The organism is Streptomyces griseus subsp. griseus, assembly GCF_000720255.1.
Lineage (GTDB): Bacteria > Actinomycetota > Actinomycetes > Streptomycetales > Streptomycetaceae > Streptomyces > Streptomyces griseus_I.
In genome coordinates this window covers 169,994-284,013 of sequence record NZ_JOJE01000003.1, presented here as the reverse complement: position 1 = coordinate 284,013, position 114,020 = coordinate 169,994, and the positions used below count along the sequence as shown (strand labels likewise).

Annotated in this window: 104 protein-coding genes and 1 pseudogene (2 of these 105 running past the window's edge); 34 read left to right on the top strand and 71 right to left on the bottom strand. The window is 71.1% G+C overall.

Going from position 1 to position 114,020, the window contains the following annotated elements:
- The 3 genes from IG99_RS06290 to argH form a co-directional block, all read right to left on the bottom strand.
- On the bottom strand, window positions 1-236 hold the 5' portion of the coding sequence (locus tag IG99_RS06290; RefSeq protein WP_037670661.1) for a TetR/AcrR family transcriptional regulator. 316 nt of this gene lie to the left of the window's left edge; only the first 236 of its 552 coding nucleotides appear in the window; the start codon lies at window positions 234-236; the stop codon falls past the left edge of the window.
- A 109-nt stretch (window positions 237-345) separates the two neighbouring features.
- Entirely contained in the window at window positions 346-1,317 is a 972-nt protein-coding gene (locus IG99_RS06285) for an aldo/keto reductase (protein ID WP_037670660.1), read from the bottom strand.
- A 150-nt stretch (window positions 1,318-1,467) separates the two neighbouring features.
- On the bottom strand, window positions 1,468-2,901 hold the full coding sequence (argH, locus tag IG99_RS06280; protein ID WP_037670658.1) for an argininosuccinate lyase: 1,434 nt from the start codon (window positions 2,899-2,901) through the stop codon (window positions 1,468-1,470).
- A 220-nt stretch (window positions 2,902-3,121) separates the two neighbouring features.
- Here argH and IG99_RS06275 point away from each other — a divergent pair, with 220 nt between their 5' ends.
- The 4 genes from IG99_RS06275 to IG99_RS06260 all read left to right on the top strand — a co-directional run bounded on the left by IG99_RS06275 (window position 3,122) and on the right by IG99_RS06260 (window position 6,264).
- Window positions 3,122-4,036 (top strand): hypothetical protein, encoded by a 915-nt coding sequence (locus IG99_RS06275; RefSeq protein ID WP_037670656.1) that lies wholly within the window; start codon window positions 3,122-3,124, stop codon window positions 4,034-4,036.
- 110 nt (window positions 4,037-4,146) lie between these two features.
- Window positions 4,147-4,737: a pyridoxamine 5'-phosphate oxidase family protein gene (locus tag IG99_RS06270; protein ID WP_037670653.1), complete on the top strand. Its 591-nt coding sequence runs from the start codon at window positions 4,147-4,149 to the stop codon at window positions 4,735-4,737.
- 81 nt (window positions 4,738-4,818) lie between these two features.
- Window positions 4,819-5,487, top strand: coding sequence for a peroxidase family protein (locus IG99_RS06265; RefSeq protein WP_051864959.1), 669 nt, complete (start codon window positions 4,819-4,821; stop codon window positions 5,485-5,487).
- Window positions 5,488-5,565: 78 nt separating this feature from the next.
- Window positions 5,566-6,264, top strand: coding sequence for a L,D-transpeptidase family protein (locus tag IG99_RS06260; RefSeq protein ID WP_037670650.1), 699 nt, complete (start codon window positions 5,566-5,568; stop codon window positions 6,262-6,264).
- Here IG99_RS06260 and IG99_RS06255 read toward each other — a convergent pair.
- The gene (locus tag IG99_RS06255; protein WP_037670647.1) at window positions 6,251-7,702 is read right to left on the bottom strand and encodes a sensor histidine kinase; all 1,452 of its coding nucleotides are present in this window, start codon (window positions 7,700-7,702) and stop codon (window positions 6,251-6,253) included. The two genes, IG99_RS06260 and IG99_RS06255, sit on opposite strands and share 14 nt — an antisense overlap.
- Window positions 7,699-8,442: a response regulator transcription factor gene (locus IG99_RS06250; protein WP_037670645.1), complete on the bottom strand. Its 744-nt coding sequence runs from the start codon at window positions 8,440-8,442 to the stop codon at window positions 7,699-7,701. Before IG99_RS06250 ends, IG99_RS06255 begins: the two co-directional genes overlap by 4 nt.
- A 150-nt stretch (window positions 8,443-8,592) precedes the next feature.
- Here IG99_RS06250 and IG99_RS06245 point away from each other — a divergent pair, with 150 nt between their 5' ends.
- From IG99_RS06245 to IG99_RS06235, 3 genes are read left to right on the top strand one after another with little or no spacing between them, the layout of a single operon-like run.
- Complete coding sequence (locus IG99_RS06245; protein ID WP_037670643.1) at window positions 8,593-9,942, top strand: ferredoxin reductase family protein; 1,350 nt, start codon at window positions 8,593-8,595, stop codon at window positions 9,940-9,942.
- 45 nt (window positions 9,943-9,987) lie between these two features.
- Complete coding sequence (locus IG99_RS06240; RefSeq protein ID WP_037670641.1) at window positions 9,988-10,431, top strand: FMN-binding protein; 444 nt, start codon at window positions 9,988-9,990, stop codon at window positions 10,429-10,431.
- Window positions 10,432-10,490: 59 nt separating this feature from the next.
- Window positions 10,491-11,873: a ferredoxin reductase family protein gene (locus IG99_RS06235; RefSeq protein WP_037670638.1), complete on the top strand. Its 1,383-nt coding sequence runs from the start codon at window positions 10,491-10,493 to the stop codon at window positions 11,871-11,873.
- Window positions 11,874-11,884: 11 nt separating this feature from the next.
- Here the strand turns inward: IG99_RS06235 and IG99_RS51920 are convergent, their stop codons facing one another.
- On the bottom strand, window positions 11,885-12,280 hold the full coding sequence (locus IG99_RS51920; protein ID WP_394297982.1) for a hypothetical protein: 396 nt from the start codon (window positions 12,278-12,280) through the stop codon (window positions 11,885-11,887).
- 26 nt (window positions 12,281-12,306) lie between these two features.
- Here IG99_RS51920 and IG99_RS51915 point away from each other — a divergent pair.
- From IG99_RS51915 to IG99_RS06225, 3 genes and pseudogenes are all read left to right on the top strand, one after another.
- Window positions 12,307-12,378 (top strand): annotated as a pseudogene (locus IG99_RS51915) (FMN-binding protein); the annotation flags it as partial.
- A gap of 155 nt (window positions 12,379-12,533) precedes the next feature.
- Entirely contained in the window at window positions 12,534-12,662 is a 129-nt protein-coding gene (locus IG99_RS51910; protein WP_394297981.1) for an FMN-binding protein, read from the top strand.
- A 55-nt stretch (window positions 12,663-12,717) separates the two neighbouring features.
- A complete protein-coding gene (locus IG99_RS06225; protein ID WP_037670637.1) occupies window positions 12,718-13,458 on the top strand; it encodes an FAD:protein FMN transferase in 741 nt (246 codons plus the stop codon).
- A 65-nt stretch (window positions 13,459-13,523) separates the two neighbouring features.
- On the opposite strand, the gene IG99_RS06220 is transcribed toward IG99_RS06225, so the two are convergent.
- The 8 genes from IG99_RS06220 to IG99_RS06185 form a co-directional block, all read right to left on the bottom strand.
- A complete protein-coding gene (locus tag IG99_RS06220; protein WP_037670636.1) occupies window positions 13,524-13,715 on the bottom strand; it encodes a hypothetical protein in 192 nt (63 codons plus the stop codon).
- A gap of 50 nt (window positions 13,716-13,765) precedes the next feature.
- Window positions 13,766-14,311, bottom strand: coding sequence for an arginine repressor (locus IG99_RS06215; RefSeq protein WP_037670635.1), 546 nt, complete (start codon window positions 14,309-14,311; stop codon window positions 13,766-13,768).
- 7 nt (window positions 14,312-14,318) lie between these two features.
- Window positions 14,319-15,527, bottom strand: a complete 1,209-nt coding sequence (locus IG99_RS06210) for an acetylornithine transaminase (RefSeq protein ID WP_199815457.1) — start codon at window positions 15,525-15,527, stop codon at window positions 14,319-14,321.
- Window positions 15,524-16,438, bottom strand: a complete 915-nt coding sequence (gene argB / locus IG99_RS06205; RefSeq protein WP_037670634.1) for an acetylglutamate kinase — start codon at window positions 16,436-16,438, stop codon at window positions 15,524-15,526. The genes IG99_RS06210 and argB overlap by 4 nt, the downstream gene beginning before the upstream one ends.
- The gene (gene argJ / locus IG99_RS06200; RefSeq protein ID WP_037670633.1) at window positions 16,435-17,586 is read right to left on the bottom strand and encodes a bifunctional glutamate N-acetyltransferase/amino-acid acetyltransferase ArgJ; all 1,152 of its coding nucleotides are present in this window, start codon (window positions 17,584-17,586) and stop codon (window positions 16,435-16,437) included. The genes argB and argJ overlap by 4 nt, the downstream gene beginning before the upstream one ends.
- Window positions 17,583-18,611 (bottom strand): N-acetyl-gamma-glutamyl-phosphate reductase, encoded by a 1,029-nt coding sequence (gene argC / locus IG99_RS06195; protein WP_037670631.1) that lies wholly within the window; start codon window positions 18,609-18,611, stop codon window positions 17,583-17,585. Before argC ends, argJ begins: the two co-directional genes overlap by 4 nt.
- A 73-nt stretch (window positions 18,612-18,684) precedes the next feature.
- The gene (locus IG99_RS06190; protein WP_078947555.1) at window positions 18,685-21,417 is read right to left on the bottom strand and encodes a YfhO family protein; all 2,733 of its coding nucleotides are present in this window, start codon (window positions 21,415-21,417) and stop codon (window positions 18,685-18,687) included.
- 189 nt (window positions 21,418-21,606) lie between these two features.
- Window positions 21,607-24,096 (bottom strand): alpha-L-arabinofuranosidase C-terminal domain-containing protein, encoded by a 2,490-nt coding sequence (locus IG99_RS06185; protein ID WP_037670630.1) that lies wholly within the window; start codon window positions 24,094-24,096, stop codon window positions 21,607-21,609.
- Between the two features lie 155 nt (window positions 24,097-24,251).
- On the opposite strand from IG99_RS06185, the gene IG99_RS06180 reads away from it, so the two are divergent.
- On the top strand, window positions 24,252-24,698 hold the full coding sequence (locus IG99_RS06180; protein ID WP_037670628.1) for a DUF6314 family protein: 447 nt from the start codon (window positions 24,252-24,254) through the stop codon (window positions 24,696-24,698).
- Between the two features lie 13 nt (window positions 24,699-24,711).
- Here IG99_RS06180 and IG99_RS06175 read toward each other — a convergent pair whose 3' ends face one another.
- From IG99_RS06175 to IG99_RS06165, 3 genes are all read right to left on the bottom strand, one after another.
- Window positions 24,712-25,305, bottom strand: a complete 594-nt coding sequence (locus IG99_RS06175) for a histidine phosphatase family protein (RefSeq protein WP_037670626.1) — start codon at window positions 25,303-25,305, stop codon at window positions 24,712-24,714.
- 104 nt (window positions 25,306-25,409) lie between these two features.
- The gene (locus IG99_RS06170) at window positions 25,410-25,847 is read right to left on the bottom strand and encodes a GNAT family N-acetyltransferase (protein ID WP_037670624.1); all 438 of its coding nucleotides are present in this window, start codon (window positions 25,845-25,847) and stop codon (window positions 25,410-25,412) included.
- A gap of 27 nt (window positions 25,848-25,874) precedes the next feature.
- On the bottom strand, window positions 25,875-27,326 hold the full coding sequence (locus tag IG99_RS06165) for an aminotransferase-like domain-containing protein (protein ID WP_051864957.1): 1,452 nt from the start codon (window positions 27,324-27,326) through the stop codon (window positions 25,875-25,877).
- On the opposite strand from IG99_RS06165, the gene IG99_RS06160 reads away from it, so the two are divergent.
- Both IG99_RS06160 and IG99_RS06155 read left to right on the top strand, forming a co-directional pair.
- Complete coding sequence (locus tag IG99_RS06160) at window positions 27,325-28,296, top strand: DMT family transporter (RefSeq protein ID WP_037670619.1); 972 nt, start codon at window positions 27,325-27,327, stop codon at window positions 28,294-28,296. The genes IG99_RS06165 and IG99_RS06160 overlap by 2 nt on opposite strands.
- 93 nt (window positions 28,297-28,389) lie before the next feature.
- Entirely contained in the window at window positions 28,390-28,596 is a 207-nt protein-coding gene (locus IG99_RS06155) for a DUF1918 domain-containing protein (RefSeq protein WP_037670617.1), read from the top strand.
- A gap of 13 nt (window positions 28,597-28,609) precedes the next feature.
- On the opposite strand, the gene IG99_RS06150 is transcribed toward IG99_RS06155, so the two are convergent.
- Window positions 28,610-29,827, bottom strand: coding sequence for a glycoside hydrolase family 10-like protein (locus tag IG99_RS06150; protein ID WP_037670615.1), 1,218 nt, complete (start codon window positions 29,825-29,827; stop codon window positions 28,610-28,612).
- Between the two features lie 403 nt (window positions 29,828-30,230).
- Here IG99_RS06150 and IG99_RS06145 point away from each other — a divergent pair, with 403 nt between their 5' ends.
- Both IG99_RS06145 and IG99_RS06140 read left to right on the top strand, forming a co-directional pair.
- Entirely contained in the window at window positions 30,231-31,103 is an 873-nt protein-coding gene (locus IG99_RS06145) for a 3-hydroxybutyryl-CoA dehydrogenase (protein WP_078947554.1), read from the top strand.
- Between the two features lie 184 nt (window positions 31,104-31,287).
- The gene (locus IG99_RS06140; RefSeq protein ID WP_037670611.1) at window positions 31,288-31,545 is read left to right on the top strand and encodes a hypothetical protein; all 258 of its coding nucleotides are present in this window, start codon (window positions 31,288-31,290) and stop codon (window positions 31,543-31,545) included.
- A 23-nt stretch (window positions 31,546-31,568) separates the two neighbouring features.
- Here the strand turns inward: IG99_RS06140 and IG99_RS06135 are convergent, their stop codons facing one another.
- From IG99_RS06135 to infC, 10 genes are all read right to left on the bottom strand, one after another.
- Window positions 31,569-32,114 (bottom strand): NUDIX hydrolase, encoded by a 546-nt coding sequence (locus IG99_RS06135; protein ID WP_078947553.1) that lies wholly within the window; start codon window positions 32,112-32,114, stop codon window positions 31,569-31,571.
- Window positions 32,115-32,190: 76 nt separating this feature from the next.
- Entirely contained in the window at window positions 32,191-33,531 is a 1,341-nt protein-coding gene (locus IG99_RS06130) for a hypothetical protein (protein WP_037670606.1), read from the bottom strand.
- 247 nt (window positions 33,532-33,778) lie between these two features.
- A complete protein-coding gene (locus IG99_RS06125) occupies window positions 33,779-34,819 on the bottom strand; it encodes a PP2C family protein-serine/threonine phosphatase (RefSeq protein WP_037670605.1) in 1,041 nt (346 codons plus the stop codon).
- Between the two features lie 736 nt (window positions 34,820-35,555).
- Window positions 35,556-38,105: a phenylalanine--tRNA ligase subunit beta gene (locus IG99_RS06120; RefSeq protein WP_037670604.1), complete on the bottom strand. Its 2,550-nt coding sequence runs from the start codon at window positions 38,103-38,105 to the stop codon at window positions 35,556-35,558.
- Window positions 38,105-39,226 (bottom strand): phenylalanine--tRNA ligase subunit alpha, encoded by a 1,122-nt coding sequence (gene pheS, locus IG99_RS06115; RefSeq protein ID WP_051864954.1) that lies wholly within the window; start codon window positions 39,224-39,226, stop codon window positions 38,105-38,107. The genes IG99_RS06120 and pheS overlap by 1 nt, the downstream gene beginning before the upstream one ends.
- Window positions 39,227-39,365: 139 nt before the next feature.
- On the bottom strand, window positions 39,366-40,514 hold the full coding sequence (locus tag IG99_RS06110; protein WP_037670602.1) for a sensor histidine kinase: 1,149 nt from the start codon (window positions 40,512-40,514) through the stop codon (window positions 39,366-39,368).
- A 53-nt stretch (window positions 40,515-40,567) separates the two neighbouring features.
- Window positions 40,568-41,419, bottom strand: a complete 852-nt coding sequence (locus IG99_RS06105) for a TrmH family RNA methyltransferase (RefSeq protein WP_037670599.1) — start codon at window positions 41,417-41,419, stop codon at window positions 40,568-40,570.
- 169 nt (window positions 41,420-41,588) lie between these two features.
- Window positions 41,589-41,972 (bottom strand): 50S ribosomal protein L20, encoded by a 384-nt coding sequence (gene rplT, locus IG99_RS06100; protein WP_006141703.1) that lies wholly within the window; start codon window positions 41,970-41,972, stop codon window positions 41,589-41,591.
- Between the two features lie 111 nt (window positions 41,973-42,083).
- Window positions 42,084-42,278, bottom strand: coding sequence for a 50S ribosomal protein L35 (gene rpmI, locus IG99_RS06095; RefSeq protein ID WP_004933563.1), 195 nt, complete (start codon window positions 42,276-42,278; stop codon window positions 42,084-42,086).
- 107 nt (window positions 42,279-42,385) lie between these two features.
- Window positions 42,386-43,060: a translation initiation factor IF-3 gene (infC, locus tag IG99_RS06090; protein ID WP_078947552.1), complete on the bottom strand. Its 675-nt coding sequence runs from the start codon at window positions 43,058-43,060 to the stop codon at window positions 42,386-42,388.
- 389 nt (window positions 43,061-43,449) lie between these two features.
- Between infC and IG99_RS06085 the strand changes: the two genes are divergently transcribed.
- Entirely contained in the window at window positions 43,450-43,806 is a 357-nt protein-coding gene (locus IG99_RS06085) for a DUF1844 domain-containing protein (RefSeq protein WP_037670597.1), read from the top strand.
- 1 nt (window position 43,807) lies between these two features.
- On the opposite strand, the gene IG99_RS06080 is transcribed toward IG99_RS06085, so the two are convergent.
- Window positions 43,808-44,539 carry an SseB family protein gene (locus tag IG99_RS06080; protein WP_037670973.1) on the bottom strand — a complete coding sequence of 244 codons (732 nt, stop codon included), beginning with the start codon at window positions 44,537-44,539 and terminating at the stop codon, window positions 43,808-43,810.
- 151 nt (window positions 44,540-44,690) lie between these two features.
- On the opposite strand from IG99_RS06080, the gene IG99_RS06075 reads away from it, so the two are divergent.
- Window positions 44,691-45,758 (top strand): serine hydrolase, encoded by a 1,068-nt coding sequence (locus tag IG99_RS06075; RefSeq protein ID WP_051864953.1) that lies wholly within the window; start codon window positions 44,691-44,693, stop codon window positions 45,756-45,758.
- A 55-nt stretch (window positions 45,759-45,813) separates the two neighbouring features.
- Here the strand turns inward: IG99_RS06075 and mycP are convergent, their stop codons facing one another.
- Both mycP and IG99_RS06065 read right to left on the bottom strand, forming a co-directional pair.
- Window positions 45,814-47,100, bottom strand: a complete 1,287-nt coding sequence (gene mycP / locus IG99_RS06070; protein WP_078947551.1) for a type VII secretion-associated serine protease mycosin — start codon at window positions 47,098-47,100, stop codon at window positions 45,814-45,816.
- On the bottom strand, window positions 47,097-47,930 hold the full coding sequence (locus IG99_RS06065) for a hypothetical protein (RefSeq protein ID WP_078947550.1): 834 nt from the start codon (window positions 47,928-47,930) through the stop codon (window positions 47,097-47,099). The genes mycP and IG99_RS06065 overlap by 4 nt, the downstream gene beginning before the upstream one ends.
- A 1,441-nt stretch (window positions 47,931-49,371) precedes the next feature.
- Between IG99_RS06065 and IG99_RS06060 the strand changes: the two genes are divergently transcribed.
- The gene (locus IG99_RS06060; protein WP_037670594.1) at window positions 49,372-50,574 is read left to right on the top strand and encodes an amino acid deaminase/aldolase; all 1,203 of its coding nucleotides are present in this window, start codon (window positions 49,372-49,374) and stop codon (window positions 50,572-50,574) included.
- Window positions 50,575-50,578: 4 nt separating this feature from the next.
- On the opposite strand, the gene IG99_RS06055 is transcribed toward IG99_RS06060, so the two are convergent.
- From IG99_RS06055 to IG99_RS06045, 3 genes are read right to left on the bottom strand one after another with little or no spacing between them, the layout of a single operon-like run.
- Window positions 50,579-51,379, bottom strand: a complete 801-nt coding sequence (locus IG99_RS06055) for a 3-oxoacyl-ACP reductase (RefSeq protein WP_037670592.1) — start codon at window positions 51,377-51,379, stop codon at window positions 50,579-50,581.
- On the bottom strand, window positions 51,376-52,773 hold the full coding sequence (locus IG99_RS06050) for an aldehyde dehydrogenase family protein (protein ID WP_037670590.1): 1,398 nt from the start codon (window positions 52,771-52,773) through the stop codon (window positions 51,376-51,378). The genes IG99_RS06055 and IG99_RS06050 overlap by 4 nt, the downstream gene beginning before the upstream one ends.
- Window positions 52,774-52,793: 20 nt before the next feature.
- The gene (locus tag IG99_RS06045) at window positions 52,794-54,155 is read right to left on the bottom strand and encodes a glutamine synthetase family protein (protein ID WP_037670588.1); all 1,362 of its coding nucleotides are present in this window, start codon (window positions 54,153-54,155) and stop codon (window positions 52,794-52,796) included.
- A 96-nt stretch (window positions 54,156-54,251) separates the two neighbouring features.
- Here IG99_RS06045 and IG99_RS06040 point away from each other — a divergent pair, with 96 nt between their 5' ends.
- Together IG99_RS06040 and IG99_RS06035 are read left to right on the top strand one after the other, a co-directional pair.
- A complete protein-coding gene (locus IG99_RS06040) occupies window positions 54,252-54,986 on the top strand; it encodes a FadR/GntR family transcriptional regulator (RefSeq protein WP_037670586.1) in 735 nt (244 codons plus the stop codon).
- Between the two features lie 70 nt (window positions 54,987-55,056).
- The gene (locus IG99_RS06035; protein ID WP_037670585.1) at window positions 55,057-55,755 is read left to right on the top strand and encodes a gamma-glutamyl-gamma-aminobutyrate hydrolase family protein; all 699 of its coding nucleotides are present in this window, start codon (window positions 55,057-55,059) and stop codon (window positions 55,753-55,755) included.
- Window positions 55,756-55,766: 11 nt separating this feature from the next.
- Here IG99_RS06035 and IG99_RS06030 read toward each other — a convergent pair whose 3' ends face one another.
- Both IG99_RS06030 and IG99_RS06025 read right to left on the bottom strand, forming a co-directional pair.
- Window positions 55,767-56,735, bottom strand: coding sequence for a phosphotransferase family protein (locus tag IG99_RS06030; RefSeq protein ID WP_037670968.1), 969 nt, complete (start codon window positions 56,733-56,735; stop codon window positions 55,767-55,769).
- Between the two features lie 84 nt (window positions 56,736-56,819).
- Window positions 56,820-57,755 (bottom strand): LysR family transcriptional regulator, encoded by a 936-nt coding sequence (locus IG99_RS06025; protein ID WP_037670583.1) that lies wholly within the window; start codon window positions 57,753-57,755, stop codon window positions 56,820-56,822.
- A gap of 70 nt (window positions 57,756-57,825) precedes the next feature.
- Here IG99_RS06025 and IG99_RS06020 point away from each other — a divergent pair, with 70 nt between their 5' ends.
- Window positions 57,826-58,977 (top strand): TDT family transporter, encoded by a 1,152-nt coding sequence (locus IG99_RS06020; RefSeq protein WP_051864951.1) that lies wholly within the window; start codon window positions 57,826-57,828, stop codon window positions 58,975-58,977.
- On the opposite strand, the gene IG99_RS06015 is transcribed toward IG99_RS06020, so the two are convergent.
- From IG99_RS06015 to IG99_RS06000, 4 genes are all read right to left on the bottom strand, one after another.
- Complete coding sequence (locus IG99_RS06015) at window positions 58,889-59,608, bottom strand: helical backbone metal receptor (RefSeq protein ID WP_037670581.1); 720 nt, start codon at window positions 59,606-59,608, stop codon at window positions 58,889-58,891. The two genes, IG99_RS06020 and IG99_RS06015, sit on opposite strands and share 89 nt — an antisense overlap.
- 44 nt (window positions 59,609-59,652) lie before the next feature.
- Window positions 59,653-60,222 (bottom strand): helix-turn-helix domain-containing protein, encoded by a 570-nt coding sequence (locus tag IG99_RS06010; protein ID WP_037670578.1) that lies wholly within the window; start codon window positions 60,220-60,222, stop codon window positions 59,653-59,655.
- Window positions 60,223-60,701: 479 nt separating this feature from the next.
- The gene (locus IG99_RS06005) at window positions 60,702-62,528 is read right to left on the bottom strand and encodes an ABC transporter permease/substrate binding protein (protein ID WP_037670576.1); all 1,827 of its coding nucleotides are present in this window, start codon (window positions 62,526-62,528) and stop codon (window positions 60,702-60,704) included.
- On the bottom strand, window positions 62,521-63,597 hold the full coding sequence (locus IG99_RS06000) for a quaternary amine ABC transporter ATP-binding protein (protein ID WP_037670574.1): 1,077 nt from the start codon (window positions 63,595-63,597) through the stop codon (window positions 62,521-62,523). Before IG99_RS06000 ends, IG99_RS06005 begins: the two co-directional genes overlap by 8 nt.
- A gap of 205 nt (window positions 63,598-63,802) precedes the next feature.
- Between IG99_RS06000 and IG99_RS05995 the strand changes: the two genes are divergently transcribed.
- The gene (locus IG99_RS05995) at window positions 63,803-64,735 is read left to right on the top strand and encodes a 5'-3' exonuclease (RefSeq protein ID WP_037670572.1); all 933 of its coding nucleotides are present in this window, start codon (window positions 63,803-63,805) and stop codon (window positions 64,733-64,735) included.
- A 121-nt stretch (window positions 64,736-64,856) separates the two neighbouring features.
- On the top strand, window positions 64,857-65,702 hold the full coding sequence (locus tag IG99_RS05990; RefSeq protein WP_037670571.1) for a siderophore-interacting protein: 846 nt from the start codon (window positions 64,857-64,859) through the stop codon (window positions 65,700-65,702).
- Between the two features lie 55 nt (window positions 65,703-65,757).
- On the opposite strand, the gene IG99_RS05985 is transcribed toward IG99_RS05990, so the two are convergent.
- A complete protein-coding gene (locus tag IG99_RS05985) occupies window positions 65,758-66,339 on the bottom strand; it encodes a GNAT family N-acetyltransferase (protein ID WP_037670569.1) in 582 nt (193 codons plus the stop codon).
- Between the two features lie 75 nt (window positions 66,340-66,414).
- Between IG99_RS05985 and IG99_RS05980 the strand changes: the two genes are divergently transcribed.
- Window positions 66,415-67,380: an RluA family pseudouridine synthase gene (locus IG99_RS05980; protein ID WP_037670567.1), complete on the top strand. Its 966-nt coding sequence runs from the start codon at window positions 66,415-66,417 to the stop codon at window positions 67,378-67,380.
- On the opposite strand, the gene IG99_RS05975 is transcribed toward IG99_RS05980, so the two are convergent.
- The 16 genes from IG99_RS05975 to IG99_RS05900 form a co-directional block, all read right to left on the bottom strand.
- Window positions 67,374-68,888 (bottom strand): cytochrome P450, encoded by a 1,515-nt coding sequence (locus tag IG99_RS05975; RefSeq protein ID WP_037670566.1) that lies wholly within the window; start codon window positions 68,886-68,888, stop codon window positions 67,374-67,376. The two genes, IG99_RS05980 and IG99_RS05975, sit on opposite strands and share 7 nt — an antisense overlap.
- Before the next feature lie 120 nt (window positions 68,889-69,008).
- Window positions 69,009-69,629, bottom strand: coding sequence for a GTP-binding protein (locus IG99_RS05970; RefSeq protein WP_037670565.1), 621 nt, complete (start codon window positions 69,627-69,629; stop codon window positions 69,009-69,011).
- Window positions 69,610-70,008, bottom strand: coding sequence for a DUF742 domain-containing protein (locus IG99_RS05965; protein ID WP_037670564.1), 399 nt, complete (start codon window positions 70,006-70,008; stop codon window positions 69,610-69,612). Before IG99_RS05965 ends, IG99_RS05970 begins: the two co-directional genes overlap by 20 nt.
- The gene (locus tag IG99_RS05960; protein WP_037670561.1) at window positions 70,005-70,412 is read right to left on the bottom strand and encodes a roadblock/LC7 domain-containing protein; all 408 of its coding nucleotides are present in this window, start codon (window positions 70,410-70,412) and stop codon (window positions 70,005-70,007) included. Before IG99_RS05960 ends, IG99_RS05965 begins: the two co-directional genes overlap by 4 nt.
- Window positions 70,409-72,046 carry an ATP-binding protein gene (locus tag IG99_RS05955; protein WP_107055836.1) on the bottom strand — a complete coding sequence of 546 codons (1,638 nt, stop codon included), beginning with the start codon at window positions 72,044-72,046 and terminating at the stop codon, window positions 70,409-70,411. The genes IG99_RS05960 and IG99_RS05955 overlap by 4 nt, the downstream gene beginning before the upstream one ends.
- Before the next feature lie 320 nt (window positions 72,047-72,366).
- Window positions 72,367-75,225, bottom strand: a complete 2,859-nt coding sequence (locus tag IG99_RS05950; RefSeq protein ID WP_037670557.1) for a DEAD/DEAH box helicase — start codon at window positions 75,223-75,225, stop codon at window positions 72,367-72,369.
- A 106-nt stretch (window positions 75,226-75,331) separates the two neighbouring features.
- On the bottom strand, window positions 75,332-76,276 hold the full coding sequence (tatC, locus tag IG99_RS05945; protein ID WP_078947548.1) for a twin-arginine translocase subunit TatC: 945 nt from the start codon (window positions 76,274-76,276) through the stop codon (window positions 75,332-75,334).
- Between the two features lie 47 nt (window positions 76,277-76,323).
- Window positions 76,324-76,611 carry a Sec-independent protein translocase subunit TatA gene (tatA, locus tag IG99_RS05940; protein ID WP_037670553.1) on the bottom strand — a complete coding sequence of 96 codons (288 nt, stop codon included), beginning with the start codon at window positions 76,609-76,611 and terminating at the stop codon, window positions 76,324-76,326.
- Window positions 76,612-76,869: 258 nt separating this feature from the next.
- A complete protein-coding gene (locus tag IG99_RS05935) occupies window positions 76,870-77,064 on the bottom strand; it encodes a hypothetical protein (protein ID WP_037670551.1) in 195 nt (64 codons plus the stop codon).
- 20 nt (window positions 77,065-77,084) lie between these two features.
- Window positions 77,085-77,372: a hypothetical protein gene (locus IG99_RS05930; protein WP_037670549.1), complete on the bottom strand. Its 288-nt coding sequence runs from the start codon at window positions 77,370-77,372 to the stop codon at window positions 77,085-77,087.
- Window positions 77,369-78,433: a helix-turn-helix transcriptional regulator gene (locus IG99_RS05925; RefSeq protein WP_037670547.1), complete on the bottom strand. Its 1,065-nt coding sequence runs from the start codon at window positions 78,431-78,433 to the stop codon at window positions 77,369-77,371. Before IG99_RS05925 ends, IG99_RS05930 begins: the two co-directional genes overlap by 4 nt.
- An 18-nt stretch (window positions 78,434-78,451) precedes the next feature.
- Entirely contained in the window at window positions 78,452-79,429 is a 978-nt protein-coding gene (locus tag IG99_RS05920; protein WP_037670545.1) for a helix-turn-helix transcriptional regulator, read from the bottom strand.
- A gap of 130 nt (window positions 79,430-79,559) precedes the next feature.
- Window positions 79,560-79,931 carry an FKBP-type peptidyl-prolyl cis-trans isomerase gene (locus IG99_RS05915; RefSeq protein WP_030053355.1) on the bottom strand — a complete coding sequence of 124 codons (372 nt, stop codon included), beginning with the start codon at window positions 79,929-79,931 and terminating at the stop codon, window positions 79,560-79,562.
- Between the two features lie 60 nt (window positions 79,932-79,991).
- Window positions 79,992-80,996, bottom strand: coding sequence for an FKBP-type peptidyl-prolyl cis-trans isomerase (locus IG99_RS05910; protein WP_037670542.1), 1,005 nt, complete (start codon window positions 80,994-80,996; stop codon window positions 79,992-79,994).
- Between the two features lie 129 nt (window positions 80,997-81,125).
- Complete coding sequence (gene pafA, locus IG99_RS05905; protein ID WP_037670540.1) at window positions 81,126-82,487, bottom strand: Pup--protein ligase; 1,362 nt, start codon at window positions 82,485-82,487, stop codon at window positions 81,126-81,128.
- Window positions 82,488-82,496: 9 nt separating this feature from the next.
- Window positions 82,497-83,756, bottom strand: coding sequence for an MFS transporter (locus tag IG99_RS05900; RefSeq protein ID WP_037670538.1), 1,260 nt, complete (start codon window positions 83,754-83,756; stop codon window positions 82,497-82,499).
- Between the two features lie 121 nt (window positions 83,757-83,877).
- On the opposite strand from IG99_RS05900, the gene IG99_RS05895 reads away from it, so the two are divergent.
- Complete coding sequence (locus tag IG99_RS05895) at window positions 83,878-84,894, top strand: LacI family DNA-binding transcriptional regulator (RefSeq protein WP_037670536.1); 1,017 nt, start codon at window positions 83,878-83,880, stop codon at window positions 84,892-84,894.
- Between the two features lie 105 nt (window positions 84,895-84,999).
- Here IG99_RS05895 and prcA read toward each other — a convergent pair whose 3' ends face one another.
- From prcA to arc, 6 genes are all read right to left on the bottom strand, one after another.
- Complete coding sequence (gene prcA, locus IG99_RS05890; RefSeq protein ID WP_037670534.1) at window positions 85,000-85,761, bottom strand: proteasome subunit alpha; 762 nt, start codon at window positions 85,759-85,761, stop codon at window positions 85,000-85,002.
- Window positions 85,762-85,821: 60 nt separating this feature from the next.
- A complete protein-coding gene (gene prcB, locus IG99_RS05885; RefSeq protein ID WP_037670532.1) occupies window positions 85,822-86,667 on the bottom strand; it encodes a proteasome subunit beta in 846 nt (281 codons plus the stop codon).
- A complete protein-coding gene (locus IG99_RS45075; RefSeq protein ID WP_037670530.1) occupies window positions 86,619-87,224 on the bottom strand; it encodes an endonuclease VII domain-containing protein in 606 nt (201 codons plus the stop codon). The genes prcB and IG99_RS45075 overlap by 49 nt, the downstream gene beginning before the upstream one ends.
- 48 nt (window positions 87,225-87,272) lie before the next feature.
- The gene (locus tag IG99_RS05875; RefSeq protein WP_037670528.1) at window positions 87,273-87,491 is read right to left on the bottom strand and encodes a ubiquitin-like protein Pup; all 219 of its coding nucleotides are present in this window, start codon (window positions 87,489-87,491) and stop codon (window positions 87,273-87,275) included.
- Between the two features lie 187 nt (window positions 87,492-87,678).
- Complete coding sequence (dop, locus tag IG99_RS05870; RefSeq protein WP_394297975.1) at window positions 87,679-89,190, bottom strand: depupylase/deamidase Dop; 1,512 nt, start codon at window positions 89,188-89,190, stop codon at window positions 87,679-87,681.
- 236 nt (window positions 89,191-89,426) lie between these two features.
- Window positions 89,427-91,193 carry a proteasome ATPase gene (gene arc / locus IG99_RS05865; RefSeq protein WP_037670524.1) on the bottom strand — a complete coding sequence of 589 codons (1,767 nt, stop codon included), beginning with the start codon at window positions 91,191-91,193 and terminating at the stop codon, window positions 89,427-89,429.
- Between the two features lie 407 nt (window positions 91,194-91,600).
- Between arc and IG99_RS05860 the strand changes: the two genes are divergently transcribed.
- Window positions 91,601-91,906, top strand: a complete 306-nt coding sequence (locus tag IG99_RS05860; RefSeq protein ID WP_037670522.1) for a ferredoxin — start codon at window positions 91,601-91,603, stop codon at window positions 91,904-91,906.
- Between the two features lie 38 nt (window positions 91,907-91,944).
- Here the strand turns inward: IG99_RS05860 and IG99_RS05855 are convergent, their stop codons facing one another.
- From IG99_RS05855 to IG99_RS05845, 3 genes are all read right to left on the bottom strand, one after another.
- Window positions 91,945-92,520 (bottom strand): hypothetical protein, encoded by a 576-nt coding sequence (locus IG99_RS05855; RefSeq protein WP_037670520.1) that lies wholly within the window; start codon window positions 92,518-92,520, stop codon window positions 91,945-91,947.
- A 240-nt stretch (window positions 92,521-92,760) separates the two neighbouring features.
- Window positions 92,761-93,663, bottom strand: coding sequence for a tRNA (adenine-N1)-methyltransferase (locus tag IG99_RS05850; protein WP_037670519.1), 903 nt, complete (start codon window positions 93,661-93,663; stop codon window positions 92,761-92,763).
- Between the two features lie 67 nt (window positions 93,664-93,730).
- Entirely contained in the window at window positions 93,731-95,386 is a 1,656-nt protein-coding gene (locus tag IG99_RS05845) for a site-2 protease family protein (protein ID WP_037670517.1), read from the bottom strand.
- 175 nt (window positions 95,387-95,561) lie between these two features.
- Between IG99_RS05845 and IG99_RS05840 the strand changes: the two genes are divergently transcribed.
- Together IG99_RS05840 and IG99_RS05835 are read left to right on the top strand one after the other, a co-directional pair.
- Window positions 95,562-96,506, top strand: a complete 945-nt coding sequence (locus tag IG99_RS05840) for a RecB family exonuclease (RefSeq protein ID WP_037670516.1) — start codon at window positions 95,562-95,564, stop codon at window positions 96,504-96,506.
- Window positions 96,507-96,520: 14 nt separating this feature from the next.
- Window positions 96,521-97,192 carry a response regulator gene (locus IG99_RS05835; RefSeq protein WP_037670515.1) on the top strand — a complete coding sequence of 224 codons (672 nt, stop codon included), beginning with the start codon at window positions 96,521-96,523 and terminating at the stop codon, window positions 97,190-97,192.
- A 70-nt stretch (window positions 97,193-97,262) separates the two neighbouring features.
- On the opposite strand, the gene IG99_RS05830 is transcribed toward IG99_RS05835, so the two are convergent.
- The 4 genes from IG99_RS05830 to metH form a co-directional block, all read right to left on the bottom strand.
- Window positions 97,263-98,849: an ABC transporter substrate-binding protein gene (locus tag IG99_RS05830; protein WP_107055834.1), complete on the bottom strand. Its 1,587-nt coding sequence runs from the start codon at window positions 98,847-98,849 to the stop codon at window positions 97,263-97,265.
- 73 nt (window positions 98,850-98,922) lie between these two features.
- Window positions 98,923-100,524: an ABC transporter substrate-binding protein gene (locus IG99_RS05825; RefSeq protein WP_037670513.1), complete on the bottom strand. Its 1,602-nt coding sequence runs from the start codon at window positions 100,522-100,524 to the stop codon at window positions 98,923-98,925.
- A gap of 434 nt (window positions 100,525-100,958) precedes the next feature.
- On the bottom strand, window positions 100,959-101,654 hold the full coding sequence (locus IG99_RS05820) for an HAD family hydrolase (protein ID WP_037670511.1): 696 nt from the start codon (window positions 101,652-101,654) through the stop codon (window positions 100,959-100,961).
- 142 nt (window positions 101,655-101,796) lie between these two features.
- Complete coding sequence (gene metH, locus IG99_RS05815) at window positions 101,797-105,318, bottom strand: methionine synthase (RefSeq protein ID WP_037670510.1); 3,522 nt, start codon at window positions 105,316-105,318, stop codon at window positions 101,797-101,799.
- 525 nt (window positions 105,319-105,843) lie between these two features.
- Between metH and IG99_RS05810 the strand changes: the two genes are divergently transcribed.
- The 6 genes from IG99_RS05810 (at window position 105,844) to IG99_RS05785 (ending at window position 113,100) form a co-directional block, all read left to right on the top strand.
- Complete coding sequence (locus IG99_RS05810) at window positions 105,844-106,608, top strand: IclR family transcriptional regulator (RefSeq protein WP_037670964.1); 765 nt, start codon at window positions 105,844-105,846, stop codon at window positions 106,606-106,608.
- 376 nt (window positions 106,609-106,984) lie between these two features.
- The gene (locus IG99_RS05805; RefSeq protein ID WP_037670507.1) at window positions 106,985-107,779 is read left to right on the top strand and encodes an MIP/aquaporin family protein; all 795 of its coding nucleotides are present in this window, start codon (window positions 106,985-106,987) and stop codon (window positions 107,777-107,779) included.
- 101 nt (window positions 107,780-107,880) lie between these two features.
- Window positions 107,881-109,419 carry a glycerol kinase GlpK gene (gene glpK, locus IG99_RS05800; RefSeq protein WP_037670505.1) on the top strand — a complete coding sequence of 513 codons (1,539 nt, stop codon included), beginning with the start codon at window positions 107,881-107,883 and terminating at the stop codon, window positions 109,417-109,419.
- 18 nt (window positions 109,420-109,437) lie between these two features.
- Window positions 109,438-111,054 carry a glycerol-3-phosphate dehydrogenase/oxidase gene (locus IG99_RS05795; protein ID WP_037670504.1) on the top strand — a complete coding sequence of 539 codons (1,617 nt, stop codon included), beginning with the start codon at window positions 109,438-109,440 and terminating at the stop codon, window positions 111,052-111,054.
- A 255-nt stretch (window positions 111,055-111,309) separates the two neighbouring features.
- Window positions 111,310-111,981 carry a FadR/GntR family transcriptional regulator gene (locus IG99_RS05790; RefSeq protein ID WP_037670503.1) on the top strand — a complete coding sequence of 224 codons (672 nt, stop codon included), beginning with the start codon at window positions 111,310-111,312 and terminating at the stop codon, window positions 111,979-111,981.
- Window positions 111,982-112,119: 138 nt separating this feature from the next.
- Window positions 112,120-113,100 (top strand): PAC2 family protein, encoded by a 981-nt coding sequence (locus tag IG99_RS05785; RefSeq protein WP_037670502.1) that lies wholly within the window; start codon window positions 112,120-112,122, stop codon window positions 113,098-113,100.
- A 74-nt stretch (window positions 113,101-113,174) separates the two neighbouring features.
- Here the strand turns inward: IG99_RS05785 and IG99_RS05780 are convergent, their stop codons facing one another.
- On the bottom strand, window positions 113,175-114,020 hold the 3' portion of the coding sequence (locus tag IG99_RS05780; protein ID WP_037670501.1) for an SMP-30/gluconolactonase/LRE family protein. 129 nt of this gene lie beyond the right edge of the window; 846 of the gene's 975 nt are visible here — the last part of the coding sequence; the start codon falls outside the window, past its right edge; the stop codon is at window positions 113,175-113,177.

Here is a 114,020-nt window from a genome sequence, read left to right as displayed (position 1 = left end):
CGTACGGCGTCGCTCGCGGGCCCCTCGTCCGGGCGGGCCGCGTCCAGTGCCGCCTCGCACTCCGCGATACCGAGTGCCTCGAGGGCCCGGACGAGCGCGTCCCGTCCGGCGAAGTGGCGGTGCAGGGTGGCGCGGCTGATTCCGGCGGCTTTGGCGACCTCGTCCATCGTGGCGGTGGACTTGCGGGTCAGCAGGGCCGCGGCGGTACGCAGGACGTGGTCACGGTCGACAGGCATGAGACAACTGTAGCGCACGTGAGACATTGATGTCTCATACAGGGCATGTGTGACTCATTACTCACCGTCAACGGGCATGGCGCCGCCGGGTGGAGAGAGTGCGTGGGGCTCAGTGCCAGGGCAGTTCCGCGCGCCGCTCCCAGTAGGCGCGGGGGTCCTCGACGAGCGTGGCGAGGCGGGTGAGCTGGTCGTCGTCGAGATCGACGACTGCCGCGTGCAGGTTCGAGGCGAGCTGAGTGAGGGTCGCGGCGCCGGAGAGGACGACGCCCGCCCAGGGGTGCCTGAGGATCAGGGCGAGGGCGACCGCGTCGCAGCCGAGGCCGGTGTCCGCCGCCACGGCCTTCAGGGCGGCCGGTGCGTTCGGCTCCGCCAGCCGGCCGTTGGCCATGCCTTCCTTGACGATCACCGTGAGCCCGGCGTCGTGAGCCTCGGAGAGGGCGGCGGCGGCCGAGGTCTCCAGGGCGTTGTACGTCGACTGGACGGTACGGAAGAGGGGCTCGCCGTCGACCGTCACGGCGAGCGCGGCGCGGATGGCGTCGGCCTGGGCGGGGCCGCTGGTGGAGAAGCCGACCGTGACGCCGCGGGCCGCCGCTTCCGCGAGCTTGGCGTGGAGTTCCTTGTCGGTGAGGGCAGGGCTGTCCGGGGTCACCGAGTGGATCTGGTAGAGGTCGAGCCGGTCGCCGAGCAGCTCGGCGGTCTCGGCGCGCTGACGTTCGTACGTCTGTGCGCTGTGGTCCTTGACCTCGTGCTTCTCGGCGTCGGTGGTCCAGTCGGCGGTGTAGGTGTAGCCCCATTTGCTGCCGATGACCACGTCGTCGACGCCGGGGCGCTCCTTTAGCCAGTCCGCCAGGAACTCCTCGCTGCGGCCGTAGGAGCGGGCCGCGTCGAAGTAGCGGACGCCCTGGGCGTAGGCGGCGTCGAGGAGTTCGTGGGTGCGGGCGCGGAGGGCTTCTACGGTGCGGTTCTCTCCGAGATCTTCGTCCCGGCCGATGTTGATGTAGCCGGGGCGGCCCACTGCGGCCAGGCCGAAGCCGATGTGGCAGGTGGGCGTTGTCGCTGTGGCCAGGCGGGCGAAGGGCATCGCGGGCTCCGTGGGTCGGCTTTCGGCTCGTGACCAACGTAACCCGGGATGACCTTCGCCTCACGGGATGGATTGTGTGGCGATTCGGCGGGTGCGGCGTCGTCGTGGCTTGTCGCGCAGTTCCCCGCGCCCCTTTCAGGGACGTTGCACTCAGCCCTGCTTCTTGGCGGCCGCCCACTCGTGCTGGGCCGCCACGTCCGCCTTCACCTCAGCCAGCTGGGTCGCCACTGCGCTCGGGGCCGTGCCGCCTCGGCCGTTGCGGGAGGCCAGGGCGCCGGGGACGTTGAGGACGGTGCGGACCTCGGGGGTGAGGTGGGCGCTGATCTTGGCGAACTGGTCGTCCGTGAGCTCGTCGAGTTCCTTGTCCTCGGCCTCGGCGACCTTCACGCACTCGCCGGCGACCTCGTGCGCGACACGGAAGGGCACGCCCTGCTTGACCAGCCACTCGGCGATGTCGGTGGCGAGGGAGAAGCCCGCGGGGGCCAGCGCCTCCATGCGCTCACGGTTGACGGTGAGGGTCGCCATCATGCCGGTGAAGGCGGGGAGCAGGACCTCCAGCTGGTCGCAGGAGTCGAAGACCGGCTCCTTGTCCTCCTGGAGGTCACGGTTGTAGGCGAGGGGCAGGGCCTTGAGCGTGGCCAGGAGGCCGGTCAGGTTGCCGATGAGGCGGCCGCTCTTGCCGCGCGCCAGCTCCGCGATGTCCGGGTTCTTCTTCTGCGGCATGATCGACGAGCCGGTCGAGAACGCGTCGTGCAGGGTCACGAAGGAGAACTCCTTCGTGTTCCAGATGATGACCTCCTCGGCGATCCGAGAAAGGTTGACGCCGATCATCGCGGTGATGAAGGCGAACTCGGCCACGAAGTCGCGGGACGCCGTGCCGTCGATGGAGTTGCCGACGCTGCCGTGCTCGAAGCCGAGGTCCTTGGCCACCGCCTCCGGGTCCAGCCCGAGGCTGCTGCCGGCCAGGGCGCCCGAGCCGTACGGCGACACGGCCGTCCGCTCGTCCCACTGCCGCAGGCGCTCCGCGTCCCGGGACAAGGACTGTACGTGCGCGAGGACGTGGTGGGCGAAGAGGACCGGCTGGGCGTGCTGGAGGTGGGTGCGCCCGGGCATCGCCACGTCCGGGTGGGCCTCCGCGAGGCCGATCAGGGCGTCCTGGAGGTCGGCGATCAGACCGCCGATGATGCGGGCGTGATCGCGCAGGTACATGCGGAAGAGCGTCGCGACCTGGTCGTTCCTCGACCGTCCGGCGCGCAGCTTGCCGCCGAGGTCGGGACCGAGGCGCTCCAGGAGGCCACGCTCCAGGGCGGTGTGGACGTCCTCGTCGGCGATGGTGCCGGTGAACTCACCCGAGGCCACGTCCGCTTCGAGCCGGTCCAGGCCCGCGAGCATGTTCGCCAGCTCGTCGTCCGTGAGCAGCCCCGCCTTGTGAAGCACGCGCGCGTGGGCGCGGGAGCCCGCGATGTCGTAGGGCGCCAGCCGCCAGTCGAAGTGGACGGACGCGGACAGCTTCGCCAGCGCCTCGGCGGGACCGTCGGCGAAACGGCCGCCCCAGAGTCGGACGTCACCGCTGTTGCTGCTCACTCGCTGTGCTCCTCGGACGTAATGGGTGTCATGCATGATTATGCAGACCTCCGCATGGTTCGTCAATCGGGCTCGGATGCCCAGGGCGCGACTCTCAACGATGGAAGTCGGGAGAAGTTTTTGAAGGTGCTTTGAACAACGGCAACCGCTTACTCGTACTCAACTCCGAACGCTGGCGCCGCGTTTGTAAACCCACTCCTGACCCAAGTGAGGCATCCGCATGTCCAGGGCTCTTCCCAAGTACAACAAGCGTCGTGTGGCGATCATCGGCGGCGCCGTCGCTCTGGCTCTGTCCGGTGCGGTGGTCGTCAACTCCGCCCTCGCCGGAGAGACGCCCAAGGGCGGCACCACCAACGCCAAGACGCTCGCCAGCCCGGGCACCATCTCCTGCCCGGACGTGGCCTCGAAGCTGCCCGCCGTCCCCGCCTCCGCCAAGGCCGAGGTGGACAGAAACCTCGCACTGCTCCAGACGCAGATCGCCGAGGCCAACAAGCGGCTGGTCGACACCGTGGGTCAGGGTGGGCCGAACTTCGTGCAGAACGCCATCCTCGGCCCCCTCGAGGACAAGCGCGTCTCCACCGTCAACCGCATCGCCACCGCGATCGGCCGTACGGCCGCGAAGCCGCAGGGGCTCGACGCCCTCGCGCCGTGCGCCCTCAACGGCGCCGCGGGCCAGCAGGCGGGCGGCAACGCGGGCAACGCCGGGAACAACGGCAACGCGGGCAATGCCGGGAACAACGGCAACATGGGCAACGCCGGGAACAACGGCAACGCGGGCAATGGGAACAACGGCAACGCCGGGAACAACGGCAACGCCGGAAACGCGGGCAACGCCGGTGCCGCGGGCACCATCTCCTGCCCGGACGTGGCCTCGCAGCTGCCCGCTGTCCCCGCCTCCGCCAAGGCCGAGGTCGACCGCAACCTCGCGCTGCTCAACACGCAGCTCGCCGAGGCCAACAAGCGCCTGGTCGACACCGTGGGTCAGGGTGGCCCCAACTTCGTCCAGAACGCCATCCTCGGCCCGCTGGCGGACAAGCGGAACTCCACGATCGACCGCATCGCCATCTCGATCGGCCGCCAGGGGACCAAGCCGCAGGGCCTGAACGCCCTCGCCGCGTGCACGCTCAACAAGTGACGTGACGGATGCCGTGGCCGCACCGGGAGGAACACCGACCGGGGCGGCCACGCAGGCGTTCGGGCAGCTTCGTCGGACATGTGAGCGTCCACCGTCAATAATCGTCAGACATGGGAAAGACCTATCAGCGCATAGACGGAAGGCTCCGTACGTTCATCGAGGAGCAGCCCCTCTTCTTCACCGCGACCGCGCCCCTCTCCGGCGACGGCACGGTCAACCTCTCCCCCAAGGGCCTCAAGGGATCCTTCGCGGTGGTCGACGAACACACCGTGGCGTACCTGGACTTCGCCGGATCCAACGCCGAGACGATCGCGCACCTGCGCGAGAACGGGCGCATCACCCTGATGTGGTGCGCGTTCCAGGGGCCGCCGAACATCGTGCGGGTGCACGGCCGCGGGGCGCCGGTCTTCCGGGACGACCCGCGCTTCCCGGAGTTCCTCGCCCACTTCCCGGACATCGACACCACCCAGCACGGCCTGCGCGCGATCATCGTGGTGCGGGCCGAACTCGTACGGGACACCTGCGGGTACGCGGTGCCCTTCATGACGTACGACGAGGACCGGGATCTGCACGGCAAGCGCTTCGCACGGGAGGACGACGCGTCGCTGAGCGCGTACTTCAGCAAGAAGGACCACGTGGCCAGCAGCCTGGACGGGCTGCCCGGACTGCCGTTGCCGCTTCCTCCCACTCCTGCCGAATGACCGATTTGCTGGAATACCCCCTTCCGTCATGATTGTCCCCTGGCGTGGGCCGAATCATCGGGGACACATGGGGGGGGATTCATGTTCCGACCCACTCACGAACCACAGAGCAAACGCCACGTCCGTAGCTCGTACTTCGTCGTCGGCGAGGGTGCCCTCGCCGACACTGCGGACGACGGCCCGGCGGAGCCCGCGCCGCTCTCCGACGTCGCCGCCCTGCGCAGGTTCCGGTTCTCCCGGCTGGGCCCCAAGGCCGAGGAGTCCCAGCAGCTGGACCGGGCCACCCGTCAGGCGCTCGCCGAGGCGATGACGGACCGCGCCCAGACCCAGCCGAACACGAAGGACCGGACCGTACCGGCCGGCTTCACCTACCTGGGGCAGTTCGTGGACCACGACCTGACCCTGGACGCGACGGCCGCCCATCTGGAGGACGACATCACCGTCGGGCAGCTCCTGCAGGGCCGCTCACCCGCGCTGGACCTCGGCAGTCCCTACGGCCTCGGCCCGAACCACCCCTTCGACCGCCGGTTCCACCAGGACGACGGCATCCGGCTGAAGACCGGAACGACCGCCCCGGTCCCGGGCGACGACCGCACCAACCGCGCCCTCGCCGGCTTCGACCTGCCCCGGGTGGGGGTCGGCTCGCTGATATCCGAGCGGCGCCGGGCGCTGATCCCTGACCCGCGCGACGACGAGAACCTCGCCGTCGCCCAGATCCAAGCGCGACTGCTCAACCCGGTGGGCGTGTGAGGCGCGGGCAGCGCGGGGTTCGTCCGGACGGACCTCCCCGCGCTGCCCTCACCGGCTTCGCCGCCTAGCGTCTGGCACATGCGCCCCTGCCGTGGTGTCCTGCCGGCCCTCGTGTCCGTGTCCCTGCTCGGGGCCGCCCCGGTGGCGCCGGTGCCGCTGCCCGCGCGCATGGCCGACACCGGCGGCGGCACCCAGTTGATCACCGCGCTGGCACAGGGCACCGCTTCCACCTCGGGCACCGTCACCTGGTGGGACCTGCGGGACGGGCGGTGGGTGAAGGCCGGTTCCGCGCAGGCGCGCTTCGGGGCGAAGGGGCTCGTCGAGGGCGCCGCGCGCAGGCAGGGGACGAACACGACACCGACCGGCCTGTACGACCTTCCGTTCGCCTTCGGTATCGCCCCGGCACCCCGCGGTACCGCCTCCCCGTACCGTCGCGTGCGTCCCGAGTCCTGGTGGTGCCAGGACAACGCCTCCCGCTCCTACAACCGCTGGACCGAGCCCCGCCCGGCCGACTGCCGTGCCGCCGAGTCCGAGCACCTGATCTCGTACGGCACGCAGTACGCGCACGCGCTCGTCATCGGCTTCAACTACCGCAAGCCGGTGCGCGGACGGGGTGCCGGGATCTTCCTGCACGTCAACGGGCACGGGGCGACGGCGGGTTGTGTGTCCGTGCCGGTCGACGCCATGCGGCGGATCCTGGCGTGGGCCGATCCGGCCGCGCGCCCGCACCTCGCGATCGGGACGGCGGGCGGCGGCACGGCGCTCACCCGGTACTGATCCGCACCGTGAAGGTCGTCGATCCCGGGCGGCTCTCCAGGTCCACGCTCCCGCCGTGCGCCTCCGCCACCGCGGCCACGATCGACAGGCCCAGGCCCGCTCCGCCGCCCGGGCCCTCGGGGCGGCGGCGGTCGGCCCGGGTGAAGCGTTCGAAGACGCGGGGGCGGATGTCGTCGGGGACGCCGGGGCCGTTGTCGTGGACCTTCAGGAGGGCGGCGCCGGAGGTGCTCTCCAGGGAGATTGTGACCTGTGTGCCGGCGGGGGTGTGCAGGCGGGCGTTGGCCAGCAGGTTGGCCAGCACCTGGTGGAGGCGGTGCGCGTCGCCGGTCACGGTGACGGGGGCCTCGGGGAGCTCCAGGGTCCAGCGGTGGGCGGGGCCGGCGGCTCGGGCGTCCGTGACGGCGTCGAGGACCAGACGGGTGAGGTCGACGGGGCTGCGGTCCAAGGGGCGTCCCGCGTCGAGGCGGGCCAGCAGGAGGAGGTCGTCGACCATCTCGCCCATGCGGGAGGACTCGGCGGCGATGCGTTCCAGGGCCCGGGTGACCTCGGGCGGTACGGGGCCCGGGTGCAGCAGGGCGAGTTCGGCGTGGCCGCGGACCGAGGCGACCGGCGTGCGCAGTTCGTGGCTGGCGTCGGCGGCGAAGCTGCGCAGCCGTTCCTCGCTGGCGTGCCGTTTGGTGAGGGCGTCCTCCACGTGGCCCAGCATGCGGTTGAAGGCGGCGGCCACGCGGCCGACCTCGCTGCGGGGGTCCGGGTCCGGGGCGCGTGCGGGCAGTGCGACCTCGCCGCTGGCCAGCGGGAGCTCGCTGACGCGGGTGGCGGTCGCGGCGACCCGGCTCAGCGGGCGCAGCGACCAGCGCACCCAGAGGGCGCCCGCGACTCCGGTGACCGCGAGGGCGATTCCGAAGACGATCCCGGCCACCAGTTCCAGCCGGTGCACCGTCGCCTGCACGGGCTCCAGCGGCAGGCCGGTGACCAGGACGTCGCCGTCGAAGCCCCGGGTCGCGGCGAGCCGGTAATCGCCCAGCGCCGACAGTTCGACACTGTGGCCCCGCCCGTCGACCGGCAGCGCGGCGAGCCGCCTGTCGTCCCGGGCGCTCAGCGTGACGTTCAGGTTCGTCGTGGTGTCGCCGGAGCGGACGACGGCGGCGTTGGTGACCTTGCCGTCGAGGAGACGGGCACCGAAGGTGCCGGTGGCCTGTCGGCGGGTGTCGCCGCGCTCGTCGCCGTCGTGATCGTCGGGCAGCCTGCCGCCGTGTTCCAGGCTGGCCGGGAACCGGTTGCCGACGTCGGTCAGCTGCTGGTCCAGGCGGTCGGTCAGGAAGCCGTTCAGCTCGACTACGGCGGCCACACCGACGGCAGCGCAGCTGATCGCCAGCAGCACGACGAGACCGACGGTGAGCCGGGCGCGCAGGGTGCGCGGCAGCCGTGCCCTCACCGCGACCCCGGCTTCAGTACGTACCCCGCCCCGCGCACCGTGTGGATCATCGGTTCGCGGCCCGCGTCCACCTTCTTGCGCAGGTAGGAGATGTACAGCTCGACGACATGGGCGCGGCCGCCGAAGTCGTAGGACCAGACGCGGTCGAGTATCTGGGCCTTGCTGAGGACGCGGCGGGGGTTGCGCATGAGGAAGCGGAGGAGTTCGAACTCGGTCGGGGAGAGCTCGATCAGCCCGCCCGCGCGGGTGACCTCGCGGGCCTCCTCGTCCATCACCAGGGCGCCCACGGTCAGCAGCGGGCCCTCGTCGGGACGGCGGGCCATGCCGGCGCGGCGCAGCAGTCCGCGCAGCCGGGCGACGACCTCCTCCAGGCTGAAGGGCTTGGTGACGTAGTCGTCGCCGCCCGCGGTGATGCCGGCGATGCGGTCCTCCACCGCGTCCCGCGCGGTGAGGAAGAGGACGCAGACGTCGGGTTTCACGGTGTGCAGGGTGCGCAGGACCGCGAAGCCGTCGGTGTCCGGGAGCATCACGTCGAGGACGACCGCGTCGGGCATCAGCGCCCGGGCGGCCGTCACCGCCGAGGCCCCGTCGCCCGCCGTGCGCACCTGCCAGCCCTCGTAGCGCAGGGCGCCGGAGAGCACCTCGGCGAGGTCCGGGTCGTCGTCGACGACGAGGACGCGGAGCGGGGTGCCGTCGGGGCGGGTGAGGGCGGGGCGGCCGGAGCGGGTGGTGTGGTTCATGGCTGCTACCAGCTTCGCCCCTCCCGGGCCCGGCGGGCGCCCCCGGATGCTCTGAGTTTCCTCTGAGTCCGCTCTGCGGGCCGCCGCTCAGAGCGGACTCCTAGGTTCGCCGCGCACAGTGGCGTTCCGAGCGGCGAAAGGACGCACCCCATGAGCACCGTGTACGAGCGGCGGACGGCACCGCCCACGACGCCGCCCGTGCGGCCGGCGGCCGGCCTGCTGCTCGCCGTGCTCTGGGCGGGCGCCGCGGCCGTGCTCGCCCTGTGGTGGTCCGGCACCGGCTCGGTCGTCGGTACGGCCGGCTGGCTGACCGGCGCCGGACGGATCGCCGGCCTGCTGTGCGGGTACGCGTGCGCGGTGCTCGTCGGTCTGATGGCGCGGGTGCCGCTGCTGGAGCGGCGGATCGGCTCGGACCGGGTGGCGCGCTGGCACGCGCGGGCGGGCCGGTACACCGTCTGTCTGCTGCTCGCGCACGTCGTGCTGATCCTCGCCGGGTACGCCGCCCAGGACCGTGCCTCCCTCTGGCACGAGACGGTCACCGTCGTCCTGGACTATCCGGAGATGCTGAAGGCCACCGCCGGCACGGTGATCCTCCTCGCGGTGGGTGTCACCTCGGCCCGGGCGGTGCGGCGCCGGACGAGCCACGAGTTCTGGTACTACGTCCATCTGCTCACCTACGCGGCCGTCTTCCTCGCCTTGGGCCACCAACTGGCCCTCGGCAACGAGTTCGCCGGCGCCCCGGTGGCCACGGCCGCCTGGTACGCGCTGTACCTGGGCGTGGCCGCGCTGGTGCTGTGGTTCCGGGTCCTGGTCCCGGTGCGGCTCAACCTGCGTCACAGGCTCCTGGTGGAGTCCGTGGTGCGGGAGGCGCCGGGCGTGTACTCCGTCGTGGTCCGGGGGCGGCGGGTGGAGGAACTGGGCGCCCGGTCGGGGCAGTTCTTCCGCTGGCGGTTCCTCGCGCCGGGGCTGGCGAAGACCTCGACGCCGTACTCGCTGTCGGCGCCGCCCCGCGGGGACCGGATGCGCATCACCGTCAAGGCGCTCGGCGGGCACAGCGCGGCAGTGGCCCTGCTGCGGCCCGGGACGCGGGTGTGGGCGGAGGGCCCGTACGGGGCGCTGACCGCCGACCGGCGCACCGCGCCCAGGTCACTGCTGATCGCCGGTGGGGTCGGTATCACCCCGCTGCGGGCGCTGTTCGAGACGCTGCCCGGCGAGGTCACCCTGCTGTACCGGGCGCGCCGGGTGGAGGACCTCGCCCTCGGCGGTGAACTGGAGGCGGTGGCGCGCTGGCGCGGGGCTCGGGTGCTGTACGCGCTCAACGGGCCGGAGGGGCAGCGCCCGGACCTCGGCGCCGGTGCCCTGCGCGCGGCCGTCCCCGACCTCACCGGGCACGACGTGTACGTCTGCGGTCCGCCCGGCTTCGCCCGGGACGTGTACGAGGCGCTGCGCGCCGCCGGTGTGCCGGACCGCCGTATCCACCACGAGTCGTTCGAATTGTAAGGACCTGAGGACTGTGAGAACGGTGAGAACTGTGAGGACTGAGACGTGCACGCGTTGAAGAAGGACCGTCCGCTGCGCCGCGTCGTACTGGCGAGTGCCGCCACCGTCTCCGGGATGGTGCTGCTGCTGACGCTGAAACCGCACACGAGCCCGGCGCTCGCCGTGAGCTCCCCCGCACCCGCGGGCAGTTCGAGCGCGTCGGCCGCGTCGGGCACGCGGTCGGTGACCGGTGACTCGGTGCAGACGCGGTGGGGGCCGGTGCAGGTGCGGATCACCGTGCGGGACGGGAAGCTGACCGAGGTCACCCCGGTCACGTATCCCACGGAGAATCCGCGCGACCAGGAGATCAACGCCTACGCCGTCCCCGAGCTGCGGCGCGAGGCGCTCGCCGCGCAGAGCGCCGACATCGACACGGTCTCCGGGGCGACGTACACAAGTGACGGTTATCGCCAGTCACTCCAGTCCGCGCTGGACTCGGCGGGACTCTGAACACTGGGGAGGTCCGGCACGTATCTGTGGGCCAAGGGTCCCGTACCCACGGAGGAACCGTGACCACCACGCTCGCAGGCGGACGTGCCGCCCGACGCCAGACGATGCGCCGCATCCGCCCGCGCCGCTCCCCCGCCGTCCCGCTGCTGCTCGCCGTGTGGGCCGGCGCCGCGGGCGTGCTGTGGCTGTGGTGGAGCAACACACCAGCCATCGCCGACCAGGCCGGGAAGGTCCTGAACGCGGGACGGATCACCGGTCTGCTCGCCGGGTACCTGATGGCGCTCGTCGTGCTGCAGATGGCGCGGGTGCCCGCGCTGGAGCGGCGGGTCGGCTCCGACCGGGTCGCCCGCTGGCACGCGATGAGCGGCCGCTACACGATCTGCCTGGTCCTGGCGCACATCTTCCTCACCATGTGGGGCTACGCGCTGCAGGCCGGCAAGACGCTCGGCGACATCGTCCAGCAGACCATCGACTCCATCGACCAGCTGCCGGACATGGGCAAGGCCGCCATCGGCACCGGTCTGCTGGTGCTGATCGGCCTGGTGTCGGTCGGCGGGGTGCGCAAGAGGCTGCCGTACGACACCTGGTACCACATCCACCTGATGACGTACGCCGCGGTGTTCCTGACGTTCTGGCACCAGATCACCACCGGCAACGACTTCGCCGTCGAGCCCACCGCGAAGACCGTCTGGTACGTGCTGTACGGCACGGTCACGGCGCTGGTGATCTGGTACCGCGTCATCACACCGGTGCGGCTGAACCTGCGTCACCGGATGCGCGTCGAGGCCGTGATCGAGGAAGCTCCCGGCATCGTGTCGGTGCTGATCAGCGGGCGCAAACTGCACCGGATGGGCGCGGAGGCCGGGCACTTCTTCCGCTGGCGGTTCCTCGCACCGGGGATGCGCTTCAGCTCCCACCCGTACTCGCTGTCGGCGGCGCCGCGCCCCAGCACGCTCCGGATCACGGTGAAGGCGAACGGCGACCACAGCGCCGCCCTGCGCGAGCTCACGCCCGGCACCCGGGTCTGGGCCGAGGGACCCTACGGGGCGATGACCGCGTCCCGGCGCAGCCGCGGCAAGGTGCTGCTGGTGGCGGGCGGTGTCGGCATCACCCCGATGCGTGCGCTGTTCGAGACGCTGCCCGGCGCGGCCGGTGACATCACCCTGCTCTACCGGGCCAACAGCACCCAGGACCTGGCGCTGTGGGACGAACTCGCCAAGATCGCGGACGAGCGGGGAGCGCGGCTCATGTACGCGGTCAACAGCCCGGACGGGGAACGGCCGGACATCTCGGCGGAGAGCCTGCGCCGCAAGATCCCGGACATCGACAGCCACGACGTCTTCATGTGCGGGCCGAACGGCTTCGCCCAGTCGGTCTACGAGGCACTGCGCGGCGCGGGGGTCCCCGCCCGCCGTATCCATCACGAGTCGTTCGAGATGTGAGCGACGGGACCTCACGGGAATGACCTCAACTCACGGGAATCAGGAACGATGAAGAAAAGCCACCCCATCCGACGCGTCGTGCTCGCCACCGCCGCCACCGTGTCCGGAGTCGTGCTGCTGCTGTCGCTGAAGCCGGCGACGGACCCGGCGGGCGCGGCCGCGGCCCCGCCGCAGCAGGCGGGGGCGTCGGCCCAGGGCGGCGCCGCGGCCGCCGGGTCCGGAACGGTCACCGGGAGCGCGGTCCAGACGCAGTACGGTGCCGTGCAGGTGCGGTTGACCGTGAGCAACGGGAAGGTCACGCAGGCGGAGGCGGTGCAGGCGCCCAAGGGCGGCCGCAGCGACCAGATCACCGCGGACGCGGTGCCGAAGCTCAACCAGGCGGCGGTCACGGCACAGAGCGCGGACATCGACGCGGTGTCCGGGGGCGGACTCCGTGCCCAAGCTCAACCAGGCCGCCGTGGCGGCCGGCAACGCCGACATCGACGCGGTGTCCGGCGCGACCTACACGAGCGCCGGTTACAAGGAGTCCCTGCAGTCCGCGCTGGACCAGGCGAAGGCGGGCGGGGCCGGTGCCGGATCCGGTTCCGCGGGCGCGGGTACGGGCACGGGTGCCACCGGTGGTGCCGTCCAGACGCAGTACGGGACCGTCCAGCGGACTCCGTGCCCAAGCTCAACCAGGCCGCCGTGGCGGCCGGCAACGCCGACATCGACGCGGTGTCCGGCGCGACCTACACGAGCGCCGGTTACAAGCAGTCGCTGCAGTCCGCGCTGGACCAGGCCGGTGGCTGACCCGGTGTCCGGGTCAGCGGAAGCTCCCGCCGCGGTACGTCATGCGGAGGAGGTCATGGGGACGGTCTTCTCCTTCGACGTCCGCGGCGGGAACCACGGGGTGGTGACGGCGACGCTGGAGGAGGCGGTCGCCGAGCTGCACCGGGTCAACGAGGTGTTCAGCACCTACCGGGACGACAGTCAGGTCTCCCGGCTGGCGCGCAGTGAGCTGACGGTCGAGGAGTGCGATCCCGAGGTCGCCGAGGTACTGGAGCTGGGCGCCGAGGCGGAGCGGGTGAGCGAGGGCTGGTTCAGCACGTCGTACGAGGGGCGCCTCGACCCGACCGGGGTCGTCAAGGGCTGGGCCGCCGAGCGGGCGGCACGGCGGATGGCCGCGGTGCCGGGCGTGAGCGGGGTGAGCGTCAACGGGGGCGGGGACGTTCAGCTGTTGGGAGTGCCCGGACCGGCGCGGCCTTGGCGGGTGGGCGTGTCGGACCCGCTGCGGCCCGGAGGTCTGGCCGCGGTCGTCTCCGCGGCCGGGGCCGACGAGCTGGCCGTGGCGACGTCCGGGACCGCGGAGCGCGGTACGCACATCGTGGACCCGCGTACGGGGCGGTCGGCGGTGACGGACCTGGTCGCCGTGACGGTGGTCGCGCCCCGGTTGACGTGGGCGGACTGCTGGGCGACGGCGGCGTTCGCCATGGGCTCGCGGGAGGCCCTGAGGTGGCTGGAGGCGCTGCCCGACGTCGAGGCCCTGCTGATCACGGCGGGCGACGAGGTGCGGTGCACCGGGGGGCTGGCCAGGCGGTTGGGTTGAGTCCTCGGTGGCGTCGGTGTGGGATCCCGGGCATCCTGGGCTCCCTCACCGACGCTCTTCGCCCATCACTTCTTGCGGCGGCTCCCCACCGCGAAGGCGACGAAGGCGATGACGACGATTCCGAAGCTGAGCCACAGGGGTATGCCGTCCATACCCTTGTAGGCGAGCATGCCGCTCACGCGGCGAACGCCGCCGACAGGTGTGTCTCCGCCGGCGCCGTCAGTGAGGTGGAAGTACGTCTTGCCCCCGGTCGTCATGGCGTTCAGGTGCCCCCGGAAGCATGGCTGAAGCCGTGAGACCAAAGACGTCAGTGCCCGTTCTGGGCCAGCCGCAGCAGATGGTCGGCCAGCGCCTGTCCCCCCGACGGGTCCCGGCTGATCAGCAACAGTGTGTCGTCGCCGGCGATCGTGCCGAGGATGTCGTGCAGTTCGGCCTGGTCGATCGCCGAGGCGAGGAACTGGGCCGCGCCCGGCGGGGTGCGCAGGACCACCAGGTTCGCCGAGGCCTCCGCGGAGATCAGCAGTTCCTGGGACAGGCGCCGCATCCGCTCCTCCTTCGCCGAACCCCCCAGCGGCGCGCGGGGCGTACGGAAACCGCCCTCGCTCGGCACCGCGTAGATCAGGTCGCCGTCGGTGTTGCGGATCTTCACCGCGTTGAGCTCGTCCAGGTCCCGCGAGAGCGTCGCCTGGGTGACGCTCAGCCCGTCGTCGGAGAGCAGCTTCGCCAGCTGGCTCTGTGAGCGCACCGGCTGCCGGTTGAGGATGTCCACGATCCGGCGGTGGCGGGCGGTGCGGGTCTGCGGGAGGGCGGGCCCGTTGCCCCCGTTCTGCTCATGGTCCTGCGCCTGGCTCATCGTCGTCTCATTCTCCGGATCGTCCGTCCCCGTTCACTGCCGCGAGGATGCCGGGCAACGCCCCGAGGAAGGCGTCCACCGCGTCGTCGCCGAGATTCAGCGCCGGCATCAGCCGTACGACGTCGGGAGCGGGCGCGTTCACGAGGAAGCCGGCCTCCTGAGCCGCCTGCTGCGCCTGGGGCGCGAGCGGCTCGGTGAGCACGATACCCAGGAGGAGGCCCGCGCCCCGGACATAATCGATCAACGGGTGGCCGAGGCCCTCGATTCCGTCCCGCAGCTTCTCGCCCTGCCGTTTGACGTTCTCCAGCAACCCCTCGTTCTCGATGGTGTCGAGGACGGCCAGCCCGGCGGCGCAGGCCACCGGGTTGCCGCCGAAGGTCGTGCCGTGGTGCCCCGGCTGGAACAGGTCGGCCGCCCGCCCGAAGGCCACCGTCGCACCCAGCGGCAGCCCGCCGCCGAGGCCCTTGGCGAGGGTGACGACATCGGGCAGGACACCCTCGTGCGCCTGGTACTCGAACCAGTGGCCGGTGCGGCCGACGCCGGTCTGGACCTCGTCCAGGACCAGCAGGGCGCCGGTCGAGGCGGTGATCGCGCGGGCCGCCTTCAGATAGCCCGCCGGGGGCACCACGGCCCCGTTCTCGCCCTGCAGCGGCTCGATGATCACCAGAGCCGTCTCGTCGGTGACCGCGGCCGCCAGCGCCTGCGCGTCGCCGTACGGGACGTGGGTGACGTCACCGGGCAGCGGCAGGAACGGTTCCTGCTTGCCGGGCTGGCCGGTCAGCGCGAGGGCACCCATGGTGCGGCCGTGGAAGCCGCCCTGGGTGGCGACCATGTGGGTCCGCCCGGTCAGCCGGCCGATCTTGAACGCGCCCTCGTTGGCCTCGGCGCCCGAGTTGCAGAAGAAGACCTTGCCCTCGCGGCCGAAGAGCCGCAGGAGACGTTCGGCGAGGGCGACGGGCGGCTCGGCGACGAACAGGTTGGAGACATGGCCGAGGGAGGCGATCTGCTTGCTGACGGCCTCGACGACGGCCGGGTGCGCGTGGCCGAGGGCGTTGACGGCGATACCGCCGACGAAGTCGGTGTACTCCTTGCCGTCGGCGTCCCACAGCCTGCTGCCCTCACCGCGGACGAGCGGGAGCCGCGGGGTGCCGTAGTTGTTCATGAGCGCGCCCTTCCACCGCTGGGTGAGCTCCGCGTTGGTCACGCTGTCGGTCATTCGGCGTCCCCCTGATCGGTCCGGTCGGGCACGACCATCGTGCCGATGCCTTCGTCGGTGAAGATCTCCAGCAGGATCGAGTGCTGGACCCGCCCGTCGATGACCCGGGCGGTCGTCACGCCGTTGCGCACGGCGTGCAGGCAGCCCTCCATCTTGGGAACCATTCCGGAGCTCAACTCCGGCAGCAGCTTCTCCAGTTGGGAGGCGGTGAGGCGGCTGATCACCTCGTCGCTGTGCGGCCAGTCCTCGTAGAGACCCTCGACGTCGGTGAGGACCATGAGGGTTTCGGCGCCCAGCGCCGCAGCGAGTGCCGCAGCAGCCGTATCAGCATTGACGTTGTAGACATGTCCGTCGTCCTGGGAGCGGGCGATCGACGAGACGACCGGGATGCGGCCGTCGGCGAGCAGGGCCTCGATCGCGCCCGTGTCGATCGCGGTGATCTCGCCCACCCGCCCGATGTCGACCAACTCACCGTCGATCTCGGGCTGGTGCTTGGTGGCGGTGATGGTGTGCGCGTCCTCGCCGGTGATGCCTACGGCGAGCGGGCCGTGCTGGTTGAGCAGGCCGACCAGCTCGCGCTGCACCTGCCCGGCGAGCACCATGCGGACGACGTCCATGGCGTCCTCGGTGGTGACGCGCAGGCCCGCCTTGAACTCGCTGACGATGCCGTGTTGATCGAGCGCCCGGCTGATCTGCGGGCCGCCGCCGTGCACGACGACGGGCTTGAGGCCGGCGTGGTGCAGGAAGACGACGTCCTGCGCGAAGGCGGCCTTCAGGTCCTCGTCGATCATGGCGTTGCCGCCGAACTTGATGACGACGGTCTTGCCGTTGTGGCGGACCAGCCAGGGCAGCGCCTCGATGAGGATCTGGGCCTTGGGCAGCGCGGTGTGTTTGCGGGTCACGTTGCTCATGACGAGTAGGCGCTGTTCTCGTGGACGTAGTCGGCGGTGAGGTCGTTGGTCCAGATGGTGGCCGTCTCGGAGCCGGCGGCGAGATCGGCGACGACGTGCACCTCGCGGTAGCGCATGTCGACCTTCTCACGGTCCTCGCCGACGCCTCCGTTCTTGCACACCCAGACGCCGTTGATGGCGACGTTGAGCCGGTCCGGCTCGAAGGCGGCGGATGTCGTGCCGATCGCGGAGAGCACGCGGCCCCAGTTGGGGTCCTCGCCGTGGATGGCGCACTTGAGGAGGTTGTTGCGGGCGATGGAGCGGCCCACCTCGACGGCGTCGTCCTCGGTCGCGGCGTTCACGACCTCGACCTTGATGTCCTTGCTGGCGCCCTCGGCGTCCCGGATGAGCTGCTGGCCGAGGTCGTCGCAGACCTGCCGTACGGCCTCCGCGAACTCCGCGTGTTCCGGGGTGACTTCGGAGGCGCCGGAGGCGAGCAGCAGCACGGTGTCGTTGGTGGACATGCAGCCGTCGGAGTCCACGCGGTCGAAGGTCGTGCGCGTCGCCGCCCGGAGCGCCTTGTCCAGTACGTCGTTGTCGAGGGCGGCGTCCGTGGTGAGAACGACCAGCATGGTGGCGAGGCCCGGCGCGAGCATGCCGGCCCCCTTCGCCATGCCGCCGACGGTCCAGCCGCCCTTGGTGACGACGGACGTCTTGTGGACGGTGTCGGTGGTCTTGATGGCGATGGCGGCCTTCTCACCGCCGTGCTCGGAGAGCTGGGCGGCGGCCGTCTCGACTCCCGGGAGCAGCTTGTCCATCGGGAGCAGGACGCCGATGAGGCCGGTGGAGCAGACGGCGACCTCGACGGCGCCGCGACCGAGGACCTCGGCGACCTTCTCGGCGGTCGCGTGCGTGTCCTGGAAGCCCTTCGGACCCGTACAGGCGTTGGCGCCACCTGAGTTGAGGACGACGGCCGACACCTGACCGCCCTTCAGTACCTGCTCGGACCACAGCACGGGCGCGGCCTTCACACGGTTGGACGTGAAGACACCGGCGGCGGCACGGCGGGGTCCCTCGTTGACCACGAGGGCCAGGTCCGGGTTGCCGTTCTCCTTGATCCCGGCGGCGATGCCCGCCGCCGTGAATCCCTTCGCTGCCGTCACGCTCACGGTGCGACTCCGATCGTCGTCAGTCCGGTGGTCTCGTCGAGACCCAGGGCGATGTTCATGCTCTGGACGGCACCGCCCGCGGTGCCCTTGGTCAGGTTGTCGATGGCGCTGATCGCGATGATGCGGCCCGCCGCCTCGTCGTACGCGACCTGCACCTGAACGGCGTTGGAACCGTAGACGGACGCCGTCGCGGGCCACTGCCCCTCGGGGAGGAGGTGGACGAACGGTTCGTCGGCGTACGCCTTCTCGTAGGCGGCGCGCAGCGAGTCGCCGGTGACGCCGTCGACGGCCTTCGCGCTGCATGTGGCGAGGATGCCGCGGGGCATGGGCGCGAGGGTCGGCGTGAAGGAGACGGAGACCCGCTCCCCCGCCGCCGCGCTGAAGTTCTGGATCATCTCGGGCGTGTGCCGGTGGCCGCCGCCGACGCCGTAGGGCGACATGGAGCCCATGACCTCACTGCCCAGCAGGTGCGGCTTGGGCGCCTTGCCCGCGCCGGAGGTGCCGGAGGCGGCGACGATCACGGCCTCGTTCGCGGCCAGCCCCGCCGCGTACGCCGGGAACAGCGCGAGCGTGGCGGCCGTCGGGTAGCAACCGGGCACCGCGATGCGCTTGGACCCCTCCAGCGCGGCGCGGGCGCCCGGCAGTTCGGGGAGCCCGTAGGGCCAGGTCCCGGCGTGCGCGGAGCCGTAGAACTTCTCCCAGTCGGCGGCGTCCTTCAGTCGGAAGTCGGCGCCCATGTCGACGACGAGGACGTCCGGGCCGAGCTGCTCGGCGACGGCGGCGGACTGTCCGTGGGGCAGCGCCAGGAAGACGACGTCGTGCCCCTCGAGGACTTCTGCCGTGGTCTCCTGCAGTACCCGGTCGGCCAACGGCAGCAGGTGCGGCTGGAGCGCGCCGAGCCGCTGGCCGGCGTTGGAGTTGCCGGTCAGGGCGCCGATCTCGATCTCGGGGTGTGCAAGGAGCAGCCGCAGGAGCTCTCCGCCCGCGTACCCACTCGCTCCGGCGACCGCCACACGTACAGCCATGAACCCTCCTCTTGGATGGCATGACTATACGCACTTATGCACGGTTATGCAATCCACGGGCTCCGCGGGGCGGTCACCCCCCGTGCGTGCGGTACGCGAGAAGTGAGAAAAGAAGAACGCTCGGAAAACAACAGGAAAACATGAAGGTGAGGTTTTTCGCTCGTTCCGCATTGCTCGCGACGATCGTACTTTTCTCGGCGGGAACGGCGCCGCGCCGACGCAGCACCGGAATGGCGGCGAACAAAATCAGACCGAGCAGCGAAAAAGTCGCCACAATCGTGCCCAGCCGCCGACCGGGCGGACGGAATACGCACCTGAGACTCGTCGAGGAACCGTCCAGCGGCACGGCGATCAGCCCGTGGTACTCCCCGGCGGGCACGGGCCGGGCGTCGCCCAGGGCGCAGCGCCAGCCGGCGATCCGGGGCGCCGCGACGACGGCGGTCCCCACGCTGCCCGCGGGGAGCTTCGCCCGGATCGTTCCGTCGGACACGGACACGTCGGTGGCGCCGGTGGCCGAGAGCCGTTCGGTGACGGTGTGCAGCCGGGCGGTGTCCAGGCAGCCGACCGCCCCGTCCGGCACGAGCCCCGTGCGGTCCGGGTACAGCTCGATCCGCAGACCGCCGGAGGCCGGAACCCTGCCGAGCCGCTGCATCGCGGCGATCTTGGTGCCCCGGTCGGAACGGAACCGTCCGGTCGGCCCCCGCACGTCTCCGGCGACCCGCGCCGTCCCCGAGAAGTAGGGCGCCCAGAGGTACACCTCACTGCCGGCCGGGCAGCGGGCGGTGATCGTCGGCTGCCGCACCGCGCCGGGAGCAAGGGTGCCGATACGCAGGCCGGGCCGCTCGTCCCCGCTGCGGGACGGCTGCCGGCCGGCGCTCGTGCGGACCGTGAGCCGGGGTACGTCGTAGACGCGGGCGCCCAGCAGCAGCTCCTGGTTGCGGTAGGGCGACGGTCCGAAACCGGACGCGCGCGCGTGGGAGGGAGTGCCGGACGGCCGGACCGTCACCAGCGGTGGCACGTCCTGCCGGGTCACGGTCACCTGGCTGCCGTCCTGTGGGAACCAGCCCTGGTGCGGGTCCGGCGGTGAGTGCACCCGGGCGCCGACGGAGAAGATCACGTCCGTCACGGCGTTGTCCAGGCTCTGCAGGTTCCGGCCCCGCGAGGTCCACCCGCCGCCGAGGGCGGGCAGCGTACGGCTGAGGATGTCGGAGGTGTGGCTGCTGTAGTACTGGGCGCCCTGGCCGCCCACCACCAGCGGGTCGTTGGCGACGGTCTGCTCCCGGCCCGGGTCCGTGCGGTACCGGGGCCAGCCGTCGGCCTCGTCGACAGCGCGGGCCTGCCGTTGCTGCCGCTCGCCCCAGGGCGCGTAGTCGTCCATGTGCCCGAACCGCGTGCGGGTGGCCACGGCGGAGGTCGCGGTGGCCTCGCCGAGCTGCGCCCCGACGAGCAGCGTCACGGCGATCACGGCCGGCGTGGTGTGGCGGACGCCCCGCAGGAGCGGCCCGGCGTCCGTGCGGCCGAGCAGGGCCAGCCCGGCCAGCGCGCCGGTGGCGGCGAGCAGCAGCACGGGCCAGGTGAAGGGGCGTACCAGGTCGCTCCGGCTCGCGACGGCGGTGATCAGCGCCAGCAGCGCACCCGCCGCGCCCAGCGCCCGCCGGTCGGGCGGGCCGTAGGAGAGCGCGTACCAGGCGGCGATCACCAGCAGCCCGCACAGGACGAAGGTCTGCCGGTACGAGCTGCCCTGGGGGGTGGCGAAGGCGTGCCAGGCCAGCTGGGTCGGCGCCCACTGCATCGACAGCACCATGGCGGTCACGAGCAGCGTCCAGGCGGCGCGCACCCGCCGGGGCACCGCCCGGTGGAACGGCAGGGCCAGGGCGAGCAGCAGCGCCGTCATGCCCACGTACACGCCCGGGCTGCCGAAGCCGTACGTCGTCGGCAGCAGGCGGGCCAGCAGGTCCTGTCCCGTCACCGGGACGAAGCCCCGGAAGCGGCCGGGGGAGGCGTGCTCGCTGCCGAAGTAGACCACCGCGACCAGCGGTGCGGCCAGGCCCACGCCCAGGGTGACGGTCAGTGCGGCCCGTCCCGCCGCCGCGAGCGCCTGCCGGCGGGACGGACGGGCGAGCAGCAGCCGGAGGGCCATCACCAGACCGGCGCCGAGGGTGGCCATGTACGCGGTGTAGAAGTTGGCGATCCAGACGAGGGTCACGACCAGCACGCCCAGGACGCGGCGCCGTCCGTGCAGGATCCACTCGCCGACCAGGCACAGCAGGGGCAGTGCGATCAGGCCGTCGAGCCACATCGGGTTGTAGGCGGCGTCCGCCACGCTCCAGCCGCACAGCGCGTAGGAGGCGCCGAGCAGTCCCGCGGCCCACCAGCGGCCCGGACGCAGAGTGAGCAGCAGCCGGGCCATGACGGCGCCCGCGGTCGCCGTCTTCAGCAGCGTGATCACGTACACCGCGAGGTCGATCTCGTCCCGCGGGAACACCGCCACGAGCAGGGCGAACGGGCTGGTCAGGTAGGTGCCGAGGTCGGGCAGGAAACTCCCGCCGAACCCGGACTGCCAGTTGACGAGGAGTCCCCCGTCGGCCCTGCCGTGCAGCAGGTCCCAGAGGTGGGCGTGGAACGGCACGTACTGGTTGCCCAGGTCGTTGACGCTCCGGGTGCGCGGGCCGAAGGGGTAGCTGCGGGCGACGACGTCGGCGGCGCAGAACACGGTGACGGTGAGGGCCGCGGCCAGCAGGGCGGCCGGATGCCGGGGATTGCCACGTCCACGGAATTCGGAGAGAGGCAGGATCGGGCCAGGCATTTCGGGAGTCCCCCGTCCTCGGTCGATTTCGCCGACTTAGACGAGCGTTTCTTCCGGACGGTTGTGCCGTCCCGGGAAAGTGACGGGAGGAATTCCGAAACGTGTCCCGCGGGAGGACCGAGAAATGGCGGTGCGTTGGTGCCGGGCGGGCGTGGGGAAGGAGTCACCCACGCCCGCCCGGACGTCCGGCTACCTCTGCTTGATGCGGAGGAAGGTGATCGAGTTCGCCGGGAAGGTGTGCGTGAACCGGTCGGCGACCCCGGTGAGGGTCGAGGAGACGGGCGCGACCGGTGTATCGGTCTCGCTGTTCACGGCGCCCGGCGCGGCGGCCAGCGTGGTCACCCGGGCCTTGGAGGAGACCCTGGCGCCGCCCAGGTCGATCGCGGTGCGGGCGGCGGAGTCCTGCGCGTTGACGACCTTGACGATCAGCTCGCCGGACCTCTTGTCCTTGGTGACGACCTGGCGGAACGGCTCGGCCGGCTTGTCGTCGGTGAAGCTGCCCCACTCCTTGCCGTCGAGGTAGAGGGTCACCTGGCGGCCGCGCACCTTGATGTCGATGTCGTAGGCGCGGCCCGTCTCGACCGACCCGGCCTTGGAGACGAGCGTCGACTTTCCGCCGTCCACGGCCTGCTCGACGGCGCTCTGGGTGTTGTTCCAGCCGCCCAGGTTCCACCAGTAGTAGTTGCCGGTGTCCTTGACGCCGAAGGCGACGAGGAAGCCCTCCTTGCCGGACTTCTTGGTGGCCTTCACATGCAGGTCGTAGTCGTGCCAGGCCGGGTCACCGGCCGAGACCATGGTGTTCTCGGCGGCCCCGTCGGTCTGCACGTACTGCCCGTCCTGGACGCTCCAGCTGCCGCCCCCGGTGTGCGTCCACTGCGTGGGGTCACCGGAGAAGTCGTCGCCGAGCAGCGTCTTCCCGTCCGCGTCCGTGACCTTCACGTCGTCGTACGCGGCACTGGTCGCCCAGGTGGACAGGCCGACGGCGCCCGTGATCGGACCCTGGAGAGCCGGGGTACCGGTGGCCGTCGAGGGGACCACCCGGTCGCCGACGTTGTTCATGAACAGCTTCTGGACCTCGTAGTTGGCCGAGTTCCAGGCGGCGTGGTTGTTGAACCAGATCAGGTCGGGGCGCCACTGCACATAGTCCTCGTTGGCGAACAACGGGGCGTAGGAGGCGAGTTTGACGACGTCCGCGTTGCGCTCCAGGCCGGTCATGAACGCGGCTTCGGCCAGGCCGTTCTTGAAGGCGTTGCCCTGGGAGGCGTACTCGCCGAGGAAGACCTTGGGGCCGCCGCGGTCGTAGGAGTCGTAGCGGTTGTTGTTCTGGAGGAACCACTGCGGGCTGTTGTAGTAGTGCTCGTCGACCATGCCCACCTTGGCGTCCCGGTTGAGCTGCCAAGCGGTGTCGAAGGTCGACCCGGCGTCGTCCGGGCCGGAGTTGGAGACGACGGTGATGTTCGGGTACTTGGCCTCGACGGCCGCCCGGAACTGCTTGAAGCGGGCGAAGAACTCGTTGGGCAGGTTCTCCTCGTTGCCCACCTCGATGTGGGTGAGGTGGAACGGCTTGGGGTGGCCCATCGAGGCGCGCTTCTTGCCCCAGGTCGAGGTCACCGGGCCGTTGGCGAACTCGATGAGGTCCAGGGTGTCCTGGATGTGCCGCTTGAGCAGCGCCTCGTCGTCGACGGCCTTGTTCTGGCCGCAGCCGGTGACCAGCGCCGGGACGACGGGCAGCGGCATCGCGCCGATGTCCTCGGAGAGGCGGAAGTACTCGTAGTAGCCGAGGCCGTAACTCTGGTTGTATCCCCAGAAGTTGGAGTTGGTGGCGCGCTGCTCGACCGGTCCGATGGTGTCCTTCCACTGGTAGGACCGGGCGCGTTGCCAGCCTGAGGCCTCGCTGTAGTCCTGCATGGAGCCGGTGTTGACCAGGCAGCCGCCGGGGAAGCGCACGAAGCCCGGGTGCAGGGCGGCGATCTTCTCGGCGAGGTCCTTGCGCAGACCGTTGGGCTCGTTCTTGTAGGTGTCGCGTGGGAACAGGGACACCATGTCGAGGGCGGTCGCGGCGGAGGAGGCGACGGTCAGGCGGCCGTTGCTGCTGGTGCGGGTGGCGGTGAGGGACGCCCGGTACTTCGCCCAGCCGCCCGTGCGCACGGCCACCTTGCGGGCCGTGGCCAGCGTGCCATCGGCGTCCTGGAGCGAGACGGTCAGGGTCGTGCCGCTCGTGGCGCGCGCCCACACCGAGAAGTCGTACTTCTTGCCCTGTTCGACGTGGATGCCGGTGTTGTAGCCGGCGTTCGTCACGGCGGAGGCGGCGCCCAGGGAAAGGTAGGTGCGGTTGCGGTCGCCCAGGCGGCCGTCGTCGTTCACGACCTGGGCGGTGCCGTCGACCGTCCAGGAGGTCAGCGGGGTGTATGACCTGTTGTCGACGGTGGAGTACTCGAAGGATCGGTTCTGCACGAGCTCGGCGTAGAGACCGCCGTCGGCCGCGCGGTTGATGTCCTCGAAGAAGACGCCGTACATCGTGTCGTCGATCTTCGCGCCCTTGGCGGTGGGGTCGACCGTGATGGCGTAGTCGGTGACGGAGTCGGCGTGTGCCGGGACCGGGATCAGGGCCGTGGCCGCCAGGACGGCTGTGGCCGTGAGACCGAGTCTCCAGCGAGTGGGGGTGGTGCTGCGTGACATGGATACTCCGCGGCTCAGTTGTGTCGCTGAATGTCGCTGGGATGTCATTGTTCGAAATATCGGACCTTGATCAGCACTTCGAACGGCAAGATAGGGAGGGGGCAGGGGCACGTCAATGGGCGGGCGGCAACGGATGCGACGGAGGGCGGTACGGGATGGGCAAGTTCAGGTCAGTTCCCGACGTTCTCGCGTACCTGAAGGGGAGTTGGCGGGTCGAACGGACGGTGCGGGACCTCGCGAGTGGGGACGCCGGCCGGTTCGAGGGGACCACGGTTTTCAGCCCGCTCGACTCCGAAGGCGGTCTCCTGCACAAGGAGTCCGGAACTTTCGTCTGGCAAGGCGTGGCGCGGCCCGCCGAGCGGACCCTGCGCTTCCTGCCCGGCCCGACGCCCGGCACCGCGGACGTCCGCTTCTTGGACGGGCGCCCCTTCCACGACCTGGACCTGACGTCCGGGCGGCACGTCACCGACCACCCCTGCGCCGCCGACCTCTACCGGGGCGAGTTCGCCGTCCGGGACGCGGACCACTGGCGGTCCGTGTGGCGGGTGGGCGGCCCGGCGAAGGACCTGGTCCTGACCACGGACTACGCCCGCGAGGGCTGATCAGGGCCCCGTCTCACGCCCGTGAGGGCTGAGCGGACGCGCCGTCGAAGCGGAGGTTCCAGCGACCCGCCCGGCCCGTGACGGTGGTCGTCGACAGGGGGCGGACGTCGATGTTCCAGTACGTGGACGGGGGCGCCTTGAGGGCGTAGACCAGGGCGGCCCGGATCACCGAGGGCTCCGCCACCGCGACGACGCGACCACCGTCCTCGACGGGCCGGGTGTCGAGCCAGCCACCCACCCGGCTGATGAAGGCCAGCAGCGACTCGCCGCCGTGCGGAGTGGCGCGCGGGTCGGCGAGCCAGGCGTCCACCGCCTCCGGCTCCCGGGCCATCGCCTCACCCAGCGTCAGCCCGCGCCAGCGTCCCATGTCGCAGTCCCGCAGAGCGGGCTGCACGAGCGGGGCGTAACCGAGGGCGTCGCCGGTGGCACGGCTGCGCGGGGTCGGCGAGCAGTAGCGCAGCTCGGCGACCGCGAGGAGCAGCAGCCCACCGGCGACGCGCTGCACCTCGTCCCAGCCGGCCTGGTCCAACGGCCGGTCGTCCTCGAAACGCTCCGCGAGCAGCGGGGAGCTGCGCGCGGCGGCGACGAACGTGACCCGAAGCGACATGCGGCGATGGTGAGCCGCGAGAGTGCGCAGGTCAAGAGCTATTACCTGCGAGTTGTGAAGGGTGCGGCAAAGCCTGCCGACAGGTGCGCACGGGTCGGGGCAAGTCACTCGAAAACGAGCGCCATCCACCGGTCGGGTTCCACGAGCGGCCGGAAGCCGACCTTCTCGTAGACCCCGTGCGCGTCCGCGGTGGCGAGCAGGACGCGCCGCAGCCCGTACGGCAGCAGGTGCGCGCGCACCGCCTCGACCAGCGCCGTCCCGATCCCCTTGCCCCGCACGGACGGATCCACGTAGACGTCGCAGAGCCAGGCGAACGTGGCCTGATCGGTCACGACCCGCGCATACGCGACCTGATCCCCCGAAGCCGTGTCGTACACCCCGAAGTTGAGCGACCCGGCGATCGCCCGCTCCTGCTTCTCCCTGGTCCGCCCGATCGCCCAGTACGCGTCGGTCGACAGCCAGCGGTGCACGCGCTCGACGTCGACGCGGGCGGGGTCGGTGGAGATCTCGTAGCCGTCGGCGAGGCTCGGGGTGTCCGTCATGGCGGGATCCTCACAGCGGCGGCGCCTTCATGTCGAACGGTTTCCCGGGAGCACCTCGTCGCAGGCCGTACGCAGTCTGCGTACCCCCTCCGCGATCTCCCCCGCCCCCGCGACCGCCGCGAAGCTCAGCCGGAGGTGGCCGGCCGGGGCTTCGGCGCTGAAGTAGGGGCGGCCGGGGGTGAGCGCGACACCCGCGCGCAGGGCGGCGGCCGTGAGGGCGCTCTCGTCCGTTCCGTCGGGCAGGCGCAGCCACAGGTGGTAGCCGCCGGACGGGACGTGCGGGAGGGCGAGTTCGGGGAGCTCCAGGCGCAGGGTGGTCGTCAGGGTGTCCCGGCGAGCCTTCAACTCTGCGGAGAGAGACCGGAGATGGCGGGGCCAGGCGGGCGAGCCGACGAGTTCGAGCGCCGCCTCCTGGAGCGGGCGGGGGACGAAGAAGGTGTCGACGACCTGGATGGCGCGCAGCCGTTCCAGGACCGGACCGCGGGCGGCCAGGGCGCTCACCCGGAAACTGGGCGAGGTCGCCTTCGTGAGCGAGTTGACGTGCACGACGACTCCGTCGGGGTCGTCGGCGGCGAGCGGCCGCGGCAATTGCCCCGCGTCCTCGTGCACGAGCCGTCGTACGAAGTCGTCCTCGATGACGAACGCGCCCGCCTCACGCGCGATCCGCAGCACCTCGGCGCGCCGCTCGGGGGCGAGGACGGCACCGGTCGGGTTCTGGAAGAGCGGCTGGCAGACGAAGACCCGGGCGCCGGTGGCCCGGAACGCGTCGGCGAGCAGCGCGGGCCGCACACCGTCCGCGTCGACCGGCACGGGCACCGGGCGCAGGCCCGCCGACCGGGCGATCGCCAGCATGCCGGGGTAGGTCGGCGACTCGACGAGGACGCGCGCGCCGGGCGGCGCCACCGCCCTGAGCGCCGTGGTCAGGGCCGACTGTCCGCCCGCGGTGACCAGCACCTCCGCCGCGGTCACGGCTCCGCCGATGCCGCGCGCGAACCACTCCCGCAGCTCCGGCAGCCCCTCCAGCGGGGGCCGCCCCCACGCGCCGGGCCGGCGCCCCGCCCGCGCCAGGGCCGCGGACATCGCCCGCTCGGGCTGCAACGAGGGGTGCAGATAGCCGCCGTTGAACTCGACGACCCCGGGGGGCGGGGCCGCGAGCGAGACGGTCACCCCGGAGGCGTCGACGGTGCGCGGTACCAGGTCGGCGGCGCCGTCCGCGGTGAGCGCGACCTCCTGCCAGGAAGTGTCCCCCGCGGGGGCACTCGCCGGCCGGGGCCGGGCCCGGAACGCACCGGCGCCGGGCCGGGTCACCACCAGCCCCTCCGCGACCAGTTGCGCCAGCGCCCGCGAGACGGTCACGGGACTCACCCGAAACCGCTCCACCAGTACCCGGCTCGATGGCAGCTTTCCACCGGGCGAGTAGCGGTCCAGCTCTCGTCGCAGCTGTTCCACCAGCTCACCCACACTGCTACGCTCTTGCATGAGAACACAGAGTAGCGCTACTGAGCCGACCCGGATAGCGGTCCCCACCACCGACACGGCGACCCGCTCCAGGCCGGCGTCCGGGCCCGTGCGCGGTGCCGCATGGCGCGAGCGCCCGGGGCTCGGGACGCTGCAGGCCGCGCTCGGCGTCGTCGCCTTCTCGCTCACCTTCCCGGCGACGGCATGGGGGCTCCAGGGCTTCGGGCCCTGGGCGCTGGTGGCCGTGCGGAGTGTCCTCGCGGCAGTGATCGCCGGTGCCTGCCTGCTGGGGCTGCGGGTGCGGCCGCCCGCCTGCCGGCACTGGCCCGGGCTCGCGGTCGTCGCCGGCGGGGTGGTCGTCGGCTTCCCGCTGCTGTCGACGCTCGCCCTGGAGACCTCGACCACCGCGCACGCAGCCGTCGTGGTCGGCCTGCTGCCGCTGACGACCGCGCTCTTCTCCGCCCTGCGCGTCGGCACCCGGCCCTCCCGCACGTTCTGGGTGGCCGCGCTGGCCGGAGCGGCCGTGGTGCTCGCGTTCACCGCGCAGCAGAGCGGCGGCGCCCTCACCACCGCCGACCTGTACCTGTTCGGCGCCCTGCTGGTGTGCGCGGCCGGCTACACCGAGGGCGGGCGGCTGGCCCGGGTCATGCCGGGCTGGCAGGTGATCGGCTGGGCGCTGGTGCTGTGTCTGCCGCTCGCCGTGCCCACCGCCGCGCTCGCCCTCGCCCACCAGCCCGCGCACTTCACCGCGCACAGCGTGGCCGGGCTGCTCTGGGTGGCGGCGGGGTCGCAGTTCCTCGGACTGGTCGTCTGGTACCGGGGCATGGCGGCCATCGGCATCCCGAAGGCGAGCCAGTTGCAGTTGGCCCAACCGCTGCTCACACTGGTGTGGTCGGTGCTGCTGCTGGGCGAGCACCTGACAGTGGCCGCCCCCCTGGCGGCCGCGGCCGTACTGGTCTGCATCGCGGTAACCCAGCGGGCACGGGGGTGAGAAGCGGGCCGCACGGCCCTGCCCACCGGCGCCCTCCGCCGTAGACTCAAAAGCCACGGACCGCCGCTCCCCGCACGCGTGAGGAGGCCCCAGATGCACGCAACCGTGGGCGACCAGCTTGTCCAGCACGGCAGGGTGGTCGGTCAGCACGACAAGGTCGGCGAGATCGTCGAAGTGATGGGCCAGGGGGGCAACCCGCCGTACCGGGTCCGCTTCGAGGACGGGCACGTGGGCGTGTGCTCGCCGGGCCCCGACACCGAGATCCGGCACAAGGAGACCGGTCCGTCCATGGGCCGCTAGGGTCGCGGACGGATCACCGTGGGGGTTTCGCCGGCTGCTCGTAGTGGTCGGCGACCACCCGCGCCATCGCCCCGATCCGGTCCGCCGCCACGTCCTTCGCCGCGAAGAACACATGCCCGCGCACCTGCGGGTGGCCGGCGGCGAGGGTGAGGTGCCGGGAGAGTTCGGCCGCGTCCTGCCAGGCCGCCGCCTGCGCCGGGTCACCCGCCCGGTACAGCGCCTCACCGACGTACAGCCTCGTCCTGGTGCCGCGCGCCACCTCCGCCCACCAGGGCACCAGTTTGGCGTAGTCGGCCGCGGTGAAACCGATGTGCCAGTACAGCTGCGGGCAGATGTAGTCGATCCAGCCCTCGCGCACCCACTTCCGGGTGTCGGCATGCATGTCGTCGTACGACTGGAGCGCCTGGGTGTCCGAGCCGCGGGGGTCGCTGGAGGCGTTGCGCCACACCCCGAAGGGGCTGATCCCGAACTGGGTGTCGGGCCGGATCTCCTTGATGCGCGCGGCGGTCTCGCGCACCAGCCGGTCGATGTTGTCCCGCCGCCACGCGGCCCGATGGGGGAAGGCGCCGCCGTGCGCGTCGTAGGCGGCGGCGTCGTCGAAGGTCTGGCCCGGCACGGGATACGGGTAGAAGTAGTCGTCGAAGTGCACCGCGTCCACCGGATACTTCTCCACCGCGTCCAGCATCGCGTCCTGCACGAAGGCGCGGACCTGCGGCAGCCCGGGGTTGTAGTAGAGCTTCCCGCCGAACGTCACCACCCAATCCGGATGCCTGCGGGCGGGATGGGAGGCGGCGAGCTTCGAGGGGTCGGCGTGCAGGGCGATGCGGTACGGGTTGAACCAGGCGTGGAGTTGGAGGCCCCGTGCGTGCGCCTCCGCGACGGCGGTGCCGAGCGGGTCCCAGCCGGGGTCGGCGCCCTGGGTGCCGGTGAGGACCTGGGACCAGGGCTCGTGGGGTGAGGGCCACAGCGCGTCGGCGGTGGGCCGGACCTGGAGCATCACGGTGTTGAGACGGTTGCGGACCGCCAGGTCGAGCAGGTCGGTCAGCTCGCTCCGCTGCTGCGCGGCGGTCAGACCGGGCCGGGACGGCCAGTCCCGGTTGGTCACGGTCGCCAGCCACATCCCCCGCATCTGCGTCACCGCACGCCGCCGCTCCCCCGGCGCGGGCGCCGAGCCCATCGCCAGCATCGACATCGCGGCCAGCGCGAACGCCCGCCGAGTCGGTCGCCCCATGCCCCCGCACCCCCGCACACTGTGGATCCGCGCCGTCACGGACCGTTTCCGCCCCCCAGGACGCCGTACCGTTCCTGGAGACTGAGCGGAGGTGGAGTCCGCTCAGCCGCACGCCCCGAACGGCCTGGGGCGCTCTCCCCCACTCACCAGATCGCCCGATCACCGTAGCCTGAACGGCCCGGACCGCCGCAAGCCTGGAAGCCGACCACCACACGATCGAGTCATCGCGGCCTTGTGCACACTCCCCGGCGAGCAGTTGGCCACCCCGGCGATCGATCATCGGTACTTGGCGGTAACGTGCACGATCGGAGCAGGCGTCGGAGCACACCGAAGACGGCGTACTGTCGAGGCCGGAGATCAGCGCAGTAGGTCAGCGCCGTGGAGCAGCAGCGAAAGGGACGATGTGACGGGCATCCCAGGAGACATTGCACGCGTCGGCGTGGTGGGCTGCGGTCAGATGGGTGCGGGCATCGCCGAGGTGTGCGCCCGCGCCGGACTGGACGTGATGGTCGCCGAGACCACCGGCGAGGCCCTGGAGATCGGCCGTACCCGGCTGTTCAACTCCCTGGCCAAGGCTGCCGAGCGCGGCAAGATCAGCGAGGAGGAGCGGGACTCGACGCAGGCGCGCCTCGGCTTCACCACCGACCTCGGTGAGTTCGCCGACCGGGACCTCGTGATCGAGGCCGTCGTGGAGAACGAGGGCGTCAAGACCGAGATCTTCCAGGTGCTCGACCAGGTGGTGACCCGGGCGGACGCCATCCTGGCCTCCAACACCTCCTCGATCCCGCTGGTGAAGCTGGCGGTGGCCACCTCGCGGCCGGACCACGTCATCGGCATCCACTTCTTCAACCCGGCCCCGGTGCAGCAGCTCGTGGAGCTGATCCCGGCGCTCACCACCTCCGAGGGCACGCTCAGCCGGGCGCAGCTGTTCACCGAGAAGCTGCTCGGCAAGCACGCCATCCGCGCCCAGGACCGCTCGGGCTTCGTGGTCAACGCGCTGCTGATCCCGTACCTGCTCTCCGCGATCCGGATGTTCGAGTCGGGCATCGCCAGCCGCGAGGACATCGACAACGGCATGGAGATGGGCTGCGCCCACCCCATGGGCCCGTTGAAGCTGTCGGACCTGATCGGTCTGGACACGGTCGCGTCGGTGGCGTACTCGATGTACGAGGAGTACAAGGAGCCGCTGTACGCCGCTCCCCCGCTGCTCCAGCGCATGGTCGACGCGGGCCGGCTGGGCCGCAAGTCGGGGTCGGGGTTCTACACCTACGGCTGATCACGGTCGGTGACGACCGCGGGCCCGGCACTCTTTCGAAGTGCCGGGCCCGCGCCGTTCACACGCCGTGTGCGCTCCGGACCCGCATATGCCCTGCGCACACTCTCCCCGCCCGTCCACCAGGCCGGTTCACTCTTCATGCGCATGCAAGGGATGTGAGACGACTACGGAAAGGAGCGGACACGTGACCGCCGATCCCGAGCATCCCGTGGTCCATGGTGAACTCGCGGAGTTACGTCGCCGCCTCGATGTGGCGTACGCCCGTGTCGAGGGAGGACTGGCCCTGCTGTCCCACCGCACCGAAGAGGCCGCCAAGGAACTGGATGAACTGAGCACCCGCATCGTCACGCTGGAACACGCTCGCTGGCCCCTGCCGTCCCTGGCGGCCGTGACCGCCGTCGGCGCCCTGGCCGTGACGATCTGGCAGGCCTCCGGCCACTAGCGACCAAGGACGCGTGGGGGGATTCACGGGTTCGCGTCCTGCCCGAGCCTGAGGTGGTGCAGCAGTAGTAACGCGGCCGCCATGTTGGCGGCCGGGACCTCCCCACGGGCGACCATGTCGGGGACGAGCTTGAGGGGGACCCATTCCCGGCGGTCGGACTCGAAGTCGTCCACGGGGTGTCCGACGTACTCACCCTCGTCCGACCAGTAGATGTGGTGCCGGGCGTCGGTGAGGCCGTTGGACGGCTCCACGCTCATGAGGTGGTGCAGGGGCCCCGGTCGCCAGCCGGTCTCCTCCTCGAGTTCCCTGGCGGCCGCGCGGGCGATGTCCTCGCCGTCCTCGACGACGCCCGCCGCGAGTTCCCACCCCCAGCTGTCCGTGATGAAGCGGTGGCGCCACAGGAGGAGGACTTCGTTGGCCTCGTTCACCACGGTGGCCACGGCGACGGGCCGCAGCCGTATCAGGAAGTGGTCCAGGTGCCGGCCGTCCGGCAGCTCCACATCTGCCAGATTGACTGTGAACCAGCGGTTTTCATACACAGTTTGTTCGTTCTGTTTCGTCCACTGCATGGTTCTGCCACCTTCCATCGAGTGAGTGGCAATATCGCAGCAGGGACTGTGGGGATGGCGGTGCTTCGGAACCGGCCTACAGCGGTACGCGCAGCGCCCCGTCGATGAGTTCGGCGGCCTCGGCCGCACCCGCGCCGCCGCTGCGGACGAGGTGCTCGCGCACCGCCCGGAGTCTGTCCCGCAGACGCTGCGACTCCATTCCCCTGGCCGCCTCGGCCATCCGCACCGCCGTGGCCACCGCCTTCTCGGCGTCGCCCTGACGCAGCTCGATGGTGCTGAGCATGGCCAGCCGGTGCACCCGCCCGCGGTCGTGCGCGGGATTGTCGACGGCCGCCACCGCGTGCTCCCCCGCGGCCGCCAGCTCGCCGAGGCTCAGCAGCGCCTCCGCCACCTGGACGTTGACCAGCCCGGGTTGGACATAGCCGGTCTCGTCGGGCTCGTGGCCACGCCGGATGCGTTCGGCGGCCGTCTCCGCCCGCCGGATGCAGGACAGCGCGCTCGTACCGTCACCGAGGTGGGCGTACGCCTTCGCCTGCATCGCGTACAGGTCCGAGGCCAGGGCGGGTGTGATGTGCTTGCCGGCGGTGCGCAGCGCGGCCTCCGCGAAGGCGACGGCCTGCCGGTACTCCCGCATGAACAGCGCCTGGTTGACGAGGAGCGCGATGACGTAGGCCCCCAGTCCCCGGTCCCCGCTGGCCTTCGCGAGCCGCAGCGCCTGGTGGAAGTAGCGCTGGGCGAGACCGTGTGCGTCGGAGTCGTACGCGCAGATGCCCGCGATCGCCACCAACCCGCCGGTGGCGCGGTGGAGTTGCCGTCCGGTCGCGTCGGTGTAGCTGCCGCGCAGCAGCGGGGCCGCCTCCGCGTTGAGGAAGCCGACGATACGGGCGCGGGTCGCTATGCCGCCGGCCTTGCGGTACATCTGCTCGTAGTGGGCACGGGCGGCGCGCAGCATCTCCAGGTCCGCCGCGGTGACCCGGTGCCGGCCGCCCCGGGAGACGTCCACGTCCTCGGGCGGGTTCTCCCACTCCCACACCGGCATCACGGCGGGCGTACCGGTGACGGCGGGTGCGCCCAGGAGGTGCGGGCGCTGCTGCTCGTCGGAGCGCCACAGGGCGGTGGCCCGCTCGACGAAGCCGGAGAGGGAGGCGCCGTGCGGGGTGGACGGCTCGCCCGGGACGCCGAGCCCGATGTCGTCGAGGGTGACCGGGCGGTGCAGGCGTCCGGCGAGCACCTCACAGATGAGGTCGGGCACCTGGCCGCGCGGCCGCTGTCCCTTCAACCACCGTGCCACGGCGGTGTGTTCGTACCGCAGGGCGAGACCGCGTGCCCGGCCCGCCTGGTTGACGTGTGCGGCCAGCCCCGCGTGCGAGATCCCGGCCTCGTCCAGGATCGCGTCGAGCAAGGTGTTGGGCTGCATGGGTGCCCCCCGGATGGCTCGGTGCCGTCAGCGTAGTGCGTCCGCCTTCACACGGGGTGTGAACGGAGTGCGCGCATCCGGGCTGTGTGCGCGCTGTTGCGGAGAGTTTCCACCGGGTTGACTTGAATGCCTCGCAAGAGGCCGGCCGGGCCGCCGGCTCCCCCTCGTACAGTACGGCGGCCCGCCTCGGCGCGGTGCACTGCGCGGTGCGCTGTGCGGAGCGGTGCGGTGCGGTGCGATGCGGTGCTTACTGCGCTGGGGAGTTCAGAGGTGGCCGTGCCAGCGTGGCTCCTGAGGGTGCGCCACAGTGGATCGCGCCGCGGTCGTTCCGCAGGACCAGCAGGGCGATGTCGTCGGACGGCCTGCCGGCCGTGTGGCGCAGGAGTGCGGTGAAGACGGTGCGCAGGATTGTCTGCGGGGTCACCGGCTGGCCGTGTACCGCGTCCGCGATCGCCTCCGGCAGGGAGAAGAACCGGCCATGAGCGTCCCGGGCGTCCTCGGCACCGTCCGTGTGCAGGACCAGGGACTCGCCGGGGAGCAGGTGGCCGACGGGCTCGGCGGGGAGGTCGGGCGGCAGCGGGAAGGGGCCGAGCGGCGGGAGGGGGTCGGTGTCGGCGAGGGGCGTGACACGGGTGCCGGTCAGCAGATAGGGCCAGGGGTGACCGCAGTTCAGACAGAGCAGTTCACCGTCCGGGCGGATCTCCAGCAGCAGTACGGTGACGAACTCCTCGACGACCGGGTGCTCGTCGCGTGCCCGCTCGCGCAGGTGGCGGGTCAGGGCTCGGTCGAGGCGGCGCAGCACACCGCCGAGTTCGGGCTCGTCGTGCACCGCCTCCCGGAAGCTGCCGAGGACGGCGGCGACGGTGCCGAGCGCGGCGAGTCCGTGGCCGCGGACGTCGCCCATCACCACCCGGACGCCGTGCTCGGTGGCGATCACCTCGTACAGGTCGCCGCCGACCCGGGATCCCTGGTCCGCGGAGAGCTGGGCGGCGGCGGTGTGCAGTCCGTCGATACGGGGCGGCAACGGCCGCAACAGGGCGTTCTGGGCGACCCGCGCCACCTGGCGGGCCTGCCGGAGCTCCTGCAACAGGGCCTGGCGCACGTGCAGGATCAGACCGGTGCCGACGGCGAAGAACACGACGCTGGTGACGATCCGCGCCACGAGGCCGGGCTGATGCGCGAGCGGGCACACCAGCCTGTAGGTGAGGGCCAACGCCCCCCACATGAACGGCAGCCCGAAAACGAAGGGCCGCACTCCGCGGGGAACCCCAGCCTTGATACGGATCATGCCGTTCGGCCCCCCAGTCAGGCCCTGACAACGCAGCTCGGACCGGCCCCGAAGGGCCGGTCCGATTCTGTCGGCACGATGACCAAAAAGGCCAGATCACCCACATTTCTCACCCGATCGAGTGAGGTAACCCTCCGGGGGCGGGGGTCCAATCCAGGGCCAGGGCCAGGGCCAGGGCCAGGGCCAGGGCCAGGGGCCGGGACCAGGGCAGGGGCCAGGGGCGGGACCAGGGCAGGGGCCAGGGGCGGGACCAGGGCAGGGGCCAGGGACCAGGGGTTAGGGCCCCGGACCAGGGGCGGGGCCAGGGCCAGGGGCCGGGACCAGGGCCAGGGGCGGGGCCAGGGCCAGGGGCGGGGCCGGAGGCAGGCGCCGGGGGGGCAGGGTCGGTGCCGGGTCCCGAGGGTGGTGGCCGGGCAAGGCAACGGCTCCGACTCGAAGCCCGGAAGCCGCAGGCAGGGGCCCAACATCGAGCGAGAACCCCAGACCCGGCCAGAACCCGAAGCCGAAGACCGAAGCCCGCCACCCGGGAACCCAGCGCCGAGCCCCAAAGCCGGAACCGACACCCGACACAACACCGGGAGCTCAACACCGAGCGAGAGCCCGAGATGGGCCGGAGCCCGAAGCCGGAGCGGGGTTTTGAGCCGGGCGGGAGCCGGAGGCCGGGGGCCGGGACGTGAGGAAGCGAGGGGCTGTCCGGGCCCCCGGGGTGACCGGGGGCCCGGACAGGTGCCGTCGGCTAGGCGCGCAGCACCGCGCCCGTGCGCTCGCCCGCGAGGGCGATCGCCGCGTCTCGGGCCGCTGAGGCCTCGTCCACCGTCAGAGTGCGGTCGGTCGCCCGGAAGCGGAGCGCGTACGCCAGGGACTTCTTGTCCTCGCCCAGTTGCCCGGCGTTCTCGTACACATCGAACAGGCGGATTCCCTCAAGGAGTTCACCCGCGCCCTCACGCAGCGCGGCCTCGACCTTCGCGTGCGGGACGGACCGGTCGACGACGAGGGCGACGTCCTGCGTGGCGACGGGGAACGTGGAGATGCTCGGCGCCTGGGGGGTGCCGTCGCCAGCCTGCTCCAGGGCGTCCAGGTTCAGCTCCATCGCGCTGGTGCGCTCGGGCAGGCCCAGGGCCTTCACCACCCGCGGGTGCAGCTCACCCGCGTGACCGACGACCCGCTCCGTGCCATCGGCGACGACCACGAGCTCGGCGCACCGGCCCGGGTGCCACGGCCCGTACTGCCCGTTGCGGACGGTCAGCTCGACACCGGTCTCCCGGGCGACCGCGCGGGCCGCCTCGACCGCGTCGGCCCAGTCGGCCGGACGGCCCTTGCCCCACCAGCCGGCCCGCTCGCGGGCGCCCGCGAGGACGACGGCGACATGGCGCGGCTGCTCGGGCAGCGCGGCGTTCAGCTCGGCGAGCTCCTCGTCGGTCGGACGGCGGTCGACGGGCAGGTGACCGGCGACGCGCCGCTCCCCGCGCGGCAGGAAGACCAGACCGGTCTCGAAGAGCGCCAGGTCGTGCGAGCCCCGGCCGTCGTTGCGCCGCAGGGCACCCAGCAGGCCCGGCAGCAGCGACGTACGGAGCGCGGGCTCCTCGTCGTTGAGCGGGTTGACCAGCTTGACGACGCGGCGGGCCGGGTCGTCGGCGTCGAGCAGCAGCTGGTCGAAGACCTGCTCGCTGACGAAGGGGTAGTTCGGTGCCTCGACGTAGCCCGCTCCGGCCAGCGCCCGGCCGACCCGGCGGTGCAGCCGCTGCCGGTGGGTGAGACCGCGGCCCGAGGGGAGCTTGGGCAGCGTGGAGGGCAGGTTCTCGTAGCCCTCCAGGCGGATGACCTCCTCGGCGAGGTCGTTGGCCTCGACGAGGTCGGGCCGCCAGGACGGCACGGTGACGATCAGCTCGTCCTGCCCGTACACGTCGCAGCCGATCTCCTGCAGACGCCGTACGACGGTCTCGCGGCCGTAGGTGACACCCGCGACCTTGTCCGGGTGGTCGGCGGGAGCGGTGATGGTGTGCGGGGCGGACGGCGCGATGATCTCGGTGACGCCGGCCTCGGCGGTGCCGCCCGCGAGCAGCACCAGCAGGTCCACCGTCCGTTGGGCGGCGGCGGCCGCGGCCTGCGGGTCGACGCCGCGCTCGAAGCGGCGGGACGCCTCGGAGGACAGCTTGTGACGGCGGGCCGTGCGCGCGACGGAGACCGCGTCGAAGTGGGCGGCCTCGATGACCACGTCGGTCGTGGCGTTCTCGAGATCGGTGGGGGTGCCCCCGGTCGAGTCCGTTCGAGACTGGGGGAGGTCGGCGATCTCGGTGTTCGCGCCGCCCATGACACCCGCGAGGCCGATCGGGCCGCGGTCGTCGGTGATGACCAGGTCCTCGGCGTGCAGCTCGCGCTCGACACCGTCGAGGGTGATGATCTTCTCGCCCTCCTGGGCGCGGCGCACGCCGATGGCGCCCTGGACCAGCTTGCGGTCGTAGGCGTGCAGCGGCTGGCCGAGCTCCATCATCACGTAGTTGGTGATGTCGACGGCGAGCGAGATGGGCCGCATGCCGACCTTCTGCAGGCGGCGCTGGAGCCAGATCGGGGAGCGGGCCTCGGGGTCGAGACCGGCGACGGTGCGGGCGGTGAAGCGGTCACAGCCGACCGGCTCGGAGACCTTCACCTGGTAGCCGAAGGCGTTGGGGCCGGGCACGTCGAGGAGCGCCGGGTCGCGCAGCGGCAGACGGTAGGCGATGGCGGTCTCGCGGGCGACGCCGCGGATCGACAGGCAGTCGCCGCGGTTGGCGGTGACGGCGATGTCGAGGACCTCGTCGACCAGCTCCAGCAGCTCGATGGCGTCCTTGCCGACCTCGGTCTCGGGCGGCAGCACGATGATGCCGTGGGTGCCGTCGTCGCCCATACCCAGCTCGCCGCTGGAGCAGATCATGCCGTGGGAGGTCTTGCCGTACGTCTTGCGCGCGGAGATCGAGAAGCCGCCCGGCAGAGTGGCGCCGGGGAGGACCACCACGACCTTGTCGCCGACGGAGAAGTTGCGGGCACCGCAGACGATCTCCTGCGGCTCACCCGTGCCGTTGGCCTGCCCGACGTCGACGGTGCAGAAGCGGATCGGCTTCTTGAAGTCCTTCAGTTCCTCGATGGTCAGCACCTGGCCGACCACGAGCGGGCCCTTGAGGTCGGCGCCGAGGTGCTCGACGGTCTCGACCTCCAGACCGGCCGAAATGAGCTTGGCCTGGACGTCACGGCCGGTTTCGGTCGCCGGCAGGTCGACGTACTCCCGCAGCCAGGAAAGCGGGACCCGCATCAGATCTCCATCCCGAACGGCCGGGTGAACCGGACGTCACCCTCGACCATGTCTCGCATGTCTTCGACGTTGTGGCGGAACATCAGCATCCGCTCGATGCCGAACCCGAAGGCGAAGCCGCTGTACTTCTCCGGGTCGACACCGCAGGCGGCCAGCACCTTGGGGTTCACCATGCCGCAGCCGCCGAGCTCGATCCAGCCCTCGCTGGAGCAGGTGCGGCAGGGCCGGTCGGGGTTGCCGACGGACTCGCCGCGGCACACGTAGCACACCATGTCCATCTCGGCGGACGGCTCGGTGAACGGGAAGAAGTTCGGCCGCAGCCGGGTCTTCATGCCCTCGCCGAACAGCGACTGGACCATGTGGTCCAGGGTGCCCTTGAGGTCGGCCATGGTCAGGCCCTCGTCCACGGCGAGCAGTTCGACCTGGTGGAAGACGGGGGTGTGCGTGGCGTCCAGCTCGTCGGTGCGGTAGACGCGGCCGGGACAGATCACGTAGACCGGCAGCTCGCGCTCCAGCAGGGAGCGGATCTGCACGGGCGAGGTGTGGGTGCGCAGGACGACGCCGGACTCGGTGCCGCCCTCCGGGCCCTCGACGAAGAAGGTGTCCTGCTCACCGCGGGCCGGGTGGTCCGGGCCGATGTTGAGCGCGTCGAAGTTGAACCACTCCGCCTCGACCTGCGGGCCTTCGGCGACCTCGTAGCCCATGGCCACGAAGACGTCCTCGATGCGCTCGGAGAGCGTGGTGAGGGGGTGGCGGGCGCCGGCCGGCACCCGGTCGTGGGGCAGTGTGACGTCCACCGCCTCCTCGACCAGCACCCGCGCGTCGCGCTCGGCCTCGAGTTCGGCCTGGCGGGCGGCGAGGCCCTTGTTCACCGCGCCGCGGGCCTGGCCGACGCGCTTGCCCGCGTCCGCCTTGGCGTGCGGGGGCAGTGCGCCGATCTCGCGGTTGGCGAGGGCCAGCGGGGAGGTGCCGCCGGTGTGGGCGACCTTTGCCTCCTGGAGCGCGTCGAGGGAGTCCGCGGCGGCGAAGGCGGCGAGCGCCTCGTCCCGCATGCGCTCGATCTCTTCCGGTTTCAACGCCTCGACCTCTACAGGGTCGTACGACTTATTCGGTGCCGACATCTCTTCCCGTGCTTCCGGTTGGCTGGCTGAAGGTCCCCGTGACCGACTCACTCAGAGACCAGAGGGTCGCCTGTGGGACACAAAGGTGCCAAAGGCCGAGTCTAACGGGGTGAAGGAACGCGAATGCGCCCGTGGGCCGTCAGGCGAGATACGCCGGGGCCGCCACGGGCAACGTAAATCGGAACTCGGCGCCGCCCTCGGGGGCGCGGCCGACCGTGATGGTGCCGCCGTGGGCTTCGACGATGCCCTTGACGATGTAGAGCCCGAGGCCGGTGCCGCCGCGCTTGCTGCCCCGCCAGAAGCGGGTGAAGACGCGGTTCATGGACTCCTCCGGGATGCCGGTGCCCTCGTCGCTCACCGTGACCGACGTGGCTGCGTGCTCGCCCTCTTCCCCCTCACGCGGGGACGGGGCGGGCGTGACGTCAATGGTGACGGTTCCCTCGCCGTGGCGCACGGCATTTTCGAGGAGGTTGCTGAGCACCTGGTCGATCTTGTCGGGATCGGCCCACAGCGCGGGCAGCGGCTGCTCGACGCGCAGCAGGAACCGGTCGGCGGGCTGGCCCGCGGCGACGTACGCCTGGATGTGCCGCCCTACGGCGGCCCCGATGTCGACGGGCTGGCGGCGCACCTCGAGGCGGCCCGAGTCGATCCGGGAGATGTCCAGCAGCTCGGCGATGAGGCGGGTGACGCGGTCGGCGTCGGCGTCGACGGTCTCCAGCATCAGACGTTTCTGGTCGTCGGTGAAGCGTTCCCACTTGGCGAGCAGGGTGGCGGTGAAGCCCTTGACGGAGGTGAGCGGCGAGCGCAGTTCGTGGGCCACCGTCGCGATGAGTTCGGCGTGGCTGCGCTCGGTGCGGCGCCGGGCCTCGGTGTCCCGGAGGGAGACGACGACACGGCGGACGGGCCCGGTGGGCTCGCTGCGGACGTAGCGCGCGGAGACGAGGACTTCCCGCCCGCCCGGCAGCAGCAGGTTCCGCTCGGGTTGCCGCACCCGGATGGCGAGTCCGCCGTAGGGGTCGGTCAGCTGCCACCAGCGCCGGCCCTCCAGGTCCTCTAATGGCAGGGCGATCTCCAGCGGCTGCCCGAGGGTGTCACCGGCGGCCGTGGATGTGATGCGTTCGGCGGCGGCGTTGAAGCAGACGACCCGGCCGTGCTCGTCGGCGACGACCAGGCCGTCGGGCAGGGCGTCGGGGTCGATGCCGAGTTCGGCGAGGTCACCGGGCGACCGGGGCGCGGAGGCGTTCGGCACGGATCGTGCTTCCCGTGTACTGCTCATGCCGACGCTCATTCCCCGTACCCCACCTCTCAGACGACTGAGGGGCCCCCGAGCTGGTCACCCTACTAGCTGTCGGTGACGGAGCGGCACCCTCCGGAGGCGCGCTGTGCACGGGCCGACGCGTAGAGACATACGGCTGCGGCGGTGGCGAGGTTCAGGCTCTCGGCCTTTCCGTGGATCGGGACGCGGACGACGGCGTCCGAGAGCGCGCGGGTCTCCTCCGGAAGCCCCCAGGCCTCGTTCCCGAAGACCCAGGCGGTGGGGCCGCCCATGGTCCCCTTGTCGAGCTCCTCGTCCAGGTCGTGCGCCCCGGCCCCGTCCGCGGCGAGGATCCGCACGCCGGTGTCCTTCAGCCCGGCCACGGCCCGCTCGACGGGCACCCCGACGGCGACGGGGAGGTGGAACAGCGACCCGACCGATGCCCTGACCGCCTTCGGGTTGTACAGGTCCACGGACGCGTCCGTCAGGACGACCGCCTCGGCGCCTGCGGCGTCCGCGCAGCGCAGGACGGTGCCCGCGTTCCCGGGGTCGCGTACGTTCGCGAGGACGGCGACGAGCTGGGGCCGGGCGGCGAGGATCTCCTCGAACGGCGTGTCCAGGAACCGGCAGATCCCGACGAGGCCCTGCGGGGTCACGGTCGTGGAGATGTCGGCGATGACCTGCTCGTCGGCGATGTGCACCCGGGCGCCGGCGTCCCTGGCCTCCCCGATGATGTCCGCGTACCGCTCCGCGGCGTCCAGCGTGGCGAACAGCTCCACGAGCGTGTCGCCGCCGTACGCCGCCGCCTCCCGCACGGCCTGCGGCCCCTCCGCGAGGAACAGCCGCTCCTTCCCCCGGAAGTTCCGCCGAGCGAGCCGCCGCGCGGCGGAGACGCGGGGGGAGCGGGGGGAGATCAGCTCGGGGCTGGCGGGGGGCATGTGGAACTCACCTTCACAACAACGGGCGCCCAAGGGGCGCGGGGAACTGCGCGACCAGCCACCGACGGCCCGCACCCGAACGACGATCCGCGGCGGCCATCAGCAGCAAAGGACCCGCAGGCCGGTAACCTGCGGGTCCTTCAATCAGTCGGCCAGAGCCAGCGCAGCGTCACGCGGCCTTCGGCGCGTTGACGTCGCTCGGCAGCGCCTTCTGGGCGACCTCGACGAGCGCGGCGAACGCGTTCGCGTCGTTGACGGCCAGCTCGGCCAGGATCTTGCGGTCGACCTCGACGTTCGCGGCCTTCAGACCCTGGATGAAGCGGTTGTACGTGATGCCGTTGGCGCGGGCAGCGGCGTTGATGCGCTGGATCCACAGCTGGCGGAAGTCACCCTTGCGCTTCTTGCGGTCGTTGTAGTTGTAGACCAGCGAGTGGGTGACCTGCTCCTTGGCCTTGCGGTACAGGCGCGAACGCTGACCGCGGTAGCCGGAGGCCTGCTCGAGGATCGCCCGGCGCTTCTTGTGGGCGTTGACTGCCCGCTTGACGCGTGCCACTTGTTAACTCCTTGTAGCGGGGCCGTGGTTGGACTCACACGGCCCGGAATCGATTGGGTCCCGGTCCTGACGTACGGCGCGCGGCGATCGATTGATCACGCGCCGCCCGCGTCACTTGCCGAGAAGCTTCTTGATCTTCGCGGCGTCGCCCGGGGCCATCTCGGCGTTGCCGGTGAGGCGACGCGTCACGCGGGACGACTTGTGCTCGAGCAGGTGGCGCTTGCCGGCGCGCTCACGGAGCACCTTGCCGGAGCCGGTGACCTTGAAGCGCTTGCTGGCACCGCTGTGCGACTTGTTCTTCGGCATAGCGCCGTTCTCTCCTCGTCGGTGGCGCTCCGGTGCCCGGTCGTGAAACCGGGCACGATGGAGCGTCGTCTTGTTTCGGTTACATCCTGGGACTGACGTCCCGGGGATCACGCCTCGGCGTGCTCCTCGGCAGGCGCCTCGGTCGGCACGTCGGCGTCGACATCGACGTCGGCGTCGGCGTCCGCGGCGTTCTGCGAGCGGCCGGGGTGGGCCTTCGCTTCCGCCTTGCGGGCTTCCTGCGCCTGGCGAGCCTCGGCCATCGCCTCGGTCTTCTTCTTGTGCGGACCGAGAACCATGATCATGTTCCGGCCGTCCTGCTTCGGGTTCGACTCGACGAAACCGAGGTCCTGGACGTCCTCCGCGAGACGCTGCAGCAGTCGGTAGCCCAGTTCGGGCCGGGACTGCTCGCGACCACGGAACATGATCGTGATCTTGACCTTGTCGCCCTGCTTGAGGAACCGGACGACGTGACCCTTCTTGGTGTCATAGTCGTGCGGGTCGATCTTCGGCCGGAGCTTCATCTCCTTGATGACCGTGTGCGCCTGGTTCTTGCGCGCCTCACGGGCCTTCATGGCCGACTCGTACTTGAACTTCCCGTAGTCCATGAGCTTGCACACAGGCGGACGGGCGTTCGCCGCGACCTCGACCAGGTCCAGGTCGTACTCCTGCGCAAGCTCCAGTGCCTTGGCCAGCGGGACGATGCCCACCTGCTCGCCACTGGGACCGACAAGTCGCACCTCGGGAACGCGAATCCGGTCGTTGATGCGGGGCTCGGCGCTGATGGATCCTCCTCGGTAGCACCACGCGACGGTCTGGCGGACAGCCGCGTAACGTCTCTATTCGATAGACCTAACCGCGCCGAAGCACAAAAAATGCCCCGGACGATCACAGACGGGGCTCCAAGCACTACCGGAGCACCGCCGCGATGGCCGCGGGGCGCGCTTCGGGCGACTCCATCGTCCGTACGGAACGATGGTGGCCGCCTGACCGGGTGACCCGCCGTCCCGGAGGGCGGTCGGGTGGGAGTTCGGAGCCTCCACTTGTGGGCCGGACACATTCATGTCCAGCCGGTCGTCACACAAGGTTAGCAGTTGCCGGGGGCGCGCGCTAATCGGGTGCCGTGCGCCTCCTGCTGTCAAGGGGGCACGGGCCGGGGCCTATCGTGTCCTGCATGAGTGAGACCCCTCCTGAGAACGCCGGCTTCGACGAGATGACCCGCGACATCGCCGAGGTCCCCGCCGTCGAGGTGATCGTGACGGTCGCCGTCAACCTGATGAGCGCCGCCGCAGTGAAGCTCGGCCTGACCGAGGAGGGCGACAAGTACAAGGACCTCGACGAGGCCCGCAAGCTGGTGCACGCCCTCGCTGGTCTGCTGGACGCGAGCGCGACCGAGATCAGTTCCTTCCACGCGGCCCCGCTGCGCGACGGTCTCAAGTCGCTCCAGCTGGCGTTCCGCGAGGCGTCGATCGTCCGGGACGAGCCGGGCCAGGGCCCGGGCGAGAAGTACACCGGCCCGGTCTACGGCTGATCTAGCTCTTCACATGAAGGGGCTCGCCCGGAGGGGTCGTTCCGGCCGGCAGCAGTGCCAGGTCGAGGCCGCGGACCAGGCGGGCCCTCAGTGTTTCGTCGGCGGCGAGCCGGGAGGCGACCGCGCGGGCGGCCTCGGCGGGTTCGGCGGCCGGGTCCAGGACGAGCGCGAGGGTGCCGTCGGCCCGCCCGGGCCCGAGGTGGGCGCGGAGCACCGCCGACTCGGCGGCCACCACGGCGCGCACCGCCTCGACCACCGCCGGGTCGGCGAGCGGGTCGGTCGTCGTACGCCCCTCGGCGAGCGCCAGCAGCGCGGACCCCGTCAGCTCGAACGGCACCGGCCCGGCCAGGTCCAGTACGACCGTGTCGGCCTTCTCGTGCGCGGCCGCCTGGAGCGCCTGGAGCAGCGGTACGGCGACGGGGCGGGCCGCCGGGTCCCAGCGGGCCAGGGAGTCGGTGGAGGTGAAGGCGGGCAGCGCGGTCCGGGTGCCGGCCTTGAGGGTCGGTACGGCCATGTCGCTGGTCTTCTCGCGGCGCAGCCCGTTCTCGTCCTCCTCCACCTCGCCGAGGACGGCGACGACCGGGACGAGCAGCCGGGCGCCCCTGAGGGCCTCCAGGACGGGGCCGACGGCGGTGCGGTCCTCGGCCCAGGCCGCGAGCGCCGCGCTCAGCCGGGGATCGGCGGAGCCGTCGTCGTCGGAGAAGCCGGGGTCGGGAATGTTCTTGTTCGCCACGGTCACCGACCCTATAGGGGGGATGCTGCTGTGCTTGTGCGGGCCCGGAAACCTGGCTGTGACCGCTTTCACAGGTTTTTCAGCGTTCGCTGACGTACATCTAACGTCGGTCTAACGGCCCGCACAGCCGCCGCCACCACGCTTTCGGGCCATGGAGTCCTCCAGAGTCCCGCGGGGCCGCCGCGTGCGTTCTTCCCGGCGCCGCCCCCTGCTCGCCACGGTCCTCGCCTGCGTGGCTGTCGTCGGAGCGACGGCCGCGGGAAGCGTGTATGTGAAGGCCCAGGCGCACTCCGGCTCGCGCGCCGCGCCCGCGGCCTCCCCCGCGAGCCCGACCGACCGGGAGGCATCGGTGGAACCCGTGGCGGATCCGGTGGTGGACCCCGACGCCGTGCTGGCGCAGGCCATGAAGGCCGTACCCGTCGACGGCGGGGCGGAGGTGGCCGTGGCAGTGCTCGACCCGGACTCCGGGGAGAGCGCCACGTACGGCGCCGGCACCTTCGACACGGCCAGCATCGTCAAGGTCGACATCCTGGCCGCACTGCTGCTCCAGGCGCAGGACGGGGGCCGCCGTCTGACGGCGGCCGAGAAGTCGTACGCCACCTCGATGATCGAGAACAGCGACAACGCCTCCGCGTCCGCGCTGTGGCGGGCCATCGGCGAGGCGGGCGGCCTCGACGCGGCGAACGAGCGCTTCGGGCTCACGGACACCGAGGGCGGCGACGGCATGCTGTGGGGCCTGACCCAGACCACGGCGGCCGACCAGCTGCGCCTGCTCCAGCAGGTGTTCGGGGACGACTCCGAGCTGAGCGGGGCGTCGCGGGCGTATCTGCGGGGGCTGATGGGGCGGATAGCAGCCGACCAGCACTGGGGTGTCTCGGCCGCGGCGGACGGCTTCGCGTGGGCCCTGAAGAACGGCTGGCTGCAGCGGAGCGCGACCGGGCTGTGGGACATCAACAGCATCGGGCGTGTGACGGTCGCGGGCCACGACTACCTGGTGGCCACGCTGTCGCACGGCAACGCCACGATGGAGAAGGGGATCGGGGTGGTCGAGGCGGCGGCGAAGGCGGCGGTGTCGGTGTTCGGCGGGGAGAGCGCGTCCGGAACGGCGAAGCCGTCCGCTTCGGCTTCGGCTTCGGCTTCGGCGTCGGCTTCGGCTTCGGCTTCGGCGTCGGCTTCAGCGTCGGCTTCGGCGTCGGCTTCGGCTTCGGCATCCGGCTGATCGCGTCCGGGATCGCGTCCGGCCTTTCCGGGAGGGGCGGCCGGCTGGGCGGCGGCTACGAGTCGTACGTGTCGTCGTAGGAGTCGTAGGCGTCGCTGAGCTCGGGTCGGCGGCGGCCGCGCCAGACGCCGACCGCCGCCACCAGGAGGACTCCGCCGGCGGCGCCGGCGAGCGGGCCCGCCCAGCTCGACGTGGAGTCGTCCTCCTGCGCCGCGTCGGGGCCGGACCCGAAGTACCGGTCGCCGTAGGCCCTCGACCGGAGGCCCTCCGGTCTGAGGCGGGCGGCGGCGTTGATGGCGGCGGCCGGGTCGACGAAGCCGTAGCCGCGGGAGTCGTCCCGGCCGCCGACGGGGGCGTTGCGGGCGGTGTCCTCCAGGAGCTTCTTGATCTGGGCGGGGGTGAGCCCGGGATGGGCGGCCTTGACGAGCGCGACCGCGCCGGAGACGAAGGCGGAGGCTGCGGAGGTGCCCCATCCCTCGTAGTACCTGTGGTCGGGGTCGGCGATGACGACGTTGACGCCGGGGGCGCTGACCGTGGCGTACCAGCGGCGGGTGGAGAAGGCGGCGCGGGTGCCGTACTTGTCGACGGCGGTCGCGGCGATGACGCCCGGGTAGGCGGCCGGGTAGGAGATGTGGTCGCCCTTCTCGCCGCCGTTGCCGGCCGAGGCGACGACGACGGAGCCCTTCCTCAGGGCGTACTGGACGGCCTCGTCCTCGGCGGCTTCGGGGTGCGCGGAGGCGGAGTCGTCGCCCAGGGAGAGGTTGATGACGTCGGCGCCCTGGTCGGCGGCCCAGCGGATGCCCTCGGCGAGGGCGTTGCCACGGGTGCGGCGGGCCTCGGCGCGGGCGGAGTCGCCGTCCTCGAGGATCACGCGAACGGGGAGGATCTTCGCCTCGGGGGCGATGCCCATGACGCCGTCGGCGTCGCCGGGGCCGTGCCCGTGGCCCGCGATGATGCCGGCCATCGCGGTGCCGTGCCGGGCCCAGGCGCGGTCGCCGGGCCCGGCACCGAAGCCGATCATGTCCTTGCCGGTGAGGACGTTGCCGGCGAGGTCAGGGTGATCGGCCTCGACGCCGGTGTCCAGGACGGCGACGGTGATCCCCCGGCCCTTGGTGGTCTGCCAGGCCTCCTGGGTGTGCATGGCCTCCAGGGCCCACTGCTGGGCGCGTATGCCGTCGGCGTAGGCGGGGGTGGCGGGGACGAGAGCGACGGTTGCGGCGAGGAGACAGCCGAGGAGCCCGGCCCGACGGACGGTGCGGTTGCCTCTGCGGACGCCGGCGGCGGGGATCGTACGGCTGCGGCGCGGGAGGCCGGTCCTGGGGGCCGTACGGCTGCTGCTCATGAGGGCTGCTCCGTGGGGGAGGTGGCCGCCTTTCGCAGGCCGCGTTCGATACGGTCGGCCAGGCCCTGGGCCTCGTTGCCCAGGCCGGCCTGGGCGGGGGCCGAGGTGGCGCCCGGCTCCATGGTCTCCTCGGCGGGCTGCGGGGCGTCCACGGTGCGGCCGTCGGCCCAGCCGGAGACGGCGTAGACGACGACGGGGGCGTCGGTGAGGACGGAGAGGGTCCAGGAGGCGCGCTGTCGGTCGCCGAAGGCGGCGGCGACGGTGCCCTTGGCGGCGTACGGGCGGGGCAGGAGGTCGGTGCGGCGGGCGAGGCCCTCCTTCTCGAACCTGGTGGCGAGGGAGCGCATCGCGGTCGCGTCGGCGTCGGTGAAGAGGAGGCCGACGGTGGTGACGTAGCTCTGGGTGGCGTCGGTGTAGGTGGCGCGCAGGAGGCGTTCGCAGCCGACGGGGGCGAGGACCTTGCTGAGCAGCGGGTCGAAGGCGCCGGTGCAGCCGCTGTCGGGGGCGACGGCGATGCGCGTCCAGGTCCGGTCGGCGCCGCCGGGACCGGCCCCGCGGCCCGCCACGGTGGGCGGAAACAGCTGGTCCACGGGCACGTTGTGCCAGAGACCGCCGGCCATGACGTACGCGCTCCGCTCAGTGCCCTCCCCGGAGCCCCCGACGAGCCAACTCCCCGTCACCGCACCGCCGATCAGCCCCAGCCCGAGCACGAGACACGCCCCCGCGGCAACAGCCCGCGACCGCAGCAACAGCCGCAGCCCCCGGGGCCCGTCGTCGTACAGCTCGGGTTCCCCGAGGCTCACCACGGGCCGCCCGGAACCCGGCGCCACGGCAGCACTCCACGACAGCGCCGGATCAGGCACGACCTTGGCGGCTACGGCGCGGGGCGAACCATCGGGCCGCGGCGGCACGACGGAGCCGGAACGGTACGGAGCGGCTTGCGGCGCACTGCTCGCCCGTGGCACGGAGCACCCGACGGGCGGACGCGCAGCGGAAGCGGGCGGACGCGCAGCGGAGGCAGGCGGACGGGTACCGGAGGCAGGCGGGCGCGCACCGGAAAGGGGGGCGGAGGCGGTCGGGCGCGCACCGACGGCGGGCGCGGAGACCGGCGGGCGCGCACCGGGGGCGGAGCCGGAGGCAGGGGGGCGCGCACCGGCGGCGGGCGCGGGCGCGGATGCGGGCGGACGCGTGCTGGCGGCGGAGCCGGATGCGGGCGGACGCGTGCCGGAGGCGGAGGCAGGCGGGCGCGCACTGGAAACGGGCGCGGGCGCGGGCGCGGATGCGGGCGGGCGCGGGCCGGCGACGGGCCCCGCTTGGGTGGGCGGCCGACGATCGGCGCCGGGAGCCGGGCGGGTCGCCGGTGCGGAGGTGAACCCGGTGGCCGACCTCGCGTCCGGAGCGGCGGGGGCCGGGATCTTCGGCGGGGTGTCGGTGGGCGTCGGGGTACTGCCGGGCCGGTGGCTAGGCTTCGGCGGTACGCCACGCGGGGCGGTGCCCTCGGGGGAACCCGAAGAGGACACCCCGGACCGCTGCTCGGATCCTCCGGAATCCTCGGACCCCTCAGCCCGCTCGGCCCCCTCGTTCCCCACCTGACCGGCCGTCGGTGCTGTGTCCGGGAAACGGGCTGACGCAGGCGGCGGAGGCATGGGCGAGCCGCCCAACGGGCCGAACGCACTCGTCGTCCGGGCACCGAAGAAGCCGCTCCGGTCGTCAGCGGCCCCCGGAGTCCGTGCGCCGGTGCGCCCGTCCCCCGCCCACACACGGGAGCCGAAGAAGCCCTGCCATTCGGTCGTCTCCCGCGATTCCGCACCCGCGCTCGTACCCGCACGGGCAACCGCACCCGACTCACCGTCCGCGGCCGGCCCGGCAGTGTCCGTCGGCCGCTCCCCCGTCGGCTCCCCGGCCGGCGTGGCCGGGCCCGCCGGAGGCTGCGGCGGGGGCGGTGGGGTCGTGGGGTGCGGGGGGAAAGAGGCGCGGCGCGCTTCCGTGCTCATGCACCCCCCGTTTCCTCGTGCCCGGGCCGTCTGGGACTGTCTGGGCCGTGACTCTGTCGTGCCCGGGGCGACCCGGGACGGAGTCCGTACCGGGCACGCATACCCGCACGGACGGACCCGCATCCCGGCGCGGGCGTCCCACCGGCGTCGATCCTCCGTGCGTGCGCGTCACTCTACGGGTTGTTCCTGCGCAAACGGGAACCAGTCCACGGCTCCGGGGGCATCTGCCCGGAACGTCCCCCTACCCCGCGGTAATCGAGTCTGGCAGGCTGCGTTCATGACTGCCCGTGCCGCCGACAGAGCCCGTTACGACCGGGCCACCGCCCACCTCGACGCTCCCCTCGCGATCGTGGATCTGGACGCCTTCGACGCCAATGCGGACGACCTGGTCCGCAGGTCCGGCGGGAAGCCGGTCCGTGTCGCCAGCAAGTCCGTACGCTGCCGGGCCCTGCTGGAACGGGTCCTGGCGAAGGACGGTTTCGCCGGCCTGATGTCCTTCACCCTCGACGAGTCCCTGTGGCTGGCGCGCTCGGGTTTCGAGGACGTCCTCCTCGCGTACCCGTCCGCCGACCGCACCGGCTTCGCCGAACTGGCCGGTGATCCCAAGCTCGCCTCCGCCGTCACCGTCATGATCGACAGCCCGGCCCAGCTCGACCTCATCGACGCCTCGCGCGCCGGCGGACGTGAAGTCGTGCGGGTGTGCCTTGAGTTGGACACCTCCCTCAAGCTGCTCGGCGGACGTCTGCGCGTGGGCGCCCTGCGCTCCCCGCTGCGCTCGCCGTCCCAGGTCGCCGACCTCGCGCGCGCGGTGGCGCGGCGGCCCGGTTTCAAGGTCGTCGGGATCATGGCGTACGAGGGTCATATCGCCGGTGTCGGCGACGCGGTCGCCGGGCGGCCGCTGCGCTCGCGGGCGATCCGGCTGATGCAGGCCACCGCGCGCCGTGAACTCGCGGAGCGGCGCGCCGCGGTGGTGCGCGCGGTGCGGGCCGTCGTCCCCGACCTCGAGTTCGTCAACGGCGGCGGCACCGGCAGCGTGCAGTCCACCGCCGCGGAGGACGCGGTCACCGAGATCGCGGCGGGTTCGGGGCTGTACGTGCCGCGGCTGTTCGACAACTACACGTCGTTCAGCGGTCGTCCGGCCGCGCTCTTCGCCCAGCCCGTCGTACGGCGGCCGGGTGTCGGAGTCGTGACGGTGCTCGGCGGCGGCTACCCCGCCTCCGGTGCGCCGGGACCCGACCGGCTCCCCGTGCCGTACCTGCCCGAGGGGCTGCGCTACGACTCCATGGAGGGGCCCGGCGAGGTGCAGACCCCGTTGCTCGGCTCCCCCGCCGACGATCTGCTGATCGGCGACAAGGTGTGGTTCCGGCACGCCAAGGCCGGTGAGCTGTGCGAGCGGTTCGACACGCTGCACCTGGTGGAGGGGGACACGGTCACGGCGACCGTGCCCACCTACCGCGGCGAGGGCCACACCTTCCTGTAGGTGCCTACAGCGGCGTGACGTACGCCCCCGAGATCCCGCCGTCGACCAGGAAGTCGGTCGCGTTGACGAACGAGGAGTCGTCGCTGGCAAGGAAGGCCACGGCGGCGGCGATCTCCTCGGCCTCGGCGAAACGGCCGACGGGGATGTGCACCAGGCGGCGCGCCGCGCGCTCCGGGTCCTTCGCGAACAGCTCCTGCAGCAGGGGGGTGTTGACCGGCCCGGGGCACAGCGCGTTCACGCGGATGCCCTCGCGCGCGAACTGCACGCCCAGTTCGCGGGACATCGCGAGGACGCCGCCCTTGGAGGCCGTGTAGGAGATCTGGGAGGTGGCGGCACCCATCCTCGCCACGAAGGACGCCGTGTTGATGATCGAGCCCCTGCCCTGGCGCCGCATGTAGGGGATGGCGGCCTTGCAGCAGAGGTAGACGGAGGTCAGGTTGACCTCCTGGACGCGCTTCCAGGCCTCCAGGCCGGTCTCCAGGATGGAGTCGTCGTCGGGCGGGGAGATGCCGGCGTTGTTGAAGGCGACGTCGACGCTGCCGTAGGTGTCGTAGGCCGTCTTGAAGAGGGCCTCGACCTGCTCGGGGTCGGTGACGTCGACCTTCACGAAGATTCCGCCGACCTCCTCGGCGGCCGCCTTGCCGCGGGCCTCGTCGACGTCGCCGCAGACGACGTGCGCGCCCTCGGAGGCGAGCCGGCGCGCGGCGGCGAGGCCGATGCCGCTGCCGGCGCCGGTGATGACGGCGGTACGGCCGACGAGGCGGCGGCAGACGCTGCCCGAGGCCTGTGGAGTCTCTGCGGTCACTGTGCGGGGCCCTCCGTACTGATGAAGACGTTCTTGGTTTCGGTGAAGGCGGTCAGGGCGTCCGGGCCGAGTTCACGGCCGACGCCGGACTGCTTGAAGCCGCCGAAGGGTGTCGAGTAGCGGACGCTGGAGTGGGAGTTGACGGACAGGTTGCCCGCGCGGACGGCCTGTGAGACGCGCAGGGCGCGGCCCACGTCCCGGGTCCAGATGGAGCCGGAGAGGCCGTAGTCGGTGGCGTTGGCGAGGGCCACGGCGTCGGCCTCGTCGTCGAAGGGCAGGACGACGGCGACGGGGCCGAAGACCTCCTCGACGGCCACGCGCGCGTGCGGGTCGACACCGGTGAGGACGGTGGGCGGGAACCAGAAGCCGGGGCCTTCGGGGGCCTTGCCGCGGATGCCGTCGAGGTCGTCCGTGACGTACGACCGCACCCGCTCCAGCTGGACGCGGGAGATGAGCGGGCCCATGTCCGTCTTCTCGTCCGCCGGGTCGCCGACGACGACGGACTCGATCGCGGGGGCGAGGAGTTCCAGGAAGCGGTCGTGGACGGTGCGCTGGACGAGGATGCGGGTGCGGGCGCAGCAGTCCTGGCCGGAGTTGTCGAGGAAGGACATCGGCGCGGCGGCCGCGGCGGCTTCCAGGTCGGCGTCGGCGAAGACGATGTTGGGGCTCTTGCCGCCGAGTTCGAGGGTGACGCGCTTGAGGAGGGCGGAGCCCTTGGCCAGCACCTGTTTGCCGACGGTCGTCGATCCGGTGAAGACGATCTTGGCCACGCCGGGGTGCCGGACGAGCGCGTCGCCCGCGACCGGGCCGTGGCCGGGCAGCACCTGGAACAGGCCCTCGGGGAACCCGGCCTCCAGGGCGAGTTCGGCGAGGCGCAGGGCGGTCAGCGGCGTGGTCTCGGCGGGCTTCAGGAGAACCGCGTTGCCCGCGGCGAGGGCGGGGGCGGTGCCCCAGGCCGCGATCGGCATGGGGAAGTTCCAGGGCGCGATGACGCCGACGACGCCGAGCGGTTCGAGGATCGTGACGTCGAGGCCGCCGGCGACCGGGATCTGCCGGCCGGTCAGCCGCTCCACTCCCCCGGCGGCGTAGTCGAGCAGGTCGCGGACGTTGCCCGCCTCCCAGCGGGCGTTGCCGATGGTGTGTCCGGCCTCGCGGACCTCCAGTCGGGCGAGTTCTTCGAGGTGTTCGTCGACGGCGGCGGCGAACCGGCGCAGCAGCCGGGCGCGGTCGCCGGGCGCGAGCGCGGCCCACCGGGCCTGCGCGGCGGCGGCCCGTACGACGGCGGCGTCCACGTCGGCCGCGGTGGCGGCCGGGACGGTGGCGACGACCTCTTCGGTGGCCGGGTTCACTACCCGCAGCTCGGACAGCTCCGACAGCTCGGGCTCATGGGACAACTCGTGGGACAAGGAGGGCCTCACATGCGTTCGAAGGAGCGGCGCAGCTCCCAGTCGGTCACCGCGGCGTCGTAGGCCTCCACCTCGACGCGCGCCATGTTGCGGTAGTGCGCGACGACCTCGTCGCCGAAGGCCGCCTTGGCGATCGGGCTGTTCTCCCAGAGCTCGGCGGCCTCCCGGAGGGTGGTGGGGACGTGCGCGTACTCGGCGGTGTAGGCGTTGCCGGGACAGGCCTCGGGCAGCTCCAGCTTCTGCTCGATGCCGTACAGGCCGGCCGCGACCAGTCCCGCGACCGCGAGGTGCGGGTTGACGTCGCCGCCGGGCAGCCGGTTCTCGAAGCGCAGGGAGCGGCCGTGGCCGACGACGCGCAGGGCGCAGGTGCGGTTGTCGTGGCCCCAGGCGACGGCGGTGGGGGCGAAGGAGCCCGGCTGGAATCGCTTGTAGCTGTTGATGTTGGGCGCGTAGAGGAGCGAGAAGTCGCGGAGCGCGGCCAGCTGTCCGGCGAGGAAGTGCCGCATGACGTCCGACATGCCGCCGTCGGCCGCCGCCATGGCATTGCGGCCGTCCGCGTCCGCCAGTGAGAGGTGGATGTGGCAGGAGTTGCCCTCGCGCTCGTTGTACTTGGCCATGAAGGTCAGCGAGACGCCCTCCTGGGCGGCGATCTCCTTGGCGCCGGTCTTGTAGACGGCGTGCTGGTCGCAGGTGACGAGGGCCTCGTCGTAGCGGAAGGCGATCTCGTGCTGGCCGGGGTTGCATTCGCCCTTGGCGGACTCGACGGTGAGGCCGGCGGCGGCCATCTCATTGCGGATGCGGCGCAGCAGGGGCTCGATGCGGCCGGTGCCGAGGACCGAGTAGTCGATGTTGTACTGGTTGGCCGGGGTCAGCCCCCGGTAATTCGCGTCCCAGGCCTGCTCGTAGGTGTCCTTGAAGACGATGAACTCCAGCTCGGTGCCGACCTGGGCGGTGAAGCCGTGTTCGGCGAGGCGCTCCAGCTGGCGGCGGAGGATCTGGCGGGGCGCGGCGACGACCGGGGAGCCGTCGTTCCAGGCGAGGTCGGCGATCAGCATCGCCGTACCGGCGTTCCAGGGCACGCGGCGCAGGGTGGACAGGTCGGGGCGCATGGCGAAGTCGCCGTAGCCTCGGTCCCAGGAGGACATGGCGTATCCGTCGACGGTGTTCATCTCGGTGTCGACGGCGAGGAGGTAGTTGCAGCCCTCGGTGCCGTGATGGAGGACGTCGTCGAGGAAGAACCGGGCGGCGAACCGCTTGCCCTGGAGACGCCCTTGCATGTCGGGGAAGGCCAGGACGACAGTGTCGATCTCACCGCTCGCGACGAGGGCGTGCAGCTCCTCGACGCCGAGTGGGGGTGTGCGGTCTGCCACGGAGAGCCTCCTTGGGCTTCTTCACGCTTTCTTCGGCCGGGCCGGGAGACATAAGGTATTGCGGAGAACCATTGCTTGGGAAGGGGGTACGGCCAGATGCCGGAGGAACCTGGCGGCGTGGTGTCGGACCGGCTGGCGCCGGTGCTGCGGCCGGTGCGCGCGGGCAACGGCTTCGAGGAGGCGCTGGAGCAGATCCTGCAGGTCGTACGGCTGGGTCTGGTGCCCGGGGGCGAGCGGCTGCCGGCCGAGCGGGAGCTGGCGGAGCGGCTCGGGATCAGCCGGGTGACCCTGCGCGAGGTGCTCAAGGTGCTCCAGGACCAGGGGCTGGTGGAGTCGCGGCGCGGGCGGTACGGCGGAACGTTCGTGCTGCCCCGTACGGACGCCGGCGGCGAGGACGAGCTGCGGCGCCGGATCGCGGAGGTGGACGTCGAGGACGTCCTGCGCTTCCGTGAGGTGCTGGAGGTCGGCGCGGCGGGCCTGTGCGCGGCGCACGGACTGACGGACGCGCAGGCGGAGCGGCTGCGCGAGGCACTGGCCCGTACGCACGACGCGCCGCTGGCGGACTACCGGCGGCTGGACACGATGCTCCACCTCACCCTCGCCGAACTGTGCGGCTCCCCGTCGCTCACGGCGCGGTACGCGGCGGTCCGGGCGACGGTGAACGACCTGCTGGACTGCATCCCGCTGCTCGTGCGCAACCTGGAGCACTCGCAGCGTCAGCACATCGCACTGGTGGAGGCGGTGCTCGACGGGGACGCGGACGGGGCGCGGGAGATGATGCGGGAGCACTGCGCGGGGACGGCGGCGCTGCTCAGGGGGTTCCTGACGTGATGACGGTGGTTACCCTTGAAAGGTATGTGAGTAGTCCATTGGAGAGTCCAGGGGAGAGGCGGAGGGGCACATGGGTGGCAGGCCGCTGATCGGCGTCAGTACGTACCTGGAGTCCGGCGCGCGCTGGGGCGTGTGGGAGCTCGAGGCGGCGTTGCTTCCGGTGGGGTACCCGCGGCTGGTGCAGCGGGCCGGCGGCCTGGCCGCCATGCTTCCGCCGGACGCGCCCGAGCACGCGGCCGCGGCCGTGGCCCGCCTCGACGGTCTGGTGATCGCGGGCGGGCCGGACGTCGAGCCGGTGCGCTACGGCGCGGAGCGCGACCCTCGGACGGGGCCGCCGGCGCCGGAGCGCGACGCGTGGGAGCTGGCGCTGATCGAGGCGGCGCTGGCGGAGGGCGTGCCGCTGCTGGGCATCTGCCGGGGCATGCAGTTGCTGAACGTCGCCCTCGGCGGCACGCTCGTCCAGCACCTCGCCGGCCACGCGGAGGTCCTCGGCGTCTTCGGCAGTCACCCGGTCAAGCCGGTCCCGGGCACGCTCTACGCCCAGGCCGTCCCCGAGGAGATGTCGGTACCGACGTACCACCACCAGGCGGTGGACCGCCTCGGCGCGGGGCTGCTGCCGTCGGCACACGCGGCGGACGGCACGGTGGAGGCGGTGGAGCTGCCGTCCGACTCGGGCTGGGTCCTGGGCGTGCAGTGGCATCCGGAGATGGACGAGGACGATCGAGTGATGCGGGCCCTGGTCGCGGCGGCATCCCGGCCCACGTCATGAACCGGTCTTGATCACAACCGCGCGCCGACCCGCCCCCTGAGCCACTCCAACGCGGCTTCCCCCTGGGCACGTTGGAAGGGGCGGAGGGTGGGGAGGCCGGGGGGTGGGGGCTGGAGGGCGTTGCTCAGGAAGTAGCCGGTGAGAGCGGCCAGGGCGACGGTGACGGCATCGGGGTCGGCGTCCCGCCCGAGCGGATGTCCGGTGAACACTTCCTCGGGGTCCGGGCCGCCCTGCGCGCGGACGCAGGGCAGCATGATGAGCAGGTCGAACCAGGGGACGGTGCGCAGGACGTGCGGCCAGTCGACGAAGAGGACTCGGCCGTCGCTCTCGTCGAAGAGCATGTTGTCGGCCCGCAGATCGCCGTGGGCGAGGGTGTCTCCGGTGACGGCCTCGGGCCAGTCGGCGGCGAGTTCGGCGAGCCGGCCGAGCCGCGCGGCGGTCCAGCCGCCCAGTCCCTCGGTCACATCACCGGCTTCCCCGTCCCGCAGCCGCCGCCAGCCGTCGAAGGTGCCCGCGAGGGCCTCGGCGGCGGGCGGGGCGTCGAACGGAGCCGGGGTGAGGGCGCGGCTCAGCTCCCCCACTGCGTCGAGAACGCGCCGCAGTTCCGCGGGCCGCCAGGGCACCTGGGGCTGGCGCCCGGCCACGTCCTCGAAGACCAGCGCGACCCAGGTGCCGTCGTCATGGCACCCGTGCAGCCGCGGCGCGGGCACGTCCACGGGGAGCGCGGCGGCGTTGCGGGCCTCGGCGCGGTGCAGTGCGGGGCTGTGGGGGTTGGTCCGCGCGCTGACCGCCTTCACGAACGCCCGCCGTCCCTCGGCCGTCCGCACCCGCGCGGCAACTCCGGGCGAGAACCCGCCGGCCTGGGTGACGGCATCGACGACCGTCCCACCGAGCACCTGCGCGACGGCGCCACGCACCGACTCGGGCAGGTCTTCCCACGGGGTACGGACGCCTACGGCGGGCGGAGCGATGATGGTCATGGACGGCATGCTGCGAAACCCGGGCGCCGACCGCCAGCGGTTTTTCACACCACCGCCGCACGCGGCCCCGAGGGCAGGCCCCGCCTACCCGCGTGTGAGCGCCAGCAGGTCCCGGGCCGGTCCCGTCGGCCGATGCCCCACCGGCCAGACCGCGCGCAGGGATCGATGGAGCCGGACGCCGTCCAGGGGGATGCTGACCAGGCGGCGCATCGCGAGTTCCTCGCGCACGGCGAGTTCGCTGAGGACGGCCGGGCCCGCTCCGCTGACCGCGGCGGCCTTGACGGCGGTGGTGGAGGAGAGCTCGATCAGGGGGCGGGCCAGGCCGCCGAGGGCGACGTCGAGGACCTGGCGGGTGCCGGAACCCTTCTCACGGAGGATCAGGGGGGTCGCGGCGAGCTCGTCGGCGGCCAGGGGACGCCGGCGGCGGGCCCAGGGGTGCGCGGAGGCGGTGACGACGATCAGCCGGTCGTGGGCGATGACCGCGGAGTCGAGACCCGGCGGCACGGTCAGACCCTCGACGAAGCCCAGGTCCGCCTCGTCCGACAGCAGCCGATCCGCCACCGCCGCCGAGTTCCCGGCGAGCAGTGACACGGCCGTGTCGGGCCGCTGGGCGCGCAGCGCGAGGAGCCAGCCCGGCAGCAGGTACTCCGCGATCGTCATGCTCGCCGCCACCCGCAGTCGCGAGTCCCGCCGGTCCCGCAGCGCCTGCGCGCCCACGTCGAAGGCCTCCGCCGCCTCGACGATCCGTCGCGCCCAGTCCGTCACCAGCGCGCCCGCGTCCGTGAGCCGGGAACCGCGCGGCGACCGGTCGACCAGCGCCACGCCCAACTGCCGTTCCATGGAGCGGATCCGACTGCTCGCGGCCGGCTGGGTGATGCCGAGCTCGCGCGCCGCCCCGCCGAGACTGCCCAGCCGTGCCACCGCCAGCAGCAGCTCCAGCGCCCCGAGATCCGGCACCCGGTGCGCCAGCGAGCCCCCGGGCGCGGACCGGCCCTCCGCCCGCCCCTCCGTCTTGCCCATAAACACAGCTTATGCCGTCATAGGAACAATCTCCCTGGTCGGATGCCCCGCCCCGGGCGACGGTGGACCCATGGTCACCGCCGCCCGCCCCTTCCCGCGCGCCATGGCGGTCCGTCACCTCGGACCGAACTGGTACGCCACCGTCATGGGCACCGCCGCCGTCGCCCTCGCTGGCACCGCGCTCCCCCTCCGTCTCCCCGGCCTGCGGACCCTCTGCACCGCCGTCTGGGCCCTCTCGCTCGCCCTGCTGCTCACCCTGCTCGTGGCCCGCGCCCTGCACTGGACCCACCACCGGGACCAGGCCCGCGCCCACCTCCTCGACCCGGCGACGGCCCCCTTCTACGGCTGCCTGTCCATGGCCCTGCTCGCGGTCGGCGGCGGTGCGGTCACCGTCGGCCGGGAGGTGATCGGCAGCGGGGTCGCGGTCGTGCTCGACGCCGTGCTGTTCACCGCGGGTACGGCGGTCGGGCTGGCGGCCGCCGTGGCCGTCCCGTACCTGATGTCCGTACGCCACCGCGTGGAGCCGGGACAGGCTACGGGGGTGTGGTTGCTGCCTCTCGTCGCGCCGATGGTGTCCGCGGCCCTCGGGCCGCTGCTCGTGCCGCACCTGCCGCCCGGGCAGCCCCGGGAGACGCTGCTGTTCGCCTGCGTCGCGATGTTCGGGCTCAGTCTGCTGGCGACGCTGGCCACGCTGCCGGTGATCTTCGCCCGGCTGCTCACCGGCGGCCCCCTGCCCCTCGCGCTCACCCCGACCCTGTTTCTGGTCCTGGGCCCGCTCGGGCAGTCCACGACCGCCGTCGGTGCTTTCGCGGACGTGGCCCCGGGGGTGGTTCCGGCGCCGTACGGCGCGGGCCTCGGGGTGCTCGCGGTGCTGTACGGGGTGCCCGTGATGGGCTTCGCGCTGCTCTGGTTCTGCCTCGCCGTCGCCCATGTGCGGCGCGCCCGCCGGCACGGCATGGGCTTCGCGATGACGTGGTGGGCGTTCACCTTCCCGGTCGGCACCTGCGTCACCGGCGCCGCCGCGCTCGCCCGGCACACCGGCCTCGTGGCCTTCGAGGTCCTCGCGGTGGTGCTGTACGGCGTGCTGGTGGCGGCCTGGGTCACCACGGCGGCGCACACCGCGCGCGGACTGCTCAGCGGCGAGCTGCTCGCAGGGCCGCGCCCAGCACCCGCGGCGCCTCGGCCAGCGACGGCCCGTACCACGTCAGGTGCCGTCCGCTGACGAGCGCGCAGCTCAGGCCGGGAAAGGCCTCGGGGCCGTCGTCGGCGGTGAAGCGGTACGGCTCGTCCGGCAGGACGACCAGGTCCGGCGCACCGGCGCGCAGTTCCTCCAGGGGGACGCGCGGATAGCGCTCGGCGTGTCCGGTGTAGAGGTGATCGACGCCGAGTCGGGCCAGGACGTCACCGGCGAAGGTGTCCCGGCCGAGCACCATCCACGGCCGCCGCCAGATCGGTACCACCGCCGTACTGCGGGTCTCCGCCAGCTCAGGCGCCGCCCAGGCCGCCTCGGCCTCGTCCAGCCAACGCGGCCGGGAACCGGCGCCGCACGCCTCCAGCACCCGGGCCAGTTCCGTGAAGGCCTGCGGTACGTCCCGCACCTCGGTCACCAGCACCGTCAGGCCCGCCGCGCGCAGGGCGGCGAGGTCCGGCTCGCGGTTCTCCTCCTCGTTGGCGATCACCAGGTCTGGCGCGAGGGCGACGATCCGCTCGATCCCCGGGTTCTTGGTGCCGCCGACGCGGGTGACGTCGAGGTCCGCGGGATGTGTGCACCAGTCGGTGGCGCCGACCAGGGCACCGGGTACCGACACCGCGACCGCCTCCGTCAGCGACGGCACGAGCGAGACGACTCTCATCCCGGGCTCATCCCGGGCTCAGCGCGGCCACGCCACGCCCCGCGTCACCGCCGAGAACGGTTCTGCACCGCCTCGACGTGCTCCGCCACCGCGACCACGACCACACGCGTATCCGGCACGGTCGCCCGCCAGCGGTGGCGCACCCCGCCGGTGAGGTAGAGGGTGTCGCCGCGGCCGAGCCGGTAGGCGCGGCCCTCCGCCTCGATCTCCACGGCGCCGTCGGCCACGTACATCAACTGGTCGTTGCGGAACTGGAATTCGCGGCCCGCCTCATGGTCCCCGGTGAACTCCTGGGCGTGCATCTGGTGGTGGCCGCGCACCAGGGAGCGGGTCCGGGGCTCGGGGCCCGGCTCGGTCACGTCGGCGCGGACGACGTCGACGCTGCACGCCGGGTCGGCGGCCGCGAGGAGTTCGACGGCGGTGGTGCGCAGGGCGTCGGCGACCCGGTCCAGGGAACTGCGGCTGGGCCGCGCCCGGTCGTTCTCGACCTGGCTCAGGAAGGGGACGGACAGACCGCTGCGCTCGGCAACGACGGCCAGGGTGAGCTGCAGGGCCCGGCGCCGTCGCCGCACGGCCGCACCGACCCGCAGGGGCTGTTCTTTGTGGTCGCCCATCGCTCCGGCTCCCTCCTTCGCTCGTCGCTCCGCGGTCCGCGCGCCCTGCCGGGGGCACACACCTCTTGAGGAGTTCTCTGCACCCTACGCATGTTCGGCAAACCGTTTCATGTGCCCGTCACGTCGACGTCACGGCGCGGTCGTCCCGACCTGCTGGATCGCGCCAGTAGATCAGCTCGACGGCCCGTACGGGAGCGGATTTTCGCCTTCGACCACCGCTTCTCCCGCCGTCGGCGCGAACCGGCTGACCAGGCGGGGTGGCGCCGTCGTTCGGTCGTCGCGACGGTGTGGTCCTCGCGTCCCGCGGGACCGGCGTCACGGCCGGTGCACGGGTGGGCTCGGGTGACGGCATGACGGTACGTGGTTGTCCGGATCCCGTCAGTGGGCGATCGGGCACGCAAGCAGGGGCGGGCCTCGCCGTCCGTATGGCAGACGTACGGCGGGGCCCGCCCCTGGGTCGGCGGTCCGGGCGTGTCAGGTCACCCGGCCGCCTGGCTCTTGCCGCCGGACTTGGCGACGGGGGCCCACTTGTCCACCAGGCCGGGGTGCTGCCGCAGCCAGGTGCGGACGGCGTCCTGTTCCCGGCCCTTGCCGGACTTCTGGATCTGCGCCTCCAGTCCGGTGAGCTGCTCCTCGGTCATCGAGAAGTCCTTCAGCCACCTGCCGACCTCGGGGTTGTCGGAGGCGAAGCCCTTGCGGGAGAGGGTGTGCACGCCGTCGCCCTTGCCCCAGGCGCCCTTGGGGTCCTTGAGCTTCTTCAGGTCGTAGTCGCTGTACGCCCAGTGCGGCGACCAGAGCGTGACGGCGATCGGCTGCTTCTTGGCGTACGCCCGCTTGAGCTCCGCGAGCATCGCGGGCGTCGAGCCGTCGACGACGTCGTAGGAGCCCTCGAGGCCGTACTCCTTGAGGACGTTGTCCTTGAGCAGGCCCATCATTCCGGCGCTGGGCTCGATGCCGACGATCTTGCCGTCGAACTCGGAGGCGTGGTTCTTGAGGTCCGCCAGGGAGTTCACGTCCTTGACGTACGAGGGGACGGTGATCTCCAGGGAGGTGGGGCCGTACCACGAGCCGAGGTCGTCGAGCTGCTTGCCGTACTTCTTCCAGTACTCGGCGTGGGTGGTGGGCAGCCAGGCGTCGGTCTGGAAGTCGATCTGGCCGGTGGCGACACCGGTGTAGAGGGGGCCGGCCGCGTACTGGGTCGTGGTGACCTTGAAGCCGCGCTCCTCCAGGAGTTCCTTCCAGAGGTAGGTGGAGGCGATGCCCTCGTCCCAGGGGATGTAGCCGATCTTGATCTCCTTGCCCTTGCCGACGTCCGTTGCGGAGGCCTCGGCGGTGCCGGAGGAGCCGCCGAAGACACCCAGACCGCCGGCGACCAGGGCGAGGGCGGCCACGCCGGCGACCGCGACGACGGGGCGGGGGCGATAGTTCCAGACCTTCGGGCCGCTGGCGGCACGGGCCTTGGCGGCGGCGCGGCGGCCCAGCGGGGAGATGTGGGTGCCCAGTGCGCCCGTCATCCGGTCCAGGTAGATGGCGAGCACGACGATGCCGAGGCCCGCCTCGAAGCCGAGGCCGATGTCGAGCTGGCCGATCGCCTCGTTGACGGCGCCGCCGAGACCGCCGGTGCCGACCATGCCGGCGATGACGACCATCGACAGGCCCAGCATGATGACCTGGTTGACGCCCGCCATGATCGTCGGCAGGGCCAGCGGCAGCTGGACGCGCAGCAGGGTGTCACGGGGTGTCGTACCGAACGCCTCGGCGGCCTCGACGAGCTCGGCGTCGACCTGGCGGATGCCGAGTTCGGTCATGCGGACGCCGGGGGCGAGCGCGAAGATCAGGGTGGCGACGACACCGGCCGGGACGCCCATGCCGAAGAACAGGATCGCCGGGATCAGCAGGACCATCGACGGCATCGTCTGGAGCAGGTCCAGGACGGGTCGTACGGCCGCGCTGACCGTCTTGGAGCGCGCCGCCCAGATGCCCAGCGGAAGGGAGATCACCAGGGCGATGACGGTCGCGACGATCACCAGGGACAGGGTCGACATCGCCTTGTCCCACAGGTCGAGCGAGTCGATCAGCGCGAAGCCGGCGAACGCGAGGACGCCCGCGACCAGGCCGCGCAGCCACCAGGCGAGCACCGCGAGGATGCCCGCGAGCAGCAGGGGCTCGGGGGCGGTGAGGACGGTGTCGATGCCGTCGTACATGCCTTCGACGACCGTCTTGATGGCGTCGAAGAGCCAGGACATGTGCGTGACGAGCCAGTCGACGCCGGAGTCGACCCAGTCGCCGAGGTGGAGCCTAGGCACGGGCGGTCACCTTTCCGTCCGGGTTGTCGCAGGGCGCGGGGTCGGCCGTCTCGTCGCCGAGGAAGGCGACCAGCCGCTGCCGCGGCACCACTCCGATGACTCTGTTCGCCTCGTCCACGACCGAGACGCGGTGCGACAGACGGGCGCTGATCGCGCACAGCTGCGCGAACGACGTCTCGCGGGTCGCGGTCTCGCAGGCGCAGAGCGGGGCGTCGGCGGTGACGGAGGCGTCCATGACGGCGCCCGCGGTGAGCACGCGGGAGCGGTCGACGTCCTGGATGAAGGAGGCGACGTAGTCGTTCGCGGGGCGGACGAGGATGTCCTCCGCGGTGCCGGTCTGGACGATGCGTCCGTCGCGCATGACGGCGATGCGGTCGCCCAGGCGCATGGCCTCGTTGAGGTCGTGGGTGATGAAGACGATCGTCTTCTTCAACTTCTGCTGAAGGGTCAGCAGCTGGTCCTGCATGTCACGGCGGATCAGCGGGTCCAGCGCACTGAAGGACTCGTCCATCAGCAGCAGGTCGGCGTCGGTGGCGAGGGCGCGGGCGAGACCCACGCGCTGCTGCATGCCGCCGGAGAGCTCGTCGGGCCAGGACTTCTCCCAGCCGTCCAGCCCGACCAGGGCGAGGGCCTCGGCGGCGCGCTTCTCGCGCTGCGCGCGCGGCACGCCCTGGACGCACAGGCCGTAGGCGGCGTTCTCCAGAACGCTGCGGTGCGGGAAGAGCGCGAAGTGCTGGAAGACCATGCTGATCTTCTTCGCACGGACCTCGCGCAGCTCGCGGTCGGCGAGGGCGGTCAGGTCCTGCCCGTCGAAGAGGACGCGTCCGGCGGACGGCTCCAGCAGGCCGTTGAGCATGCGCAGCAAGGTGGACTTGCCGGAGCCGGACAGGCCCATGACGACGAAGATGTGGCCCGGGTCCACGGTGAAGGAGGCGTCGATGACGGCTGCGGTGGTGCCGTCGGCACGCAGCTCCTCCCGGTCGGCTCCCTGGCGGAGCCGCTCCACCGCCTGGGCCGGTCGTCTGCCGAACACCTTGTAGAGGTGTTCGGCCTCAAGCCTGGATGACACGCGTACCTTCTCTTCTCGGGGGCAAGGACACAGGAGCGATCTCCGGCAGCTCTTCGACAGCAAAGGTTGAAGTTGCAACCGACATCGCTCAGAGGCGGCGCCTGCCCCAGGCGCCGCGGGCCAAACGCGCCCGTGTCCCGGTTCACAGCTCATTCACAACTGCCACGCAGGTGCGTGACACCGGTGACTGTCGGCACGGTACGGCATGATGCGTGGCGTGACCGGACGACTGATGCTCCTCGACACCGCCTCCCTCTACTTCCGCGCCTACTTCGGCGTCCCGGAGTCCGTGAAGGCCCCGGACGGCACCCCGGTGAACGCGGTCCGCGGACTGCTGGAGTTCATCGACCGCCTGGTCCGGGACCACCGGCCCGACCACCTGGTGGCCTGCATGGACGCCGACTGGCGCCCGCAGTGGCGGGTCGACCTCATCCCCTCCTACAAGGCGCACCGCGTCGCCGAGGAGCGCGAGGCGGGCCCGGACGAGGAGGAGGTGCCGGACACCCTGTCCCCGCAGGTGCCGGTCATCGAGGCCGTCCTGGACGCCGTCGGTATCGCGCGGGTGGGGGTCGCGGGGTACGAGGCGGACGACGTGATCGGCACGTTCACGGCGGCCGCGCAGGGCCCGGTCGACATCGTCACGGGCGACCGGGACCTGTACCAACTGGTGGACGACGCACGCGGGGTGCGGGTGCTGTACCCACTGAAGGGCGTGGGTTCGCTGGCGCTCACGGACGAGGCCGCGCTGCGCGAGAAGTATGGGGTCGACGGCAGCGGGTACGCGGATCTCGCGCTGCTGCGCGGCGACCCGAGCGACGGCCTGCCGGGCGTGCCCGGCATCGGCGAGAAGACCGCGGCCAAGCTGCTGGCCGAGTTCGGCGACCTGGCCGGGATCATGGCGGCGGTCGACGACCCGAAGTCGAAGCTCACGCCGTCGCAGCGCAAGCGGCTCGACGAGGCGCGGCCGTACGTCGCCATCGCGCCGAAGGTCGTCCGAGTCGCCGGGGACGTTCCGCTGCCGGAGGTGGACACCGCGCTGCCCCGCGCGCCGCGGGATCCGGCGGAACTGGAGGGGCTGGCGGCACGCTGGGGACTGGGAGGGTCGTTGCACCGACTGCTGACGACGCTGGCCGTCTGAACCTGAAGAGATCGCAAAGGCTTCGGCAATCTCTCCCGGCAGAGGCGTCGACAGGGAAAGGAATGCTAACTTAGGTAACCCTTACCGAAGTGGCGTGGACTTAGGCGCATGGGAGGCCGTCATGGCAGAAAGTCCGGCACGGAAGCCGCGGAAGCCCCACTCCGCGCAGGTCGTCCGCACGGAACGGCTGACGCCCCACATGCAGCGTGTGGTCCTCGGGGGCGCGGGTCTGGCGGATTTCTCCGCGGACACCGCCACCGACCACTATGTGAAGCTGCTGTTCCCCGCCGAAGGTGTGACCTACCCCGAACCCTTCGACGTGGAGCGCATCCGTGCGGAGTTCCCGCGCGAGCAGTGGCCGGTGACCCGCACCTACACGGTGCGCGCCTGGGACCCCGTACACCGCGAGCTGACCCTGGACTTCGTGATCCATGGCGACGAGGGCCTGGCCGGGCCGTGGGCGACCCGCGTCCAGCCGGGCGAGACGGTCCACTTCATGGGCCCCGGCGGCGCCTACGCCCCCGATCCGGACGCCGACTGGCATCTGCTGGCCGGGGACGAGAGCGCCCTGCCCGCGATCGCCCGCTCCCTCGAGTCGCTGCCCGCCGGCGCGGTGGCGCACGCCTTCGTGGAGGTGGCCGGCCCCGAGGAGGAGCAGAAGATCGACTCCGATGTGGAGGTCGTCTGGCTGCACCGGGGCGAGCGGCCCGTCGGTGAGGCGCTCGTCGAGGCCGTCCGGGCGCTGGAGTTCCCCGCGGGCCGTCCGCACGCGTTCGTGCACGGCGAGGCCGCCGCCGTGAAGGAACTGCGCAAACTGCTGCGGGTCGAGCACGCGATCCCCCGCGAGGACCTCTCCCTCTCCGGGTACTGGCGCCAGGGCCACAACGAGGACGGCTGGCAGGCCTCCAAGCGGGAGTGGAACGCGCGCGTGGAGGCGGAACAGGAAGGCGCGGCCCCGGCCGCGTGACGCGCGCCGGCCGGGGGCGCCGCGCCGGCCGGGGGCGCCGCGCCGACGAAGGCCGTCAGTCGCCCTGGAGCCGGGCGTGGACGTGGACGTCGTGCCAGCCGTCCGGGTGGAGCAGGGCGCTGCGCTTGATGCCCTCCAGGGCGAAGCCGGTCTTGGCGGCGACGCGGCAGGAGGCCACGTTGGCGACGGCGTGCATGAGTTCCAGCCGGTGGAAGCCGATCTCGTGGAAGGCCCACCGGGTGAGGGCGGACGTGGCGCGCGCCGCGACACCCTTGCCGCGTGCCTCTGCCGCCGTCCAGTAGGCGACCTCGGCAACGCCGTCGGCGAGCACGATCTCGCGCAGCGCGACCCGGCCCAGGAGCTGGTCCGAGTCCGCGTCGGTCACCGCCCACTGGGCGTCGCGCTCCTCGGGCCAGGCCTTGATCCACCCCTCGATCCAGGTGGCCACCTCCGCCACCGAATCGGAGGCGCGGATGTGCCACTGGTGCAGCAGGGGATCCTGGAAGGCCGTGTGCACGGCCGGCGCGTCCTCGGACCGCCACGGGCGCAGGAGCAGTCCGTCACCGGTGGGTATCACGGGCTGCGGAGCGCGGTTCAGGGTGCCGGGTGGCAGCACGGGGTTCGTGAGGTAGGGCATGCTCGGCATCCTCCCAAGAGGCCGGGCGCGGGCCAACGGAATTTGCGCCGACCGCTCCGCCGTACGCTGGCCCTGATGAGACGCCGTACCCCTCCCCCGCCGTCCCCCCTGCCGCAGCGCGACGGGGTCGATCCGGTGCGGGTGCGGCTGCCCGGCGAGGGGACGTGGGCCACGGTGCGGGAGCACCTGGTGGACCGGCTGACGGGGGCGGGGCCCGGGGCGGTCGACGGGATGTTCGACGCGGGACTCGTCGTGGGGGCCGACGGGCGGGCGGTGGCGCCGGACGCGGCGTACGTGCCGGGGATGTTCGTGTGGTTCCACCGGGAGCTGCCGCCCGAGGTGCCGGTGCCGTTCCCCCTCGACGTGGTGCACCGCGACGAGCACATCGTCGTCGTCGACAAGCCGCACTTTCTGGCCACCACCCCGCGCGGCGCCCACGTCACCCAGACCGCCCTCGCACGGCTGCGACGTGAGCTCGGCATCCCCGCGCTCGGTGCCGCGCACCGGCTGGACCGGCTCACCGCCGGCCTCGTGCTGTTCACGGTGCGGCCCGAGGAACGCGGCGCCTACCAGACGCTGTTCCGCGACCGCAGGGTGCGCAAGGAGTACGAGGCCGTGGCCCCGTACGATCCCGAACTCGCCCTGCCCCGCACCGTGCGCAGCCGCATCGTGAAGGAGCGCGGCTCGCTGACCGCGCGTGAGGTCGAGGGCGAGCCGAACGCGGTGAGCCACGTCGAGTTGACCGAGCACCGGGCGGACGGCCTGGCGCGCTACCGGCTGGTGCTGGCCACGGGGCAGACCCACCAGCTGCGGGTGCACCTGAACGCGTTGGGCGTGCCGATCCTCGGCGATCCGCTGTACCCCGTGGTGCGGGACCCCGTACCGGCCGGTGACTTCCGGCGTCCGCTCCAACTGCTGGCGCGGGCATTGGAGTTCACCGATCCGGTCACGGGGGTGGCGCACCGGTTCCGCAGCGGGCGGACGCTGCGGGCCTGGTCGTCGTACGCGACCTGGGCGGCCGGCGGGCAGCCGGGTCAGTAACCGCGCCACCAGCGCACGAGGCGGCGCCAGGCGCCGGGCCTGCGGGCCGGTTCCGCGTCCGCCGTCGGCTGGGACTGCGGCGGGGCCGTCTGCGCGGGCGCCGGTGCGGGCGCCTGAGCGGGCAGGGGCGCCGGGGCCGGCCGCACGGGCTGGGGGTCCGTGGTCACCTGCCAGGCCGGCCGCGGCGGCGGGACGGCCGCGCCGTGGGTCGGCTTCTGCATGACGTCCTGCGGCGGCTGCGGTGCGAACCGCGCCGGCAGCTCCACCAGATGGCGCGAGGCGATCGACGTGGTCCAGCGCAACTCGTCCTGGTCGCAGTCGAGCCGGACGTCCGGCAGCCGCATCAGCAACGCGTCGACGCCGACCTCGGTGATGGCACGGCCGATGTCCTGGCCGGGGCACTCGTGCGGTCCCGCGCCGAAGGCGAGGTGGGAACGGTTGCCCATCATGCCGGCCGCCAGGTCGGGCCGCACCCGGGGGTCGATGTTGCCCGGAGCCGGGGCGAAGAGCAGCCCGTCACCCTTGCGGATGCGCTTGCCGCCCAACTCCGTCTCCTGTTTGGCGAAGTAGCCCAGGATCGCGCTGAACGGGGGTTCGTCCCACAGGGTCTGCTCCACCGCCTCCCCCACGGTCATCTGCCCGCCGTTGAGCCGGGCGACGAAGCCCGGGTGGGTGAGGACCATGCGCAGGGTGTTGGACAGCAGGTTGACGGTGGCCTCGTAGGCCGCGAAGAGCACCAGGCGCAGGTGCTCCCTGACCTCGTCGTCGGTCAGCTTCGCCGGGTGGGCGATGAGGTGGCTGGTGAAGTCCTCGCCGGGTTCGGCGCGGCGGCGGGCGGCGGCCCGGCTCAGTACGTCCATGACGTAGCCGTGGCTGGCGATCGCCGTCTCGGTGCCCTTGAGCGCGTCGCGGGCGGCCTGTACGAGCCGGTCGCTGTACTCGTCGGACATGCCGAGGATCTCGCACATGATGGCCATCGGCAGGTGCTCGGCGAACTGGCCGACCAGGTCGGCGCGGCCCTTCTCGCAGAACTCGTTGACCAGCAGCTGGGTGTAGCGGTTGATGTGGCGGCGCACGCCGCGGTGGTCGATCGTCGACATGGCGCCGAGGACCGCGCCGCGCAGCCGCAGGTGTTCGTCGCCCTCGGCGTGGGAACAGATGGGCTGCCAGGCGATGTGCGGCATGAGGGGGTGGTCGGGCTTGACGGCGCCGTCCAGGAGCGGGTTCCAGACGCGGCTGTCGCGGGTGTACACCGAGGGCGTGCGCAGCATCTGGAGGTTCTCGGAGTGGCCGAGGACCACCCACATCGGTACGTCGTCGTGGAGCAGGGCCGGCGCCACCGGCCCGTGTTCGTCGCGGAGTTCCTCGTACAGCTCCCCCAGGTCCGACGCCTCGGGGCCGTAGAGCCGCCTGAGTCCCCCGGGGCCGCGGCCGTGGGCGGGGCAGCCGGGGGGCGGATCGAGAGTGAGGTCGTCGGTACCGGTCGGGGAATGGGGTTCAGGCGTCACAGGGGTCGCTCCGAAGCTGAGTCGATCTGGGGGCGTACGCGATTCAGGCGCACGGGATTCAGACGTACGGGATTCAGGCGTACTGGGGGTTCAGGCTACGAGGGTTCAGTCGTACGGGGTTCAGGTGAGGCTGCCGGACAGCGCCAGCGAGTGCAGGAAGCGCATCAGGGTCATCAGCACGTCGCGGCTGGAGGCGCGGCGGCGGGCGTCGCACTCCACGATCGGAACCTCCGGCGGCAGGTCGAGGGCGGCGCGCAGGTCCTCGACCGAATAACGGGGTCCGTCGGGGAAGGTGTTGACGGCGACCACGAACGGCACCCCGCGCTCCTCCAGGCGGCCCATGACGTCGAAGCTGACCTCCAGGCGGCGGGTGTCGAGCAGGACGACCGCGCCGAGCGCGCCCTCGAACAGACCGTTCCACAGGAACCAGAAGCGTTCCTGGCCGGGGGTGCCGAACAGGTACAGCACGAGTTGTTCGGTGATGCGGATGCGGCCGAAGTCCATGGCCACGGTGGTGGCGGTCTTGGTGTCGGAGCCGTAGTTGTCGTCGACCCCGATCCCGGCCTCCGTCATGGTCTCTTCGGTGGTCAGCGGCCTGATCTCGCTGACCGAACCGACCATGGTCGTCTTGCCGACTCCGAAGCCGCCCACGATGACGATCTTCGCCGCGGCCTGGGTCGACTGCGGGAGATGGTCCTCGGTCCGCGGGCCGGGGATGGTGTCAGAGCCGTTGAAGTCCATGCATCACCGCTTCGAGGAGGGAACGGTCGGGGATTTTCTGGCGGACGATGGGGGCGCGCGCGTGGACCAGTTCCGTCGCCAGCATCTCGGTGAGCAGCACGGTCACCACGCTGAACGGCAGTTGGAGGTAGGCGGACACCTCGGCCACGGACAGCGGGTTGGCGCACAGCCGCAGCACGGCCGCCTGCTCGGGGGTGACGGAGGAGGGCGGGTCGGCGTGCGCCACGATCAACGTCACCAGGTCCATCGGGGCGCGCTCCCCGTCCGGGCCGGTGATGACGTACAGCCGCTCCGGTTGTCTGCCCTCGCCCTCCTCCTGGACAGGCTGCGGCGGGGGCGGTTCGACAGGTTGTCGCCGTTGGCGCTGTGGAGGCGTCATACGGTCTGCCCGTTGCGCCGGGGCGGGCTGGTGAGATGACTGCCGATGCGGACGACCAGGTCACGCATCATCGCGCCCATCCGGCCGGGCTCGCAGGTCACGTCGGAGAGGACCGCGAGGTAGGCGTTGGCGCCGGCGGACATCAGGTAGAAGTAGCCGCCCTTCATCTCGATCACGACCAGGCTCATGTCGCCGGTGACGCTGGGGATCTCGTCGGAGACGGCGCTCGCCAGGCTCTGCATGCCCGCGCATGCCGCGGCGACTCGGTCGGCGGCGTCGGGGTCGCCGCCGTAGCGCGCGATCCGCAGTCCGTCGGCGGACAGCACCACGATCATGTGGATGCCCGGTACCCCGTCGTCCAGCTGCTTCAGAATCCAGTCCAGGTTGCCTCGCTGCTGGATCACTTGAGGTCCCCCTCGTCATCGGTTTCGGTCCTGCCGAGAGGCGAGTTCTCGAGCAGGTGCGTGTACGCGGTCGGGTTGCGGGTGAAGTCGGTCGGGTGGACGCCCGGGTTGTCCTTCTTCAGGCCCTCCCAGAAGGCCTCGACCCACATGCCGGGGGGCGGGGCGTCGTCCTCGGGCTCGGGCTCTGGTTCGGCCTGGCGCTGGTGCTTGGTCCAGATGTCCTCCTTGCCCTCGCGCTCCAGCCGCTCGGCCTCCGCCATCTCGGCGTAGCGCTGGGAAAGGGGGATCTTCATACGGCTGCGGCGCTGCGGCAGGCCCTTCTCGGTCCACTCGGTGACCTCGGGGATCTCGTCCTCCATGGAGACCGAGGCGGGGATCTTCGGGCTGGTGGGACGGCGCTTCTTCGGCCGGCGCTTGGGGCCCTCGACCGCGTCGGGGCCGACCGTCGGCAGGGAGGTGGCGCCGATGCCGTGGGCGTAGCCGGAGGCCGGGGCGTCGGTGAGCATCTCGCTCGGGATGACGAGGACGGCGCGGACACCGCCGTAGGCGGAGGCACGCAGCGAGCACTGCATGTTGAACTGCGTGCACAGACGGCCGACGATCGCGAGGCCCAGGCGCGGGGTGCTGTCATTCATGTCCTGGATGGCGACACCGGCCTTGGCGGCCTCCAGCATGCCCTCGACCTTGACGCGGGACTCGTCGGTGAGGCTGACGCCGGCGTCCTCGATCTCGATGGCGATGCCGGTCTGCACCTCGGTCGCGTTGACGTGGACCTTGCTCGTCGGCGGCGAGTAGCGGGTGGCGTTGTCGAGGAGTTCGGCGGCCGCGTGGATGACCGGCTCGACGGAGATGCCGCGGACGTTGACCTTGGCGATGGAGTCCAGCGAGATGCGGGGGTACTCCAGGATCCGGGACATGGCACCGCGCAGCACGCTGTACAGCGGCACGGGTTCGGGCCACTGGCGGCCGGGGCGGCCGCCGCCGAGCACGGCGACGGAGTCGGCGAGCCGGCCGATCAGGGCGTTGCCGTGGTCGATGCGCAGCAGGTCGTCGAAGACCTCGGGGTTGCGGCCGTGGTCCTCCTCCATTTCCCGGAGTTCCTTGGCCTGCTGGTGGACGATGGCCTGGACGCGGCGGGCGATGCTGACGAAGGAGCTCAACGCCGAGTCACGGATGTTCTCCTCCATGTCGACGATCCTGAGCACGGACCTGATGACCTCGCGGTGCCCCTCCGGGAGGTCCTTGAAGGAGGGCTCGTACTCCGCCAGTTGCAGCATCACCTCCCTGGGTGAGAACCCGCGCTTCATGCGCTGGAGCGCGCTGGGCAGCAGCTCGTGCCCGAGGAGGTTGCTCTCCGCCTCGCGGGCGGCGATGCGCTGCTGAAGGTGCGCGGTGTGCTGGGCGTGCTCCGCGCGGAGTCTGCGCGTCTGCCGGCCTCGGCGCACCGCCTCGGCCGCCGCCGCGATCACCAGGACGGTCGCCACGGCTCCGCATACGCCGACGGCGATCCGGGCCGGCTCCGCCACGAGCGCGACGGCGGCCCCGGTGGCCGCGGCCATCAGTATCGCCGGGAACAACAGCACGCGTGCGTAGGGAAGTTCACGGCGTCCGGGTGGGGACTGAACACTCACCATGTGGGCCCTCTGAAACGAGTCGGCTGGGGATCGGTGGAGCTTGCAGGGGGTGTGTCATACAAACGCCCTGGATCTTCTGGAAGATTCGGGAACAAACGCACGAATACTCTCAACTCGGTGCGCTGCGGGCGAGCTTAGTCCGACCGGATCATCGTCGTGTCATATTCGGCAACCGCCTGAAACGGGGCGCAGAAGAGGAGTACGCTCGGCCGTTTTACACACAGCGCCCCCATTCGAACACACACCGTTACAGAAAACGGGCATACGAAAGCCGCCCACCCGGATGGGTGAGCGGCTTCGGTGCGACCCCCTGGGGGAGATCACCCCACGGACGAGTAGGCCACAACTCCCCGCAGCAACTGATCAACAGCCTTGCGCGCAGCCTTCGCCACGGTCGAGCTCTCCGCGGAGACAGGCGCCGCCGCAGAGATCTGCCCCAGCACGTCGATCACCTGCTTGCACCACCGCACGAAGTCGCCCGCGGGCATCTCCGCCTCCCGCAGCACCTCGTCGAGGCCCTTCCCGGACGCCCACATGTACGCGGCCCAGGCGAACCCGAGATCGGGCTCGCGCTGCCCGACTCCCTCCGTCTGGCTGATCCGGAAGTCCTCCTCCAGCGCGTCCAGCCGCCCCCAGATGCGCACCATCTCCCCCAGCGCCGCCTTCGCCTTGCCGGACGGCAGCTTCGGTGCCATCGCGTCGTCCCCGACCCGCGCCTCGTACACCAACGCGGAGACGCACGCGGCGAGTTCGGCGGGCGCGAGCCCCTCCCAGACACCGGCCCGCAAACACTCACTGGCCAGCAGATCGAGCTCGCCGTACAGCCGCGCGAGCCGCTTCCCGTGCTCGGTGACCTCGTCGGCGCGCAGATAGTCCAGCTCGGTCAGCAACGCCACGATCCGGTCGAAGGTCCGGGCGATGGTGTTCGTGCGCCCCTCGATGCGCCGCTCCAGCTGCGAGGTGTCCCGCAGCAGCCGGTGGTAGCGCTCGGCCCACCGCGCGTGGTCCTCACGGTCGCCGCACCCGTGGCAGGGATGCGCCCGGATCGCCGTGCGCAGCCGGGCGATCTCCCGGTCGTCGGCGGCCTGCGACCGCGACTTGCGGGCCCGCTCCGGCGGAATGTGCCCCGCCTTGGTACGCAGCGCGGAGGCGAGGTCCCGACGGGACTGCGGGGAACGGGGGTTGAACGACTTCGGGATCCGCATCCGCTCCAACGGCTCGACCGGCACCGGGAAGTCCATCGACGCGAGCCGCTTGACCTGCCGCTCGGCGGTCAGCACCAGCGGGCGGGGCCCGTCGTGCTGCTCGAACCCGCGGTGGCCGTTGGAGCGGCCGGCGGGCAGCCCCGGGTCCAACACCAGCGCCAGACCGGCGTACTTGCCCGTCGGGACGTGGATGACATCGCCCGGCTTCAGCTTCTCCAGCGCCACGGCCGCCTCCGCGCGCCGCTGCGACGCGCCCTGCCGGGCCAGCTCGGTCTCGCGGTCCTTGAGGTCACGACGCAGTCGCGCGTACTCGTCGAAGTCGCCGAGGTGGCAGGTCATGGAGGCCTTGTAGCCTTCCAGCCCCTCCTCGTTGCGCTGCACCTGCCGGGAGATCCCGACCACCGACTTGTCGGCCTGGAACTGCGCGAAGGACGTTTCGAGCAGCTCGCGCGAACGGTGCCGGCCGAACTGCTCGACCAGGTTGACCGCCATGTTGTACGACGGCTTGAAGCTGGAGCGCAGCGGATACGTGCGCGTACCGGCGAGCCCGGCGAGGTGGTCGGGGTTCATCCCGCGCTGCCACAGCACCACGGCGTGGCCCTCGACGTCGATGCCGCGCCGCCCGGCACGCCCGGTCAACTGGGTGTACTCGCCGGGGGTGATGTCGGCGTGCTGTTCGCCGTTCCACTTGACGAGCTTCTCCAGCACCACCGAGCGGGCGGGCATGTTGATGCCCAGGGCGAGGGTCTCGGTGGCGAACACCGCCTTGACCAGGCCGCGTACGAAGAGTTCCTCGACGACCTCCTTGAACGTCGGCAGCATGCCCGCGTGGTGGGCGGCGATGCCTCGCTCCAGACCCTCCAGCCACTCGTAGTAGCCGAGGACGTGCAGGTCCTCGGCCGGGATGGAGGCAGTGCGCTCCTCGACGAGCGCGCGCACCTTCTCCCGGGCCTCGTCGTCGTTGAGCCGCAGGCCCGCGTACAGGCACTGTTCGACGGCGGCCTGGCAGGCGGCGCGGCTGAAGATGAAGGTGATGGCGGGCAGCAGGCCCTCGGCGTCGAGCCGTTCGATGACCTCGGGCCGGCTCGGCGTCCACACGCGTGAGCGCTGCCTGCGCTCACGCTCGCGGTCGGCCTCGCGCATGGCGCGGCCGCGTCGGCGGTCCTGGTACGACGGTCGGCTGGCCTCCATGCGGGCCAGGCGCGCGAGGTCGGGGTTGACGGCCTTTCTGTGCCCCTCGCCCTCCTCGAACAGGTCGTACATCCGGCGCCCGGCCAGGACGTGCTGGAACAGCGGCACCGGCCGGTGCTCCGAGACGATCACCTCGGTGTCGCCGCGGACGGTGTCGAGCCAGTCGCCGAACTCCTCGGCGTTCGACACGGTCGCCGACAGCGACACCAGTGTCACGGACTCGGGAAGGTGGATGATCACCTCTTCCCAGACCGCGCCTCGGAAGCGGTCGGAGAGGTAGTGCACCTCGTCCATGACCACGTACCCGAGGCCGATCAGAGTCTGCGAGCCCGCGTAGAGCATGTTCCGCAGCACCTCGGTGGTCATCACGACCACCGGGGCGTCGGAGTTGACGCTGTTGTCGCCGGTGAGCAGACCGACCTTCGCACTGCCGTAACGGCGGCACAAGTCGGCGTACTTCTGGTTCGACAGCGCCTTGATCGGTGTCGTGTAGAAGCACTTCTTGCCCTGCTGGAGGGCGAGGTGGACGGCGAACTCGCCCACGATCGTCTTGCCGGAACCGGTGGGGGCGGCCACCAGCACGCCCTTGCCGGCCTCGAGTGCCTGGCAGGCCTCGATCTGGAAGGGGTCGAGACCGAAGTCGTACATCTCGCGGAAGGACGCGAGCGCGGTGGCCTGCTCGACAGCGCGCCTACGTGCTGCCGCGTACCGCTCGGCCGGTGAGAGGTCCTCTGTCATCGTGCTTTCGAGCGTACCGGGCCGCACTGACAACAGGACGATCATTATCCGGATCGATGGCTGTGAAACCTGCAGTTCACGCAGCTCACGGCGCTACACCGGGGGCGCGCCGGGCACTTGTGGGCCCCGGCACGCTCCTCGAGCGCCGGTGTCAGGTCACGTCGTCGTAGCCGTTGACCCGGTCCGTGCTCGCCTGCTCGGGCAGCGCCCGGCTGGCGGGGACGGCCTCGACCTCGCCGATGTCCTCGGGCGTGAGGTCCAGTTCGGAGGCCTCGTCGTCGTCAGGTCCCTCGGCCTCGCGGCGGCGGCGGCGGTTGTCGTTCATCAGGGAGAAAGCTGTCGCGCAGAAGTACAGGACCCAGATCGGCCCGGCCAGCGCCAGCATGGTCAGCGGATCGGTGCTGGGTGTGGCCACGGCCGCGAAGACGGTGATACCCATGATCATGCCCCGCCACCAGCCGAGCATCCGCTTGCCGGACAGCACACCGGTCAGGTTGAGCATGACGAGCAGCAGCGGCAGCTCGAAGGAGAGACCGAAGACGAGCACCATACGGACGACGAGGTCCAGCAGGTCGTCCAGCGGCAGCTGGTTGTCGAGATCGGCGGGCGAGAACTCGAGGAGCACCTTCGCCATGGTGGGCAGCGTCTTGTACGCGAAGAATCCACCGCCGAGGAACAGCGGTACGCCCGTGCCGACGAACGCGTAGGCGTACTTCCTCTCGTGCTTGTGCAGCCCGGGAGCGACGAACGCCCAGAGCTGGTAGAGCCAGACAGGCGACGCGAAGATCACACCGGCCATCAGGGAGACCTTGAGGGCGAGTGTGAAGGGGGTGAGCAGGCCGTTCAGGACGATACGGGCGCAGGTACCGCTCCGTTGCTGCGCCAGCTCGGAGAAGGTCGACTTGCACCCCACCGCGTCCAAGATCGGGTTCGTGAAGAACTCGATGATGTCCTTGTAGAAGAAGGCGGCCACGATCGTGATGACGACGATCGCGAGGACAGCCTTCACAAGCCGGTTGCGCAGCTCACGAAGGTGATCGCCGAGGGGCATCCGCCCCTCGGGGTCCCTCTCCTGCTTGCGGGCAGACTTCAGCAACCCACGTTCCCATCTCGTGCAGCGGGCCGGAGGTCACCGGCCCTGCGTCAGCGCTTGGTCGTGTCCGTCGGCTCGCTGACCGGGCGGGAGCTGGTCACATCGCCGGGCGCGGACTGGATGGTGCGCTGAGCCGGGGGCTGCTCGCCATCGTTGGGCGGACCGGCCGGGGTGGAGGAGTTGTTGCCCTCGTCCTTCATCGCCTTGGCCTCGCTCTTGAGGATGCGCGCGGACTTGCCGAGCGAGCGAGCCATGTCGGGAAGCTTCTTCGCGCCGAACAGCAGGATGATGACGACGAGGATGAGAATGATCTCGGGGGCGCCGAGCCTTCCGAACATAAGTCTTTACCTTCTCACCGAGGCGGCTGGGTGGGGTGCTGTCCGACCGGTCGGACACATGTCCGAACGATCGTGTTGGCAGCGATCGTAACGCTCAGGGGTAAACGTGAGGCAATCCCCGTGCGTACTCCCGGTCAGCGGAACGGGCCTCGTTTTCCGTGCCGCGACCAGCAGCGTACCTGGCGAGGGCGTCAAGTTGACAGGTCGAAGTGGCCCAAAACGCGTGGATCACGGGACTCACAGCCGACGACGTCCGTGTCACAGGGAATCGACAGCGCGGGCGGCACTGGCGGACGCCCGTTCCAGCTCCTCCGCCGCCCTGCTGATACGCCGCGCGGAATCGGTCACCTGCCGCCCCAGCCGCTGGGCCTCAACGAAGACCCGCACCGCGAGCACACCGAGCACGGCGAGACCCAGGAAACCCACAGCAACCGCGAACATCGGCCAGAACATGACGCCGAGCCTAGACCCTGCTACGGGGTGTGCAGCCGCAGGGTGCGTACCCCGCCACCGGTCAGCAACTCCACGACCCGCTCCCCGGCCGGCTTGCGGACCGAGGCACCGCAGGCGGGGCAGGTGAAGGAGTAGAAGGTGGTGCGGCTCGTGGCGCCGATGGCCAGGCGCAGTGCGCTCGCGGCGAGCTCGAAGCGGCCCCGGCATTCCGGGCAGCCGGCCCGGAACACCACGGGGGCCACGCTCTGCATCCCCGCGAAGGCGGAGGCCACCGACATGCCCACCCCGGACGACGCCGACTCGCTCAAAGCCCCTGCTCCTGCCTGTCGAACTGCCCGTCGTGCTGGTCACCGAGCCCCTCACGGCCCGGATACGCCTCCTGTGCCTCGACCCCGTCGTAGGCCGCGAGCGCCTCGCGGGCGGCCCGGCGGGCACTGTCGGCCAGGTCCTGCGGCGAGACGATCCGGCCGTCGCGCCCGAGCCGCAGCGCCAGCCGTCTGAGCGACGCGGGGTCGGGGGTGCGCAGAGTGATACGCAGCCCGCCGTCGGAAAGCTCATCCGCGCTGTCGTGCGGGTAGTACTCCGCCACCCAGCGCCCGCCCGGGCCGACCTCGACGACCACCTCGGGGTCCTCGGCGGCGGGCTGCACCAGCGCCTCCGACAGGTCCCGCAGTTCGATCTCCGGCGGTGCGGACGGCTCGTCGAGGACCTTGATCTCGGCGACCCGGTCGAGACGGAAGGTGCGGCGCGCCTCGGAGCGATAGCACCAGCCCTCCACATAGGTGTGGCCGACGCTGACCAGGCGGATCGGGTCGATCTCGCGCTCGGTGACCTCGTCGCGGGCGGGTGAGTAGTAGCGGATCCACAGCCGGCGGCGCTCGGAGATCGCCCGGTCGACGTCGGCGAAGACACCGCCCTCGGACTCGAAGGTCACCGACAGACGTGCGCTGGCGCCCGCCGCCTCACCTGCGGCCGCCTCCACCTTGGCGGTGGCCCGCAGCAGGGCCTGCCGGTCGCTCTCGCGCAACCCCGGCAGGGTCGACACGGCCCGGGCCGCCACCAGCAGCGCGGTCGCCTCGTCGGCGGCCAGCCGCAGCGGCTCGGCGGCCTCGGCTGCCAGGGCCGCCGGGTTGTGCCACCAGATGCGCTCGCCGTCGGTGTCGATGTCGAGCAGATCGCCGCCGCGGAAGCTGGTGCCGCACATGGGCAGCACGTCGAGATCCGAGACCAGTTCGTCCTCGGTGATCCCGAAGGCGCGCGCGACGTCCTCGATCCGGGCTCCGGGGCGCTCCCTGAGGTAGGTCACCAGGGAGAGCATCCGCCGGGTCTGGTCGATGGCGTTCGCGGGCCTGACCGGTTTGCCTGCCACTGTCTTGTCCGCTCCCCCTCAGCCCTTGGCCACGGCCTGCAGCCGGTCCACGACGTCCGCCCGCAGCTCCGCCGGCTCCAGGACCACCACGTCCGGCCCGAACTCCACCAGCCAGGCGTCCAGGCCGTGCCCGTACGGAATCTCCAACTCGTCCCAGCCGTCGCCGAGTTCCCGCACCGAGACGGCCTTCGCCCGAAGGGGGTAACCGGCGCCCGAACGCAGCCGGATCAGCGCGCTGCGGTCGGCGCTCTCCCCCGCCCAGCGGGCGACGGTCTCACGGACGGTGACGACGTCGGGCACCGGGGCGGTGAACCGGGCGCCCCGCGAGCGCACCCTGCCGGTGATCCGGGAGAGCCGGAACACCCGCTCGGCACCCCGGTCGCGGTCCCAGCCCGCCAGATACCAGTGGCCGCGCCAGCACTCCAGCGCCCACGGCTCCACCTGGCGGGACTCGGGGTGGGCGGCGGTGGCCTTGCGGTAGTCGAAGACGACGGGCCGCCGGTCGCGGCAGGCCAGCATCAGCGGTTCGAAGGCGGCCTCGTGCACCGGGATACGGGGCTCCAGCGCGCCGTGCGCCTCATAGGGGTCGACGTCCTCGGGCAGCCCCGCCGCGCGCAGCTTCTGCAGGGCGCCGCTGGCGGCACCGGCCAGCCGGGCCTGCTGCCACACCTTGGCGGCCAGGCCGAGGGCGGCGGCCTCCTCGGCGTCGAGGATGATGGGCGGCAGGCGGTTGCTGTCCCGGCGGGCCAGGTAGCCGACCTCGCCGTCCAGGTTCTCCACGGTCTCGATGACCAGACCCAGCTCGCGCAGGTCGTCCTTGTCCCGCTCGAACATCCGGTTGAAGGAGTCGTCACTGCCCGAGGCGCCGTTCCCCGGTCCGAAGGCCTCGACGTAAGCCTCGATGGAATCGCGCAGCTCACGCTTGCTCAGCGGCCGCCGGGTCCCCAGCAGACACAGCGCCAGGTTCATCAGCCGCTCTGCCTTGGCAATGGCCATCGACGCCCTTCGCCTTCCCTATGGTGCCTACGAGCGACGACCGTACCGCTCCGCGGTATCCAGACAAAAGCCGAGGGCCCACGCCCGGGCAGGCATGGGCCCCAGGTGATCGGGTCCGGTCGTAGGACGATCAGACTCCGAGCAGGTCCACGACGAAGATCAGCGTCTCGCCGGGCTTGATCGCCGGGGTCGGGCTCTGGTTGCCGTAGGCGAGGTGGGCCGGGATGGTCAGCTGGCGGCGGCCGCCGACCTTCATGCCCTGCACGCCCTGGTCCCAGCCCTTGATGACACGGCCGCCGCCCAGCGGGAAGCGGAACGGAGTGCCACGGTTCCAGCTGGCGTCGAACTCCTCGCCCGTGCTGAAGGCGACACCCACGTAGTGGACGGTGACGGTCTGACCCGCCTGCGCCACCGCGCCGTCGCCCTCCCAGATGTCCTTGATCTCGAGGTCCGCCGGGGGCTCGCCACCCGGGAAGTCGATCTCGGGCTTGTCGATGCTCACGTCTTCAGCTCCTGCTTCTGTGCGAAAAGGCAACGCCCACAGTCTTACACCTCCGGGCGATCACATCTTGGCGAGGATGTCCACGCTGAAGACCAGCGTCGAGTCCTTGCTGATGCCACTGCCGGCCGGCGGGTTGTCGCCGTAGCCCAGGTCCGGCGGGACGACGATGAGGACCCGGCTGCCGACCTTCTTGCCGGTCAGCCCCTGCGCCCACCCCTTGACGACCTGCTGCAACGAGAACGACGTCAGCGCCTTGCGGCTGTACGTGGAGTCGAACTCCTTGCCGTTGTCCCACAGCACGCCCTTGTACTGCACCAGGACCGTGCTGTCCGCCTTCACCTCGTCGCCGTCGCCCTCGATGACGTAGTCCGCCACGAGCTTCTTCGGCGGGTCCGCCTTGGGCACCTCGATGGAGGGCGCCTTGCCGTCGGTGTTCGTGCCGACCTTGGGCACCTTCGCGTCGTTCTGCGCGACGTCGGAGCCCTTCGCCGAGCTCTTGGCGTTGAAGGTGCCCTGGAGGTCCACCACGAACACCAGCGTGTCGGTGCCCTTGATCCCCGCCTGCGCGTTGCCGTTCTTGCCGTATCCCCAGGTCGGCGGCACCGAGAACTCGACGCGGCTGCCCACCTTCTTGCCGGTGAGGGCATAGCGCCAGCCGTCGATGATGCTGCCCGCGGCCAGCTGGATGAGCAGCGGCGTCTTACGGTCGTAGGAGTTGTCGAAGACCTTCCCGCTGGACCAGATCTGGCCCAGGTAGTTCGCCTGGATGTAGTCGTTCTCCGCGACCGTCTGGCCGTTGCCCGCGATCACCGTCTTCACCGCGAGCTGGTCCGAGGGCTCACCGCTGCCCTTGGCCACGGCCGGCTTCTCGTTCAGCTTCGTGCCCGCCGTGATGGCCGGCAGTGGACCGTCGACGATCTTCGGCGGTGGCGCGGCCGAGGTCTCCGCCGCGGACGGCGACGCGCTGTCGCTGGCCTTGCTCGAGTCGGACTTGTCGTCGCCGCATCCGGCGAGCGTGACCAGCCCAGCGGGAACGGCGGCAAGGATGAGTGAGCGTCGGCGCACGGTGAAAGCCTCGTAATCGGTCGATCTTGCTGATGGCGTGCGCGCAACTCTACGGCGTGAGAAGGGCGCCGTACGGGAAACGTACGGCGCCCGTGTTGCGTTCCGACAGTTCTTGCGGAACGTGTTCGCTCACATTCCGGCGATGAGCTTCTCCACGCGGTCGTCGACCGAACGGAACGGGTCCTTGCACAACACCGTGCGCTGAGCCTGGTCGTTCAGCTTGAGGTGGACCCAGTCGACCGTGAAGTCACGGCGCTGTTCCTGCGCCCTGCGGATGAAGTCACCACGCAGGCGCGCCCGAGTGGTCTGCGGCGGCACCGACTTGCCCTCGAAGATCTTCAAGTCGTTGCAGATCCGGGTCGCTTGCCCCTTCTTCTCCAGCAGGTAGTACAGGCCACGACGACGGTGGATGTCGTGGTAGGCGAGGTCTATCTGCGCCACCCGCGGATGCGACATGGTCATGTTGTGCTTGGCCCGGTAGCGCTCGATGAGCTTGTACTTCATCACCCAGTCGATCTCGGTACCGATGCGGTCGAGGTCCTCGGACTCGATCGAGTCCAGCGTGCGGCCCCACAGCTCCAGCACCTGCTCCACCGTGCCGGTGCGGATACCGCGGCGCTCGCAGAAGTCCACGGCCTTCTCGTAGTACTCCCGCTGCACCTCGAGCGCCGAGGCCTCCCGGCCACTGGCCAGGCGCACCTTGCGGCGGCCCGTGATGTCGTGGCTGACCTCGCGGATCGCCCGGATGGGGTTCTCCAGGGTGAGGTCACGCATCACCGTGCCCGCCTCGATCATGCGCAGCACCAGGTCGGTCGCGCCGACCTTCAGCAGCATGGTCGTCTCGGACATGTTCGAGTCGCCCACGATCACGTGCAGGCGGCGGTAGCGCTCGGCGTCCGCGTGCGGCTCGTCGCGCGTGTTGATGATCGGCCGGGAACGGGTCGTCGCCGAGGAGACGCCCTCCCAGATGTGCTCGGCCCGCTGGCTCACGCAGTACACGGCACCACGCGGGGTCTGCAGGACTTTCCCGGCCCCGCAGAGCAGTTGCCTCGTGACCAGGAACGGAATCAGGATGTCCGCGAGCCGGGAGAACTCCCCGTGCCGCGCCACCAGATAGTTCTCGTGGCAACCATAAGAGTTGCCCGCCGAGTCCGTGTTGTTCTTGAAGAGGTAGACGTCGCCCGCGATTCCCTCCTCGTGCAGGCGTCGTTCGGCGTCCACCAGGAGTCCCTCGAGAATGCGCTCGCCGGCCTTGTCGTGGGTGACCAGCTCGGTCACGTTGTCACACTCGGGTGTCGCGTATTCCGGATGTGAGCCCACGTCGAGATAAAGGCGGGCGCCATTTCGCAGAAAGACGTTACTGCTGCGGCCCCATGACACGACACGGCGGAAGAGGTACCGCGCCACCTCGTCAGGAGACAGGCGGCGCTGTCCCCTGAACGTGCACGTGACGCCGTACTCGTTCTCCAGCCCGAAAATGCGGCGGTCCATGACTGAACATTACGCCCGATCCCCTGAACTGAAACGGGGTTCGGCAGCACGGTTTGGATCATTTTCCGATGAAGCCGCAACCACCGCACCCCCGGCGGGAGCTGCGAGTACCCGCCCCGTGGCCAGCAACACCAGCAATGACACGGCCCCCGCCGCGCCCGGCAGCGCGAACCCCCACAGCGCGCCACCGGCCTGGACGACGGGACCGGCCAGGCCCGTTCCTGCCGACGCGCCCACGGTGAACGTCGTCACGAGCCAGGAGAACGCCTCGGTGACCGTTCCACGCGGAGCGTGTCGGTCCACGATCAGGAACGCACAGGCGATGCAGGGCGCCAGGAACACCCCGGAGAGCGCCGCCAGCGCCGTCATGGCCACCGCGCCGGGCGTCGACGCCAGCGGCAGGTAACACACCGCCAGAAGGGCTACCAGCACCCGTAGCCGCCGCTCCGGCACGCCCTGCCACGGCCGTGCGCCGTACACGGTGCCGCCCGCCAGCGCGCCGAGCCCCAGAGCGGCCATCAGCCAGCCGTACACGACGTCGCCGCCGTTCTGGTCCGCGTACGCCGCGGCGGCGACCGCGATGGAGCCCATGGCGATCCCCACGAACAGGAACGAGGCAAGGAGCGCCAGCAGGCCGGGCGACCGCAGCGCCCCGAGCCAGTGCGCCTCGCGCGGGGCCGAGCGCCACGCGCGCGAGGGCGGCGAGACGACCACGCTGAGCGCCCCGAGCACCCCGACGACGTTCAGCACGAGCACCGCGGCCTGCGCCGACCACAGCGACACGCACAGGGTCACCAGCAGCGGTCCCACGGTGAACATGACCTCCTGGGCCACCGCGTCCAGGGCGTACGCCGTGTGGATCTGGTCCTCCCTGCGCAGGACCGCGGGCCACAGCGCCCGCAACCCGCCCTCCAGGGGCGGCGTGAACAGGCCGGCGGCCACCATCGCGGCGTAGGCGAGGGGCAGCGGGTCCGTGCCCGAGAAGGCGAACACGGCCGTCGCCAGCGCCGACGCGACGGCGGCGGGCAGCTGGACGCGTGGCTGCCCGTACAGGTCGACGAGGCGCCCGAGGACCGGCTGGCCCACGGCATTGGCGACGCCGTAGACAGCCGCGAACGCCCCCGCGAGGCTGTAGGTGCCGCCCTCCGCGCGTACGAACAGGACGATCGCGATGGGGGCGACCGCGTTGGGCAGCCGGCCCACGAGCGTTCCCGTGAGCAGCCGCACGGCGTGCTTCGTCCTGAGGATCTCCAGGTACCCCGCGGCCATGCGCTGCCCTCCGTCGGCTCACCCGAGGCTCTGCACCCACCTCAAGTGTTACGTATAACTTCCGGTCGTCATACGTACCATGTCCGCTGTCCGCCAGTCCATACGAAAGCGCAGGCCCACGGTGGCACGAGGTAGTACCCGCCCGACCAGCCGGGACGTGGCCCATGCCGCGGGGGTCTCCCAGGCCGCCGTCTCCCTGGTCCTCGGCGACAAGTGGCGCGGGCGGGTCTCGGAGCCCACGGCCCAGCGGGTCCGGGAAGCCGCCCGTGAGCTCGGCTACCGGCCCAACCTGGCCGCCCGCAACCTCCGCCTCGGCCACACCCGGACGGTGCTGCTCGTCGTCCCGGCCCTGACGACGGAGTTCTTCGCCGGCGTCTACACGGGCGCCGCGCGCGTGGCCGCCGAGCACGGCTTCGGCGTGGTCCTCTACCCCTCCCCCGAGGGCATCGGCCCCGCGCGGGACCCCTTCGCCTCCGCCCAGGCCGCCCTGGACGGCGTCATCGCCTCCTCGATGGCCGCCGACGCCCTCACCGCCATCCGCGGCGACCAGCTCCCCCTCGTGATGCTCGACAGCGACCCGGAGGGCAGCCTCGGCGCGGCCACCGTCAACCTCGACATCGCCGACGGCGCGCGACAGGTCGCCGACCACCTGCTGGGCCTCGGCCACCGCCGCTTCCTGCACCTCGCGGCCGACGTGGCCTCCTGGACCTTCGAGGTACGCGCGCGGGAGCTCGCGACACGCCTCGCGGCCGTACCGGGAACCACCCTGCGGACCGCGTACGCCCCCATCTCCATAGACGACGCCCGCACCGCCACCGAGACCGCCCTCACCGCCCCCGGCCCCCGACCCACCGCGCTGGTCTGCGACGACGACAAACTCGCGGCCGGCGCCTACAAGGCCGTCCGACGCCTCCGCCTGCGCATCCCGGAAGACATCTCCGTCACCGGCGTCGACGACCTCGCCCTCGCCACCGCCCTCGACCCCGAACTCACCACCGTCCGCCTCGACGCGGAACTCTTCGGCGAACGCGGCATGCACGCCCTCCTGGCCGTCCTGGACTCCCGCACCCCCGAACAGGGCGACATCCCCGTCACCCTCGCCCTACGGGCCTCCACGGCCCCACCCAGGGCCTCCTGAGGCCACGCGGGCGCTGGGCCGAGGGCGCGAGAACACCCCGAGACACCCCTGCGCCCCAGCCGGGACATCGGCCGGGGCGCAGGAAGGGACGGGCGCGCGGCGGGCCTACTCCTCGTCGGAGCTGTCCTCGGAGTTCTCGTCGGAGCTCTCCGCCTCCGTCGCCGCACCGCCGGCCTCCAGCAAGCGGGCCAGCTGGCGGCCGACGATGCGCTTGAACTTCCGCTGCTGCGGACGCGTGCGGTCGAGGACCGCGACCTCCAGGCGCTCGGCGGGGATCTCCCGCTCGCCGCCGTTCGGCTCGCGGGACAGCGCCTGGACGGCCAGCTTCAGCGCCTCCGCGAGCGTCATGCCGTCCTGGTGACGCTGATCCAGGTAGCTGCTGATCTGCTCGGCGTTGCCGCCGACCGCGACCGAGCCGTGCTCGTCCACGATCGAACCGTCGTGCGGCAGCCGGTAGATCTGGTCACCGTCCGGCGTCTCGCCGACCTCGGCCACCACCAGCTCCACCTCGTACGGCTTCTCACCGGCCGAGGAGAAGATCGTGCCCAGCGTCTGGGCGTAGACGTTGGCGAGACCGCGGGCGGTCACGTCGTCCCGGTCGTAGGTGTAACCGCGCAGGTCGGCGTAGCGCACGCCGCCGATCCGCAGGTTCTCGTACTCGTTGTACTTGCCGGCGGCCGCGAAGCCGATCCGGTCGTAGATCTCGCTGAACTTGTGCAGCGCGCGGGACGGGTTCTCGCCGACGAACACGATGCCGTCGGCGTACTGCAGCACGACCAGGCTGCGGCCACGGGCGATGCCCTTGCGGGCGTACTCCGCACGGTCGGCCATCGCCTGCTGGGGTGAGACATAGAACGGCGTCGACACCGGTTATCCGTCCCTTTCTGTGGATGTCACTGGATCACCTTGGCAAGACAGACCGGCCGGCTACAGCAGCGCGGCCCGCGGGCCGTCCGGCTGCTCGAGGCGCCGCGCCAGGATCGAGCGGGCGATCTCGGAGGACTCGTCCTCGGTGAGCCGGCGGAAGCCGTCATCGGTGATCACGGTGACGATCGGGTAGATCCGGCGGGCGACATCGGGACCACCGGTCGCCGAGTCGTCGTCTGCCGCGTCATAGAGCGCCTGCACCACGAGCGTCGTGGCCTCGGCCTCGCTCAGGTCGTCACGGAAGAGCTTCTTCATGGCGCCGCGCGCGAAGATCGAGCCGGAGCCCGTGGCCGCGTAGCCCTGCTCCTCGGAGCGGCCGCCCGTCACGTCGTAGGAGAAGATGCGACCCCTGTCGCGGTCCACGTCGAACCCCGCGAACAGCGGGACCACGGCGAGGCCCTGCATGGCCATGCCCAGGTTGGAGCGGATCATGGTCGACAGGCGGTTCGCCTTGCCCTCCAGGGACAGCTGGGCCCCCTCGACCTTCTCGAAGTGCTCCAGCTCCAGCTGGAACAGCTTCACCATCTCCACGGCGAGGCCCGCGGTACCGGCGATGCCCACCGCCGAGTACTCGTCCGCCGGGAAGACCTTCTCGATGTCACGCTGCGCGATGACGTTGCCCATGGTGGCCCGGCGGTCACCGGCGAGCACCACGCCCCCGGGGAAGGTCACGGCCACGATCGTGGTGCCGTGCGGCGCCTCGATCACACCCTGGGTGGGCGGCAACTGCCGGTTCCCGGGCAGGATCTCCGGCTGGTGCACGGAGAGGAAGTCCATGAAGGACGAGGATCCTGGCGTCAGGAAGGCAGCTGGTAGACGCCCGGTGCTACGAGTGTTGGCTTCCACGCGATTCCTTCCACGTAAGCAGCAGCCCGCCTTATGGCATCGGGCCGATCCTTGAACTGCCCCAGTGCGGCATTGCAGCTGAAGCACAGTACGCCACGGACCCTACCCGTCTTGTGGCAGTGATCCACATGTGCGGCGGGGGCCGACAAACATATGCAGCAGACGCCTCGTTGAGAGGCGATCAACTCGTCACGCTCGGCTTCGGTGATGCCGTACTGGCGCTTCACGTGGTCCTGTCGTCCTCGGACGGCTCGGCAGGCCTTGCGGCGCGTCGACAAGCCGTCGGACGCCGCCGCATTGCGATGCCACTCAGCACGCGGCTTCACTTCGCCGCACGTCCGGCAGAGCTTGTGTCCTGCCGGGACCTCCACCTTCTCGCGCACTGACTTACCCACGGCCGCCCGGCGGCGCCGGTAGTGCGCGGCGCTGCACTCCGCCACGCACTCCCGGCAGCGCACCTGGAGGCCATCGACCCGATTGCTGTCCCGCGCGAATGCATCCGGAGCGAGGCTCCGCTTGCAGCCCGTGCATTCCTTGGCATTCGGCTCGTCCACCACTCCACCCCCCGTTACCTTCACTTCGAAGGCGAAGTGGCTTTCACGCCTTTACTCGCCGCCCTTTTGCACGAAGGAGCGCACGAAGTCCTCTGCGTTCTCCTCGAGTACATCGTCAATCTCGTCAAGAACCGAGTCCACGTCGTCGCTCAGCTTCTCCTGGCGCTCCTTGAGGTCCTCGGAAGCCTGCGCGTCCGCGGTCTGCTCCTCGACCTCCTCCGTGGAACGCGTCGCCTTCTGCTGGCCGCCGCCGGTGTCCTTGGTCGCCATAACCCTCACCCCGCTCAGTTGCCCGACATGCTCGACAGGTCGGCTTTCCTGCCGATCGGTGATGATCAGACCCTACAAGCCGGGTCCGACATCGGCCCCGTAGTTGCCACAACGTACGGGGACCACTTCGATGATTCCCTGGCGGCGGGGTTTCCACCCTGCCCGCCCGGTGCCCTCCGGAAGCCGCTCAGCTCCCGGACAACACCCTGACCAGGTCTTCTGCCGTGCGGCAGCGATCGAGGAGCTCCTTGACGTGATTTCGCGTTCCGCGTAGCGGTTCCAGGGTTGGCACCCGCTGCAGGCTGTCCCGGCCGGGCAGGTCGAAGATCACCGAGTCCCAGGACGCGGCCGCGACGTCGTCGGCGTACTGCTCCAGGCAGCGGCCGCGGAAGTACGCGCGCGTGTCCTCGGGTGGCTTCGTCATCGCCCGTTCGACGTCCGCGTCGGTCAGCAGGCGCTTCATGCGCCCGCGGGCCACGAGACGGTTGTAGAGGCCCTTCTCGGGCCGTACGTCGGCGTACTGGAGGTCGACGAGGTGGAGCCTCGCCGCGTCCCAGTCGAGGCCGTCACGGCGCCGGTAGCCCTCCATGAGTTCCCGCTTGGCGACCCAGTCCAGCTCGCCGGCGAGACTCATCGGGTCGCGCTCCAGCCGGTTCAGGGTGTCCTCCCAGCGGGCCAGGACGTCCTTGGTCTGCTCGTCGACGTCCGCGCCGAACCGTTCCTCGACGTACTTGCGGGACAGCTCGTAGTACTCCATCTGGAGCTGTACCGCGGTCAGTGTGCGGCCGCTGCGCAGGGTGACCAGGCGCTTGAGCGACGGGTCGTGGGAGACCTGGTGGAGGGTGCGTACGGGCTGGTCGACGGCGAGGTCGACGGCGATGAAGCCGTCCTCGATCATCGACAGGACCAGGGCCGTGGTGCCGAGCTTGAGGTAGGTGGAGATCTCCGAGAGGTTCGCGTCGCCGATGATGACGTGCAGACGGCGGTACTTCTCGGCGTCGGCGTGCGGCTCGTCGCGCGTGTTGATGATGGGGCGCTTGAGCGTGGTCTCGAGGCCCACCTCGACCTCGAAGTAGTCGGCGCGCTGGCTCAGCTGGAAGCCGTGTTCGTGGCCGTCCTGGCCGATGCCCACGCGACCGGCGCCGGCGAAGACCTGCCGTGAGACGAAGAAGGGCGTGAGGTGGCGCACGATGTCCGAGAAAGCGGTTTCCCGCTTCATCAGGTAGTTCTCGTGCATCCCGTAGGAGGCGCCCTTGTTGTCGGTGTTGTTCTTGTAGAGGTGGATCGGCTGTGCGCCGGGTAGCTGGGCCGCTCGTTCGGCGGCTTCGGCCATGATCCGCTCGCCGGCCTTGTCCCAGAGGACGGCGTCCCTCGGATTGGTGACCTCGGGGGCGCTGTACTCGGGGTGTGCGTGGTCGACGTAGAGGCGTGCGCCGTTGGTCAGGATGACGTTGGCGAGGCCGATGTCCTCGTCGGTGAGCTGGCTGGCGTCGGCGGCCTCGCGGGCGAGGTCGAAGCCTCGCGCGTCCCGCAGCGGGTTCTCCTCCTCGAAGTCCCAGCGGGCCCGGCGGGCCCGGTGCATCGCCGCCGCGTAGGCGTTGACGATCTGGGACGAGGTGAGCATGGCATTGGCGTTGGGGTGACCGGGGACGGAGATCCCGTACTCCGTCTCGATGCCCATTACTCGCCGTACGGTCATGCGGCCCTCCTTGCCCGGCGGCGTCCTCGGTCGGGGACACCGCTCAAGTACCGCCGGCGCTCCGGTGCGTGTGCGGTGCCCGTCCCCGCACTGCGCGACTCGGCGGTACCGAAGAGCCTAGAACGCCATTGCGCTGGTGTGGAGATCATTTGCGTCATCCTCTGGGTCACGAGCGTCCGCCTGCAAAAACAGCCGACTGCGGGTACCCGGTGGGGCACCCGCAGCCGCCCTGTCTTTTACAGGTACTGCCCCGTGTTCGCCACCGTGTCGATGGAGCGTCCGGTGTCCGCGCCCTGCTTTCCGGTGATGAGGGTGCGGATGTAAACAATCCGCTCGCCCTTCTTTCCGGAGATACGGGCCCAGTCGTCCGGGTTGGTGGTGTTCGGCAGGTCCTCGTTCTCCTTGAACTCGTCCACGCAGGCCTGGAGGAGATGGGAGACGCGCAGACCCTTCTGATTCTTCTCGAGGAAGTCCTTGATGGCCATCTTCTTGGCCCGGCCCACGATGTTCTCGATCATGGCGCCGGAATTGAAGTCCTTGAAGTAAAGGACTTCCTTGTCACCATTGGCGTAGGTGACCTCCAGGAAGCGGTTTTCCTCGGATTCCGCGTACATGTGTTCCACGGCCGTCTGGATCATGCTCTGGACGGTGGTGGTCTTGTCGCTGCCGTGCTCGCCGAGGTCGTCCGCGTGGAGCGGGAGGCGCTCGGTGAGGTACTTGCCGAAGATGTCCTTGGCCGCTTCGGCGTCCGGACGCTCGATCTTGATCTTCACGTCGAGCCGGCCGGGGCGCAGGATGGCGGGGTCGATCATGTCCTCGCGGTTGGAGGCACCGATCACGACCACGTTCTGCAGGCCTTCCACACCGTCGATCTCGGCGAGCAGCTGCGGGACGATCGTGTTCTCGACGTCCGAGCTGACACCGGAGCCGCGGGTGCGGAAGAGGGACTCCATCTCGTCGAAGAAGACGATGACGGGGGTGCCCTCGCTGGCCTTCTCACGAGCACGCTGGAAGACGAGGCGGATCTGCCGCTCGGTCTCGCCGACGTACTTGTTCAGGAGCTCGGGGCCCTTGATGTTGAGGAAGAAGCTCTTGCCGGCGGCCTGGCCGGTGACCTCGGCGACCTTCTTGGCCAGCGAGTTGGCGACGGCCTTGGCGATGAGCGTCTTGCCGCATCCGGGCGGTCCGTAGAGCAGGACGCCCTTGGGGGGACGCAGCTCGTGCTCCTTGAAGAGGTCCGGGTAGAGGTACGGCAGCTCGACCGCGTCGCGGATGGCCTCGATCTGGCCGCCGAGACCGCCGATCTGCTCGTACCCGATGTCGGGGACCTCTTCGAGGACGAGTTCCTCGACCTCGCTCTTCGGTACGACCTCGTAGACGTAGCCGGACCTGGGTTCGAGCAGGAGGGCGTCGCCGGGACGGATGGTGACGTCCAGCAGCGGCTCGGCGAGCCGCACCACCCGTTCCTCGTCGGTGTGCCCGAGCACCAGGGCGCGCTCGCCGTCCTCGAGGATTTCCTTGAGGGTGACGATGTCCCCGACGCGCTCGAATTCCATGGCCTCGACCACGTTGAGCGCTTCGTTGAGCATGACTTCCTGGCCGCGCCGGAGCTCCTCGAGCTCGACGCTGGGGCTGACGTTCACCCGGAGCTTGCGGCCCCCGGTGAAGATGTCGGCCGTGCCGTCCTCGTTCGCCACGAGGAAGACACCGAAGCCGGCCGGCGGCTGGGCGAGCCGGTCGACCTCTTCCTTGAGGGCCACGATCTGGTCGCGGGCCTCACGCAGTGTGTTGGCGAGTCGCTCGTTCTGGGCGGACACGCCGGCCAGGTTGGTCTGCAGCTCGACGATCCGCTCTTCGAGAATCCTCGTGTGTCGCGGAGAGTCGGCGAGCTTACGTCGCAGGACGGCGATCTCCTGCTCAAGGTAGGCAATCTGCCCGGCCGGGTCGTCGGACCCGCGTCCCGGGCGGATGCCGCGGTTCATGTCGTCGTCGTGGGCTGCCACGGTCCTCACCTCCTCCAAGGGGAGCTGGACGCTTCCAGACCCTACCTGGGTGGGTGTCGATTGAAACCCCTAGATCACAAAGACTGTCAAGGTGTGTCGTCGGTCACCCTGTGCTCTCCCTCGTGCCGTGTGGATACCCACTCAACGGGATTCAGAAGCCGAGTGTTCCAACGTCGCAGGGGTCAAAGTCTTCGAAGGGAGCGTGAGTTGTCCGAGGGCCCGGCGAGGGGCTGCTGTCGTGCGGGTGTGGCGCGATCCGCGCGGGGTACCGGGCGGCTGGACGTGTTCTCGGCCTTCCGGGGCGGTCACGGACCGGAGCGGGTGGGCACCCACCGCACACGGTTTCGTGCGTGGCCGGAGGTAGGGTCGAGGCGTTCCGTACCCGGCCCCAGGAGAGCAAGACAGACATGACCGTGCAGCAGGAGGCAGAAGTCGGCGGCGACGCGCTCGAGGTCTGGATCGACCAGGACCTGTGCACCGGCGACGGCATCTGTGCCCAGTACGCGCCCGAGGTGTTCGAGCTGGACATCGACGGGCTGGCCTATGTGAAGGGCGCGGACGAGGCGCTGCTGCAGGACGCGGGCGCCACGACACGGGTGCCGCTGCCGCTGCTGACGGATGTCGTGGACTCGGCGCGGGAGTGCCCCGGGGAGTGCATCCATGTGCGTCGGGTTTCGGACAAGGTGGAGGTGTACGGTCCGGACGCGGAGTGAGCGTCCGGACACGGCGCATCACCTCGCCCGCGCGGCACTCAGACGCTGTGCGCCCCCGCCGGCGTGGAACGCAGGAACGCGCCGTTCTTCCACTGCCACTTCGCGTCGCCCTTGACGTCGGGGCAGCAACTCGGCACGTCGGGCGTGGAGTAGCCGAGGTATGAGGCGAGGACGGCCCCGTCGCGGACGGCGACGGTGGTGACGGTCTGACGGGCCTTGGTGTCGACGAGAGTGGCGACCACGCGCGGCTGCGCGGCGTCCTCGGCCCGAGTGAGGACGTAGACGGCGTCGGGCGGGGTGCCCATGGGCGCGTCGCAGTGGACGACGGCCACGGTCTCGGGTCGGCCGTCTCCGTCGAGGTCTCCGCTGGCCGTCCTCTGCACGACGGCCTTCACCGGTCCGCACCGGAGGGGGAAGTCGACGCCGGTGGTGGCCGGGGGCGCGGCCGCGGGGGCGGTCTTCGATTCTGGGCCGGAGGCCTGGGCGGCGGTCGCCGCCCCGGGCTGGAGGAGTGAGGAGAGGGCTACGACACCGGCGAGAGCCGTCGCGGTGGCGAGCCAGTGGATCGGGCGCGTGTGGGTGTGTGCGAGTTCCGGGACGGCGGATTGCTGCACTAGGAGCGTCTCCCGTGGGGGCTGTGCCGGTGGATGGCCAGCATGGTGCCACACGTCACACCGGGAGGGAACGGCGGGGTACGAGGCCGGGCGCGCACTGGAGTGGGGCCGGCGCCCGATATCTCATCGGACGTCAACGAAAAGCCGCCGTGGTGGAGTTCCCCTCAATGTTGCGGGAACTCCACCACGGCGGGACGACGTTGACTGCGGCACAGGGCCGCCGGGTGGCCGGGGCCGGCTCTAGCGGCCGATGCCTCCGTCGGCGTTGGGGCCGCTGTAGTCGTCGCCGTAGGCGCCCTTGGCGGGGCGGCGGCGGCGCATGGGCGGCTCGACGCCGTCGGCGAGGCGACGGGCGGTCAGGAGGAAGCCGGTGTGGCCGATCATCCGGTGGTCGGGGCGGACGGCGAGGCCTTCGATGTGCCAGTTTCGGATCATCGACTCCCACGCGGTCGGCTCGTTGAAGCCGCCGAGCTCGCGGATGGACTCGACGGTCCGGGCGAGCTGGGTGGTGGTGGCGACGTAGCAGCACAGGATGCCGCCGGGGACCAGGGCCTTGGAGACGGCCTCCAGGCACTCCCAGGGGGCGAGCATGTCGAGGATGACCCGGTCGACGTCGGCGTCGCTCAGGTTGTCCTGGAGGTCGCCGACGGTGAGCTGCCAGGCGGGGTGCGGGCCGCCGAAGTAGCGCTCCACGTTCTGCTGGGCGATCTCGGCGAAGTCCTCGCGGCGCTCGTAGGAGTGCAGCATGCCCTGGTCGCCGATGGCGCGCAGCAGGAAGCTGCTGAGCGAGCCGGAGCCGACGCCGGCCTCGACGACGCGGGCGCCGGGGAAGATGTCGGCGAAGGCGAGGATCTGCCCCGCGTCCTTCGGGTAGACGACGGCTGCCCCGCGGGGCATGGACAGGACGTAGTCGGGGAGCAGGGGGCGCAGCGCGAGGTAGGCGACGTTTCCGGTGGTGCGGACGACGCTGCCCTCGGGAGCACCGATCAGTTCGTCGTGCGGGAAGGAACCCTTGTGGGTGTGGAAGTTCTTCCCGGCCTCGAGCGTGAACGTGTAGTGGCGGCCCTTGGGGTCGGTCAGCTGTACCTGGTCCCCGACCTTGAAGGGCCCGCGCCTGCGGGCGGCACCGGTCGGTTCGGACATGTGAACAGCCTACCGTTCCCTGCGGGGCGCTCGAACCACTGACGGTGCGTGCGCGGGGTGCGGGCGCTCAGGCCGGCCTGGCCATGGCCTTCACGAAGGCCCGCTCGACGTCTGCCGCGGACAGGACACCGTAGATCTCGCCGGTCTCCTCGACCACGAGGTACTCGGTGGCGGGGGTGGCGCGCAGGGCGTCCAGGAGGTCCTCGCCGGCGAGCTCGGCGGAGACGCGCATGCCGTCGGTGAGGTCCTGGGCGAGGCCGCTGACGGGGACCCAGGGGCGGCGGTGCTCGGGTACGCCGACGATGGCGGCCTCGCGGACGAGGGAGACGGGCTGGCCATGGGCGTCGACGACGACGAGGGCGCGGGCTCCGGCGTCGTTGGCCCGGCGCAGTGCCTCGGAGAGCGGGGTGTCGCTCTCGACCGGGACGGCGCGGCGGGTGAGGGTGCGGGCGCGCAGGTCGGGAAGGTGTTCGCGCAGGCGGGCCATGCGCAGGCTGTTGCCGGCGCCGGTCCAGATGATCGCGGCGAGGATGGCGGCGAGCAGGGCGTCCATGACGGTGTCCATGCCGACGCTGTCCTCGGCGGCGGAGCCGAGCGCTCCGGACTGGGTCAGCAGGGGCAGACCGATCAGGACGGAGACGGCGAGGGCGCGGCCGACCCAGGCGGCGGCGACGGTGCCGGTCATCGGCTTGCCGGTGATCTTCCATACGACGGCGCGGAGCATCCGGCCGCCGTCGAGGGGGAGGCCGGGCAGCAGGTTGAAGGCGGCCACGATGAGGTTGGAGATCATCAGGCCTGCCAGCAGGACCCCGGGGACGGTGCCGGGTTCGACGGGCTGCATGGCGAGGTAGAAGAGGCCGGACAGGACGAGGGAGAGCAGGGGGCCGACGAAGGCGAGCACGAACTCACGCCCGGGGGTCTCGGCCTCCTTCTCGATCTCGGAGACGCCCCCGAAGAACTGGAGCTGGATGCGGCGGACCGGGAGCTTGAAACGGAGGGCGGCGACCGTGTGGGCCAGTTCGTGGACGAGGACGGAGGCGTAGAAGGCGACCGCGAAGAAGAGGGAGACGAGGTAGCGCAGGGCGCCGAGTTCGGGCAGGACGCGGTCGAGCTGGCCGCCGAAGACCCAGGTGATCAGGATCGCGACGAGGAACCAGCTGGGCGCGACGTACACGGGCACCCCGAACGGCCGCCCCATCAGCAGTCCGCCCCGGGTGTTCTCCGGGGGCTTCGGGGGGCGCCCCTTGGTGCCCGAGTGGGCATGGGGGTGGTCGGGGTGGAGCTCGCCGTGGTGGCCGGGGGGCCGGCGCCGGACCTGGTCGGCGGCTGCGGGGTGGGCCGGCTCGGGCGTGGTGCGCTGGGGGGGCTCGCCGGCGGTGCGGCCTTCCGGCGTGGGGGGTGCTGAGTCCGCGCCGGACGTGCGGTCCTCGTCGGCGGGGGCCTGGGAGCCCTCGTCGCGGGTGGCGGGCGTACGGTCTTCGGCAGCTGTGGCTGCGGCGGCCCCGGACGTCTCCTCGGGGGGCGTCTCGCCGGTGGGCGTCTCGCCGGGCGTTCCGCTGTCCGGCGTGCGGCCTTCGGGAGAGGCGGGCGCCGGGCGGTCGGGGCTCTCCGGCTGAGCCGGGGTGTCCTTCGCCGGTCCGCGCGAGGGGCCGGGGTTCGGACCGTTGGGGTCCGCCTCGTCGTTGCCCGGGCGCGGCTGCCCGCTCCCGCCGCTTTCCACCACGGTGTCCCCTCGTTCGCAGCGTGTTCCGCGCCTCACGGCGGGAAGGTCTCGGGTCGATGGTATGCGGCCGCCGTGGCGCGTTCCGCCCCGGCACCCCTGTGTTTCCCGCGCTGTTGTCGTCGTCACGGGCCATCGGGCGGGTCACTGTCAGTGGCGGCCCGTATGGTCTGTGGTCATGGAGACCAGCACGGAGGGCGTCGACCCATCCCCCAGCGACGGTGTGGTACCGGACCAGGCGCAGGCCGTGGCGCCGAAGGCCGTCGTCATACGGCCCGCCTCCCTGTCGCCCTCGCGTGCCAGTGACTTCATGCAGTGCCCCCTGCTGTACCGGTTCCGGGTGATCGACCGGCTGCCGGAGAAGCCGAGCGAGGCGGCGACCAGGGGCACGCTGGTGCACGCGGTGCTCGAGCGGCTCTTCGACGCCCCGGCGGCCGAGCGTACGGCGCCGCGCGCCAAGTCGCTGATCCCCGGCCAGTGGGACCGGTTGCGGGAGAGCCGGCCCGAGGTGGTGGAGCTGTTCGCCGACGATCCGGAGGGCGAGCGGCTGGCGCGCTGGCTGGGTGAGGCGGAGCGGCTGGTGGAGCGCTGGTTCACCCTCGAGGATCCGACGCGGCTGGAGCCCGCCGAGCGGGAGCTGTTCATCGAGGCGGAGCTGGAGTCGGGGCTGACGCTGCGCGGCATCATCGACCGCGTCGACGTGGCGCCGACCGGCGAGGTGCGGATCGTCGACTACAAGACGGGGAAGGCGCCGAGGCCGGAGTACGCGGAGGGCGCCCTGTTCCAGATGAAGTTCTACGCCCTGGTCGTGTGGCGGCTGAAGAACGTGGTCCCACGCCGGCTGCAGCTCGTGTATCTCGGCAGCGGTGACGTGTTGACGTACGACCCGGTCGTCGCCGACCTGGAGCGGGTGGAGCGCAAGCTGCTCGCGCTGTGGGAGGCGATCCGGCTGGCGACGGAGACGGGTGACTGGCGGCCGCGGCCCACGAAGCTGTGCGGCTGGTGCGATCACCAGGCGCACTGCCCGGAGTTCGGCGGCACTCCCCCGCCCTATCCGCTGCCGCTGCCGGTGAGGGCGGCGGAGTCCGACGAGGTCACGCAGGGCAGAATGGGGCCGGACTAGCGAAGGAGACTTACGTGGCCATCCGCGTCCTACTGGTCGACGACCAGCCGCTGCTGCGTACCGGCTTCCGGATGATTCTCGAGGCCGAGCAGGACATCGCGGTCGTCGGGGAGGCCGGTGACGGACTGCAGGCACTCGACCAGGTGCGTGCGCTACAGCCCGATGTGGTTCTGATGGACATCCGTATGCCGCGGATGGACGGTGTGGAGGCGACCCGGCAGATCACCGGGCCGGGACGGGACGGGCCGGCGAAGGTGCTGGTGCTGACGACCTTCGACCTCGACGAGTACGTGGTGGAGGCGCTGCGCGCGGGGGCCAGTGGCTTCCTGCTGAAGGACGCGCCGGCCAACGAACTGGTGCAGGCGATCCGGGTGGTGGCCGCGGGTGAGGCGCTGCTCGCGCCGAGTATCACCAGGCGCCTGCTGGACAAGTACGCCACGCATCTGCCGTCGGGTGACGAGCCGGTGCCGGACACGCTGCACACGCTGACCGACCGTGAGGTGGAGGTGCTGAAGCTGGTGGCGCGCGGGTTGTCGAACGCGGAGATCGCCGCCGATCTGTTCGTCAGCGAGACCACTGTCAAGACGCATGTGGGCCATGTCCTGACGAAGCTGGGGCTGCGCGACCGGGTGCAGGCCGCGGTGTACGCGTACGAGAGCGGTCTGGTGCGCCCCGGGGCGCAGTAGAGCGGACGTACGCGCGTAGGGCGCCCCCTTCACGGCAGTTTCCAGGGGGCGCCCTACGCGTGTCTGTCGATCAGTCCTCGCTCTTGCTGAGCTCCCAGAACCGGAAGACGGTCGAGGCGTCGAGGCAGTACTGCAGGCCGTAGACGTTCTCGCGGGAGACCGCGTACTGCTTGGCCTGCCAGACCGGCAGGACGGGCATCTGGTCGGCGACGATGTCCTGGAGCCGGCCGAAGTCCCCGTCGGTGTTGGCGCGTTCGCTCTGGGACGCGGTGCGGGGGATGAGGGTGTCGGTGATGGTGCTGTTGGTGTAGTTGTTGCTGAGCACGTTGCCCTTGCCGAAGAAGGGGGCGGTGAAGTTGTCGGCGTCCGGGTAGTCGGGCACCCAGCCCTTGACGTAGACGCCGTACTTGCCGGCCTCGATGTCCTTCTCGTACTGGCCGTAGGCGACGGACTTCACGTCGGCGTCGAAGAGGCCGCTGTCGTTGAGCTGGCCGGCTATGGCCTTGAGCTCCTGGTCGGTGGCGGGGCCGTAGCGGGAGGGGGTGGACCAGAGGGTGAGCTTGACCTTGCCGGTGATGCCGTCGTTCTTGAGCGCGGTGGCGGCCTTGTCCTTGGAGGGGCTGGCGCCGTAGCGGTCGAAGAAGGCGGTGTTGTGGCCGGCGATGCCCGCCGGGATGATCGAGTACAGCGGGGTCGCGGTGCCCTGGTAGACGTTCTTGATGAGGGCGTCGCGGTCGATCAGGTAGGCGAGGGCCTTGCGGACGCCGAGCTTGCCGGCGACCGGGTCGTCCATGTTGAAGACCAGGTGCTGGACCTCGGCGCTGGTGCCCTCGACGACCTTGACGCCCGAGTCGGGGTCGCCCTCCTCGATGTCGGTGATGTCGCCCGCGGTGAGACCGCGGTAGGCGATGTCGACCTTCTTGTCGAGGAGCGCCTTCTTCAGGGCGGACTGGTCGCCGTGGAAGAACTTCAGGGTGACGCCGGAGTTCTTGACGTCGGCGGTTCCCTTGTAGTTCTCGTTGACCGAGAAGACGGCCTCGTCGTCGCCGAAGGAGTCCAGCTTGTAGGGGCCGGAGCCGACGGCGTCGCCGTCCTTGCGCAGCCCGTCGGCGTCGTACTGACGGTGGTCGACGATGGAGCCGGCGCCGGAGGCGAGCTTGCTGGGGAACGTGGCGTCGGGGACCTTCAGGTTGAAGACGACCGTCTTGTCGTTCGGCGTCTCGACCTTGTCGAGCATGGGGAACATGATCGCCGGGCCGGCCTCGTCGTTGATCTTCAGCATCCGGTCGAAGGAGAACTTCACGTCCTCGGACGTGAGGGAGTCGCCGTTGCTGAACTTCAGTCCGTCCTTCAGCGTGCACGAGAACACCTTGGCCTGGGTGTCCTGGAAGGAGCACTCCTCGGCGGCCTCCGGCTGTGGCTCGGTGCCTCCGTTGGGGAAGCTCAGGAGCGACTGGAAGACGTTGTTGAACAACAGCCACGAGCCGGGGTCGTAGCCGGAGGCGGGGTCCGTGGCCAGGACGTCGTCCGACATCCCCATGACCACCGCGGAGCCGGTGCCCCCGTTGTCGCCGCTGTCCGTGCCGCATCCGGTCAACAGACCGGAGGCCAATCCCGCCACGATCGGCAGGACCGGCCACTGGTTGCGCATCTTCACTTGGGTGTGCCTTGTCGTCGGGTTCTCGTCACCCCGGGGCCTTGGTCATGGATCCCGGGCACAGAAGGAGGTGTCAGCCGCTCACACCGCGGCCGAGCTCCCACAGCTGAAGGGTGGAGGCGGAGTTGAGCGCGTACGCCGTGCCCGTGATGTCGTCGCGGGCGGCGACGTACTGCTTGCCCTGCCACAGGGGCAGTACGGGAACGTCCTGGGCGACGGTGTCCTGAATGTCGGTCAGGGTGCCGGCGGCGGCGAGGCGGTCGGCCTCACGGCGGGACTCCGGGATCAGGGTGTTGATGATCCGGCTGTTCACGTACGGCGACTTGAGGAAGTTGTCCTTGTCGAGGAAGGGGGCGAGGAAGTTGTCGGCGTCGGGGAAGTCGGGGAACCAACCCATGCCGTAGACCGCGTACTCGCCCTTGCGCTCCGCCGGGACGTAGGTGTCCCAGGGGGTGCCCTTGATGGTGACGTCGAAGAGGCCGCTGTCGTTGAGCTGCTTCTGCAGGATCTGGAACTCCTGCTTGGTGGCCGGACCGTAGTGGTCGGTGGTGTAGTTCAGCGTCAGCTTCACCGGGGTGGTGACGCCGGCCTTCTCCAGCAGCGACTTGGCCTTGGTCGTGCTGGGGTCGCCGTACTTGTTGAAGAACGAGTTGGAGTGGCCGGTGACGGAGGCCGGGACCAGCGAGAAGAGCGGCTCGGCCTGGGTGCCGTACACCTGGGAGACGAGTTCGCTGCGGTTGACGAGCTGGGCGATGGCCTGGCGTACGGCCTTGCTCTTCACGGTGGGGGCGTCGGTGTTGAAGCCCAGGTAGCGGATCTCCAGGCCGTCGAGCTCGACCATGTCGACGTCGCCGGAGTTGTCGGACAGCTTCTTGATCTGCTCCGGCGACATCGTGCGAGACATGACGTCGATGTCACCCTTCTCCAGAGCGGCGCCCATGGCGTCGGCATCGGTGAAGGAGACCATGTCGACGCTGTCGTTGTTCACCTTGAGCGTCCCCTTGTAGTCGGGGTTCTTGGTGAACACGGCCTTGACCATCTCGTCGCCCTTGGTGTCGGCCTTGAGGGTGTAGGGGCCGGAACCGTCCACGGCGAAGCCGTCGCGCAGCTTGTTCTTCTCGTAGTCGTCGGGGTTGACGATCCCGGCGACCGGGGTGGACAGCTTGAACGGGAAGGTGGCGTCCGCGGTCTTCAGGTGGAAGATGACATCGCGGTCGCCCTTGGTCTCGACGGTGTCGATGGTGGACAGCAGCGCGAACACGCCGGAGTCGGCCTTGATGGCGCGGGCGCGGTCGATGGAGAACTTCACGTCCTCGGCGGTGATGGGATCGCCGTTGGAGAACTTCAGGCCCTCGCGCAGCTTGCACTCGTAGCGCTCGTTGCCGCTGTCGGTGAAGACGCAGCTCTCGGCGGCCTCGGGCACCGGGTCGCCCTCGCCCTTGGGCTGGATCATCAGGGTCTGCACGGTCTGGCGCAGGATGTTCCAGGTACCGACGTCGTAGGCGTAGGCGGGGTCGAGGGGCGCGGGGACGTCCTTGGTGGCGATGAACCGGTCCGTGGTGCCGACGACGATGTCGCCACCGCCGCCGCTCCCGCTGTCGGACCCGCCGCAGGCGGCGAGCACGGGCGCGATCAGGCCGACGACGGCCGGCAGCACCAGGGTCTTGCGGTTCATGCTCGAGTTTCTCCAGAGTCGAGTCCGTGTACCCGACATGCATGGGTGTTGCGGCGGATCACGGGGGTACGGCGATGTTCTCGCGACGAGATTAGTCCGCACCTGCACGAGCGCCCGCAGTCACCGGAGTTGAGCAGCCATCACGGAGCGAAACCGGGCGTGGACACACCGAAAACCCGACAGGGGAAGGATTCGTGCAGGCTCTCATCAATCGGGACACAAGGGCGCGTCGGACACCCCCGAACGGGGGGAGCGAGCACACACGTCACCCTGTGTCGACCCCTTATGAGGTGGCGAACGTCACAGGCTCAAAAGAGGTCGCTCCGCCTGGAATTCGACCGCCCCGGGTGTGTTAATTCCCCTGGTTGGGGGCGCGTCGAATTACCTGGTTATCGCCTCCGCACGCTGGGTGAACACCCAGCGCATTTCTGTCATCAGTTGGTCAACAACCCGCGCAGAAATGTCAGGTCGACCTCTTCCAGGGACGTCACGACGGTGCGTCGGACGGCCGGCGCGATGGGCGCGACGGACGGGACGGCGACGACGTGGCAGCCCGCCGCCTCCGCCGAGGCGACACCGGTCGCGGTGTCCTCGACGACGGCGCACCTCGCCGGATCGGCGCCCAGCCCGGAGGCCGCGAACAGATAGGGGTCGGGGTGCGGCTTGGTGCGGGGCACCTCGTCACCGGCGACGCTCAGGGCGAAGTACTGGGGCCCGAGCGAGGTCATGACCCGGTCGATGATGCGCCGGTGCGAGGCGGACACCAGGGCCGTGGGGATCTCGTGCGCGGCGAGCTCGGCCAGCAACCGGGCGGCTCCGGGCATCAGCGGCAGGGCCTGTCCGATGCGCTCCTCGAAGCCCTCATTGAGCAGGACCGTGAGCTCACCGAGGGAGATGTCGGCACCGGTGGCCTCGATGAGGAAGCCCGCGCTGCGGGTCATGGGACCGCCGACCACGACATGACGCCAGGAGTCGTCCAGGGCGTGCCCCAGACCGGCGAAGACCTCGCGCTCGACGTCCCACCAGAAACCCTCGGTGTCCACCAGGGTGCCGTCCATGTCCAGCAGCACGGCTTGGAGTGCGGAACCTTCGGCCGTACGGGTTCCTAGTGCGGGGACCGTACTGGTCATCCACGTACCTCCTAGGGGGACGAGCAGGCCGGTTCCCGCGCGGGAACCGGCCTGCAGTGGACCGACCAGTGTACGACTTGTCGGATCAGCGTGCTGGGTGAGACGCGCGGCGCCGTGCGGGATGCCGGACGGCGCCCCGGTGTCACCGTGCGTTGAAGTACTTCGCCTCGGGGTGGTGGATCACGATGGCGTCGGTGGACTGCTCGGGGTGGAGCTGGAACTCCTCCGACAGGTGGACGCCGATCCGCTCGGGCTGGAGGAGCTCGGCGATCTTGGCGCGGTCCTCCAGGTTCGGGCAGGCGCCGTAGCCCAGCGAGAAGCGGGCACCCCGGTACTTCAACTCGAACATGCTCTCGATCTCCGCCGGGTCCTCGCCCGCGAAGCCCAGCTCCGAGCGGACCCTGGCGTGCCAGTACTCGGCGAGGGCCTCCGCCAGCTGCACGGACAGGCCGTGCAGTTCGAGGTAGTCGCGGTAGGAGTTCGACTCGAAGAGACGGGCGGTCTCCTCACCGATGCGCGAACCGACGGTGACGACCTGGAGGCCGACGACGTCCGTCTCCCCGGACTCCTCCGGGCGGAAGAAGTCGGCGAGGCAGAGCCGACGGCCGCGGCGCTGGCGCGGGAAGGTGAACCGTGTGCGTTCGTTGCCGCTCTCGTCCAGGAGGATCAGGTCGTCGTCCTTGGACACGCAGGGGAAGTAGCCGTAGACCACGGCGGCCTCGAGGAGGTTCTCGGTCTGGAGCCGGTCCAGCAGACCGCGAAGGCGCGGGCGGCCCTCGGTCTCGACCAGTTCCTCGTACGTCGGCCCGTCACCGGTGCGGGCCTGCTTCAGGCCCCACTGGCCCTTGAACAGGGCGCCCTCGTCGAGCCAGCTCGCGTAGTCCTTGAGCGGGATCCCCTTGATGACGCGGGTGCCCCAGAACGGCGGCTCCGGGACGCGATTGTCGACGGCGACGTCCGAGCGGACGTGGCCCTCCTCCGGCCGTTCCTCGACCTCTACGGCGGCGCCGGCGCGGACCCGGCGCTGCTTCAGCTCCGGCAGCTTGGCGCCGGGCACGCCCCGCTTGACGCCGATGAGGGCGTCCATGAGGCGCAGACCCTCGAAGGCGTCGCGGGCGTAGCGGACCTCGCCCTCGTATATCTCGTGCAGGTCCTGTTCGACGTACGCCCTGGTCAGGGCGGCGCCGCCGAGGATGACCGGGTAGTTCGCCGCCAGGCCGCGCTGGTTCAGCTCCTCCAGGTTCTCCTTCATGATCACGGTGGACTTGACCAGGAGGCCGGACATGCCGATGACGTCGGCGCGGTGCTCCTCGGCGGCGTCCAGGATCGCGGAGACCGGCTGCTTGATGCCCAGATTGACGACGTTGTAGCCGTTGTTGGACAGGATGATGTCGACGAGGTTCTTGCCGATGTCGTGCACGTCGCCGCGGACGGTGGCCAGCACGATGGTGCCCTTGCCGGCCTCGTCGCCCTCGACCTTCTCCATGTGCGGTTCGAGGTGGGCGACCGCGGTCTTCATCACCTCGGCGGACTGCAGCACGAAGGGCAGCTGCATCTGGCCGGAGCCGAACAGCTCACCGACGACCTTCATGCCGTCCAGCAGGGTCTCGTTGACGATGTCGAGCGCGGAGCGTTCTTGGAGGGCCTCGTCGAGGTCGGCCTCCAGTCCGTTGCGCTCGCCGTCGATGATGCGGCGCTTGAGGCGCTCCTCCAGCGGCAGCGCGGCCAGCTCCTCGGCCCTGCCGGCCTTCAGGGACTTGGCGGTGGCGCCCTCGAACAGCTGCATGAGCTTCTGCAGCGGGTCGTAGCCCTCGCGGCGGCGGTCGTGGATCAGGTCGAGGGCCGTGGTGACCTGCTCCTCGTCGAAGCGGGCGATCGGCAGGATCTTCGACGCGTGGACGATCGCCGAGTCCAGCCCAGCCTTGACGCACTCGTCGAGGAAGACGGAGTTCAGCAGGATGCGGGCGGCCGGGTTGAGGCCGAAGGAGATGTTCGACAGGCCCAGCGTGGTCTGGACGTCCGGGTGGCGCCGTTTGAGCTCGCGGATCGCCTCGATGGTGGCGATGCCGTCCCCCCGCGACTCCTCCTGACCGGTACAGATCGTGAAGGTCAGGCAGTCGATGAGGATGTCCGACTCGTGAATGCCCCAGTTGCCGGTCAGGTCGTCGATGAGCCGTTCGGCGATCTCGACCTTTTTCTCGGCGGTGCGGGCCTGGCCCTCCTCGTCGATGGTCAGCGCGATCAGCGCGGCGCCGTGCTCCTGGGCCAGTCGGGTGACCTTGGCGAACCGTGACTCGGGGCCGTCGCCGTCCTCGTAGTTCACGGAGTTGATCACCGCGCGGCCGCCGATCTTCTCCAGGCCGGCCCGGATGACCTCGACCTCGGTGGAGTCCAGGACGATCGGCAGGGTGGACGCGGTGGCGAGGCGGCCGGCCAGTTCCTCCATGTCGGCGACGCCGTCGCGGCCGACGTAGTCCACGCAGAGGTCGAGCATGTGGGCGCCCTCGCGGATCTGCTCGCGGGCGATCTCCACGCAGTCGTCCCAGCGGGCGTCCAGCATGGCCTCGCGGAACTTCTTCGAGCCGTTGGCGTTGGTGCGCTCGCCGATGGCCAGGTACGAGGTGTCCTGGCGGAACGGCACCGACTGGTAGAGGGAGGCCGCGCCGGGCTCGGGCTGCGGGCTGCGCTCCACGGGACTCAGCTGACGCACCCGCTCGACGAGCCGGCGCAGGTGCTCGGGCGTGGTGCCGCAGCAGCCGCCGACCAGGGACAGTCCGTAGTCGCGGACGAAATTCTCCTGCGCGTCGGCCAGGCCCTCGGCGTCCAGCGGGAAGTGGGCGCCGTCCTTGGTGAGGACGGGCAGGCCCGCGTTCGGCATGCACAGCAGCGGGATCCGGGAGTGGCGCGTGAGGTAGCGCAGGTGCTCGCTCATCTCGGCGGGGCCGGTGGAGCAGTTCAGGCCGATCATGTCGATGCCGAGCGGCTCGAGCGCGGTGAGCGCGGCGCCGATCTCGGAGCCGAGCAGCATGGTGCCGGTGGTCTCGAACGCCATCGAGACCAGCAGGGGTACGTCGCTGCCGGTCGCCTCCAGCGCGCGGCGGGCGCCCAGGACGGAGGCCTTGGTCTGGAGCAGGTCCTGCGTGGTCTCGACGATCAGGGCGTCGGCGCCGCCGGCGAGGAGACCCTCGGCGTTGGCCTGGAAGCCGTCGCGGATCGTGCCGTACGCGACGTGACCGAGGGTGGGCAGCTTGGTGCCGGGGCCGATGGAGCCCAGGACCCAGCGCTGTCGGCCGTCGCGGGCGGAGTACGCGTCCGCGGTCTCGCGGGCGATGCGGGCTCCGGACTCGGAGAGCTCGAAGACGCGGTCGGCGATGTCGTACTCGGCCATGGCCGCGTGGTTGGCGCCGAAGGTGTTGGTCTCGACGCAGTCCACGCCGGCGTCGAAGTACTCCTCGTGCACGGAGCGGACGATGTCCGGGCGGGTGACGTTCAGGATCTCGTTGCAGCCCTCGAGGTTCTCGAAGTCCTCGAGGGTGGGCTCCTGGGCCTGGAGCATGGTGCCCATCGCTCCGTCGGCTACGACCACACGGGTGGCCAGGGCCTCGCGGAGCTCGGACACACGGGTCCGGCTGTCGGCGGAAGGGGTCGGCGGCACTGAGGCCATGAAAGGGCTCCCTTGGGTGCGACGGCTGTCGGCTTTGCGCGTTCCCCCGGCGAGCCCGGACAGAGCTGGCCCGAGGAGGGCGCACGCCGCCAGGGTAGCCGGGACCGTGGGCTTATGGTCAGGGCGTCCACGGGACGGACGGGCCTGGCGGCCGGGGCGGGTGCCGCGTCACGCTCGGGCGGCGTGCGGGGGGCGCGGAGCAGTGACCTCGGCAGTGATGCCGGGCTGCTTCACGCGACAAACGCGGGGTGACCTCGGCAATCGTGCTCGGGGTGTCCTCCGCGGCAGTGCTCGGACGGCCTTCCGGGGCACGTCGGCGGCCCCGCGGGCCGTGCTCGGCGGGCTCCCGGGAGCATGCTCGGGCCGCCTGCGTGTCGCGTGCGGAAGACGAGTGGTGGAACACGTCTTGACCGACCATTAGCGAGAGGTCGGCATGGACCGGTAGTGTTCGACATTGCCGAACGACGGCAGCGCTACCGCGTGGTGGGCGTCGAGGCGGTCGATGGGGACGGAGGCAGGACGGCGATGGCACGGAACATCCAGTCGCTCGAACGGGCGGCCGCGATGCTGCGGCTGCTCGCGGGTGGCGAGCGGCGACTCGGCCTCTCGGACATCGCCTCGTCGCTCGGCCTGGCCAAAGGCACCGCCCACGGCATTCTGCGCACCCTGCAGCACGAGGGCTTCGTCGAGCAGGACGACGCCTCCGGGCGCTACCAGCTGGGCGCGGAGCTGCTGCGTCTGGGCACCACCTATCTCGACGTCCACGAACTGCGGGCCCGGGCTCTGGTGTGGACGGACGATCTGGCCCGCTCCAGCGGGGAGAGCGTTCACCTGGGGGTCCTGCACCAGCAGGGCGTGCTGGTCGTGCACCACGTCTTCCGGCCCGACGACAGCCGGCAGGTCCTGGAGATCGGGGCCATGCAGCCGCTGCACTCCACCGCTCTGGGCAAGGTGCTGTCCGCCTACGATCCCGTCGCGCACAGCGAGGCCCTGGAGGCCGATCGCAAGCCCTTCACGGACCGGACGGTGTGCGAGCCCGAGGCGTTCGAGCAGCTCCTCGACATCACGCGCGCGCGTGGCTACGCCGCGGATGTCGAGGAGACCTGGGAGGGCGTGGCCTCCATCGCCGCGCCCATCCACGACCGGCGCCGCATGCCGGTCGGCGCGGTCGGCATCACCGGCGCGGTCGAGCGGATCTGCCGGGACGGTGAACTGCGCCCCGAGCTCATCGCGGCGGTCCGCGACTGCGCCCGCGCGGTCTCGCGCGACCTGGGCGCCGGGCGGTTCTGAGCGGCGCGCCACCGCACACAGCGGGCCGGGACGCCGTCATGGCGTACCCGGCCTTGTCGTTGCCCTCCCCGAATCGCCGCCCACCGCTCCGACCTCGGGAGATCGATATTCCGGGGGGCGATCGGCACGCCGGACGGCACGGCGATCGGCACTGCGATCAGTAACGATCAGGCTTTCGATAACAGAACCCTTGACGCGCATGTGACGCCGGAGCAAGACTCCCGTCCATCGGTCGGCATTGTCGAACACCTACCGGCAATACGCGCTAGAGTGTGACAACGCCAAGGGCCGGCCATCGCTCTCACCCCCGAGGGCGCGGAACCCCCGGAGGGACCCGGGGTTCGGCTTCCCTGGACGAAGGACAAAGGAGTCGCGGGTGTCCAGCTCCGACATCTTCATCGGCGAGACCATCGGTACCGCCATACTCATCCTGCTCGGCGGCGGCGTCTGCGCCGCCGTCACGCTGAAGGCCTCCAAGGCCCGCAACGCCGGCTGGCTCGCCATCACCTTCGGGTGGGGCTTCGCGGTACTCACGGCGGTCTACACCTCGGCGCCGCTGTCCGGCGCCCACCTGAACCCGGCCGTGACCGTCGCACTCGCGATCAAGGACAACGACTGGACCAACGTCCCGACCTATTTCGCGGGGCAGCTGCTCGGCGCGATGATCGGCGCGACCCTGGTCTGGGTCGCCTACTACGGCCAGTTCCACGCCCACCTCACCGACAAGGAGATCGTCGGCGGTCCGGGCGCCCAGGCCACGGCGGCCAAGGCCGTCGAGGCCCAGGAGAAGGGCGCCGGCCCGGTCCTGGGCGTCTTCTCCACCGGCCCGGAGGTCCGGGTCGTCTGGCAGAACCTGGCCACGGAGATCATCGGCACCGTCGTACTGGTGCTCGCCATCCTCACGCAGGGTCTCAACGACAAGGGCAACGGTCTCGGCACGCTGGGTGCCCTGGTCACGGCACTCGTCGTCGTCTCGATCGGTCTGTCCCTCGGTGGACCGACCGGCTACGCGATCAACCCGGCCCGTGACCTCGGTCCGCGCATCGTGCACGCCCTCCTGCCCCTGCCCAACAAGGGTGGCTCCGACTGGGGCTACGCCTGGATCCCGGTGGTCGGTCCGCTGATCGGCGGCGCGATCGCTGCAGGCATCTACAACGTCGCATTTGCTTAAGGGCACCAACGGCTCCCGGGCTTTCGGGCCCGGACCGCGGAACTTCACAGCACGCGTCGTACGTAAAGCCCCATAACCACGGATTTCCTCAGGAGCTCACAGTGACCGACGCCCACACCGCCGGCCCCTTCATCGCGGCCATCGACCAGGGCACCACCTCCTCCCGCTGCATCGTCTTCGACCGCGACGGCCGCATCGTCTCCGTCGACCAGAAGGAGCACGAGCAGATCTTCCCGAAGCCGGGCTGGGTCGAGCACAACGCCAACGAGATCTGGACCAACGTCCAGGAGGTCGTGGCCGGTGCCATCGCCAAGGCCGGCATCACCCGCGACGACATCAAGGCCATCGGCATCACCAACCAGCGCGAGACCACTCTGCTCTGGGACAAGAACACCGGTGAGCCGGTCCACAACGCCATCGTCTGGCAGGACACCCGCACCGACGGCCTGTGCAAGGAACTCGGCCGCAACGTCGGCCAGGACCGCTTCCGCCGGGAGACCGGCCTCCCCCTCGCCTCCTACTTCGCGGGCCCCAAGGCCCGCTGGCTGCTGGACAACGTCGAGGGCCTGCGCGAGCGCGCCGAGGCCGGCGACATCCTCTTCGGCACCATGGACACCTGGGTCATCTGGAACCTGACCGGCGGTGTCAACGGCGGCAAGCACTACACCGACGTCACCAACGCCTCCCGCACCCTGCTGATGAACCTGCACACGCTGGAGTGGGACGAGAAGATCGCCGAGTCCATCGGCGTCCCGCTGGCGATGCTGCCGGAGATCCGCTCCTCCGCCGAGGTCTACGGCGAGATCACCGGCGGCAAGCTCGGCGACCTGCTCGGCGGCATCCCGGTCGCCTCCGCGCTCGGCGACCAGCAGGCGGCCCTGTTCGGACAGACCTGTTTCTCCGAGGGCGAGGCCAAGTCCACGTACGGCACCGGCACGTTCATGCTGATGAACACCGGCGAGAAGATCATCAACTCGTACAGCGGTCTGCTCACCACCGTGGGCTACCGCATCGGAGAGCAGGCGCCGGTCTACGCCCTGGAGGGCTCGATCGCCGTCACCGGTTCGCTGGTGCAGTGGATGCGCGACCAGATGGGCCTGATCTCCACCGCCGCCGAGATCGAGACGCTGGCGCTCTCGGTCGAGGACAACGGCGGCGCGTACTTCGTGCCGGCCTTCTCCGGCCTGTTCGCCCCCTACTGGCGCTCCGACGCCCGCGGTGTGATCGCCGGCCTCACCCGGTACGTCACCAAGGCGCACCTCGCGCGCGCCGTCCTGGAGGCCACGGCCTGGCAGACCCGTGAGATCACCGACGCCATGACGAAGGACTCCGGCGTCGAGCTCTCCGCGCTCAAGGTCGACGGCGGCATGACCTCCAACAACCTGCTGATGCAGACGCTCTCGGACTTCCTGGACGCCCCGGTGGTGCGCCCGATGGTCGCCGAGACGACCTGCCTCGGCGCCGCCTACGCCGCCGGTCTCGCCGTCGGCTTCTGGACCAACACCGACGACCTGCGCGCGAACTGGCGCCGGGCCGCCGAGTGGACCCCCCGCATGGACGCGGACGCCCGCGACCGTGAGTACAAGAACTGGCTCAAGGCCGTCGAGCGGACCATGGGCTGGATCGCCGACGAAAGCTGACGAGGAGCAAGAAACCGCATGTCTACTCAGTCCACCCTGCAGTCCGTACCTGCCCTGGGGAGCCACCCGGCCTCCGGCTCCAACCCGAGCCGCGCCGAGACCCGGGAGCAGCTCTCCAAGGCGTCGTACGACCTCCTCGTCATCGGCGGCGGCATCCTGGGCATCTCCACCGCCTGGCACGCCGCGCAGTCCGGCCTCAGGGTGGCACTGGTCGACTCCGGCGACTTCGCCGGCGCCACCTCCTCCGCCTCCTCCAAGCTGCTGCACGGCGGTCTGCGCTACCTGCAGACCGGTGCGGTGAAGCTGGTGGCGGAGAACCACTTCGAGCGCCGTGCGGTCTCCCGCCAGGTGGCACCCCACCTGGCGAACCCGCTCACGTTCTACCTCCCCGTGTACAAGGGCGGGCCGCACGGCGCGGCGAAGCTCGGGGCGGGCGTCTTCGCCTACTCCGCGCTCTCGGCGTTCGGTGACGGTGTCGGGCACCTGCTCTCGCCGGCCAAGGCCGCGCAGGACGTGCCGGAACTGCGCACCGACAACCTCAAGGCCGTGGCCGTCTACGGCGACGACCAGATGAACGACGCCCGGATGGCGCTGATGACGGTCCGCGCGGCCGTCGGGGCGGGCGCCGTCGTCCTCAACCACGCCGAGGTGACCGGCCTGCGCTTCACCAAGGGCCGGGTCACGGGCGCCGACCTCAGGGACCGCACGTCCGGCGACGAGTTCGGCGTGAACGCCCGTCTCGTCCTGAACGCGACCGGCCCGTGGGTCGACCACCTGCGCCGGATGGAGGACCCGGATGCCGCTCCGTCGATCCGGCTGTCGAAGGGCGCGCATCTGGTCCTGAAGCGCACCTCCCCCTGGAAGGCCGCGCTGGCGACCCCGATCGACAAGTACCGCATCACCTTCGCCCTCCCCTGGGAGGACATGCTGCTGCTCGGCACGACCGACGAGGAGTTCGAGGGAGACCCGGCGGATGTCTCGGTCACCGAGAAGGACACCGCCCAGATACTCGACGAGGCCGCGTTCTCCATTCGCGACCAGCAGCTGAGCCGTGACCTGATCACCTACTCCTTCGCGGGGCTGCGGGTGCTCCCGGGCGGGCCCGGGGACACGGCGAAGGCCAAGCGCGAGACGGTGGTCACGGAGGGCCGCGGTGGCATGCTGTCCGTCGCGGGCGGCAAGTGGACGACCTTCCGGCACATCGGCCGTACGGTGATGAAGAAGCTGGAGGCGCTGCCGGGCCACCCGCTGGGCGACGACTTCGAGCCGATCTCCTCGCTGCCGAAGAAGCTGCCGCTGCCGGGGGTCGCCAACCCGCGCGCGGTCGCCCACCGGCTGCTGGTCGACGGCCCGGCGCCCGGGCCGCGCATGGCGGCGGACACCGCCAAGCACCTGGCCACGCACTACGGTTCGCTGGCCTTCGACATCGCCCGCCTCGCCAACGACAACCCGGAGCTGGGCGAGCGGGTGCACCCCGACGCGCCCGAGATCTGGGCCCAGGTCGTCTACGCCCGGGACCACGAGTGGGCCGAGACCCCGGACGACGTGCTGCGCCGTCGTACGACGCTCACCATCCGCGGCCTGGCCACGGACGAGGTCAGGGCGAAGGTCCAGGACCTGCTCGACAAGAAGTAGACCCTCCGCCGGCCTCCTCCCCGACCGGGGCCGGCACCGGGAACGGCCCTCCGCACCAGGGCCGGCGCCACGAGAGGGGCGGCTCCCCGCCTAGGGAGCCGCCCCTCTCGCCTGCTTTCTTCGGCGGCAACCGGGGGCTCACCGCCGCCGCCGAGCGAGCGGTGATCGCAGGGGTGGCGGCAGTTCCGTCTGCAGCCCCCATAATGGGCGCCTAGACATCGGATGTCTGGACGAGCGACGACAGGGAGGTCGGTCATGGCTGTCACCGATGAGGCGATCGAGAAGATCAAGGGCATGATCGTCTCCGGCGCGCTGCGCCCCGGCGACCGGCTGCCGAAGGAGAGCGAGCTCGCTGCGGACCTCGGGTTGTCGCGCAACTCCCTGCGGGAGGCCGTGCGGGCGTTGTCGCTGATCCGGATCCTGGACGTGCGGCAGGGCGACGGCACCTACGTCACGAGCCTCGACCCGCAGTTGCTGCTGGAGGCGCTGAGCTTCGTCGTGGACTTCCACCGCGACGACACGGTCCTGGAGTTCCTGGCCGTGCGCCGCATACTGGAGCCGGCGGCGACGGCGATGGCCGCCTCCCGCATCAGCGAGCAGCAGCTGGACGCGCTCAACGCCCAGCTGGACAAGCTGGGCTCCAACCCGTCGGTGGAGGAACTCGTCGCCGGCGACCTGGAGTTCCACCGGGGCATCGTGCAGAGCGCCGGCAACTCGGTGCTGTGCTCGCTCCTCGACGGGCTGTCCGGGCCGACCACCCGGGCCCGGATCTGGCGCGGTCTGACCCAGGAGGACGCGGTCACCGGGACCCTGCGCGAACACCGGGCGATCCTGGCGGCCCTGCGCGACCGGGACGCGGAGGCGGCGCGCTCCTGGGCGACCGTGCACATCGCGAGTGTGGAGCAGTGGCTGCGCTCGACGCTGTGAGCGCTTCCCCGGTGTGTTCGGGGCTCCCGATCGGGGCAGTGATCCGAGCACCGTCCCGCACAAGGGGGCTGCGGGCGCCCCCGCCGCACGCCGTAAGGTTGGGTGGTCAAGCGAGGGCACGTCGGAAGGAGGCACTGGGTGATCGAGCTCGAGGGGGTTCCCGAGCTGATCGACCCGGTCATGGTGGCCGCGTTCGAGGGCTGGAACGATGCCGGCGACGCCGCCTCCACCGCGGTCGCGCATCTGGAGAGGGAGTGGAAGGGTGAGGTGTTCGCGGCGCTGGACGCCGAGGACTACTACGACTTCCAGGTGAACCGCCCCACCGTGTTCATGGACGCCGGCGTGCGCAAGATCACCTGGCCGACGACCCGGTTGTCGGTGGTGAGAGTCGGCGGCGAGAAACCGCGCGACCTGGTGCTGGTGCGCGGTATCGAACCGTCCATGCGCTGGCGCTCGTTCTGCAACGAGCTCCTCGGCTTCGCGCACGAGCTCGGGGTGGAGCTGGTGGTGATCCTGGGCGCGCTGCTCGGCGACACCCCGCACACCCGTCCGGTCCCGATCAGCGGGACCACGTCCGATTCGGACCTGGCGCAGCGGATGGACCTGGAGGAGACCAAGTACGAGGGCCCCACGGGCATCGTCGGCGTCCTTCAGGAGGCGTGCACGCACGCGGGCGTGCCCGCGGTGTCGCTGTGGGCCGCCGTCCCCCACTACGTCTCGCAGCCGCCGAACCCGAAGGCGACGCTGGCCCTCCTCAACCGCCTGGAGGACCTGATCGAGGTGCGCATCCCGCTGGGCGAGCTGCCCGAGGACGCGCGGGCCTGGCAGGTGGGCGTGGACCAGCTGGCCGCCGAGGACAGCGAGGTCGCCGAGTACGTCCAGACGCTGGAGGAGGCCCGCGACACCGCGGAGCTGCCGGAGGCGTCGGGTGAGGCGATCGCCCGCGAGTTCGAGCGGTACCTGCGGCGCCGGGACGGCGGCAGCCCCGGCGGGCACGCCACGGCGGACGGCGGCGAGAGCCCGCCGTACAAGCGGGACAGTCCCGGGGAGCGCGCCTGGCCGCCGAAGCCTCCGAAGCCGAGTGCGGACACGGGTGACGAGGAATCGTCGGAGGAGTGAACCGGGGCCGGTGAGCATTGGGGCGGTGCGTATCGGCGCACCGCCCCCTCGCGTCCGCCCGGCCGTGCGCCGGGTCAGACCTGTCGCACCGCCACCGCGTCGTACTCGGTGTCCGGTTGCGGCTGTTCGACGTCGAAGCGCGCGTTGGGCAGGTACACGCGGCGGCCCCAGGCCGCGGCCGTCGTGGGGATGCGGAAGCGCGGGTCGGTGATGCGGGTGATCGCGGTGCCCCGGGTGCCGGAGGCGTTCAGCCGGAACACGTCGATCGCGTTCTGCGCCTGCTGGACCGCGTAGAGGGTGCGGCCGAGCAGCAGCAGTCCGTCGCCGTTCGGAAGCCTGGCCGTGCCGAGGTCGACGGCGCGGGCGGCGCCGGTGCGCGGGTCCACGCGCATCAGGCCGCCGCCGTCGGCGACGGTGTTGACCACGAGCAGCGCGCTGCCGTCGGGCGTGCGCTCGATGCCGTTGGCGGTGAAACCGTCGCCCTGGACCCAGTCGCCGCCGAGCGGCACGGTCTCCACGTCGCGGGGCGCCCCGCGCCGGCCGAGGACCAGCTTGTAGAGCACTGCCTTGTAGGTGTCGGTGAACCAGGCCGCTCCCGGCGTGAGGACGACGTCGTTCACGAAGGTGCCGCCGACGGCGTAGACCTTCTCGATCCCTCCGGTGCGGCCGTCGGCCGTGCGCAGTTCGCCGCTGTCCCCTCCGCTGAGGAAGAGCCTGCCGTACGGGTCCACCTTGAGCCCGACGGTGGGGTGCCCGGCGCCGAGGCCCGTGCTGAGGACGGTGCCGCGGCCGGTGGCGAGGTCCGCCCGGTAGATGTCGCCGTGGGCGAGCGAGCCGAAGTAGGCGTACGGCCGGGAGCCGATGGTGATGCCCTCGGGCTGCCAGCCGGCGGGCAGCGGGAAGGCCGCCGGCCACGTCGG

Coding starts and splice junctions, on each gene's coding strand:
- IG99_RS06125 (WP_037670605.1), bottom strand. CDS start 34,819: ATGATCCGTATCAAGGCTGGGGTTCCCCGCGGAGTGCGGCCCTTCGTT.
- IG99_RS05950 (WP_037670557.1), bottom strand. CDS start 75,225: ATGATCGTCCTGTTGTCAGTGCGGCCCGGTACGCTCGAAAGCACGATG.
- IG99_RS06020 (WP_051864951.1), top strand. CDS start 57,826: ATGGTCACCGCCGCCCGCCCCTTCCCGCGCGCCATGGCGGTCCGTCAC.
- IG99_RS05935 (WP_037670551.1), bottom strand. CDS start 77,064: ATGTTCTGGCCGATGTTCGCGGTTGCTGTGGGTTTCCTGGGTCTCGCC.
- IG99_RS05795 (WP_037670504.1), top strand. CDS start 109,438: ATGTCTACTCAGTCCACCCTGCAGTCCGTACCTGCCCTGGGGAGCCAC.
- argC (WP_037670631.1), bottom strand. CDS start 18,611: ATGGCTGTACGTGTGGCGGTCGCCGGAGCGAGTGGGTACGCGGGCGGA.
- IG99_RS06120 (WP_037670604.1), bottom strand. CDS start 38,105: ATGCGGGTCCCGCTTTCCTGGCTGCGGGAGTACGTCGACCTGCCGGCG.
- IG99_RS06110 (WP_037670602.1), bottom strand. CDS start 40,514: ATGAGCGTCGGCATGAGCAGTACACGGGAAGCACGATCCGTGCCGAAC.
- IG99_RS06185 (WP_037670630.1), bottom strand. CDS start 24,096: ATGTCACGCAGCACCACCCCCACTCGCTGGAGACTCGGTCTCACGGCC.
- IG99_RS05965 (WP_037670564.1), bottom strand. CDS start 70,008: ATGACGCCTCCACAGCGCCAACGGCGACAACCTGTCGAACCGCCCCCG.
- argB (WP_037670634.1), bottom strand. CDS start 16,438: ATGAGCAACGTGACCCGCAAACACACCGCGCTGCCCAAGGCCCAGATC.
- IG99_RS05840 (WP_037670516.1), top strand. CDS start 95,562: ATGGAGACCAGCACGGAGGGCGTCGACCCATCCCCCAGCGACGGTGTG.
- IG99_RS51920 (WP_394297982.1), bottom strand. CDS start 12,280: ATGTCCGCGCTCTGTGCCGTGACCGCCGCCTGGTTGAGCTTCGGCACC.
- rpmI (WP_004933563.1), bottom strand. CDS start 42,278: ATGCCGAAGAACAAGTCGCACAGCGGTGCCAGCAAGCGCTTCAAGGTC.
- IG99_RS06135 (WP_078947553.1), bottom strand. CDS start 32,114: ATGCAGTGGACGAAACAGAACGAACAAACTGTGTATGAAAACCGCTGG.
- IG99_RS05980 (WP_037670567.1), top strand. CDS start 66,415: ATGAGACGCCGTACCCCTCCCCCGCCGTCCCCCCTGCCGCAGCGCGAC.
- IG99_RS06190 (WP_078947555.1), bottom strand. CDS start 21,417: ATGCCTGGCCCGATCCTGCCTCTCTCCGAATTCCGTGGACGTGGCAAT.
- IG99_RS06265 (WP_051864959.1), top strand. CDS start 4,819: ATGTTCCGACCCACTCACGAACCACAGAGCAAACGCCACGTCCGTAGC.
- pafA (WP_037670540.1), bottom strand. CDS start 82,487: ATGGACCGCCGCATTTTCGGGCTGGAGAACGAGTACGGCGTCACGTGC.
- metH (WP_037670510.1), bottom strand. CDS start 105,318: ATGGCCTCAGTGCCGCCGACCCCTTCCGCCGACAGCCGGACCCGTGTG.
- IG99_RS06220 (WP_037670636.1), bottom strand. CDS start 13,715: ATGACGACCGGGGGCAAGACGTACTTCCACCTCACTGACGGCGCCGGC.
- IG99_RS05920 (WP_037670545.1), bottom strand. CDS start 79,429: ATGGCCATTGCCAAGGCAGAGCGGCTGATGAACCTGGCGCTGTGTCTG.
- IG99_RS05990 (WP_037670571.1), top strand. CDS start 64,857: ATGGCAGAAAGTCCGGCACGGAAGCCGCGGAAGCCCCACTCCGCGCAG.
- IG99_RS05850 (WP_037670519.1), bottom strand. CDS start 93,663: ATGTCCGAACCGACCGGTGCCGCCCGCAGGCGCGGGCCCTTCAAGGTC.
- IG99_RS05900 (WP_037670538.1), bottom strand. CDS start 83,756: ATGGCCGCGGGGTACCTGGAGATCCTCAGGACGAAGCACGCCGTGCGG.
- IG99_RS06250 (WP_037670645.1), bottom strand. CDS start 8,442: ATGAACCACACCACCCGCTCCGGCCGCCCCGCCCTCACCCGCCCCGAC.
- IG99_RS06225 (WP_037670637.1), top strand. CDS start 12,718: ATGGGGACGGTCTTCTCCTTCGACGTCCGCGGCGGGAACCACGGGGTG.
- IG99_RS06130 (WP_037670606.1), bottom strand. CDS start 33,531: ATGCAGCCCAACACCTTGCTCGACGCGATCCTGGACGAGGCCGGGATC.
- IG99_RS06105 (WP_037670599.1), bottom strand. CDS start 41,419: ATGCCCCCCGCCAGCCCCGAGCTGATCTCCCCCCGCTCCCCCCGCGTC.
- IG99_RS06270 (WP_037670653.1), top strand. CDS start 4,147: ATGGGAAAGACCTATCAGCGCATAGACGGAAGGCTCCGTACGTTCATC.
- IG99_RS06015 (WP_037670581.1), bottom strand. CDS start 59,608: ATGAGAGTCGTCTCGCTCGTGCCGTCGCTGACGGAGGCGGTCGCGGTG.
- IG99_RS06035 (WP_037670585.1), top strand. CDS start 55,057: ATGGGTGGCAGGCCGCTGATCGGCGTCAGTACGTACCTGGAGTCCGGC.
- IG99_RS06210 (WP_199815457.1), bottom strand. CDS start 15,527: ATGACCGACAGCGTGACCAACGCGGAGCTCACCCAGCGGTGGAAGGGC.
- IG99_RS06215 (WP_037670635.1), bottom strand. CDS start 14,311: ATGAGCCAGGCGCAGGACCATGAGCAGAACGGGGGCAACGGGCCCGCC.
- IG99_RS06075 (WP_051864953.1), top strand. CDS start 44,691: ATGGAGTCCTCCAGAGTCCCGCGGGGCCGCCGCGTGCGTTCTTCCCGG.
- IG99_RS05860 (WP_037670522.1), top strand. CDS start 91,601: ATGACCGTGCAGCAGGAGGCAGAAGTCGGCGGCGACGCGCTCGAGGTC.
- tatA (WP_037670553.1), bottom strand. CDS start 76,611: ATGTTCGGAAGGCTCGGCGCCCCCGAGATCATTCTCATCCTCGTCGTC.
- IG99_RS06165 (WP_051864957.1), bottom strand. CDS start 27,326: ATGCAAGAGCGTAGCAGTGTGGGTGAGCTGGTGGAACAGCTGCGACGA.
- IG99_RS05875 (WP_037670528.1), bottom strand. CDS start 87,491: ATGGCGACCAAGGACACCGGCGGCGGCCAGCAGAAGGCGACGCGTTCC.
- IG99_RS05790 (WP_037670503.1), top strand. CDS start 111,310: ATGGCTGTCACCGATGAGGCGATCGAGAAGATCAAGGGCATGATCGTC.
- IG99_RS06275 (WP_037670656.1), top strand. CDS start 3,122: ATGTCCAGGGCTCTTCCCAAGTACAACAAGCGTCGTGTGGCGATCATC.
- dop (WP_394297975.1), bottom strand. CDS start 89,190: ATGACCGTACGGCGAGTAATGGGCATCGAGACGGAGTACGGGATCTCC.
- IG99_RS06030 (WP_037670968.1), bottom strand. CDS start 56,735: ATGACCATCATCGCTCCGCCCGCCGTAGGCGTCCGTACCCCGTGGGAA.
- IG99_RS06155 (WP_037670617.1), top strand. CDS start 28,390: ATGCACGCAACCGTGGGCGACCAGCTTGTCCAGCACGGCAGGGTGGTC.
- IG99_RS05820 (WP_037670511.1), bottom strand. CDS start 101,654: ATGACCAGTACGGTCCCCGCACTAGGAACCCGTACGGCCGAAGGTTCC.
- IG99_RS06285 (WP_037670660.1), bottom strand. CDS start 1,317: ATGCCCTTCGCCCGCCTGGCCACAGCGACAACGCCCACCTGCCACATC.
- IG99_RS05955 (WP_107055836.1), bottom strand. CDS start 72,046: ATGGTGAGTGTTCAGTCCCCACCCGGACGCCGTGAACTTCCCTACGCA.
- IG99_RS05985 (WP_037670569.1), bottom strand. CDS start 66,339: ATGCCCTACCTCACGAACCCCGTGCTGCCACCCGGCACCCTGAACCGC.
- IG99_RS05825 (WP_037670513.1), bottom strand. CDS start 100,524: ATGAACCGCAAGACCCTGGTGCTGCCGGCCGTCGTCGGCCTGATCGCG.
- IG99_RS06010 (WP_037670578.1), bottom strand. CDS start 60,222: ATGGGCGACCACAAAGAACAGCCCCTGCGGGTCGGTGCGGCCGTGCGG.
- IG99_RS06170 (WP_037670624.1), bottom strand. CDS start 25,847: ATGACGGACACCCCGAGCCTCGCCGACGGCTACGAGATCTCCACCGAC.
- IG99_RS05995 (WP_037670572.1), top strand. CDS start 63,803: ATGATGCGTGGCGTGACCGGACGACTGATGCTCCTCGACACCGCCTCC.
- IG99_RS06025 (WP_037670583.1), bottom strand. CDS start 57,755: ATGGGCAAGACGGAGGGGCGGGCGGAGGGCCGGTCCGCGCCCGGGGGC.
- IG99_RS06260 (WP_037670650.1), top strand. CDS start 5,566: ATGCGCCCCTGCCGTGGTGTCCTGCCGGCCCTCGTGTCCGTGTCCCTG.
- pheS (WP_051864954.1), bottom strand. CDS start 39,226: ATGTCGGCACCGAATAAGTCGTACGACCCTGTAGAGGTCGAGGCGTTG.
- IG99_RS06245 (WP_037670643.1), top strand. CDS start 8,593: ATGAGCACCGTGTACGAGCGGCGGACGGCACCGCCCACGACGCCGCCC.
- IG99_RS06040 (WP_037670586.1), top strand. CDS start 54,252: ATGCCGGAGGAACCTGGCGGCGTGGTGTCGGACCGGCTGGCGCCGGTG.
- mycP (WP_078947551.1), bottom strand. CDS start 47,100: ATGAGCAGCAGCCGTACGGCCCCCAGGACCGGCCTCCCGCGCCGCAGC.
- IG99_RS06060 (WP_037670594.1), top strand. CDS start 49,372: ATGACTGCCCGTGCCGCCGACAGAGCCCGTTACGACCGGGCCACCGCC.
- IG99_RS06160 (WP_037670619.1), top strand. CDS start 27,325: ATGAGAACACAGAGTAGCGCTACTGAGCCGACCCGGATAGCGGTCCCC.
- IG99_RS05970 (WP_037670565.1), bottom strand. CDS start 69,629: ATGGACTTCAACGGCTCTGACACCATCCCCGGCCCGCGGACCGAGGAC.
- IG99_RS06180 (WP_037670628.1), top strand. CDS start 24,252: ATGGGCAAGTTCAGGTCAGTTCCCGACGTTCTCGCGTACCTGAAGGGG.
- IG99_RS06085 (WP_037670597.1), top strand. CDS start 43,450: ATGAGTGAGACCCCTCCTGAGAACGCCGGCTTCGACGAGATGACCCGC.
- IG99_RS05810 (WP_037670964.1), top strand. CDS start 105,844: ATGGCACGGAACATCCAGTCGCTCGAACGGGCGGCCGCGATGCTGCGG.
- IG99_RS06175 (WP_037670626.1), bottom strand. CDS start 25,305: ATGTCGCTTCGGGTCACGTTCGTCGCCGCCGCGCGCAGCTCCCCGCTG.
- IG99_RS06150 (WP_037670615.1), bottom strand. CDS start 29,827: ATGGGGCGACCGACTCGGCGGGCGTTCGCGCTGGCCGCGATGTCGATG.